Here is a 115,343-nt window from a genome sequence, read left to right on the forward strand (position 1 = left end):
GGACAGCTAATTACACAGATGCATGTGATAATCAAGCAGTGGAAGTCAGTGTAACTTATACATGGACAGAGGATACAGAAGTTCCGGTAATAACAGCCAGTACAGGAAACATAGATTACACCGAATGTAATCCAACGATCACACCACCAACTTTTAGTGCGAGTGATAACTGCTTGGATCAGGATGTACCAGTAATCGGACAAACAACAGGACCAACAAACAATGGTTGTGCTTACAGTCAGACCTGGACAGCTAATTACACAGATGCATGTGATAATCAAGCAGTGGAAGTCAGTGTAACTTATACATGGACAGTAGATACGGAAGACCCAGTTATTACAACCAATGGTATTAGTGGTGATTTGGGTTGTAATCCAGAAGTTGTTCCACCATCTTTCAAGGTAGATGACAATTGTCTAGATAGTGACATGCCAATTCAAGCAAGTACTAATGGTCCAACTAATAATGGTTGTTCTTACAGTCAGACTTGGACAGCGAACTATACGGATGCTTGCGGTAATGCAGCAGAAGAAGTTAGTGTTACTTACACATGGACAGTGGATACGGAAGTACCAGTTATTACAACCAATGGTGTTAGTGGTGATCTAGGATGTAATCCTGAAATAACACCACCAACATTCAAGGTTGACGATAATTGTTTAGATGATGAGATGGATTTAGTGCCAAGTACTACAGGACCAACCAATGATGGTTGTGCTTACAGTCAGACCTGGACAGCGAACTATACGGATGCTTGTGGTAATGCAGCAGAAGAAGTCAGTGTGACTTACACATGGACAGTGGATACGGAATTGCCAGTAATAGTATGTCCTGAAGATTTGGATGATATTTGTAATGACGAATTTCCTTCATTAACTGCAACTTGGTCTGATAATTGTTCAGATGGTGGAACATTAACGCTTGATGGTCCAACTAGAATTGAAACAGCGCCAGATGGTTGTTCTGAAATTGGCTATTATGATTTCCAAGTGTATGATGAATGTGGTAATTTAGGTACTGAAACTTGTTCTATAATTAGAGAGTTTGATTTAATTGATAATTGTGAAACGGCGTTTGCAAAAGCAAATTCAGGGGATCAATGCTTTATACCTGACTTTAGTCGTTGGGGTTGGACAAACTATTTCAACAAGTATGGTGATTATACCATGGACTTATGGGCTGGAGCCGCACATTGCGATACTTGGCGAGGAAATCTTGTTGGTACTGTAGATGTAAGCTATAGCGCATCTGAAGTAATTGTTACTTACAATATAGCAGCAGGATATGTTATGAATGAAGCTCATGTTTATGTCGGATGCGAGCCTTATCCTAGAGGACGAGGTCGTGCTGCAAATTATACTGTGGCTCCAGGACAATATCCATTCAACCCTTCATTCTCGGGATATGTTCAGACCTATTCTGTAGTAGTTGACAATGAAACTGCAAGTAATTCTGAAGGTATTTATATTATAGCTCATGCAGTGACTTGTGAAGTGATTTGTATGTGCAGCAAGAGTATGGAGGATGTATGCTCAGAAGATGATAATCAAACTGAATTTGTTGGAGCGTTTGAATGTGAAGCATCAACTACTATAGGTTCATCGATTTTCAGCAGTTTTAGAGCTTATCCAGTACCGTTTGATAAGGAAGTGAATATTGCTTATGAAATGGATTATGACACTGATGTAACCCTTGAAATATTTGATATTAAAGGTGCATTAATTCAAAAAATCAAAAATGTAAATTATGTCAAAGGTGTCGAAGCTATAAGTACAATCGATATGTCTAAAACAGATAATCAATTATACTTTGTACGCATAACGACTAATAAAGGTACAGTTATTAAGAAAATTGTATCAAAAAGCCCTAGACGTAGGTAAGTATTAATCATTAATTAAGTTAAAAGCCCAACTTTAATTAGTTGGGCTTTTATATTTATGGGAGCTCAAAAAATTTATTATGCATGCATATAAATTAGTTTATATTTGTGATTAATTAATTATCATATCAGATATGCTTACCAAATTACTTAATATAAAATATCCTATCATTCAAGCTCCTATGTTTTTAGTTTCCAACACAGAAATGGTAATTGAAGCTATGAAATCTGGAATTGCTGGCTGTATTCCAGCTTTAAATTATAGAACTTTACCAGAATTACGTGAGGCTATTAAGGAACTTAAACAAGCTAAAGTTGAAGGTGGATCTTTTGGCTTTAACTTAATTGTAAATAAATCTAATGTCAAGTACAAAGACCAATTACGAGTTTTATGCGAAGAAGGCTGTGATTTTATAATTACCTCACTGGGCAATCCTGAAGAAACTATTACTGAAGCCCATGCTGTAGGTATCAAAGTATTCTGTGATGTTACGGATTTACATTTTGCGAAAAAGGTGGAAGATCTTGGTGCTGATGCAGCCATTGCGGTTAATAATCAAGCTGGTGGTCACCGTGGAAATTTGTCACCCAAAGAATTAATTTCGCTTCTTACAAAGCATCTAACAATCCCAGTTATTTCAGCTGGAGGTGTAGGATGCAAATCAGATATTGATAAGATGATAAGTTATGGTGCTGCAGGTGTATCAGTAGGTAGCCCTTTTATTGCATCAATAGAAGCTGGTGTCACTGATGAATATAAACAAGCCTGTGTTGATTATGGTGCCAAAGACATCGTTATGACAGAGCGTATATCTGGAACACCATGCACAGTTATTAATACACCATACGTTCAAAAAATAGGAACTCGTTCAACCTGGTTGGAAAAAGTTTTAAATAAAAATAGAACTTTAAAAAAGTGGGTTAAAATGATTCGGTTTTATATTGGCATGAAAGCAACCGAAAAAGCGGCACTGCAAGCAACTTATAAAACGGTATGGGTAGCAGGACCAAGTATTGAATATACGCAAGCAATTTTACCGGTTAAGGATATTGTGAAAAAGTTAATTAATTAACTTTTAAGCGCTTCTATATTTTTTGAAAAGCCACAATAATAGTAGAAGTAATATAATTGCTATTAAAACATAAATAAAAATTTTAAATAAATCTTTAACAACATCAACTATATTTTTGTTGCTGCCATTACTTTCGGAATCTACCTGTGTTTTTGGAATGTATAACGTAAAACCAAAAGATTTATCAACTCTGTTTATGTTATTTTGATATTCTTTAAATTGAGTAGGTAATATGTGACTGTTTTGAATTTTTAAATAGTGTTTGACATCTACTTCATTTTTTTTCTTGTCATAGTTAACATACCAATCGTAGTAAAAAATATCGGAACTAACTATATCATCCATATTTTCCACATTCCAAGTTTTGGGAAGTTTTATCTTAAAATCATGTTGCCTAGCAACTGGATATGGTAAACTAACCTCGTAGTCTCGCTTTTCTTTAGTCGGAATGTATAAAATATTTAGTAAGCTAGTTGGTGTAAAAGTTGCTGCAATATAGTTTTCTTTATGTTGCATAGGTGCCCAAATACTATCAATTTTATACTCTTCAAATACTACGAATTCATTTTTCTCTAAATTATCTTTGATTATAGGCGTTTTTAAGGATTTGATGTTAAAATAATAATTAGCGTAGAAATTTTCATAATCCTTAATAATACCATTCATACTATTATTTTTAAAATAGTTACGCATATTATCGGCTTCAGCTTCACTATATGTTGTAACAATTTTTAAAGTGGCTCCTTTGTTAACTTCTTCAAGAATATATTCTTCATTTGTAGTTACTTTATTTGATGAGTTTGAAACGATTTCATCAAATACTGTTTCTTCTGGCTGAAGAACAAGACCATATTCATAATTTGGGAAATGTGTGTTTTTAAAAGTACCACCTTGATTTGTTAATGTTGGATCATAATAAAAAATATTTCCTGCTTTATCTATAACTTTTACGACACAATGATCAAAAAATATTGGAGAGGGTAGCAGATCTAAAATAACATGCTTTAAACTAGTATTCACGAGCATTGGGTATGCTTCTATATCTAACTCTTGCAACATGGTCACCATCAGCAAACTTTTATCTTTACAGTCACCATATCTTTGATTAAATACTTGGCTAGGATTATTGGGTTTATAGCTTCCTACACCAAGTTCGTAACCTAAATAACGAATATCATTTTGGACAAAATCTAAAACCGCTTTTATTTTTTTACCAGGCGTTTTATTAGCAGTTTTAATTTCATTTATTTTAGATTTTAAAGATGTATTTAAACTGGAATTTGATTCATAAACATTAACGCCCCAATTTACAACATCGGACCAATTATCGTACTCACTCACCAACAACGTATGATATGTTAATTTCCAAATAGGTATGCTGTCTTCATATTCAAATTTTGTTGGGTTTATAACCAACCATTGATAATAATTCAAACCATTCTTTTTTGATATTTCTGGAGATAAATTGGTGTTAATAGTTTTGTAATTTAATTTCTTATTTGATATTAAAGAGACATTAACTTTTCCAACAGGAACAACATCGTTCAAGTAATATGAATTACTGAATTTGTTATTATGTATGGGGTTAAACCCAATTATAGAGTAACTATAATCAATAATATCATTTGATCTTATGTCTGAAAGGTTTATCATAGCCGAAAGTGATCCATCGTATAGATGATTTTCTGCATTCAACTCCCTTCGCATTACTTGAAATTGATTTACATCAAGTTTGTTTACGGTTTTTCCATCTCGTTTAATGATAATTTCATGAAAAATGAGTTTTTGATACAGAGGATCATATGATACATTGATATTTGAAGCTGATTGAATACCTACATTATCTGTGATTTTCGTAACAAACCTAAAAAAGGATGCTTGTTTTGGAATATGAACTTGATAATCTGCAAGTAATAGAATACTGCCTTGTGAAATATCATCAAAATGAATTTTAGGGTCTTGCTCAAAATTTTGAGTGCTTACCCAAGAAGGTTTATTCTTTGTTATAACATTTGTCTGACAATTCGACTTTATAAAAAAAGCCAAAAAAAGAAATAGAAAGTAATTTTTTTTCAAGATTTCAAGATTTGATGTCGTGAAAATAGTGATTTTTAATTTTTATGGCCAAATTGAAAAAATTATTTTCAAATTTTCATAGTTAACGACAGTACAATAATTTGAATGAAAATTTAAAAGCAGGATTTTTTTATTTTCTCCCATTCGCTTTTTAAAATTCCGTAGCAGCAGGTATTGCGACGGAAACCATCTTTCATTAAAGTATCTTTTCTTAAAATTCCTTCGAGTGTAGCACCTATTTTTTCAACGGCTTTTCGAGATCGAGTATTACGCTCATCGATTCTAAATTCAACTTTTTCAAAGTTCATTGTTTCAAAGGCATATTGGAGCATTAAAAATTTTACTTGCTTATTTAAACCTGTTCCTTGAAAATCTTTACCAATCCATGTCCAACCAATATGTAGCGTTTTATTTTTCCAATTAATCAATCCAAACCTTGTGGAACCTGCATATGCTTCTTTGCGTTTGTCGAATATAATATATGGAATAGTGTTTTTCTGATAATAACCATCAACTGCAGTTTGCACATAGGTTTTAAGGCTTTCGGGTGTTGATATATCTGAAGGCGAGTAGTGAATAAGATCTTTTTCTTGCGCAATCTTAAGTAGTACTTTATAATTACTTAAATCTAAAAGTGTCAGTTTAACATATGTGTTTTCTAAAGTTTTTTCAGTCATAGTATTTTATGATGTTACATGGTGCTGATAATATTTTTAATAATTTCTGTATTTACAACATGTTTACCATTAAAAGGAATTACATCTAACGTAATACCAAATAATAGTGTGGCTTTTTCAATTTCTTGTTCTATACGTTCTTCATTAAGGTATTCATCTTCATTTCCATAGACTAATGTTGCTTTTCCTTTAAAATATTCAAAATCATCAGGATTTAATTCAGTAGGAATTCCACCCGAATGAATAATCAAACGGTCAGCTTGTAATTTTCTATATGCCATATAACGCATAGCGATACTTACACCTTGAGAATAACCCAAAATTATGAGATTTCCATTATGTGGTATATTTTCCTTTTCCAAAACCCCATCAATATAGTTCATAAGATTCATCGTTTCTTTATTTGTATTTTCTTTAGTCAGCCAACTCGCACCTACATGCCTAAATTTTGGGCCTATATAGTATTTACTTGGTGCTTGTGGAGCAATAAAGTAGTTTTCTTTGATATTCATTACTTCAAAATATTTCAAAAAGTAGCGGCTTAAGTAACCCATTCCATGAAAAACAAGCCAAATATTTTTTGTTTCAGGAGTTAACGTATTTAGTGTTGCGTAGGTGTTGGTTGTTGTGTAAGATATTTCTTTTTCTGTAAGATTCATTTTATGAATGGGTTTTGTACTTTTACAATTCGATTTAAAAATACAGGAATTTTATGCAAATATCTAAAGAAGAAAGGCTCAAACAATTAAATACCGTAGGTAAAAACACACTATTGGAAACTTTAGAAATTTCAATAATTGATTTTGGCGATGATTATTTAATAGCTAAAATGCCTGTTACTTCAAAAGTTCATCAACCTGATGGCGTATTGCATGGTGGTGCTACTGCAGCATTAGCTGAAAGTGTTGGTAGCTTTGCAATGCATATATTTTCAGATTTGGATAAAGTCTTTGTACGTGGTACAGAGATTACGGCTAATCATTTAAAAAGTGTTACGGATGGTCACGTATATGCCAAGGCAACATTTTTACACAAGGGCAGAACAACCCAGCTTTTGGACATTCGCGTGACTGACGATCATGATAATTTAATTTCAATTTGTAAATTATCTACTATTTCACTTCCAAGAAAAAAATAGCATGACTTCAGAGTTATTTTTTAACGTATTAGAGAGTCATTACAATGAAAACTTACCTTTTGTAGTTTATAGAAAAAGCAACAAAACCAATTTAATTAGCTTACTACAAAATAATACAGATATTAACTTTGTTTCAAGCTTTACGGAAAGTGGTTTTGTCATGGCACCTTTTGATAATGAGAACGATCCTATAATCATACCGTTAAAAAATGCAAAACAGATTGAAACAGATGATTATCGAGCAATTGAATTTAATGAACATCAAGAACAGTTTGATCCTAATCAAAAAGATAAGCAGTCCCATATCGATTTGGTTTCCAAAGGAATTGCTGCTATAAAGGACAAAAAATTTGATAAAGTAGTTCTGTCTCGAAAAGAAGATGTTGAAATAAAAGAAGATGATCCATTTAAACTATTTAAAAAGTTACTTGATAGTTATCCGCAAGCATTTGTTTATTGTTGGTTTCATCCTGAAACCGGTTTGTGGCTTGGAGCAACTCCAGAAACACTGCTGGAAATTGAAAACAAGAGGTTGACTACCATGTCATTGGCAGGAACAAAACCATACAAAGTTACTGGTAATGTGAGCTGGAATGCAAAGGAAATTCAAGAACAAAAAATTGTTACCGACTACCTAGTAGAACAGTTAGATAATCAAATAGATAGTTTACAAATTTCAGATACACAGACTATTCGTGCAGGTAATTTAGTACATCTGAAAACGATGGTATCAGGAATTTTAAAATCAAAAGGGAATAGTTTAAAAAACGTTATAAATAAATTGCATCCAACTCCAGCAGTGTGTGGTTTTCCTAAAGTTGCTGCCAAGCACTTTATTCTTGAAAATGAAAACTACAATAGAGCATTTTATACAGGCTATTTAGGTGAATTAAATTACGAAAAAAACCAATCTAGAAATCGGAACTTCCGAAATATTGAAAACAATGCTTATTCAAGTATAAAGAAAGTAACGAACTTGTATGTGAATTTACGTTGCATGAAATTAGAGGGTAATAAGGCTCAAGTTTATGTTGGAGGTGGCATAACATCAGACTCAAATCCTCAACAGGAATGGGAAGAAACTGTGGCGAAAACGACCACTATAAAAAAGGTACTACAATAATTTTATAGCATCCTGCTTATTCTTACTTTTGTTATAGATTAGATTGTATATGCGACACCCTAAAAACCCGCTTGCTCAAACTATTATTCAGCTTTGTAAAGCCAAACATATTAGTCATATTGTAATTTCACCAGGAAGTAGAAATGCTCCCTTAGCAATTGGTTTTTCAAACGACAATTTTTTTAATTGCTATAGTATTGTTGATGAGCGATGCGCAGGTTTTTTTGCTTTAGGAATAGCTCAAAAAACAAGAAAACCAGTTGCTTTGGCTTGCACTTCGGGTAGTGCTTTGTTAAACTATTATCCTGCAATTTCCGAAGCGTTTTATAGTCAAATTCCTTTGGTGGTACTTTCTGCTGATAGGCCAAAACATCTTGTTGGAATAGGCGATGGGCAAACCATTAATCAGAAAGACGTTTATAAAAACCATATTTTGTATTCGGCCAATTTAAAGTTGAATATTGATAATTCTTTTAGTGATCAGGATGACGATGAACCAGCAATAATTAAGAATATTGAGAATAAAATCGAACGGTTTTTAGGTATTAAACAAGAACTACAGCAGGAAAATGAAATAGAAATAAATAAGGCACTTAATAAAGCTATTCAAAAATCAGGGCCCATTCATATTAATATTCCTTTTGAGGAACCTCTATATGAGTTAACTGATACCTTATCAGTGAAGCCTAAAATCATCCAGTTAGATGTAAATCAGACAAAAATTGATGATTATATATTCAATGAATGTTTAGACGATTGGAACAATGCACCTAAAAAAATGATTTTGGTAGGTGTAAATTATCCTGATGATATAGAACAAAAATGGTTGGACGATTTGGCAAAGGATAATAGTTTGATTGTATTTACTGAAACCACATCAAATATTCATCACGACAATTTCTTTCCCAGTATTGACAAGCTTATTGCACCACTTGAAGAAGACGACTTTAAAGCTTTACAGCCAGATATTTTAGTCACTTTCGGTGGGCTCATAGTTTCTAAAAAAGTAAAAGCTTTTTTAAGAACATATCAGCCCAAACAGCATTGGCATATAGGAGAGGGCAAAGCGAATGATACGTTTTTCTGTTTAGATAGGCATTTGGAAATACACCCAAATACCTTTTTTGAAAATCTCTTGTCTGAAACCACACATTATGTAAAAAGTGATTACAAGCCAACTTGGGATAAAGTAAAAGCAAAACGATTAGAAAAGCATGATGAATATATAAAACAAATTCCGTTTAGTGATTTTAAGGTTTTTGATTCTATTCTCAAATATTTACCAGGTGCATCCGTATTACAACTTGGCAATAGTTCCACTGTTAGATATGCACAATTATTTAATTTGAATAATACAATTGATGTGTTTTGTAATCGTGGTACAAGTGGTATAGATGGCAGTACTTCAACGGCTTTAGGGTTTGCAGTTGCTTCTGAAAAGCAAACGACCTTAATTACTGGAGATTTGAGTTTCTTTTATGACAGTAATGCACTTTGGAATAACTATATTCCAATCAATTTTAGGATTATTGTTATAAATAATCAAGGTGGTGGAATTTTTAGAATACTACCAGGAAATAAGGATTCTGAAAATTTTGACACCTATTTCGAAACTAAACACAACTTAACGGCAAAGCATCTTTGCAAGATGTATAATTTTGAATATGATTCAGCAACAACCGAAAAGCAGCTGAAATTACAGTTAAAAACCTTCTTTGAAGCTTCAGAAACACCAAAATTACTTGAAGTTTTTACACCTAGAACGGTTAATGACGAGGTGCTTTTAGAGTATTTTAAGTTTATTAAATAGATTTATTTCCTATAGGAATATCCGTACCTTTGCCACATGATAAACATTGGAGAATACAATACACTAACTATTTTAAGAGAAACAGATCCAGGCTTATTTCTGGCTGATGAAGACGATAATGAAGTTTTGCTTCCAAATCGTTATGTGCCTGAAGATTTTAAAATTTGGGATAAAATTGAAGTATTTGTCTATCTAGATAATGACGAACGATTGGTTGCTGTAACTGATAAACCTTATATCAAGCGAGGAGATTTTGCACTATTACGCTGTAATGCTGTTACTCAAATGGGTGCTTTTTTGGATTGGGGAATGGTTAAGGAATTATTTTGTCCGTTCAAGGAACAAGCCTTTAAAATGAAAAAAGGTGGTTGGTATTTGGTGCATTGCTATTTAGATGAAAAAACGGAACGATTAGTTGCTTCGAGTAAAACCAATAGATTTTTAGATAATAAAGAATTAACTGTTGAACAGTTTGAAGAAGTTGATTTAATTGTTTCCCATCCATCTGAAATTGGGATGAATGTTATTGTAAACAAAAAGCATTTAGGGCTAATTTATAACGATAATATTTTTCAAGACATCAGTATTGGTGATAGGTTGAAAGGTGTCGTGAAGAAAATTCGTCCTGGTAACAAACTGGATATATCATTAGGTCAAGTTGGTTACCGAAACATTGAACCTAATGCTGAATTAATAATGAAGGAACTGGAGGATAACAGTGGCTATTTAAACCTCTCGGACAAATCAGATCCAGAAGAAATAAAGCGTGTACTTCAAATGAGTAAAAAAAGCTTTAAGAAAGCCGTTGGCTCGTTATATAAACAAAAATTGATTAAAATTGAACCAGACGGTATTCACTTATTATAATTTTAACTTGCTTTTTAATGCTTTAGGAACAGCATCCTTATGTACCATTACAGAAATAGTTTTTAAGCGCATATACGCTTCACTCATATATACATAGCCATCGTTAGCAACACGACTAGCATCTGTTCCCCAAGAATTTTTTACTTTGTAGTAAACGGTACCATTTTGGTCCTTAAGCATTCCAGTAATATGCATTAAATGGTCATCTGTAGTATTATAATTTTCAAACTCTTGCTGTCTGTATGCTTGAGTTATATTTTTCTCTGGTCTAACACTAATAATAGCTTCAGCAGCTTTACCGTCATTTTCTGGAATAACTGCAACACCATGTTTAGCTGAAAATGTTTTTTCGCTCACATCACAATCTAACTCAACAGTATAGCCATTATCTAAAGCATGGTTAATGACTGAAATCATTTCATCTAATTTTACATTATAAAAACTACCATTCGAAAAATTATCTGGAATATTTAAGATGAATTCAGAATAAAACGGTTCATGGGCAAACGACGTAATACTAACATAATCATTAGGATTTATTTTGGTCATTTCCAAAAATGTCATGGGCGTGTAAGGTATGCCTTCATAATTAAATGTTTCAATATTATTACCGAGGTATGTGTCTAAAATAGAATTAACAACGGCCTTCCATTTTGGTGACAGACTCTTTCCTGGATTATCAACATATATATCCAAAACACCATTCAAAACAGCGACCATCTCTGCATGATTATGCCTAGTTAGGCCGTCATTTAAACCAGAATAAACCGTTTGAGGGACTAACCCATATTTTTCAACGCTATTAATAACATCATGCGCTAATCCGCCTTCGCTGAATTGTGCTCTTCCTTGTCGCATTAAATAATTTTCAGCTTTTACAGGATAGGTGTTTCTTACCGTAAACATTTCAGAAATATCAATACTTTTTCCAGTAATGCGCATGATTTCACTTTCTAAAAATGACGATGCAGAAAAACTCCAGCAAGTTCCTGTATTACCTTGACTAATAACATCAGTTGTTTCTAAATCAATTATAGTTTCAAACTTGTATGACTGCGAAAAACTTACTAATGATACAAATAGAAAAACAGAAAGTGAGATAATATTTTTCATGTAGAGTAGCTGTTAATTTAAAATAATTTATTTTTGACTAAAATATAAAAAATGAGTGTAGCAAACTGGAAAACAGCTAAAGAATATGAGGATATAACCTATAAAAAATGTGATGGTGTTGCACGAATCGCTTTTAATAGACCGAATGTTCGAAATGCATTTAGACCTAAAACCACAAGTGAATTATATGATGCTTTTTATGATGCAAATGAAGATGTAAATATTGGTGTTGTTCTGTTATCAGCTGAAGGACCTTCAACCAAAGATGGAATATGGAGTTTTTGTTCAGGTGGTGATCAGAAGGCTAGAGGGCATCAAGGTTACGTAGGTGAAGATGGGTATCATAGACTGAATATTTTGGAAGTACAGCGTTTAATTCGTTTTATGCCAAAAGCTGTCATTGCTGTAGTTCCTGGTTGGGCTGTTGGTGGCGGACACAGTTTACATGTGGTTTGCGATTTAACCTTGGCAAGTAAAGAACACGCGATTTTTAAACAGACAGATGCCGATGTTACCAGTTTTGATGGTGGTTATGGTTCAGCATATTTAGCCAAAATGGTTGGGCAGAAAAAAGCGCGGGAAATTTTCTTTTTAGGTAGAAATTATTCGGCAAAAGAAGCTTTTGACATGGGAATGGTAAATGCTGTAATTCCTCATGAAGAATTAGAAAATACTGCCTATGAATGGGCACAAGAAATATTAGCCAAATCACCAACATCAATCAAGATGTTAAAATTTGCCATGAACCTAACTGATGATGGTATGGTTGGGCAACAAGTATTTGCAGGTGAAGCCACAAGATTAGCTTACATGACCGAAGAAGCCAAAGAAGGCCGTGATGCCTTTTTAGAAAAACGCAAACCGAATTTTCCCAAAAAGTGGATTCCTTAAAACACTTATATGAGTAGTCTAAAAAATTGGATTGAGGCAGCTCGATTAAGAACATTGCCTTTGTCTGTATCAGGAATTATTTTGGCAGGTTGTTTTGCTGAATATAACGGGTTTTTTAAATGGTCAATATTTGTTTTAGCCTTATTGACTACGATTGCTTTGCAGGTTCTTTCTAATTTGGCAAATGACTATGGCGATGGTGTTAAAGGAACAGATAATAACAATCGGATAGGTCCAGAACGTGCTATTCAATCAGGGAAAATTACTCCGCAAAGTATGCTTGGTGCTATTAAGGTTAATATTTTAATTACCATAGCATTGGTTTTCTTTTTAATTCTATCAGCATTTGGAGTTAGGCATTTTTGGTATGCGTTAGCCTTTTTTGTACTAGGAGCGCTTTCTATTTACGCCTCTATTAAATATACCATAGGTGACGACGCTTATGGTTATAAAGGGCTTGGCGATCTTTATGTCTTTGTATTTTTTGGATTGGTAAGTACTATTGGAGGTTATTTTCTTTTTGCCAAACAAATTGACCATGTTGTTATTCTACCAGCTATAGTTATAGGTTTGTTAAGTACAGCAGTTTTAAATTTGAACAATTTAAGAGACATTCATTCAGATTTGGAATCTAATAAAATCACGTTGGCGGTAAAGTTAGGATTTGAAAAAGCAAAAAAATATCATTATTTCCTAGTGATAAGTGCTATAGTGTTATCGTTTGTTTTTGCCATTTTATATTATACCAATTTATTCAATTTCATCTTTATTGTGGTTTATATACCGTTAATCAAACATGTTATAAAAGTCAAGTCTGTAGTTAATCCATCTAGCCTAGATTCAGAACTAAAAAAAGTGGCACTTTCAACCTTTGCTTTGGCTGTTTTATTAAGTGTCGGTTATTTACTTTAAGCACTTTATCGGAAAAGTAAGGCTGTATGTCAGTAAATATTTGTATTTCGTAGAAAATAAAGTAATTTAATGTTGTTGAAGAGAATAATCAACAAAGAAGCTATTAACCAGTTTCAATTATCGGGATAGAAAACTCAAGTAAATTTTTTAAATGTACTTGAGTTTTTTTATATTTTCAATAAAATTTATCACCATGAAAATTACTTTTTACGGTCACGCCAGTTTAGGAATTCAAGTCAATGACGTCACTATTTTAGTTGATCCATTTATTAGCGGCAATGATAAAGCGTCGCAAATAGATGTTAATTCACTTAAAGCTGATTATATATTAATTACACATGCACATCAAGATCATATATTGGATGTAGAAGCTATTGCAAATCGCACCAAAGCAATTATTATTTCAAATTATGAAATAGCAACGCACTATGAAAATAAAGGTTTTGAAGTCCACCCTATGAATCATGGTGGCTCATGGGATTTTGAATTCGGAATGGTTAAATACGTAAATGCAATCCATACGTCATCATTTCCTGATGGCAGTTATGGCGGGCAACCTGGTGGATTTGTAATTGAAGGGGAGCACAAAAACATTTATATAGCAGGAGATACGGCTTTGACAATGGATATGAAACTAATACCAATGCAAACCACTTTAGATTTAGCTATTTTACCAATAGGCGATAATTTTACAATGGGAATAGATGATGCGATTATTGCTAGTGATTTTGTGCAATGCGATAAGGTTTTGGGCTATCATTTTGATACGTTTGGCTATATAGAAATAGATCATGAAGAAGCCAAGCGTAAGTTTTTTGATAAAGATAAAGATTTGATGCTATTAGCTATTGGAGAGAGTTTAGAACTTTGATAAAGGAAAATGAAATTTACATGTACTATTGAAATCAACAAACCTAAAGATCACGTTGTAAAACTATTTGCTGATCCAAAATATTTGAGTAATTATCAAGATAACTTTATTAGTAAAGAGTTAATATCTGGGAATGAAGCGGAAAATGGTGCTATGTCCAGAATGCTTTATAAAATGGGTAAAGGTGAAATGGAATTAATAGAAACCATTATTGAAAACAAATTACCTGATTCTTTTTTTGCAGAATATCATCATAAGCATATGGATAATACAATGCTATGTACATTCGAAGCATTAAGCTATGATACAACACGCTATAGTTCAGAAATCAATTATACTGCATTCAGAGGATTTATACCAAAAACTATGGCATTGTTTTTTCCAAGTGTGTTTAAAAAGCAAGTCAATAAATGGCTAGTTAATTTTAAGAATTTTGCTGAATCACACTGAATTATTAGAATTTGCTGTTTCTTTCCATTCATCGCGTAAATCACTGCTAATTTTTCCAGTTCCATCATGCTTCCAACCAGGTGGTTTAACTAGATAGAGTAGCCTATTTTTAAGTGATTTCCTTCCGCTAAACATATCTTTAAACATATTATACCACTCAATGAATGCTATTTTTATAGGATTAAAAGTATTTATGTTTTTTACCAATCCGTAGGTGACTTTTTCATCTGATAGTTCTGGTTGAAAAGTGCCAAATAACTTGTCCCAAATAATCAAAATACCTGCGTGATTTCTGTCTAGATATATAGGATTGCTCCCATGGTGAACTCTATGATGTGAAGGCGTATTAAAAATAGCTTCAAACCATTGTGGCATTTTGTTAATAGCTTCAGTATGAATCCAAAATTGATATAATAAACTAATAGACATTTGTAACAATATCATAGCTGGATGAAACCCAACTAATGGCATCCATAACCAAAAAATAAAGGAGTAAAATCCACCAGACCAAGTTTGGCGTAGCGCAGTGCTTAAATTATAATGCTGTGATGAATGATGAACAACATGCGATGCCCAAAATAACCGACATTCATGAGAAATGCGGTGAAACCAATAATAAGATAAATCATCAGCAAAGAAGATTAATATAAAACTCCACCAAGCGATTGGGATAGTGAAAATCCTGAAATTTTCATAAATTAATACAAACGACCAAAGAACAATAGCTTTACTCAAAAACCCAAGAAATACATTTCCTAAACCCATAGCAATGGAAGCAAACGCGTCTTTGGTTTCATAACCTTTTGTTTCTTTAAATTTCTCGCGAGTGGTTACGAATAATTCCAATAACATAGACACAATAAAGATAGGAATAGCGAAATGAATGATATTTGGAAATTCAGGCATTTAATGGGATATTTGTGTTTTAAAAATAATGCTTTTTTTTAAAATCTAAAGTCTAGATTAAAATCATTCAAAAAGAAATTTTCGACTATGACCAAAACGGTTCGTTTTTTATTTATTTTCAGTTTTTTTACGATTGTTTCATTACAAAAGGCCCAAGCACAAAATCCCAATCAAATGGGAGCTTGGTATATGTACTTTTATGATGCGCAATTTAAGGAAAGTCAGTTTGGTGTCCAAGGAGATATTCAATATAGAAATTGGAATATCATTGGTGATTTAGAGCAGTTGCTTTTACGATCTGGCTTTACTTACAGACCTAAAAACACCACTGTTAAGTTAACTTTAGGATATGCACACATTACCACAGGCGATTTAGGTGAAAGTGACAAAAGTGTTACTGAAAGCCGTATTTATCAGGAGGCTTTATTACCTCAAAAAGTAGGTGGTCGAATATATTTAACTCACCGTTTTCGGTATGAACAGCGTTTTGTAGAAAATCAAGATTTTAGAACGCGATATAGATATAACTTATTTATGAATATTCCATTCAACAATAAAACATTTGAAAAGAATACATTTTATGCAGCATTGTACAATGAATTATTCATTAATGGACAGCAAGATATTGGTGATGGCAGAACTGTAGAGTTTTTTGATAGAAATAGAACGTATCTGGGATTAGGTTTTGTATTAAATCCAAAAATAAAGTTTCAACTAGGTTGGATGAATCAAAAAACTAATGCTTTAGGTAAAGGACAACTACAAGTAAGTATACATCATAAGTTTTAATTTTTTTAAACTGAATGGTTTTCAAGGAGCACTTAAGGAATTCAGTGTTTTAGATAGTTTACAATTTAAGTTTCAAATTTCAAACCATATTATATAGCAATATTGTTGACAATAAAAGTCCGGAAAATACTTTTTAAAAATTAAATGAAAGCAACCTGCCATAAGTACATACTCAATTTTAAACAGCCAAGTGGAACTTCGCGAGGGGTTTTAAAGACCAAGGAAACCTGGTTTATTATTTTAGAAGCGAATGGTAAAAAAGGAATTGGTGAATGTGGTATTTTGAGAGGATTAAGTGCTGATGATAGACCCGATTATGAAGATGTACTTAAATGGACTTGTAGCAATATTCATTTAGGTCTAGACATTTTAATGGGAGAATTAAAACAGTTTCCAAGTATACAGTTTGGTTTGGAGATGGCTTTAAAATCATTAAATAGCAAGAATCCTTTTGAGCTATTTCCCTCTGATTTTAGTTCAGGAAAATCTAGCATCCCAATTAATGGCTTAATTTGGATGGGTACTAAAGCTTTTATGAAGTCACAGATTGAGGAGAAAATACGGTCAGGATTTCGTTGTATAAAAATGAAAATAGGAGCTATCGACTTTGAAACTGAATATGAATTATTACAGTCAATCAGACAGGATTTTTCAGCTAATGATATTGAATTGCGTGTAGATGCCAATGGCGCATTTAATAAAAATGAAGCTCTAGAAAAATTAAAGCGATTATCTGATTTAGAATTGCACTCTATTGAACAGCCTATCAAATCTGGTCAGAAACAGGAAATGGCTCGTTTATGTGAATATTCACCATTACCAATTGCTTTAGATGAAGAACTAATTGGCATTTTTGATGTAACAAATAAAGCTAAATTAATACAAACTATAAAGCCTCAATACATTATCTTGAAGCCAAGTTTTGTTGGAGGTTGGCAAGGTAGTCAGGAATGGATAGATCTTTCTGAAAACCAAAACATTGGGTGGTGGATAACTAGCGCTTTAGAAAGCAATGTTGGATTAAATGCCATAGCACAGTGGACTTATACTTTGAGTAATTCATTACCTCAAGGTTTGGGTACTGGTGGATTATTTACAAATAATATAGTTAGTCCATTACATGTAGAAAACGGTACCTTGCAATATGATAAAAATAAAGAATGGTATTTTAATTTAGGATAATATGTATATATCACAAGCTTATAAAGTGTTACATGAATGGTGGCGTTACGCAGTTGGGTTACTAGTTATTATTTTTGCAGTAATAATTGGTCAAATTCCATTCACTATTGCTGTTTTAGCTAAAGCCGTTAGTAATGATGAAAGTATTATAGGTATGGATGAAATGGCTATGATGTCTATTTTGGAGCCTAATTTAAACCTATTCTTAATGTTGTTATCATTTGCTGTAGGCTTAATTGGTTTGTTTTTGGCAGTAAAATATTTACATAAGCAAAGTATAACTTCTGTAACAACTTCAAGACCAAAAATTGATTGGAGTCGTATTTGGTTTGCATTTATTGCCTGGGGCATTATTTCTTCGGGATTTATTTTTTTAGATTATTATATGTCTCCTGATGATTATGTATATAACTTTAAATTAGTTCCGTTTATAATACTGTGCATTATTGCAATCATACTAATACCATTTCAAACCAGTTTTGAGGAATACCTCTTTAGAGGGTACTTGATGCAGGGAATAGGAGTAATAACTAAATATAAATGGATACCTCTTATTTCAACTTCTCTAGTGTTTGGGTTGCTACACATAGCTAATCCTGAAATAGAAAAGCTAGGCTATGTGCTTATGGTTTATTATATAGGTACGGGTTTATTTTTAGGAATTATTACTCTTATGGATGAAGGTATGGAATTGGCACTTGGCTTTCATGCCGCCAATAACTTATTTACTGCATTGTTGGTTACTGCCGATTGGACAGCCTTGCAAACCCATTCTATTTTTAAGGATATTTCAGAGCCTGAAACAGCCGGTTTTTTTGATGTATTTATGCCAGTTTTTGTAGTCTTTCCCATAATGCTATTTATTTTCTCTAAAAAATACAATTGGACTAATTGGAAAGATAAATTATTTGGTAGAGTTCAAGAACCAGTTATTGAAGAAGATTATAAAACAATCGAGTAAGGTGGTACCAACTTATGACAAAATACATGTAAGGTTTAAGTTCAACGATATTTCTTTTGATAGAGATGCACTCAAGGAACTTGCCTATAGTTATATAAAGGAAGGAGAGCCTTTTGAAAAAGAAATAGGTGACTTCTTATCAGATTGGTTAGATAATAAGGACTACATTTTTAGTAAAACTTCAGGTTCAACAGGTAAGCCAAAAATCTTAAAAATTAAAAAGCAGTCAATGGTTAACTCTGGCATTGCTACTGGTGACTTTTTTGATTTAGAACCAAAAAATAGTGCCTTGTTATGTTTACCTGCACAGGCTATTTCTGGGAAAATGATGCTTGTAAGAGCCATGATACTTGGACTTGAGTTGGATGCTGTTAAACCCAAAAAATCAATTGATATAAATTTAGCCAAACAATATGATTTTATTGCTCTAACACCGATGCAATTGTATAATAGTTTGGATAGGGTTAAAAACATTAAAACTATTATAGTAGGTGGAGCTCCTGTAAATAGTTCTTTGTTAAAAGCAATACAAACCCTTAAAGCAGATGTTTATGAAACCTATGGTATGACTGAAACAGTAAGTCATATTGCCATTAAAAAATTAAACAATTTTGACTCCCAAATTAATAAACCATTATTTCATGTATTGCCTAATATTAGCATTTCAACAGATGATAGAAGTTGTCTGGTTATAAAAGTACCTTATTTATCTGATGAAGTGGTCATTACTAATGATGTTGTTAAAGTACATGAAGAAAATACTTTTGAGTGGTTAGGTAGGTATGATAACGTAATCAATTCTGGTGGTGTTAAACTCCATCCAGAAGTTATAGAATCTAAACTTCAAGATTTTATTTCTGAACGTTTTTTTGTAACTTCAGTACCGGACGCCATACTAGGAGAAAAATTAATACTTGTAATAGAAAGCATTGATAATCAAATTGATGAAACTGTCTTTAATGTTTTGAATAAACATGAGAAACCCAGAGAAATAGTTAATATTTCTAAATTCAGTGAATCTAATTCTGGAAAAGTATTGAGAAAGAGATCCCTACAATCAATGCTAAACAAGTTACCCTAAACAGTTATAATGTTTGCCTAATTGAAAAGTACCGTTCACTCATTATTATGTGAGTTATATGTTTTATAATCATACTTTTATTAAAACAAACACATTAAAACCAATTATCATGAAAACGATTTTACCACTATTATTTATTTTTTTGGTTTCAATTTCTACTTGGTCACAAGAAAAGGCAAATAGAGTCATTGGAACTGTGTATGATGAGGACAAGCAAGCTTTACCTAATGTTAATGTTTCTAAAATTAGGTCAAGCAAAAGCTATAAAACAGACAAGGAAGGAAACTTTTCAATAACTGTAAGGGAAAACGACACCTTGGTATTTACTCACGAAGGTTATATGCAAAATATAGCACCAGTTGGATCAAGTGATGAGATTGTTGTACTTATGGAAGCCAATTTATTACCTGACAAATCAAAGATTGAAGGAGCATTAGGTGTTAAAAAGAGTAAAGATGAAGTAACTACGGCATATGGTGTCATTGAGGCAGACGATTTAAATATTGCTAATAGTAACAATAATGTTCAGGGATTACAAGGTAAGGTTAGCGGGTTAAATGTCAATAATGATCAGGTGTATTTGCGTGGAATCAGATCAATTCAGGCAAATAATTCGGCTTTGGTTGTTATTGATGGCGTAGTTTCAACTTATGACTATTTGCAAACGATAGATTATAATTTAATTGAATCTGTAACTGTTCATAAGGGAGCTAATGGAGCAGCTTTATATGGAAGCCAAGCTGCAAATGGAGTGTTAATGGTTAAAACCAAAAAATCTTTGTCCAATAATGGAAACTCTAGTACTAGAGGACCAGGACAAAATTCAATTAAACCTGCAAATAAGTACACAAAACGATTAAAAGTAAATATAAAAAAATCCTCTCCAGAATATTTGTCGGAATTTAAAGAACTTAACACTTCTGAAGCCATTATTGAAAAATACCGTGCAAATAAAGACAAATATTCTGCTAACCCATCATATCATTTAGATGTCTATAATTTCCTATTAGAAAATAACAATGAAAGCAGTAAGGAAATACTCAATGATGTTTTAAATTCTAATGAGGTTACTGGTGAGCAATTACGTGCATTTGCATATAGGTTGGATGAACTAGGAAAAATTAGTGAAGCAAATGTAGTTAATAATAAAATTCTGAAAGAACTACCAAATGACGTTAAATCATATCGCGATTTAGCATTAGGATATGCTGAAACAGGTAAAGCCCAGATAGCTTTTAATACGTTGAGCACGTTTTTAGATACGGATTTAGGCGAAACAAATGGTTCTAGTTTTAAGACAATTACACTGCATGAAGTAAATAATATGATTCAAAAAAACCCATCACTTCATACAAATGATTTAGCTTCTTACAATATAATTAATACTGAATTCGATTTACGAATAGTTGTAGATTGGAATAGGGACGATACCAATTTAAATGTAAAAATTGTGGACCCTTTTTCTGAATTTGCTTCAGCAGATAATAATATAACTAGAATTGGAGGCGAATTTTCAGGCATACTAGGATTAAACGAGTATGTTATTAGACATGCAAAAAAAGGCGAATATTTTGTAGTAGTGAATAATTCAGAAGATAGCCCAGATGCAGTTACTTATGTTAAAGTTACAACCTACAAAAATTATGGAAGATCAAATGAAGAGAAGAAGATTACCACTATAAAACTTGAGCCACATAAAAAGGATCAAGTTATAGCTGAAGTGAAAATGTAATTTAAACTTTTTCGTGAAAAAAGGTTAGACATTAGTCTAACCTTTTTTTTTACATAAGTGCCTAATCAAAACGGTTAGTTGGCTCATTATGTGTTTTCTAGAATATAATTTAATGATAGGTTTACATTGAATTTAAAAATTGAAACACTATGAAATCACTAGCCACAATGGTCTTTTTATTTGTACTAGCAAATAATTTTGCCCAACAAAAAAACATTGAAACAAAATCGGTTTTATTAAATGATTTTATATCGTTTATTGCTGATAATTATTCAGTTTCAAATCTAGACGCTACTGAAACACCAAAAAAAATAAACAACCTGGTGTTTTTAATTGAGTCCAATAGGAATAACCCTTCACAGGAAGCCATTATTACCCTCAAACAATCCTTTAGATTTTTGTCAAAACGATTATCAGATAATGATCAAATTTCACTTATTGCATATTCTGGTCTCAATGGTTTGTTTTTAAGCCAATCTAGTTCAAAGCAATTAAAAAAAATATTAAATGCTCTTGATGATATAAAATCTCACGTTGAAAAAGATTGTCAAGATGGTATTTCACGTGGTTATGAATATAGCAATGAAATTTATGATCCATCAGCCAATAATATTGTGATAATGATAAGAAACCCCAATTCATCTAATTACACTGAAAATGACATTTCTACAACTCACAATTATCCAGAAAATAAAACAAAAAAAGGTGGAGGAGCTATTGTTTTAACGGCCATTACACTATTACCTGAATTAATTGCAGTTATAAAAGATTAACAAATTAAAAACTATAAATCATGAAAAATCTATTACAAATTATTTTGGCTTTGTTATTTACTATCCAAGCTAATTCACAAGAAAAAACTATTTCAGGAACGATAGCAGATGAAAACGGATTACCATTACCTGGTGTAAATATTGTTGTAAAAGGAACTTCTATTGGTACACAAACGGATTTTGATGGCAATTATGAAATCAAAGCTAATCTTGGAGATATTTTGACCTATTCATATTTGGGGTATGTAACAGCAGAAAAATTAGTTGGTACGGCAAGTAATATAAGTTTTGCAATGACTGTTGATTCAGAATATTTAGAAGAAGTTGTTATTACTGCATTTGGTTTAGCAAGAACAAGAAGGTTACCTTCTGAAGCTCAAATAAAAAAGCAGAAACAGCAAGCATATCATAATTCTATAACACGACAGTTAAATGGTAAAGCCATTGTTAATAAAGGATTATATAATGGTCAAACTATTAAAGGTATAAATGGTAAGCGACCAATTCTTTATATTGTTGACGGTGTACCGATACCTTATGAATATAATTCTGTTATACAAAATATGAATGCAAATCAAATTGATTTTGCAAAAGTAATGAAGCCAGTCAAGGCAAAAGAGGTTTTTGGCAAAGCTGCAAAAAATGGATGTGTTGTTATAACTACTAAATCTGGTAATTATAGATTAGAGAGTGATGAGTCTTATGCTCATATTACCGAAAATGACTTTAAAGGCATAAAAACAGCTCCTTTGTCAACATTCTCTATTGATGTAGATAAAGCCTCTTACAGTAATATAAGACGTATGATAAATAATGGTCAACAAATTCCTATTGATGCTGTTAAAATTGAAGAAATGATAAATTATTTTAATTATAATTATCCGCAACCTAATGACGAACATCCTTTTTCAATTAATACGGAGCAAGTTGAAACACCATGGAATAAAGAAACGCAATTAGTTAAAATTGGCTTACAAGGAAAAACGTATCTACATGAAGAATTACCTCCTTCAAATTTAGTCTTCTTAATAGACGTATCAGGCTCTATGTCATCTCAAAATAAGTTGCCATTATTAAAATCAGCTTTTAAGTTATTAGTAAATCAATTACGGAAACAAGATAAAGTATCTATAGTCGTTTATGCAGGAGCAGCAGGAGTTGTCTTAAAACCTACATCGGGCGACAAAAAAGAACAAATTATAGCAGCCCTTAATCAATTACAATCAGGAGGATCTACAGCTGGTGGTCAAGGTATTGAATTAGCATATACCCTGGCCGAAAAGCATTTTAATAGAAAAGGGAATAATCGCGTTATTTTGGCTACAGATGGTGATTTTAATGTTGGCGCGTCAAGTGATTTAGCTATGCAAGATTTAATTGAACAAAAACGACGATCTGGTGTGTTTTTATCTGTTTTAGGATTCGGGTATGGTAATTATAAGGATTCAAAATTAGAAACACTTGCTGATAAAGGAAATGGTAATCATGCTTACATTGATACCATGCAAGAAGCGCAAAAAGTTTTCGGTAAAGAATTTGGAGGAACACTTTATACCATAGCAAAGGATGTAAAAATTCAAGTAGAGTTTAACCCATCAAAGGTTAAGGCTTATCGTTTAATTGGTTATGAAAATCGAATGTTGGCAGATGAAGATTTTGTTGATGATACCAAAGATGCGGGTGAATTAGGTAGTGGTCATTCTGTTACAGCACTTTATGAGATTATTTTGGCAGATTCTAAAAGTGATTTTTTTAAACCTGTTCCAGATCTTAAATACTCTAAAATCGACCTAACAAATAATTATAGTAATGAATTATTCACTGTAAGATTTAGGTATAAAAAGCCTGATGGGAACAACAGTATTGAAATGATACATATTCATAAAGATAAGGTTCAAGATGCTTCAGTAGATATGGAATTTATATCAGCAGTTGCTTTATTTGGAATGCAAATTCGCAAATCACAATTCACCAATAACACATATATTGATAATGTGATTCAATTGGCTGAAAAAGGCAGAGGGAAAGATGAAAATGGTTATAGGGCAGAGTTTATAAGGCTTGTTGAATCTTATAATAATTTATAATTATAACAAGAGCGACATAATTGTCGCTCTTGTTATAAAGGATGATAAAAACTCATTTTACGATTATGAGTTTTTAATAATTCTTTTGCTTGTTGATGTTGTTTTTCAAATTTTTCTAGTGTAGTTCCTTTACATATTCCATATGAGTAATGGTATTGTAATAATTCAATATCTAAAGGTGTAAGTTGTTTGTTTTCAGAATAACAATCAGCAAAATAACTCTCGCAACCAAAATTGTTTATTCTAGAAAAGTGACCTAAAGTTCCTATAAAAAGTTCTTTAAGTTTCTGTTCAATTAATTTTTCGTTGAAATAGAGTTCGGTATCAATTTTAATGCTAGATCTATAAATCTGATTATTACCATTCCAAGAAATATAGTAATCAGATTTTTTATTATTCCTTAATCTAGGCTCATATTCATAATCACCAAAATAATAAATAATACAATTGGAGGATTCAATCTGTTTTACTTCTGAAATATTTAAAGAATCAACTTCATTTGCAATTTTAGTAGCAAAGGACATTAAGTTTTTTCGTGTTTTTTTCGATACACTTTCAGAAAAATAAATTTTAATATCATCTTTCCAATAACGCATTGTTTGTTTTTTATCTATTGAATCTATTCCTTTTGTTCTAAATGCAATTTTCTGATAGTATTTTAAAAATGTTGAGTCTTTGTATTCATAAGGAACACTAATACCATTTGGTCTAACGTAATTTTCAACTAAAACCAAAGTGTCATTGCCTCTTATCATAAAATTTAGTGAGTCATTTTTTGTTAGCGGTTTTTTATACTGATTTTTGTAACTATCAAGGGACATATAAACCCGTTTTAAAGTATCTTGTTTTTTATGTTGAGCAGTAACATTATTACAGATAAATACAATTGAGATAATAGTTAAAAATCTATTCATTATTGTCTTTTTTGAAGTTTTTGAAGTCTATTAAAAATAGTACCATTTATTTTTTGATCATAAATAATAGAATAATGCATTTTCAAAATATCTAAATCATTTTTGCTTAAGTCATTACTATTATTATAATTTTTACTTAAAATACTATCTTCTGGATAATGGGAAGATAAATAGAAATTGCCTAAACTCATGAAAAATAGTTGCTTAATCTGTCGTAAAAGCTTTTCTTGGTTTTGCATATCATCTAAATTGAGCTTCATTACACCACCAATGAATTTATCTGTCTCATCTGTAATTATTAGATAGGTGCCAGCAAAGTGAGTTGAATTTAAAAGTTCTTCTTTTGTTTCAAATTCATTATCATCTCCATAACTGTTAATTGTTTCGTTTGTGGATTTTATGTAGTAGTTAGCATCATTAATTTTTGATGTAAAGGAAATGTTTAAATTACGAATATCATTTATTTGAGAAAAAAAGATGATAAAATCGTTCTTTACTTCTTTTGGAATTTTTTTATCAAAATATACGATTATAGGTACACTCCATTGTTTTAATCTATATGTGGTTTTTGATTTTTCAGTTGTTAGTCTAAATACCTGTGCTTCATAATTATAAACTAATTTTCTACGGTCATAAGAAGATTTTACGAAATCTAAATTGGGTTCTGACTTTATAGGAATATAAAGTGTGTCATTCGTTAGGGCAATATAGTTGTCTGTATTCAATACATTTTTTTCTTTCTGAATGACTTCTATTCGAGGTTTAACAATTTCGAAATAACTGTCTTGTGCTTTGACAGAAAAAGTTAAAATAATAAAAAAATAAAATAAGATATTCTTCATTTGTTACACCTGCAAAACTCCCATGTTAAAAGGCTTCTCAATAGGAGCGTGGTTGGCGGCTTCTATACCCATACTTATCCATGTTCTGGTATCTAACGGATCTATAATGGCATCGGTCCATAGTCTGGCGGCAGCATAATATGGAGAAACTTGCTTATCATATCGATCTTTAATTTTATTGAATAACTCTTCTTCTTTTTCTTTCGTAATCGTTTCACCTTTCTTTTTTAACGAAGCTGTTTCAATTTGCAATAAAACTTTAGCAGCTGAATTTCCGCTCATTACCGCTAATTCTGCACTTGGCCATGCAAAAATCAATCTAGGGTCGTAGGCTTTACCACACATGGCATAATTTCCAGCGCCATAACTATTACCAATTACAACGGTAAATTTAGGTACAACTGAATTACTAACGGCATTTACCATTTTAGCACCATCTTTAATAATGCCTCCATGTTCGCTTTTACTTCCAACCATAAAACCGGTTACATCTTGTAAAAAAACTAAAGGAATTTTTTTCTGATTACAATTAGCTATAAATCGCGTGGCTTTATCGGCACTATCATTGTAAATAACACCTCCAAATTGCATTTCTGCTGGTTTGGTTTTAGCACCTTTGGTTTTTACTATATGACGTTGATTCGCCACAATGCCAACTGCCCAGCCATCAATTCTGGCATAGCACGTAATGATTGTTTTACCGTAGCCTGCTTTGTATTCATCATATTCACTATTATCAACTAATCTTTTTATGATTTCATACATATCGTATTGATCAGCTCTAGATTTAGGAATTATACCATAAATATCTTCTTGTTTTTCTTTTGGTTTTTTTGAGTCAACTCGATTAAATCCTGCTTTATCATAATCACCTATTTTGTCAATAAGATTTTTAATGGTATCTAGTGCATGTTTGTCATCTTTAGCCTTATAATCTGTTACACCAGAAATTTCACAATGCGTAGAAGCACCACCTAATGTTTCATTATCAATAGTTTCGCCTATGGCCGCTTTCACCAAATAACTTCCAGCTAAAAATATACTGCCAGTTTTATCTACAATTAACGCTTCATCGCTCATTATTGGTAAATAAGCACCACCTGCCACACAACTACCCATAACAGCGGCAATTTGCGTAATTCCCATACTACTCATAATGGCATTATTTCTAAAAATACGACCAAAATGTTCTTTATCAGGGAAGATTTCATCCTGCATTGGTAAATAAACGCCAGCAGAATCAACTAAATAAATAATTGGTAACTTGTTTTCTATGGCAATTTCTTGGGCGCGCAAATTCTTTTTACCAGTTATAGGAAACCATGCTCCAGCTTTTACAGTAGCATCATTGGCTACTACCATACATTGTTTGCCTTTTATATAACCAATTTTAACAACAACACCTCCAGATGGACAGCCTCCATGTTCTTCATACATGTCTTCACCTGCAAAAGCACCAATTTCAATAGATTCTTTTTTGGAATCTAACAAATAATCAATTCGCTCTCTAGCAGTCATTTTACCTTTACCATGATGCTTTTCAATACTTTTTTCGCCACCACCAAGTTTTACTTTAGCAAGTCGTTTTTTTAATTCAGACAGAAGTAATTTATTATGATCTTCGTTTTTATTGAAGTTGATATCCATAGATTTTAGTTTGCTACGAATTTACGAAAGAGTACTGTGTTTAAAAAGTGAATATTTTGTTAAATAATATAACAAGGAATTATTTTCCTAGAAAAATAAAATAATTTATCATATCTTTGATCCAAATTAGAATAACAACCATGAAGAACATTATAGCATTTGCTGGCAGTAACAGTAAAAATTCAATAAATAAACAGTTAGTAACCTATGCAGCTAGTTTAGTAGAAAACACTGAAGTAAAAATTTTAGATTTAAACAATTTTGACTTACCAATTTATAGTATTGACTTGGAGAATGAAACGGGTATTCCAGATAATACGCACAAGTTTTTAAACCTGATTAAAAATTCAGATGGAATTATACTATCTCTAGCTGAACACAATGGTGCTTATGCAGCCGTATTTAAAAATATGTTTGATTGGATGTCACGAATTGAAGGTAAAACTTTTTTCGGGAAGCCAATGTTGCTTATGGCAGCATCACCAGGAGGAAGAGGAGGCGCATCGGTTTTACAGATTGCTTTAGATAGATTCCCACGACATGATGCTGAAATAGTAGATCATTTTTCATTCCCATCGTTTGGCAGTAATTTCTCTGACGGGAAAATAACTAATGAAGAGCTGGATAATGATTTGAAGTTAAAAGTTGAAAAATTTCAAAACGCTTTATAGTATGAAAATTGAACATAGTATTGATGGGAACAAAGGTATTTTCTATATCAACTTAGAAGGCAAACATGTTGCGGAAATGACCTATTCAAAGGCAGGTCCTGACAAAATTATCATTGATCATACGGAAGTTGATGAATCATTAAAAGGTCAAGGAGTCGGTTACAAACTGGTTGAAGAGGCGGTCAAATATGCCCGAGAAAAGGACGTTAAAATTTTACCACTCTGTCCTTTTGCAGCTGCAGTGTTTAAAAAGCGTGAGGCTTATAACGACGTATTATTTTAATTGACAAGTTATGGGTGATTTTTCAAAAGATATTAATTCAAAGTTTCCAAATAATAAGGTTAAAGCCACGCTGAATATTGTTTATACAGCTAACTGGATAAGTAGTCTTCAGAATCAATTTTTTAAACCTTATAATATTTCACCACAGCAATACAATGTGTTGCGAATTTTAAAAGGTGCAAAGAAGGCCTTAAAAGTTCAAACTATAAAGGAACGGATGATAGAGCGTTCGCCTAATGCAACGCGTTTAATGGATAAGCTATCTGCTAAAAATTTAATTGAACGTGAACATTGCCCTGAAGATAGGCGAGTGGTGTATATTTCAATTACAGATAATGGATTAGAGTTAGTTAATGAAATTTCAAAAAATTTAAAAAACGATTTACTAGAAAACTTAACAGAAGAAGAGGCTAGACAGTTAAGTGACTTACTGGATAAAATAAGATAATTATACTGTTTCAAAAAAGAAAGGACAATTACAATGAAACTAAATACAATAAAACATATAGGTCGAAGTGATTTTGTTAATATGGGACCAATTAGATTACGTCAACCATTACCAACAAATGCAATAGAAATGGTTGATCCATTTATATTATTACATCACTATGGACCTTATGAAATAAGCGAAAAAAACAATCCGTTTGATTTAGGTCCACATCCACATCGTGGATTTGAGCCTGTTACGTTTTTGTTTCAAGGTGAGCAACTTCATCGGGATTCATTAGGTAACGAAAGCGTTGTTAAAGCTGGTGATGTACAATGGACTACTGCAGGTCGAGGCATCGTGCATTCTGAAGGACCAACGAAAAATTTTGTTAAAAAAGGCGGTTATATTGAAGGCATACAATTATGGCTTAATTTACCAGCAGATAAGAAAATGATACAAGCTAATTATCAACATGTTAAGCATGATGAATTTAATATGGTTATTTCAAAAGACAAAAAAGTTAAAACCAAAATTATTGCTGGTGAGCTACAAAATATGTATGGCAAAATAGCGACACAAACGCCTGTTAATGCGTTTACAATTGAAGCGAAAGCAGAAGGGGTTGAATCTTTGAAGTTTGATTCAACGCATTCGGGAATGCTATATCTATTAAAGGGAAAAGTTAGTATTAATGATTCTGATATTTTAGAATTAAATCAAAACCAACTTATTCAATTTGATCAAGATGGTGAAGGTTTTAATATAGAAGCATTAGAAGATAGTTTACTACTCTTTCTATCAGGCGAGCCCATAAATGAAGCTGTTGCTACTTATGGTCCTTATGTTATGAATACACAAACTGAATTGTTGGAGGCTATGCGTGATTACCAAATGGGCAAAATGGGATTTCTTCCAGCAAGTTAAAATTTAAATTATGAAAACAATAGTATATAAAAATGAAAGTAGAGGATTTGCTAATCATGGTTGGTTAAAATCGCATCATACCTTTAGCTTTGCAGGTTATCAAAACCCGGAGCGCATGAATTTTGGTATGCTTCGCGTATTTAATGATGATGTTGTTCAGCCTAAAATGGGATTTGGTACGCATCCACATCAAAACATGGAAATTATTTCAATCCCATTAAAAGGTGCGCTTTCGCACCAAGATAGTATGGGGAATAAACGTGATATTGAAGTTGGTGAGGTACAAGTTATGAGTGCTGGAACAGGTTTAACACATTCAGAATTTAATGATAGCAAAACCGATGAGGTTAATTTTATTCAGCTATGGATAATCCCTGAAGAAATGAATGTTGAGCCAAATTATGAGCAACGCAAGTTTGATAAGGAAGACCGCCATAATAAATTACAGACAATTGTGGTTCCTAAAGATAAATTAGAAGATAATGCATTGCCAATTAGTCAACAAGCCTATATCTATAGGTCCCATTTAGATTCAGACAAGCATATAGCACTTGATTTAAAATCTTCTGATAACGGATTGTTTGTATTTGTTATTGATGGAGAAATTGGTATTGCTGAAAATAAATTATCGAGTAGAGATGCTATGGGAATTTATGACACATCTCAAGTTTCAATTCAAGCACATCAAGATTCCGAGTTAATAATAATTGAAGTTCCAATGTCTTAACTCATATTTGATTAATAGCGAAAAAGCATCCTAAACAGGATGCTTTTTTTATATAAATATGCGATATTTGTAATTCGACTAACTATCAAAAAAATAAAACAAATTAGATTATGGCGATGAATAAAAACACTGTGCTAGCATGGGCTACATGGATAATGATTTTTGTAGGATTAGGTTTAATTGGATTAGGAGCATTTCGATATGATGACGTAGCTGGCTGGGGTTTTGCAGCAGTTGGTTTTGGTTTTTTCTGTATCGCTTGGGTGTTTAATGCATTAAAAGGTAGAGTATAATGAGTGACGATAAAAAAATAATATTTTCAATGTCTGGAGTAACCAAGACATTTCAAAGCGCTAACACTCCAGTACTTAAAAACATTTATTTAAGCTTCTTTTATGGAGCCAAAATTGGGATTTTAGGACTAAACGGTTCGGGTAAATCGACTTTACTTAAGATCATAGCAGGAGTAGATAAAAACTACCAAGGAGATGTTGTTTTCTCTCCTGGCTATACGGTTGGTTATTTAGAGCAAGAACCACAATTGGATGATGAAAAAACGGTTATGGAAGTTGTACGGGAAGGCGCCGCAGAAACAGTTGCTATACTTGATGAGTACAATAAAATAAATGATCAGTTTGGTTTAGAAGAAGTATATAGCAATCCAGACAAAATGGAAAAGCTCATGAATCGTCAAGCCGAGCTTCAAGATCAAATAGATGCAGCAAATGCTTGGGAATTAGACACCAAACTTGAAATTGCTATGGACGCTTTAAGAACTCCAGAAGGTGATAAGAAAATTGGTGTCTTATCTGGTGGAGAACGAAGGCGTGTCGCATTATGTCGTTTATTATTACAAGAACCAGATGTATTGTTATTGGATGAACCAACAAACCACCTAGATGCTGAATCGGTTCATTGGTTGGAACACCATTTAGCACAATACAAAGGGACCGTAATTGCAGTTACGCATGATAGATATTTTTTAGATAACGTTGCAGGATGGATTTTAGAGCTTGATAGAGGAGAAGGTATTCCATGGAAAGGAAATTATTCCTCGTGGTTAGACCAAAAATCTAAACGTATGGCACAAGAAAGCAAAACAGCCTCTAAACGTCAAAAAACCCTTGAACGTGAGTTAGAGTGGGTTAGGCAAGGTGCTAAAGGTCGTCAAACCAAACAAAAGGCGCGTTTAAAAAATTATGATAAGTTAATGAGTCAAGACCAAAAACAACTTGATGAAAAACTTGAAATATATATTCCAAATGGCCCTCGATTAGGCACCAATGTTATAGAAGCAAAAGGTGTGAGTAAAGCTTATGGTGATAAATTGTTATATGAAGATTTAAATTTTAACCTACCTCAAGCCGGCATTGTTGGTGTAATTGGTCCAAATGGTGCTGGTAAAACCACTATTTTCAGAATGATAATGGGAGAGGAGCAGCCAGATAAAGGCGAATTTATTGTTGGTGATACTGCAAAGATTGCATACGTAGATCAAAAGCATTCCAATATTGATTCAAACAAAACAATTTGGCAAAACTTCAGTGATGAACAGGAGCTCATTATGATGGGTGGAAGACAAGTGAATTCTCGTGCGTATTTAAGCCGATTTAATTTTTCTGGAAGTGAACAAAACAAAAAGGTAAACTTGCTTTCTGGTGGTGAACGAAACCGTTTACATTTAGCCATGACCTTAAAAGAAGAAGGTAATGTATTACTTTTAGATGAGCCAACTAATGATCTTGATGTCAATACATTAAGAGCTCTAGAAGAAGGGCTCGAGAATTTTGCAGGTTGTGCTGTGGTTATTAGTCACGACAGATGGTTTCTAGATAGAATATGTACACATATATTGGCATTTGAAGGAGATTCACAAGTGTATTTCTTTGAGGGCAGCTTTAGTGATTATGAGGAAAATAAAAAGAAACGACTTGGAGGTGATTTAATGCCAAAACGAATTAAATACAAAAAATTAGTACGATAAAGAAAAAGCCTGCAATAGCAGGCTTTTTTTATTTATTGTTTTTGTTGCTGTTGTCGTATAAATGTCCTTCGGTAAAATCTGTATAAGGCTTGTTCTCGTCATCTTCAAACGAAGTGCTTAATTCATTTAAGCGATCATTTTCTTTCTTTAATTTGTAAGATTTCCTTATACCAAGAATAAGTAGCACCAAAAAGAAAACAACCGTAATTGCTAACATCTTAACTATGCTTGATTGCTCTATCAAAAAATATGATTTATGGTATAGAATATTCAATTTATGGTACATAGTAGGTTATTTGACTGGGTTAATAGCTAATCAAATATAACTAAATTTTTTATTAATCAATTAAAAATGAAAATATTATGAGCCTTCATACCAATTTAACTGCACCACTTTAATTTGATTATTACCCTTATTTACTAGTGTTTTAAAGCGACTTACATTACTGAATCCGTTGGTGCCTTTATAATGGTATGGTAACACTTTTTTGGGTTTAAAATCAAGTACGGCACTTGCTGCACTTTCAACAGTCATAGTGTAGGGTAAATTCATGCAAACTAACGCAATATCAATGTTTTTAAGCTGGCGCATTTCAAAAATATCCTCTGTATCGCCTGAAATATATATTCTTTTATTATTCATACTTATTACATAACCCAAGCCACGCCCTTTAGGATGATATTGTTTGGCTTCTTCACGTAAGTTATACATGGGAATCCCTTCAACTTCCAAAGCCATTTTTGAAGTAGAAAAACTACGACTCAGACCGCTAAAAAGGGTTGTAAAGTTTTTTTGAAGTGATTGAGGCAGTTTCTCTTTAACAGCTTTTGGTCCTATAATAATTGTATTGCCAGTATTAACGGCATTTAAGGTTTCAACGCTTAAATGATCACCATGAATATCGGTAATAAGAATGAAATTTGGTGCTTTGTGTTGATTAAAAGCATCAATACCACCTACGGGATCAACATATATAGTTGTTCCATTGTAATCAATAACTAGAGTACCATGTTTAATAGGTGTTATTTTTATATCAGATTCAATCAAATAATTTTTGAAGGGTTCTTTTGGTTTTGACGCTGCTTTTATATTTTGCTTTTTTGGTTTTTCAGTGACCTCTTCAATTTTCATTATGGTATCAATTATTGGCTTTTCATCTATTTCTTCAACAAGAATAGTATCAGCTACAATTTCTTCAACAGGTTCTATAAATTCATGCTTTTTATCTGATTTACAGTTGAATAGCAATAAGGCAATAGCCGTTGTAATAAATATATTTTTCATGATTTATTGAGATTTAACATTGAAATTAAGAAGCATTTTGATATTACTTCTCTTATATGGTGAGTTTTCTTCTAATTGAAGTTCTTTGAATCCAAACTTTTTATAGATATAGATGGCATTTTCTAATTTGGTGTTTGAATAAAGCATCAGGGCTTCAAAATTATTTGTCTTTGCAAAATCTATACAATATGCTAGAATTTGTTGACCTATTTTCTCACCTCTTAACTCTGGCAATACAGCCATTTTAGTAAGTTCAAAGACATTCTGCTTCGCAGTTGGCATAAGTGCTACTGTACCAACGATACTATTATTTTTTTGAGCAAAAAATATATAGCCACCTTTGCTAATGATATACTTTTCTGGTTTGCTTAAAACTTCTCTATCAAAATCTTCGACGTAAAAATGTGTTTCCAACCATTCAACATTGAGATTGTAAAAATCTTGCGCATATTTTACATTAAATGGAATTATATCAACTGTCATGAGCACGAATGAAGTCGGTGATAAAGTAAGTAAGTAATTTTCCTATTAGATAAGGATTTTCCGTGATTGGTGAAGCTTCACAAATGTGCAAATAAGTTGCATTTTTATGTTGCGCAAAATAGTTTAAAAACCGTCTAGCTTTGTTCGTTTGAAATCCGCTTGGCGTCATAGCGCTACTAGGTACGTTTTGTATGGCATCACAATCAATTTCTATTCCATAGGGTTTTGAATTAACATGTAATAAGGCATGTTTTAGTGCTGACTTAAAGGATGTTGATTTTCTTACGGCAATAGACTCATAGGTATTATAGTCTAAATCCTCATTAGAATCTAAAGTCTTGAAAATAGTTTGAGAGGTGTAATTTTCGTGTAAACCAAAAACGAAATACTTACTTAAAAAACCTTCAGAATATGCATAACTAAAGCCGTTACCACTATGTCTGCCTTCTTCTTTTCTGAAATCGGTATGAGCATCAAAGTTCACAACGTTTATCGATTTTTTTAAGGCTAATGAAGCACCTTTAATATTGCCATAAGCATTGTTATGTCCGCCACCAATAATAATAGGTGTTTTGCCAGCTTTAACTATTTTAAAAACCAAATCTCCTACATGTTTATCGATTTTGGAAACTAATTTTCTAGCTTTAGTGATGTCCTTTTTGCTGGTTTGTGATAGGTCTGAAAGTTTTTCTGAATACGAGCTAAAATCTAAATGACCTAAAACCAGAACTTTGTTAGCCTTTGTGAAGTCATTACTTTGGATATTTAACAAAACTTTAATTGTTGAGTCCCATGCATTTGAAGCTCCTGTTTTTCCGAGGTTTGCAAACACGCCAACATCCTCCGGAATACCAAAAATAACATAGGCAACATCCAAATTTAAAAGTTGCTCGTATATATCAGTAATTGGTGACAATAGTTTAACATGTTCACCAAACTTGGATTCACCAGTCCGTTTATTTAAGAGCAATTTTAGCTGCGATTCAGTAAATAAAACTAGTTTATCCATTTAAAAAGTATTTAGTATTTGTGAATATAAAAATACTTTTAATTATTAAAACATTATAAATTAAAAAGCAAAAAATAGTATTAATTTAATTCTTAAAACAAGTAAATATGGAAAATAAAAAAAGTAGCATAGGATTGAAAGTCGCTTTAGGTATTGCCTTGGTTCTTTTTATTGGAACAGGTTTTTATACATCTCAGCTGTACAAAGAAAAGAATGAAACAGAAGCTCAACTTACCAAAGAAAAAGAATTGGTAATGAATGATTTAAGTAATATGGCGAAACAATATGATTTAGCCATTGGTGAAAATGAAGTAGCTAATGCGAAATTGGTTGAAGCTAAAGAACGTATTCAAGGTTTAATTGATTCATTAAAAGTGTCAGAAACTAATGTAAAAAGCCTATGGCGCTATAAGTCAAAATATGCAGCACTTCAAAAAGAAATGGATGTATTATTGGCTGAAAATGACAAATTAAAAGTTGAAAACGAATTACTTGCTACTTCTTTGGATAGTACCAAAGTTCGACTAGAAGAGCGTACCATGTTTACAGATTCTTTATTGGTTCAAAACACAGCTTTGGCTGAAGTAGTTGAAAATGCTGCTGTATTATCAACTGTTGGATTAAAAGGGTTTGGCGTTATTGAAAGAACTTCAGGAAAATTAATTCCAACGGAGCGTGCTGGTAGAACTGATAAAATTCGTGTGTGCTTTACAGTTGCAAAGAACAGTTTAGTACAAGCTGGAGATCATGAATTATATGTTCAAGTTATTGATCCAAAAAACAACACATTGGGAGTTAATGAGCAAGTAGAGTTTGGTGATAAAGTGCTTAATTACAGCTTGGTTAGTAAGTTTAATTATGAAAATGCTAACTTAAACATCTGTGAATTTGTATTGGCCAAAGGTGACAGTGATTTTGAGAAGGGACGTTACATTGTTAATGTTTACAATGAAAAAGATTTAGTATCTACATCTGAATTCACGTTAAGATAAGTACATTATTTTTGTATATCCATAGAACTATCATAATGAAAAACCCGAAAGTTATACTTTCGGGTTTTTATTGTTTAAAACTTTTAATAATAGTAAGCTGTTTAAATAATTATTTCACTATTGAACCTGTCCATTGATTATTACAGAATCAATATGGTTATCACCAAACGCATAAGGCAAATAGTTGTAGCTAGGTACAGGCTTCGTTATAATTACATTAGCTTTTTTTCCTTTAGTAATGCTTCCATACATATTGCTGATACCCATTGCATAGGCGCCATTTATTGTGGCGGCATTTATTGCTTCTTCTGGAGTCATTTTCATTTTTATACATGCCGTACTAATTACAAAATTCATATTACCACTCGGTGTTGAACCTGGATTGTAATCAGTCGCTAATGCAAGAGGTAAACCAGCATCAATTAATCTTCTAGCTGGTGTGTATGGAATACTTAAAAAATAAGAACAGGAGGGAAGCGCTACCGGTATGGTTCTACTGTTTTTAAGTGCCTCAATATCTTCATTATTAAGTTCCTCAAGATGATCTACAGACAACGCACCGAATTTTACTCCCAAGGCCACACCACCAAAAGCATTAAATTGATTGACATGAATTTTTGGAACAAGCCCGAATTGAGAGGCACATTCCAAAATACGTTCAGTGTCTTTTAAATCAAAATAGCCCTTTTCACAAAATACATCGATGTAATTAGCCAATTGTAATTTAGAAACTTCAGGTATTAATTCATTGATTACTAAATCAACAAAAGCTTCTTTATTATTCTTAAAATCTTTAGGTACTGCATGCGCTGCCAATAAAGTGGCTTTGACCTTAACTGGAAAATTTTTCTTTAGGCGTTTAATTACACGTAGCATTTTTAGTTCAGCTGCAACGGTTAATCCATAACCAGATTTAATTTCAATAGCTCCAGTACCCAGATTTATAACGTTTTGTAATCGTACTGCAGATTGTTCATACAAATCATCTTCACTCGTATTCTGTAGTTTTTCAGCTGAATTCAAAATACCACCACCGCGATTGGCAATATCTTCATAACTTAAGCCGTTTATTCTGTCAACAAATTCTTGTTCTCTGTTACCTGCATAAACAATATGGGTATGTGAATCGCACCAAGTTGGTAATACCAATTTGTTGGTTGCATCAATGATATTATCAGCTTTTAAACCTACAGAATCTGACATTTCACCGTAATCTACAATGGTATCATGGTCAATTAACAAAAAGGCATTTTTGATAGTTGGTAAAACTTTCATGTCTTGTCCGCTAACTAGAGTATGATTGGTTTCTCTTACTTGTATTAATTCTTTAATGTTGGTAATAAGTGTTGTCAAAACTGTAATTTTTTCAAAGTTGCTTATTTTTTTGGGAATAAAAAAACGCCTACAAGAGAACTTGAAGACGTTTCATTAAGTTTTAAATAAGAATTACTGTTTGATAAACTTTATTGATTCATTACTATTGTCAATTCTTATGGTATAAATACCATTAGCTAATTCAGAAACATTCAATTGCGCATTAGTTCCATTGATTGATTCTGAAATTATTTCTTTTCCAAGTACATCATAAATTTTTAAACTTATATTTTCTGATTTTGGAGTTTTGAAGTTTAGTACATCATTAGCTGGATTTGGGAATACACTAATTTTTGATAAAGTATTATCTTCTACTCCTAAAGTGATCAATTCATTTTCATACCACCCTAACGTATCATTTTGGTTTCCTAGGAAGGCAATATCTAAATCACCATCGCCATCATAATCATCGACAGTTATCGCAAAATTTTGGTAGTTGTGATCTTCAATTAATGTTGGTGTAGCACTTGGACTTGCATTATTAGCACCTTTAAACCATATAATGGCATCATCTGCAACTCCTGAATCCGTTAAAATAACATCATTAAAAGTATCTCCATCAATGTCAGCAATGGCAATAGCACCCGGTCTGTCAATTATACTAGAATTAGAAATAGTATTAGCAGTAGAGGCGCCATTCTTTATTTTATTAAACCATTCTACATCACCAGTACTATTATCTACTTTTACAACATCCATGGTGCCATCATTATTGACGTCAGCAAATTTTGTGGCTAAAAAATAGACATTACCAGAATCAACAGTTACGGCATCTTTAACCCAGGAAACTGTACTAGTACCGCTTTCTATATATTGATTATAGTATATTTCAATAGTACCAGTATTATAAAACCCAATAACAACATCCATATCGGTATCTCCATCAAAATCATCCAATTCAATTGTAAAAGGACCATCAGTATTTCCATTTTCAATAATTTGTTCCGTTCCAAAACCTCCAGTTCCATCACCAGCAAACCATACAGCTTTGTTATCATCATAAGCAACTGTTGCTAAATCTATATGACCATCATTATTAATGTCAGCTGCAAAAACTTGACCTGCACCAGTTACGGAGCTACTTACAACAACTTCAGAACCAAAACCTCCCGAACCATCACTTAAGTAATAAACCAATTTGCTTTGATCTGCCGAAGTGGCAACAATATCTAGACCAAATTGATTGTCAATGTTTGCTACTGTCAGTCCATCAACATAGCGAATTGTTGAAGAAACCACAGATGATGTGGGAATAGAAAAATTTCCAGAACCATCATTTTCGTACCATTTAATGTAATCTTGAGTTGGTGTACCAAAACCAGTAAACCAATAGGTAGCCATAACTAGGTCAATATCACCATCATTGTCTAAATCACCTGATGCTAATTCGTAAGGTTCTTCCCCTGTATTGGGATCAATATTTTGAATTGGTGTTACAAATGTTGTTTGCGAGATGCCTATATGGCTAAACGAAATAATTGTAAATAAAGCGAGTAATGTTTTTTTCATAATCTTAAAGTTTGATTATCAAATATATACTTTTTAAATGAAAAAACGTATTATATCGATATTTTTGTGCGTTTCGTCGTTATTTTAGACTACCAACCATATTTTCTGGTCTTACCCATTCATCATATTCTTCGGCTGTAACATAACCTAGATTAATAGCTTCTTCTTTTAAAGTAGTGCCATTTTTATGTGCTGTGTTGGCAATTTCTGCAGCTTTGTAATAACCAATTTTGGTGTTTAATGCGGTTACTAACATTAATGAATTATTTAAAAGTTGTTTAATGACGTCGTGATTTGGTTCAATACCAGATGCGCAATGCTCGTCAAAACTTACACAGGCATCGCCCAATAGTTGAGCAGACTGCAATAGGTTTGCTGCCATCATAGGTTTAAAAACATTTAACTCGTAGTGACCTTGAGTTCCTCCAACAGTTACGGCTACATCATTACCCATTACTTGTGCACAAACCATGGTTAATGCTTCACATTGAGTTGGATTTACTTTACCAGGCATTATAGAACTTCCAGGTTCATTTGCTGGAATAATGATTTCACCAATACCAGAACGTGGTCCAGAAGCCATCATACGAATATCATTGGCTATTTTGTTTAATGAAACGGCTAATTGCTTAAGAGCACCATGAGTTTCAACAAGGGCGTCATGAGCCGCTAGAGCTTCAAATTTATTTTTTGCAGTTATAAATGGTAAACCTGTAAATTCTGCAATAAATTCAGCTACTAATTCAGCATAACCTTCTGGTGTATTTAATCCTGTTCCAACAGCAGTTCCGCCTAGTGCTAATTCCGATAGGTGCGGTAAAGTATTTTCAAGTGCTTTCAAACCATGGTCTAATTGGGATACATAACCTGAAAACTCTTGACCTAGCGTTAATGGCGTCGCATCCATTAAATGCGTTCTTCCAATTTTTACAACCTCTTTAAATTCAATTGATTTATTATGTAACGTATTGCGCAATTGAATAATTCCTGGAATAGTAGTCTCAACTATCTTTTTATAAGCTGCAATGTGCATACCAGTAGGAAACGTATCATTAGATGATTGTGATTTATTCACATCATCATTAGGCTGTATGGTTTTTTCACCTTCTCCAATAACTTTTCCTGCTAATTGATGAGCTCTATTTGCAATAACTTCATTAACATTCATATTGCTTTGCGTACCAGAACCAGTTTGCCAAATTACTAGAGGAAACTGATCATCGTGCTTTCCTTCTAAAATTTCCTCGCATACTTGAGCAATTAAATCACGTTTATCTTCTGAAAGAACACCAAGGTCACAATTAGTATAGGCTGCAGCTTTTTTTAGATATGCAAAACCATATACTATCTCTAATGGCATTGATGCTGGTGCACCAATTTTAAAATTATTTCTTGAACGTTCAGTTTGTGCTCCCCAAAGTTTATTTGATGGGACTTTAACTTCGCCCATAGTATCTTTTTCTATTCTAAAAGTCATGATTTTTAATCGTTTAAGTTGTAATGCAAAATTACGATTTTATCGCTAAATTAGTTTGTTGCGCGATAGTTATTTGTAAGAAAACATTCAACAAATTTATAGTTGAAATAATTGTTAATAAATTAGAATTAGCTATTGTAAAACAAAACTGTTTATTATATCTTTGCCATAATTAATAGTAAATGCAACCAACTTATGTTTGATTTTGACCAATATTTAGGATTTTTAGCGTTTTTAACCATTTTAACCATTGGATTTTGGTTAATGATATTTTTAATCACATTTGTAATCCCTTATTGGATTGGTGGTGCATTAATTGAGCGTATGAAAGAAATGCGCGAAGAAAGAAAAGCAAAACATACTAACTAATTTTGTTAGTTTAAATATAAAAAAAAGGAAGCCATAAAGCTTCCTTTTTTTATGTCCTTAATTTTTAATTATCCTTCAAAATCAAAATCGCCTCCACCATTTTCGCCACGATTTCTATCCTGTCTTTGTTTTTGCTGATTAAATCTGTAAGTTAATGATAGCATTAAGCTACGTTCACGCCATTGAAATTCTGAATCACTCCTGAAGGTTGGTGTATTAGTTTCTGAAATTCGCTTTCTACTGTTTAATAGGTCACTTATGTTAAGAGCTATTGACGCATTATCATTTAAGAAATCTTTGCTAAAAGCCATGTTGGAAGAGAAAACACCCTCTCTTTTATTTTGAGCATCGGCAGATGGGCCTCTGTAATTCAAACTTGTTTGCCATTCTATACTCCAAGGAAGCGTTAATTTATTGTTTATTCTTGCAAACCAACTGGTATTGTCATTATCTAATGATAAACCATTTGGTGTTGTACCAGTTGTAGATTGTTGGAATATGTTAAAATTAGCATTTACGTTCCATTTACGAGATTGGTTGTATGTCAATGTAAATTCAAATCCAAAACGGTCTTCCTCTGCAAGATTAATTGGCGAACGTTCAATAATTGGAAGCTCCTGACCTCCTACAATAACAGTTTGACCGGTATCATAACTTACAAAACTAAAGGCATCAGTTGCTCGTTGGTAATAAGCGGAAGTATTTAAAGACACCTTGCCAAATTTCTTGTAATACCCAACGTCGAACAAACCTGAATAACTAGGCGCTAATTCTGGATTTCCTCTAAAAATGCTGGTTACACTAGAGCGTGATGGAAATGGGTTAATAAACCAAGATCTTGGTCTTCGAATTCTCCTACTGTAACCCAAAGTAATATTTTCATTTTCACTAATTTCATAGCTTAAATTTACAGTTGGAAATAATCCTAAATAGTTATTTTGATTGAAATCTCCGCTTGTAGGTTGATCTATAGTAATTCTTGTTTCCTCAAGACGCAATCCTAACAAGTAAGAAAATTTATCTCCTATTTTACTTCCAAATTGTGTGTATGCCGCATTGATGTATTCTCTATAATTTAAAAAATTCGATAAGTCTGTACTCAATTCAAATTCATTACTGTTCTGATCTAAAAACCAAACTTTATAATCTGTATCTTGATCATTAAAGTTACCACGATATCCAGCTTCAAACTGACTTTTTTCTCCTATAGGTAATACATAATCTGCTTGTAATAATATGCGTTGTTGATCTTCTAAAGTAGAAACTCTTTCTGTGTTAACACCTTCAAGTAGTACTTCAGAAAACTCATCTTCAGAATTATCCTCATATTGAAAATCCATAGTGAGCGTATGACCACCATCATCAAAATTCTTCTGGAAATTTAATGAGTATTGAATAACCTTATCTTCTTCCAATTCTGGATCAAATCGGTTGCTTTCAGATTCAAAATTGCCATTTTCATCATACTGTGTCAAAATGTTTGTAGTATTACTTTCATTATTACCATCACGATATGAAATAGCACCAGTTAACGAAGCTGAATCTGTAACATACCACTCTACACCAAAGTTTGTACTTAAACCTTTTCTAACGCGATCATAATCATTAGTTTCGTTAGCGTAAGTATCTGGATCATCAGCTATTTCATTACCATCTTCATCAAAATCGTTGTTAAAATATTGCGTGTAAGACGATGAATTTCCTGGTACTTCGCGATAATTATAACTAGTCGTATTAAAAATATTTACATCACCTGTCCTATAATTAACATTTCCTGAAATACCTGCTGCTTTAGGATAACCTGCACTTGCAGTTACAGCACCATTAAAACCTTGTAATTTACTTCTTCTTAAAATAATATTTAAAATACCTGCTGTACCTTCAGCATCGTATCTAGCAGAAGGTGAGGTAATCACTTCAACACGTTCTATGGATTCAGCGGGTAATTGGCGTAAAGCATCTGTAGAATTCAAACCTACTAATCCAGAGGGTTTTCCATTTATTAAAATACGAACGTTATCATTACCTCTTAACGACACATTTCCTTCAACATCTACAGCCACTGACGGGACATTATCCAATACGTCACTAACGGTTCCACCTCTTACAGTTAAATCTTTACCAACATTGTATATTTTTTTATCTAGTTTTATTTCAACGGTTGTTGTTTCGGCAATAATTTCTACTTCTTCTAGGGCTTCAGCACCTTCAGCTAAACCAATTTTACCTAAATTTCTATCAGCTGATAATTCTTGATTTGGAATGGTCAATTTTTCAAAACCAATAAATTCAACCGTAATATCATAAGTTCCAGAAGGGATTGGAATACTAAAGGCACCATCCATATCAGTAATACCACCAGTTTCAATTCGATTTTCAGCCTTATTTACAAAAGCTACTGTTGCATATTCTAATGGCTGATTGGTTGTTTTGTCAAAAACGTTACCCGTAATTGTTATTTCTTTTGAATTTTGAGAAAATGATAAAAATGTTGTTCCAACTAATAGTAGGGCTAATAAAAATTTGTGCATCTTAAATGTTATTTTTCATTTTAAGACAGCAAAAATAACCTATGGTTTAAGGGGCTTTGGTTAAAACTATGTTAAATAAAAAAGCTTCAATCTTAAGAGGTTGAAGCTTGGCAATTTAGATAATTTCTATAATTCTTTCAGGAGGTCTTCCAATAATGGCTTTGTTACCATTAATGACTATTGGTCGTTCAATGAGTTTTGGGTTTTCAACCATAGCCTTAATAATTTGTGTGTCTGATAACTTTTTACCTTTGAAATTGTCTTTCCAGATAGTTTCATTCGTTCTAACGAGTTCAATAGGTTGAATATCTAGTTTATCAATTAATTCTTCTAACTCATTTACGGTTGGAACATCCTCAAGGTATTTTCGTATTTCAAATGGTTTACCAGAATTTTCTAATATTTCTAATCCTTCGCGTGATTTCCTACAGCGGCTGTTGTGATAAATTGTAATCATGTTTTTTAATTATAAGCTTTCTGATTCGGATTCTTTTTGTCCCATCATCATAAGATATGCTTTTAAAAAGGGTTGGATGTTACCATCCATTACGGCATCAACATTTCCTGTTTCATGACCTGAACGAACATCTTTAACTAATTTATAGGGATGCATGACATAGTTTCTAATTTGGCTTCCCCATTCAATCTTCATTTTTTCTGCCTCAATATCATCACGTTGTGACATCTGTTTTTGAAGTTCAATCTCATACAACTGTGATTTTAACATTTGTAAGGCACGTGCTCTATTATCGTGTTGTGAACGTGTTTCTGAACATTGAATTTGAATACCTGATGGTTTGTGTAATAATTGTACTTTGGTTTCTACTTTATTAACATTCTGACCACCAGCACCACTAGAACGTGCTGTAGTAATTTCAATATCTGCTGGATTTATTTCAATCTCAATAGAGTCATCAACCAAAGGATATACATATACAGAAGCAAAACTGGTATGGCGCTTTGCATTACTATCAAAAGGTGAAATACGAACCAAGCGATGTACACCATTTTCACCTTTGAGCCAACCGAATGCAAACTCACCTTCAATTTCTAAAGTAACGGTTTTAATTCCAGCAACATCACCATCTTGGAGGTTAAGTTCTTTAACTTTAAAACCACTTTTTTCAGCATACATCAAATACATGCGCATGAGCATGCTTGCCCAATCGCAACTTTCAGTACCTCCAGCACCAGCAGTAATTTGTAGAACGGCACTTAAACTGTCACCTTCTTCTGAAAGCATGTTTTTGAATTCTAAATCTTCAATAAGAGTTACAGCTTTTTCATAACGATTGTCAACATCTTCAACAGTAGATTCACCTTCTTTAAAGAATTCGTAAATAACTTCTAAATCTTCAACTAAAATTTTAGCTTCATTGTAATCTTCAACCCATTTCTTTTTGCTTCGTAGTGATTGCATGACAGCTTCAGCAGCTTTAGAGTCATTCCAAAAATTAGGATCAAAGGTTTGCTCTTCTTCGTTTTGAATTTCTATCAATTTGGCATCTATGTCAAAGATAGTGCCGTAGCTTGACTAGGCGTGTATTAAGATCTTTAATGTGATCTGAAGTAATCATAGAATTAATTTTCAACAAAAATAAAATTATTATTAGTCTCATAAAATTTAACATCATTTAATTTTATAGTTTTATAAACTAAAATATTGTCATGATTATAGATTTACGAAGTGATACAGTCACGAAACCTTCTAAAGGCATGTTGGATGCTATGATGTCAGCCCAAGTTGGTGACGATGTGTTTGATGAAGATCCAACAGTTAAATTGTTGGAAGAACGATTAGCTGATATGTTTGGAAAATCGAAAGCTTTGTTTTTTCCTAGCGGTAGTATGGCTAATCAAGCAGCTTTGAAATTACACACAAACCCAGGTGAGCAAGTTATATGTGACAAGTTTGCTCATATTTATAATTATGAAGCTGGAGGTGCTTCGTTTAATAGTGGTATATCCTGCAAGTTAATTGATGGCAATCGAGGTATGTTTACTGCTAAACAAGTTGAAGCAGCTATTAATCCTGATGCCTTTTATTATGCAAAAACCACTTTGGTAGAAGTTGAAAACACAGCGAATAGAGGAGGAGGTTCACTTTGGGATTTCGAAGAACTAAAAAAAATTAGAACCGTTTGTAACGCTCACGAATTAGGTTATCATTTGGATGGTGCGCGACTTTGGAATGCGCTTGTGGAGAAAAATGAAACTCCCAAGCAGTATGGTGAATTGTTTGATAGTATTTCAGTGTGTTTGAGTAAAGGGTTAGGCTGCCCAATTGGTTCTGTATTGATAGGAAATACCGCTATCATGAAAGATGCGGTCCGAATTAGAAAAGTTTTCGGAGGAAATATGCGTCAAGTTGGTTATTTGGCAGCTGCTGGGTTATACGCATTAGATAATAATTTGAATCGTTTAACCGATGATCATAAACGCGCTAAAGAAATAGGAGATGTCTTGAGCAAACTTACCTTTATTAAATCGGTTGAGCCTATTGAGACTAACATCATAATTTTTGAACTACAAGCCGATGTTGATGAATCACTATTCATTTCAAAATTAGCACAAAAAGACATCAAATTAATTGGTATGGGAAGTGGTAAGCTACGGTTAGTTACGCATATGGATTATACTCAAGAGTTACATATGCGGTTCATGGGTATTCTAAATAGTTTAAATTTATAATCATCAGAATTTGAGGTACCTGTTTTTAAGTCTATTCGCTGTTTTTCTATTTCAGATACCCAATGAAAAAGACTTCATTAATTACCATCAAGAGTATAACAATATTGAGGATTTAATAGTGGAAGAAAAGTTTGAAGAAGCTGAAGTACTCCTAAATGCCTTGTTAATCTCTTACAGTCCGCCATTTGCAAAAGATTATGTTATTGCAGCAGAAATTTGTTTGCTTAACAATAATAATGAGCAAGCCACATACTGGATAAAGGAATCTATCAAAAAAGGGGTCAAAGTACAGTGTTTAAAGGATATTGACGTATTTAGAGACAAGCTCAATAATTCTGATTGGAGTAGATTAGAAAGCGATTTGATGTCTTTGCAAACAGCATATCTTTCAAGTATTAGAATTGGTCTTTCTAAAACAATCCATAGAAATTATCAAAAAGAACAGTTAAGCAAAAAAGCAAAGAATTACAAAGGGATTGTTTATTCCAATTTTAAAAAAATAAAAGAACTGTTGAATGAAAATACGTATCCTGGCGAAAATCTGATTGGGATTGATAATTCAGATGATGCATCAAAAATTGATGATTGTAGTTTTGACAATTCTAAAATAACAGTAACATTGCTACATTACACTCATCCCATTTATGAATTGACAGAGGAAAAATTGATTGAGTTTATTAAAAAAGGCTCTTTGCACCCAAGGGAATTTGCTCAAATCTACACCTTCGAAAAAAATAGGATTTCTAAATTGTATAAAACAAGTATTAAAACAGGTTTAATAAAGTCTGACTATAATTTTAAATTTCCTTTTGAAAAGAGAAAAAGTGATTCGCAACGAGTTAATAAAGATAGATCGAATTTTGGAATTTGCTCATTGGAAACGGATAGGAAGAAAACCGAAATAGAAGAAAAATACGGGATAAAGCTAAAGTTTGGTTACAAATAAAAAAGCATCAGATTTCCTGATGCTTTTCTTTATTAGTAATTATTAATTAAGCTGTTTTATCAACAAGCTCTGCACTTGGTGCATTAGTTTTAACGGATTGGATACCATTCTCCATCCCAGATTCACCAGCATACATTTGACTACTTCCTATAATTTGACCATTTCCAGCCTTGATATTAAAATGAAATTTACCATTTGAAGCAGTTTTACGTTCAAATTTGCTGTCGTCACCACAATTAGATTTAATCGATTCAATACCGTTTTTGGCACTAGATTTGTCTGTATAGCCTTGACTAGATAAGATTACTTGACCGTTTTTAGCTTTTAAATTGAAATAAAATTTTTGATTGTTTTCACTTTGAAATAATTCGAACATGGTTTATTAAATTTAAGGTTAATTATCAATCTACATTCTACTAAATATTTGAATAATTCTTTAACGGAATCAATTCAAATATTAACTAATTTATGAGGAAACCATTACTTAAACATATCCATTCCTGGAATATTTGGCATGCCGTCTTTGGCTACTGCTGCAATTTCAGTTTCATTTACTTCGGTTGCTCTTTCAATGGCTTTGTTAATTGTGAGGATTAAATAGTCTTCTAGTTGTTCTTTGTCTTGAAGAAGTTCTTCATTTATTGAAATATTCTTAATGGTTCTATTTGCGGTAATGGTAACTTGTAGTTTGTTATCGCTACTAGATTCATCAATTAAAACAGAATTTAGACGCTCTTTAGTTTCTTCAACTTTCTTCTGGGTTTCTTTCAATTTACCCATCATTCCCATTAAATCTCCAAACATAATTATATTGTTTTTATTCAGTACAAAGCTATTTAATTTTTATATTTTTGACACCTTGTAAATTTCTTTTTTTGAAAAAATCACTAAAACTACCTGTTGCCAAAAAAAAACCGCATAGACTTGAGAAACATGGTGATGTGCGTATTGATGATTATTTCTGGCTCAATGAAAGAGAAAATCCAGAAGTCTTATCTTATTTAGAAGCTGAAAATGCTTATACTGAATCTGTATTACAGCATACGAAACCACTTCAGGAAGCTCTTTTTGAGGAAATGAAAGCGCGAATCAAAGAAGATGATTCATCAGTACCTTATTTTTACAATGGTTACTGGTATATTACCAGATATGAAAAAGGAAAAGATTATCCCATTTACTCACGAAAAAAAGGAAGTTTAGATTCTCAAGAAGAAGTTATGTTCGATTGCAATAAAATGGCAAAAGGACATGCTTATTTTAAGTTGGGAGGTATATCCATAAGCCCTAATAATAAGTTGGCTGCTTTTTCAGTTGATAAAATAAGTAGGCGTCAATATACTATTCAAATAAAAAACTTGGAAACAGGTGAGATTTACGCCAATAAAATAAAAAATACAACCGGAGGGAGCACTTGGGCGAATGATAATGAAACCTTATTTTACTCTCGTAAGGATGCTGTGACACTTCGGGCTCATAAAATTTATAGACATAAGTTAGATACTAACCCTAATACTGATGTGGTAGTGTTTCATGAAACTGATGAGACTTTCAACACCTATGTTTATAAAACAAAGTCTCGAAAATATATAGTTATTGGTTCTTCAAGCACCTTAACGTCTGAATATAGATTTTTAAATGCAGATAAACCATATGCCGATTTTAAAGTATTTCAAGAACGCATAAGGGGTTTAGAATATGCTATTTCACATTATAATGATGCTTTTTATATTATTACCAATCGTGATAATTGTAGTAATTTTAAATTACAAAAAACAAGTGAGAACGCTACTGAAATAGAGCATTGGAAGGATGTGTTGCCTTATCGTGAACATGTACTTATTGAAGATATTGAAATTTTTAAGGATTATTTTGTACTCAATGAAAGAGAAAATGGTTTAAACAAATTAAGAATCATAAGTTGGGATGGTAATGAAGACTATTATTTACCATTTGATAGTGAAACCTATACGGCTTATGTAGGAAACAATCCTGAATTTGATAGTGATATATTGCGTTACACATTTAATTCACTTACCACGCCTAGTTCTGTAATCGATTATAATTTTAAAACTAAAGAACTAACTATTCAAAAAGAACAAGAGGTTTTAGGCACGTTTGATAAAAATGATTATACATCTGAACGTGTTTGGGTTACGGTTCGTGATGGTGTAAAAGTCCCGGTTTCACTAGTTTATAAAAAAGGTATTAAAAAGGATGGTTCAAGCCCATTGCTTCTATATGCATATGGTTCTTATGGCTCAACAATAGACCCTTATTTTTCAACCATTAGATTAAGTTTATTAAATAGAGGTTTTGTTTATGCCATTGCTCACATTAGAGGCGGTGAATACCTTGGAAGATCATGGTATGAGAGTGGGAAATTATTAAATAAAAAAAACACATTTTTTGATTTTATTGATTGCTCAAAGTTTTTAATCGACAAGAATTATACGTCAAACAATAAGTTATATGCTTACGGCGGATCAGCTGGAGGTTTACTTATGGGAACTGTTATTAATTTAGAACCTAAACTCTACAAAGGCGTTATAGCAGCCGTTCCTTTTGTTGATGTTGTAACTACCATGCTCGACGATTCTATTCCATTAACTACTGGTGAATATGATGAGTGGGGAAATCCCAATGACAAGACATATTATGATTATATGTTATCTTATTCTCCATATGACAATGTAAAATCCCAAGACTATCCTAACTTATTGGTGACTACTGGCATTCATGATTCCCAAGTTCAGTATTGGGAACCTGCAAAGTGGGTGGCAAAATTGAGAGATAAAAAAACTAACAACAACTTACTTCTACTACATGTTGATATGGATACGGGTCATGGTGGTGCTTCAGGACGTTTTGAAAGCCTAAAGGAAGTAGCTCTAGAGTATGCCTTTTTATTAGATTTAGAAGGAATTTCCCATTAGTAAAAAAAAAATTGTATTTTTGCGAGGTTTTGGGCTGTGTTTTACAATGAGTACTTTACAGCTTACTAAAAAGCATTTATGGGACAAAAAAAGCAAGTTTTTGACAACGTATTGGATTTAGTAGGGAATACGCCACTGATTAAGTTAAATACAATTACAAAACCGTTTAAAGGGAATTATCTCGCTAAAGTAGAAGCATTTAATCCTGGTCATTCTTCTAAAGATAGAATAGCATTATACATAATTGAGCAAGCTGAAAAACAAGGTATTATTAAACCAGGTGATACTATTATAGAAACCACATCTGGTAATACAGGATTCAGTATTGCAATGGTGAGTATTATCAAGGGCTATAATTGTATTTTGGCAGTAAGCTCAAAATCATCTTTAGACAAGATTGATATGCTAAAAACCATGGGAGCAAAGGTTTATGTTTGTCCGGCACATGTAAGTGCAGATGATCCTAGGTCTTATTATGAGGTTGCTAAACGCCTACATGAAGAAATAAAAGGTTCTGTTTACATCAATCAATATTTCAATCAATTGAATATTGATGCACATTATACTTCTACAGGTCCTGAAATATGGGAGCAAACTGATGGGAAAATTACGCACCTAGTTGCCTGTAGTGGTACTGGAGGAACCATTTCTGGTACTGCCAAATACCTTAAGGAGCAAAATCCTGATATAAAAGTTATTGGAGTTGATGCTTTTGGTTCAGTAATAAAAAAATATCATGAAACCAGAGAGTTTGACGAAAAAGAAATTTATCCATATCGTATTGAAGGTCTTGGTAAAAATTTGATTCCTACTGCTACAGAGTTTGATGTGATTGATGAGTTTGTAAAGGTGACTGATGAAGAAAGTGCTCATACTGCAAGACAAATCGCTAAAACTGAAGGCCTATTTGTTGGGTACACATCAGGAGCTGCTATGCAAGCTATAAAGCAACTTAATGAAGAGGGGAAATTTGGTAAAGATGACCTAGTTGTGGTTATATTTCCAGATCATGGCTCACGATATATGAGTAAAATTTACAGTGATAAATGGATGAATGAACAAGGTTTCTTTGATAGTATCAATGAAGAAGCATTAGAAAGTATAGAATTTATAAAATAAATCATTTAAAATATTTTTGATAGCTGACTTTTATTAAAAAGTTAGCTATCTTTTTTGTTAATAATAGTATGATAAATAATTATGTTGTCACTATATAAATATTTAATTTTGCAACATCTAACGAGATTAATAGCTTTATGAAAGACTTATTTGATAAAATATACAGAGACAAAGGGCCTTTAGGAAAGTGGGCTTCACAAGCTGAAGGTTATTTTGTTTTCCCAAAATTAGAAGGTGAAATATCCAATCGGATGAAATTTCAAGGAAAAGAAGTAATTACTTGGAGTATAAATGATTATTTAGGATTGGCAAATCACCCTGAAGTTAGAAAAGTAGATGCTGAAGCAGGTGCTAAATATGGTTCGGCTTACCCAATGGGAGCAAGAATGATGTCTGGTCATACTGATTTACATGAGCAATTGCAAAACGAATTGGCTGCTTTTGTTAAAAAAGAAGCTGCCTACCTATTGAATTTTGGTTATCAAGGTATGGTGTCAACTATTGATGCTTTAGTATCAAAAGATGATATTATAGTTTATGATGTTGATGCGCATGCTTGTATTATTGATGGTGTTCGCCTTCATATGGGTAAACGTTTTACATACAAACACAATGATGTAGAAAGTTTAGAGAAAAACCTAGAGCGTGCCACCAAAATGGCCGAACAAACTGGTGGTGGTATTTTAGTTATTTCCGAAGGTGTGTTTGGTATGCGTGGAGAACAAGGACGATTAAAAGAAATAGTTGCTCTTAAAGAAAAATATAACTTCCGTTTCTTTGTTGATGATGCTCATGGTTTTGGAGTTTTAGGAGAAACAGGTGCTGGAGCAGGCGAGGAGCAAGGTGTTCAAGACGGAATAGATGTTTATTTTGCAACGTTTGCCAAGTCTATGGCTAGTACGGGAGCCTTTATTGCTGCCGATCAAGAAATTATTGATTATTTAAAGTATAATTTACGTTCACAAATGTTTGCAAAATCACTGCAAATGCAATTGGTAGTTGGTGCATTAAAACGTTTAGACATGTTGCGCACCATGCCAGAGCTTAAAAAGAACCTATGGACCATTGTTGATGCCTTGCAATCAGGTTTAAAAGAACGTGGATTTGACATTGGTACAACCCAAAGTTGTGTAACGCCAGTTTATCTGGAAGGCAGTATTCCAGAAGCTATGGCTTTGGTCAAGGATTTACGTGAGAATTATGGTATTTTCTGCTCAATAGTGGTTTATCCTGTAATTCCTAAAGGTATGATATTGTTGAGAATGATACCAACGGCTACACATACATTAAAGGATGTAAGAGAAACGTTAGATGCTTTTGATGCTATTAGAGACAGACTCAAAAACGGTACTTATAAAAGGTTATCGGCTTCTGTAGCTGCAGCTATGGGGCAATCTTAACAACGTCTAAATTTCATATAAATAAAACCCATTCATAAACGAATGGGTTTTTTTATAGCATTTTCTTAAATGTCGCCCGACGCTTAATAACTTCAGCATTAAAGTCTTTCCAAATTTGTTGAGAGGCTAGGTTATCCGCCAACTCGGGCAATCTTATGCATGTTTGAATACCACTTTTGGATAATGATTTATGGAATTCTTCAAAAATTATAGCCGTTACGCCTTTATTGTGATATTGTGGATCCACACCAATTAAATAGAACAAGGCCGTTTTGCTGTGTTTTTTCGCTTTTAATAGTTTTAAAAATCCAAACGGAAAAAGCTTTCCTTTTACTTCTTGTAAAGCTTTTGAAAATGAAGGGAGTACTATGGCAAAAGCGATCATATTATCGTGTTCGTCAAAAACGAACTTAATGTATTCAGGATTGATAAAATTTATAAACTTCTTTTTTAAATATTCCTGCTGTTTACCAGAAATAGGTACAAAAGTAGATAGTTTAGAATACGATCTATTAAACAACGCAAACATGTCATCAAGATGCGGTATTATTTCTTTGGATTTAGTGTAACTTCCTGCTCTTAATTTATAGCGTTTTACAATTAATTCATTAACACGCTTAAAGCGCTCAACGGGTGCATTATCAAAATAAAATTTGCTTTCTAGGTATCGTTTTTCCTCTTTCAGCCCTAATTTCTTAAAATGTTCAATGTAATAAGGGTGATTATACCAAGTTGCCATAGTTCCAATGTGGTCAAAGCCTTCAGTTAAAGCTCCATTTTTATCTAGATTGGAGAAGCCCACAGGACCTTCAATATAATCTAAATTGTTTGCCTTGCCAATTTCGGCTACTCTATCTAACAATATTTTTGATACCTCGAGATCGTCAATGGTATCAAACCAGCCAAAACGCATTTTAGGTATTTGTTGTTCTTTTACTTCAATCCAATTGATTATAGCAGCCACACGTCCCACAATTCGATTCTCTTTAAAGGCTAAAAATAAATGAACATCGGCATTTTCAATAGCTGGGTTTTTACCAGCACTCAAAGTGGCCATTTCATCTGATATAATAGGAGGTACCCAATATTTGGAATCTTTGTATAAACTAAACGGAAAAGTGACAAAGGCTTTTAAGTCCTTTTTATTGTTAACTTCTTTTATTTCTATCATAAATCTTTTCCACTACAAATTAATACCATCATCAAAATCATTGCTCTTTCTTTTGTTCTTTTTTCGTTCTTTTCTATCCTTTTTAGGAGCTTCTTTATTTACACGACGCTCTAGTTCATCTTCAGCCGATGTACCATCATTTTCTTCTTTATCTTTATGGAAATCCAATCGGTATGAAGCACCAAGTGTCACTCCAAATACTGATGGTGTATCTTTGGTGTTAAATGTTAATGCTGTATCCAATTGGAAATTTCTGCTCCACAGGTAAGCACCACCAAAACGGATGAGATTATCGGCATAAAAATCACTACTAATGCCTTGTGTTTCACCAAAAACAACCCATTGATCTGTGATAGATTTAGTTAGTGTTAAAATATAAGTAAAATCTGATTGATTGGTACCAATTCTATCTTTTATAAAGTTCATTACAAACACCCAACCACCAGAGAAATTATTCTGCGTAGCAATCATAATTTTAGGGCTAAAGCCTTCAACACCGGCTGCCGTAAATGGATTGTCCTTTGTGTCAAAATTAGCACCAGCATAAACAGCTACCGCAGGTATTAAGTACTTCCATTTAAAACTATGATTAGCTTTCCAACTATATAAGTTTGGTTTTTCTTCTTCTGCATTTTTGTAAGGGTCATATACCAAATATTTAGCTCCAATAGTTAATGTCTTAAAATTACTAAAGGTTTCTTCACTAGAAATAGCACCTGTATATTCTCTTTTGGTTGATTGGAAAGTTCCTCTAACATTAAGTTCTAATTGTGGCCACAATAGTCCATAGCGAGCTTCAAAATCAGCACCGATACTTTTATCATCTCTATTTAAAGGCACATGCTTTTCATTTAACATATACGGACCAACCTCCAACTGAATAACGTTTGTTCCTACTGAAAAGGCACTACTGGAAACGCCAGGTCTGTTTGAATTAATAACTTCGGTATATTGAGAATAAGAGTAAAGGGTTGTTAGTGAAACAAATACAAATAAATAGGTTTTAATAGATTTCATATGTCACAGTTTGGAATCAAATATATATATTTTATATTTTTTTTAAGTATATATGCTCATAATTAACCATTAGGAATTGTATTTTTGCTAAAAATTTGAATTATGCTACAAACGGCATCATTTACAGGCCTGCTGAAGACTATATTGATTATTATGTTAGTATATTACGGAATAAAAATTCTATCTAGAATTTTTGCTCCAGCACTTATGCGCTATGTAGCCAAAAAAGCTGAAAAACAATTTGGACAACAATTTAATCAAAACAAAAGGCCAGAGTCACCTAAAAAGGAGGGCGAAACAGTGATTGATAAGATGCCGCAATCTAAAACTTCAAATAAAAATGTGGGTGAATATGTAGATTACGAAGAAATTGATTAATTTTCGCAATCATTGATTAATACACATTCATGAAATTTTCAATAAAAAAATGCCTGCCACATATTCTTGTTTTGTTAGGCTTTATATGTATTTCATTAGCTTATTTTAATCCAGTTCTCAAAGGCAAGGAGATATTCCAGAATGATATAAAGCATTACATAGGAATGTCTAAACAACAAAAAGATTTTAAAGCTAATACTGGCGAAGAAACCTATTGGACTAATAGTGCTTTCGGTGGCATGCCAACCTATCAGTTGGGTGCTAAATATCCGCATAATTATATTAAAAAGTTGGATCTGGCATTGCGATTTTTACCACGTCCTGCCGACTATTTATTTCTTTATTTTATAGGTTTTTATATTCTGCTCCTCGTATTGAAAGTAGATTATAAATTGGCAGCATTGGGCTCATTGGCATTTGGATTTTCAACTTATCTCATAATCATTTTAGGTGTTGGGCATAATAGTAAAGCCCACGCCATAGCTTATATGCCTTTGGTTTTAAGTGGTATTATTCTAACTTTTAGGAAAAAATACATTCTTGGTTTTCTGCTCACAACGGTTGCTTTAGCACTAGAATTAGTTGCCAATCATCCGCAGATGACCTACTATTTAATGTTGCTTGTCATTGTATTAGGAATCGCTTATTTAATAGATGCTTATAAGAAACAGCTTTTACCACATTTTTTTAAGTCGGTTGGAATTTTAATTGTTGCAGTATTCTTGTCAGTTGGTTTAAACGCTACAGGTTTTATGGCTACACAAGAGTATGCCAAAGAAAGTACACGTAGTCAAAGTGAATTAACCATAAACCCAGATGGTTCTCCAAAAGAAATCACATCAGGATTAGATAAAGATTATATTACGGAATACAGTTATGGGTTTTTAGAAACCTTCAATCTATATATTCCACGATTTTTAGGAGGAGGAAGCTATGAAGATGTGGGCAAGGATTCAGCCTCTTATGATTACTTTTTAAGCCTGGGAGCAACACCATTACAAGCTTTAGAACAAACCCAGCAAATACCAACATATTGGGGAGAGCAACCTATTGTAGAGGCGCCAGCTTACATTGGAGCTGTTGTTATATTTTTGTTTGTATTGGCTTTGTTTTTGGTAAAAGGTCGTTTAAAATGGTGGCTAGTGGGTGGTACTATATTGTCTCTATTGTTATCATACGGTAAAAATTTAGGATTCTTAACTGATATTTTTATTGATTATGTTCCGCTTTACAACAAGTTTAGGGCCGTAAGTTCTATTCAGGTTATTCTAGAATTGTGTATTCCAATACTCGCCATTTTTGGTTTGGTGCGTTTGTTTAATAGCTATGAAAATGAAGAAGCTAAAATAAAAGCATTAAAATATACTCTACTAATTACAGGAGGTTTTGCTTTAATTGTTTTATTGTTTAAATCAACATTATTCAATTTTGTTGGAGCCAATGATGGCTTATGGCGTCAAAACTACGGCCAGCCATTTATTGATGCAGTTAAAGCCGACCGGAAGATGATTTTTACTCAAGACAGTTTACGAACACTTATACTGGTTTTATTATCTGCTGGTTTAGTTTGGATGTTTATAAAAAATAAGATTTCTGAAACCTTGTTAACTATTTCATTCGCGGTGTTGATTTTGTTTGATTTGGTTGGTGTAGATAGACGCTATGTAAACAATGACGATTTTGTATCCTCTTTACAAATAAACAAACCATTTCAACCTAATGCTGCTGATAAAATAATTTTCAATGATGAATCTAATTTTAGAGTTTTTGATGTGACTTCTGGAGGTGCCAGATCATCGTATTTCCACAATGCGCTTGGTGGTTATCATGCTGCAAAACTGAAGCGATTTAATGAAGTTAATGAGTTTTACATTAGCCAAAACAATATTAATGTACTCAATATGCTTAATACCAAGTATATTATTGCGCAAGATGATGAAGGTCAGGTGTTTCCGTACACCAATGCTGATGCTAATGGCAATGCTTGGTTTGTTGAAAAATTAACGTTAAAAGATACAGCCAACGAAGAAATCATGGCTTTGGATAGTTTAGATACCAAAAGAGAAGCTATTTATACCAAGCTCACAAATGAACAAAACAATTTAAAACCTAACTATCAAGTAGATTCTTTGGCACGTATTAATGTACTTGAATACAAACCAAATTATATCAAGTATCAATCCAGTAATACAAAAGATGGTTTTGCTGTATTTTCTGAAGTTTACTATGGAAATGGTTGGCAAGCTTATATTGATGGAAAAAAAGCATCCCATATAAGAGTTAATTACGTTTTGAGAGGTATGTCTATACCTTCAGGAGAGCATGTTATTGAATTTAAGTTTGATCCAGAAGTTATCAAAACAGGTAGTACAATTGCATTGGCAAGTAGTATTATTTTTGGTATCTTGCTAATAGCTGGATTGTTTTATGAATACAGTAACAAATCAAAAAAAAGTGCCTAAAAGCGTACTAATAATTCTTTACTATTGGCCTCCAGCCGGTGGACCTGGTGTACAGCGGTGGTTGAAGTTTGTTAAGTATTTACCCGAATATGGTATAAAACCTATTGTTTATGTACCTTCAAATCCAAACTATCCCATTATTGATGAAAGTTTAATTAATGAGGTTTCTGATGATATTACTATAATTAAACAACCAATCCGTGAACCCTATAAGTTTGCAGGTATATTATCTAAAAAGAAATCCAAAACAATCAGTAAAGGGATTATTCCAAACAAAAAATCTCAAACAGTTTTAGATAAGTTATTATTATTTATTCGTGGTAACCTATTTATTCCTGATGCTAGAAAGAGTTGGGTAAGACCATCTGTTCAATATTTAAGCACTTACATAAAAGATTATAGTATTGGAACAATAATTACAACAGGCCCGCCACACAGCTTGCATTTGATAGGACTGCAACTAAAAAAAAGTGACAATGTTCAGTGGGTCGCAGATTTCAGAGATCCATGGACTACCATTGGATATCATAAGCAACTCAAACTTACCAAAACCGCTCAAAAGAAACACAAGCAATTAGAAAAAAATGTTTTACAAGCTGCTGACAAAGTGATTGTCACAAGTGAAGTCACAAAGAAAGAGTTTTCTAAAATAACTGATAAGCCCATTAGTGTGATAACAAATGGGTATGATTTATTACCCTCCATAAAAACCAACCTGGATTCCAAATTTTCAATAGCACATATTGGCTCTTTACTATCTGAAAGAAATCCGACTATTCTTTGGCAGGTTTTAAATGATTTAATTCAGAATCAACCGGGCTTTGCTCATGATTTTAAGTTAAAACTTGTAGGTTATGTAAGTGAAGAAGTGCTTAAAAAAATAGATTCTAATGGTTTAATTGATTATTTAGAAAACATTGGGTATGTATCACATAGACAGGCAGTTGAAAATCAAAGAAACGCTCAATTATTATTGCTGATTGAAATTGATTCACCGGAAACAGTTTCCATAATTCCAGGCAAGATTTTTGAATACATGGTTTCAGGAAGACCAATCGTTGCTATTGGCCCAAAAGGCTCTGATGTAGAACGCATTCTACAAGAAACTAACACTGGCTCCTATTTTTATTATGATAGTTATAATGATTTAAAACGTTTAATTTTAAAACATTATTTGAGTTATAAAAAAGGTGACTTACAAGCACAGGGTATTGGCTTGCAAAAGTTTAGTAGAAAAGAATTAACAAAAGCATTGGCAGAACTATTATAAATGGGAATTGTTATAAACCAATCGATAAAAAACACGATTATTACCTATTTAGGTTTTGGTATTGGTGCTATTAATGTTCTGTTTTTATTTACCCAGTTTTTGAGTGATGAGTATTTTGGACTGATAACATATATTCTTTCTACGGCCAATGTTATGATGCCTATTTTGGCTTTTGGTGTGCACAATACCATCATAAAGTTTTATTCATCTTATAAAACCAGGCTTACTCAAAATAGTTTTTTGGTCTTAATGTTATTTCTACCATTAGCCATAATAATACCATTGGGAATAATTGGTTTTTTAGCTTTTGATACAATTAGTCAATGGTTTATTGGTAATAATGACATAGTAGAAGACTATGTATGGCTTATTTTTATTACTGCTGTTTCATTTTCATATTTTGAAGTTTTCTATGCTTGGGCTCGCGTGCAACTACAAAGTGTTTTTGGCAATTTTATGAAAGAAGTGTTTCATAGGGTCTGTACGGCTATTTTATTGTTGTGTTTATATGCTAACATCATTAGCGTCAATCAGTTAATATATGGTATAACAGGTATTTATGTTTTAAGATTGATAATCATGAAGCTATATGCTTTTAGTTTACGCTTTCCATCATTCAAATTAACCAAACTAAATAATCTATCTGACGTAATAAAATATACATCACTAATCATTATTGCTGGGTCAGTAGCCAATATAATACTAGAGATAGATAAGTTTATGCTCAACAGATATGTCGCTATTGAAAACGTAGCCTATTATGGTGTAGCAATTTATATTGCCTCTGTTATAAGTGTTCCCAGCAGATCTATGCATCAAATTGTGAGCCCATTGACTGCTAAATTTCTAAATGATAATAATAAGTTTGAATTAAAGGTCTTATACCAGAAAAGCTCCTTAAACCTTTTTATTATTAGTGGGTTTATATTCTTGCTGATTGTTTTAAATATCAATGAACTGTACAAATTGATTAATGAAAATTATGTTGAAGGTTTATTGATAGTGCTTGTAATCAGTGTATCTAAATTAATTGATGGTTTGTTAGGAAACAATAATGCCATTTTATTTAATAGTGATTATTACCGAATGGTTTTACTGTTGGGTGTACTTTTGGCTATATTAACTATTACACTAAATATTATTTTTATTCCTATATATGGTATCAACGGAGCAGCTTTTGCAACATTTATAGCTGTGTTTTTATATAATTCAGCTAAAATTTGGTTTGTAAATTATAAGTTTAAAATGCTGCCATTTTCAGTAAATACGTCTAAAGTTCTTATGTTGATTATTGTAAGTTTAGGTGTGTTTTATTTCTGGGACTTTTCTTTTCATCCTATTATAAATATAGCTTTAAAGTCAATACTCATTGGCGTTTTTTATGGAGCCATAGTTTATGTATTAAATTTTTCTGACGAAATCACCGCTATACTCAATAAAATGCTTAAACGCTAAAATGAGAAAATCCCACGAATGTGCTTTGAGGCGCATACTATTCGCAGGACTTTCTAACTAACCAACCAAAAAGTTTTTATTTTTTTCTACCAGAATTAGATCTTGAATTATTTCTAGTAGTTGTCTTGTTTCCTTTACTATATGTACGAGATTTTGAGGCATTTGGTTTTCCAATATTCCTATTTTTTTTCTGAACGGTAGATTTACGTACTGTACTACCTGAATTTGTAGCATATCGAGATGGCGTACTTCTAGATTTTCTGACTTTCGATTGCTGTTGTTGTCTATTATTACTTGCAACAGATCTTTTAGTACTGGTTCTATCGTTGTTTCTATAAGCTTTTGAGTTTTGCTTTCTATTACCACCATTATTGGTAACTTGACTTCTCACTCTAGTGTTAGCTTTTACATCTCTTTGTGCTCTAGAAGACTCATTAATTTGGCGTCTGCTGGTTGAACGATTATTAGATTGTGAACGTACATATCTGTTACTAACATTTCCACGTGTTGAGTGCGATGTGTTTTGGGCTACACGATTTCTTCTACCATCATATCTAGTTGCTAAATCACGACTTCTTTGAACCGTATTACCACGTCTGCTGGCTACTGCTGTAGTACGTCTATAATTATTTCTATAAGGTGTTGTATAAGTATAACGTACAGGGGTGTAATACTGTCTGTAAGGTCTATTGTAAACTACACAGTGATTATAAGCTGGAATCCTGTAATAAGTATGCCATGGTCTAAAAACATAAACACGGTTAAAAGGATTTATAAATCCAGTACAATATGAAAATCTATTATAGCGATTGTAGTGCACGTATAGTCCACCAACACGTGAAACATAGCCAAATGCATTATAATTGATAAAAATATCACCAACTTGTCTCACACGTCCATAAAAATCATAAAATACAGGTATGTTTTCAATTTGAATTATAGCTCCAAACTCATCATATTGTACATAAGGATTGTAGTCATATCCTGAATTAAAACTGATGCTTACTCCAGGGGCATTAACAGCTACATTCACATTAGGTCCATATTGAGGCATATAAAAATCAAATTGTCCATCAGGGAAAACTGAAAATTCAATACCACCTTCTACAAATATGAAGTTTTGACCATAACCTCTGTAGGTAGTGTTTTCTAAAATAGCACTGGTGTTATTGGTTGTGGTTGCTGTAACGACTGTACTAGTAACTAGTAAAACCGAAAAAAGATATATTAATTTCTTCATAATGTTAGGGGTTTTAATTAAACTCAAACATTAGAAAACAAACAACGTGCCAAAAATTAATTTACAGAAATTGTCGACTTACCTTTCAGAAGTGTTTTTGTTTGTAAATAACTAAACATCAATGTTTTATTGTAGCCCTTGTAGAATTTGATTACTTAAATCTGTTTTACCTTGTTCTTTATAAACTAGGGCTAATAGATATTGATAATCTCCATTTCCTGGTTGAATGGCTATGGCTTTTTTAATAAACTGTTCTGCTAGCTTATAGTTTTTATTTTGATAATAATAAGTAGAAATATTATAAAGTGATCGTGTATCATCAGGATTTAATTCAACAGCATATTGGAGGTCAGCGATGGCGTTATCTGGTTTATTCAGCTCAAAGTATATCAAACCACGTAAATAATAAGCACGACTCATTTCAGGTGCTTTATCAATAAGTATGTTGAGCGTTTCTAGAGCCTTTTGAGGGTTCCCTATTTGGCTATAAGTAGTAGCCAAATTACTGTAAACAGGAAGCAAAAGACTATCTTTTTTTAAGGCTATTTGATAATGATAAATAGCTTCATTATACTGTTTTTTCTTATTGTAATAATCGCCCAATTGTAGTCTTCCAGTAGAAAAATCAGCATTAACACGAAGCATAGTCTCTAATTCTCCTTGAGCTTTGGTTAAATCCGATTGATTCAAGGTAGTCAGCATATTCAAATCCAAACCAGTTAGTAATTGTGCAGCAGCAACACGAACCATTTTGGTTGTATCTGAAAGACGTTTTGAAGCAACTTCAACTCGTAACTCTGGAGGTGCCAGATCAAACTTTTGTAAGGTGTTAAATCGCACTAATGGCGATGGATCTTCTAAACGACTTAAAAGTGTTTGATACTGATCTTCGGTAACAATATCTAAATTATCTATAGCGGTTGCTCTAGCAATAGCTGGATAATCCAGATTGTTAATAAAAGCATTTACCTGACTTATCTCTTCAGAAGACAATGAAGCTTTACTACTTACTAATAAATATTTTGAAAAATGATCTGCTCGCTCGTTACCATACCAGCTTTTTATCTTTTGGGAAGCCCAAGCAGGACTTTTATCACTATGGCAATTATTACAGGCATTAGGTGTGTTGAACGTGATACTTTGGTCAGGTCTTGGCACTCTAAAGCTATGATCACGTCTAAAATCATTTCCCATGTATGTTTTACCAGTCATATGACAATTAATACATTGAGATCCTTCGGTATCACTTTCATGAAAATGATGACTTGGCGTATTATATTTAGGCTCATGGCATTGTAAACAAAGGTTGTTACCTTTCATTTTTATTTCAAGTGTATGTGCATTATGGCAATCAGTACAGGTGACATCTTGATGATACATTTCTGATTGTAAAAAGGAGCCAAAAACATAATCCTCTTCCATAATCTGACCATCAACATGATAAAACTCGGTTGATAAGTTTTGCAGTATGTATTGGTTCTCAAAAGAAATATTTGGCTCTAAAGTTTCTGTCAATTTTGTACGCCTAGCGTGGCAAGGTGCACAGCTATTCATTTGATTTAGTTGGGTATCAAGAGAAATGAGATACGTGTCCTTACTCGCATTACCATTTGCCGATTTAGCCCAATTTACATGTTTTTGTGCAGGACCATGACAAGACTCACAGCTCACGTTTATTGATGAGTAGGTTGTATTATAACTATCGCCTTCAACATTATAATTTTTTTCCAGATTTGTGGAATGGCACTCGGCACACATAGTATTCCAGTTTTGTGAAACACCAGTCCAGTGCAACCAGTCATGTGGACTAATAGTATCTCCAGGATATTGATGATACCAACGTTTTTTATTGGTATCCCAGCTCACTCGCAGCACCTGCTTTTTTCCATCTTCAAAATCTACCAAATACTGTTGGAGTGGTTCCACACCAAACGTATAACCAATTATATAGGTATTTTCATCACCATTAATTTCTTTTGTTTTAACCACATAATCATCACCCTTTTGCGTGAAATAGTAAGTCACTGCATCAAGTGTTATTTCAATATTATTAAAATCACCTAAAACAGTTGAATCGTTCGCAACTTGCATGGCTAAATCGTGATGTGAACCTATCCAGTCATCATAGGCTTTTGGATGGCAGGCAGCACACTGCTTATCACCAATATAGCCATTTGATGCCATCAAGTTAGTAGCAGTTTTATTTTGTTTAGGGATATCTACAGTTTTATCAGTTTTACATGCAAGAATTACTAATAGCAGAAGAAATGGGATAATTTTATGCATGCGTATATTTTATGCGAAATTATGATATGATTAAAAACAAATGTAGCAATTTTTTAATCTTTCAAGAGACTTTTTATAGTTATCTAAAAGAGACTATTTTTTCACATTTCAAATATAGTAAACCCCTTTAATTATTTATTTTTGTGACATGGTTGATAATTTCACAAATGAATTCTTTGGAATTGGTATTCAAAATGGGAAAACACCCGAAAACCTAGGTGTTCTTTGGCGTTCTGCTCAAAATTTAGGAGCCAGTTTTATTTTTACAATAGGCAATCGCTATGCCAAACAAGCTTGTGATACGCATAATGCTGTAAAAGCGATGCCTTATTTTCATTATGATACTTTTGATGAATTTTTTAATAATCTTCCTAAAGGTGCAAGAATAGTAGGTGTGGAGCTAACAGATGAAGCCCAAGATTTAGAAACATTTTCACATCCTAGGCATTGTGTTTATTTACTAGGAGCTGAAGATCATGGCTTATCAAAACAAGCCATTGAAAAAAGTCATTACCTAGTGAAATTTAAATCTGAATTAAGTTTAAATGTATCTGTTGCTGGCAGCATTGTAATGTATGATAGAAATCTAAACAAACCACGGTCATGATTCTTAAAAACCAAGTGCTAGAACGAAAAGATAATAAGCCCATTGTTTGGGATGCCTATTTCCACAAGAATAGCCAGAAAAAACCTTTAGTCATTTTTTGCCATGGTTATAAAGGCTTTAAGGATTGGGGAGCTTGGCATTTGGTGGCACAAGAATTCTCAAAGACATATATGTTTTTTGTGAAATTTAATTTTTCTCACAATGGTGGAACAATTGACAACCCAATTGATTTTCCAGATTTAGAGGCTTTTGCTGAAAACAATTATTCCAAAGAATTAGATGATCTTGATGCTGTACTTAATTATTTTACATCCAATAATAACAACTATAGTGGTGAGATAGATCAGTCAAATATCATCATTATTGGGCATTCTAGAGGTGGAGGCATAGCCGTTATAAAGGCTAGTGAAGATAATAGAATTGGCAAGTTGATTACTTGGGCAGGCGTTTGTGATTTTGCTAAACGTACAGCTACTGTGGGAGATTTGGAACAGTGGAAAAAAGATGGCGTTAAATATGTTTTAAATGGTAGAACAAAACAGCAAATGCCACATAATTATCAATTCTATGAAGATTTTGAGGCCAATCAAGACCGATTAAACATTGAAAAAGCTATAAAAAAGATAACAATTCCAACATTAATTATTCATGGAACTAGCGATACTTCGGTATTGTACAAAGAAGCCGAAAATTTACATGAATGGCATACTCATAGTGTTCTTTTTCCTGTAAAAAATGCCGATCATGTTTTCAATTCGAAACATCCGTGGGAGGATGATAAATTGCCACAAGAACTCCAGGAAGTAGTTAGTGAAACCGTGTCTTTTATTAAGAATTGAACTATTGAAATAAAGCTATTTATTATCATATATTTTTTAAGTTTTAATTATATTTAGAAGTATCATTAATCATTAAATAAACCAAATATGGCGTTTTATAATAAAGCAAAATGGGTATTAGGCATCTTAATAGTATTTGTATTGATTGTCGCAACCAATTTAATTGATAGAAATAATTTTATACGTGTAAAAGATTCTGTCACAACTATTTATGAAGATAGACTTATAGCAAAAGATATTATTTTTGATATGTCTAAATTGATACATGAAAAAGAAGTAGCCATTGTAAGCACTGATAGTGTATTTTTTAATTCGAGTAATAAAGTAGTTAATAATAGTTTACAGGAATTACTATTAAAATTTGAGCAAACTAAATTAACAAAAGAAGAGAACCAGATTTTTAGTAATCTCAAGGAAGATGTTTTGGTTTTGAAAGGACTAGAAGACAACTATTTGCAAGATAACCGCACTAATAAGTCCAAATATCTCAATCAAATTAAGGTTGTAAAAGGCGATTTAAATGACCTATCTGATATTCAGATTGATGAGGGTAAAAGGCAAATGTTCATTAGCAAGAAAGCCATTGACACTGTTGAACTTTTTACTCAAATAGAAATATACTTGCTCATATTTCTCGCCATTGTTATTCAAATTATCATTATGTATAAGCCTAAAGAAAAAGCTTAATTAAGCTTCTTTATGAGCTATCTGTGATTTTTTACCCAGTTTACTTACTGATATAAAACGTATCTAGGCGGCTTTATACCATTTAATCGCATATACACTAGCATTTGTCCTCTATGATGTGCTATATGGTCAGCAAGTAACAAGAAGATTTGCCGTTTCGTTCTATTTAAACCTAAATAGTTTAATCTATCATTGAATTTAGTGGTATCAAAACTCTTAATAAATTTTATAGTTTCATCAAAAGTCTTATCAATAGCTGCTAGCATCTCTTCTTTCGATTTATTTGCCACTTTAAGTTCAGTGTCTGTTTCCCAATTTCTTGCCTTTCGGTCACCTAATAAGGTTTGACAATGCCAATCCATGGCCCAAGCAATATGCATTAAATTTTCTGCAAAGCTCATAGATTCTGGTGATGCTTTAAAGTTATACTGTTCTTCCGGCATGTTTTCAGCAACAAGAATTAAGTAATTGCGTGAATTTTCTAATCGCTCCAAATAGTCTTTTATAAAATCATTTTGTTGTGCAAATGATTGCATAGTAACTGAAGACAAGATTACGGTTAAGGTCAGAATGGATAAATGTTTCATTTTGTTATCGTTTCTTATTTATAGTGGATAATGTTGTTTATTATTGGTTTTAGTTTCATAACTAATTTAGCGAATCGACTAGAATTGCAACACTAAAAAAACAAAAACAATGAACTTTCAATGACGTTAGTCGGTTTTTATTTTTTATTTATAGTCAAATAATAATTCCAATTTATTAAATCCGTTTTCAGTCGGTAATTTTCAATTTTCATTTTTCTTGGTAACGGAATACTGTCAAAATTTATTGATTTGTCAGAATACTTTAGAAAAATTGAGTCCGATTCTATTTTTGCATTACCAAAATAGTGTTCAGGGCGAAAAAGTCCTTGACGGTTTATTCTAAATCTATTGTCGATTAATAATACGAATTCAATACCACCGATTTGAGACTCTTGATATGCTCTAATTTTTACCTTTTCCGAGTTGGAGTCAAAATCATTTTTTTCATTTCCACAACTAAATATTGTCATTAGAGCAAATACACAAAAGATTAAATTAGGATTCATTTTCTTAAATTGGCTACAGTGTTTAGGCTATAATTCTGCAGGAATTATTCGCTTTAGGAATCATGCATTAAAAAATAGTTTTTTGTATAGTAGGAAGTAACAATAAACTATTACCATTGGTAGCAACAGTAGTTTATTTAAATGAATTTCAAATTATATTTTCCGCAAATAGCAGTAACCTTTTTCATGTCAGGTGGTCCGACAGGCAATTCTGATAATTCTTCAAACATGCCTTCCAAACCAGCTGGAAAAATGCTCAACATAGCTTTGGCTTTTTCTTCTCCAACCACTCGCCATGCGTGTGGAATCCCTCTAGGGCAAAAGATCATATCGCCAGCAGATAAAGTTGTTGATTCTTCACCAATCATCATTTCTACTTTACCTGTCAATACGTGAAATACTTCATCTTCATTCTCATGTATATGAGGTGGAATTCCCATTCCAGGTTCGTTATGTTGCTCAATCAGGGTAAACTGGCCATTGGTATCTTTTGATGACAGTTTGATAATTTGATTATCACCCATCACATTTAACTTGTGACCAGCATCATTTTTTATAATTCTTGGTTTCATTTTAACAATAAGGTTTTTATAGTTTCCAATGGTGTTAGACTTTTATTATTTTATTTGTCCAACAGTATCTTTATATATTCTAAATATACTTGTAAGTAATTATAGCGGTCTAGTATTTCTTGAGAATAGTAAATTCTATAATCTAATAAATTTTCAAATTCTCTGTCGTTTAAAATATCATTATAATTATGGTTATGCAATTTTGAATATCCTATTTTCTTTCTATAATTACTATCGTTATTAGAAGCAATATTTCTTCCATTTGAGTTTTTATAAAAATAGGGGACAACAAAATTTAGGTTATCACCATTTGCTACTGTTTCACGTTGCTCTAAAGTTTCATTTATGGTAGTAAGTTTGTAAAGTGCAACTCTTAAGGAATCGTTTTTTAGAGATGCAATTTCGCCATTATCTTGGGCTTCTGATAGTGTATTCATATCAAGACCAAGATGATAATCAATTAGCAACATACTCATTTTTTTGTCTAGTAGTTCAAAGTCAAATTCTTCAAATGGTTTTCCAATCATGTGCATAAGACTAGTCATATTATCCATCTGGATTTTAATGTAATCTATTCTGTTCTTTGTCTGTTGAATATTTTGACTAATCTGGTTTTGCAAACGAATAGTTAAATTTTCTGATTTACGTTGTTGTTTATTTGCCTCATTCCAATTATTGATTTGTAATGCAATTAAAATACCAATAACTACAAGTATAATTTCACCAATAGCATAAATTAGATACTTGCTGAATTTATTTCTAGAGAGTAACTTATGTCTAATTTTTCTAAAGAATTTTATCATTGGTTAGCGGTTTCTAGTAATGAAGCATAACTGTTAATGTCTGATTTTTTGCACGGTTTTGCACATAATTTAGCAAGTACATACCTAACTGAAAATCAGCGAGGATTTTAGAAGGATTAATCGCGCCAAGTTAAATATACAGTTTTCTGGTTTAACATTAAGAGAGCAATGGATTATAGTTGTTGTTTTAGCCGTCTTTAGTTACATTTTTCATTCAGTTCTATTTCATAAGATTCAGTAACGTTTGGATTGTTCATCTTTTTTGCTTTATCAAGCAATTTCTTGGCTTCATTACAATCACCAATGTACATTTTTACAATTGAAAGTTTATAAATTGTATTTGAATCCTTTTTATCAAAATCAAGTGATTTTTCTAAATATTCATTCGCTTTCACAAGGAATTCATTAGAATTTTCTTTTCCATTTTCTAAACTTTCATAATAGTCACCGAGATATGTTGTGCCATAATCCGTTAATATTTTAGGGTGTTTTGGGTTAAGTTCCAATCCTTTGTCAAACTGTTCACGAGCTTTTTTCATAGCACCAAGGTTGAAGAAAATTGTTCCAAATCCATAATAGGCATCGGCATTTTTGGGATTTAACATAAATGCTTGATTAAATCGACGCATTGCAGTAACGAAATCTCCTTTATCATACAAATAAGTAAAACCTAAATCACTCATTTTTTTACTCGCAGAGATTGTGTCGCCTTCATAATATTCCAAAATGTCTTTTTTGAAATTTTCATCATCTGCTTTTTGAGATTCAGTTTTTTCAACATTTCCATATTCAGGTTGTAAACTTATATCGTTATCTGCCATTGCAGTCCATTTTTCATAATTACTATTTTGAGCAAATGAGAAAAACGTAATTAAAATTAGAACGACTAATAATTTTATCTTCATAATTTTTGGTTTAAATGGTACACTAAAGTTTTGTGTGTAATTTTGTTGCGTGTTTTAGTAACTAATTTAGAAAATACATAACAAATAGAAAATCCGCGAAACTCGAGCGTAGCGAACTGGCGCAAGTAATTTTCTGAGTAGGTGTATAAAAGTAATTACTTATAGCCACTGTTGTGCGCATTTTTTTTAATAATTATACATATCTAATTCATCAAAATCTTTTATTTCAGACAGTTTGATTAGATTTTCTATTTCAATTGTATTCCAAGTTTCTTTAAATGTCTCATCTCCTCCTTCTGCATTTTCATTGGTGTTTTCTTTTACTAATTTCTTTTTTGTTAAGAAATTAATACTTGTTACTGTATTTGCTACTGGTCCACGATTGCTGCTTGAATCGTATCCAATTAATTCAAAGTTTGAGTTTTGAAACCTGAATGTGTATTCCCAATATCCATACCTTCCGTATCCATAATGAACGCACAATTTTTCGTTTTTAATCTCAATCCATAAATCAGGTGGAAAATAAACTCCACCATCTTCATTTTCTGAAGAAAAGCAATTGTAATTTTTGTCTGCAAGTTGATAACCTTCCTCATTTTTGAATAAGACAACAATTCCACGTCTATTTCTGTCAGCTTTTTTATCAAAGCGATAGGTAACAATGTTAGTTGTATCAGTCTTTTTGATTATTAGTACACAGTCTTTAAGTCCATCTTTATTTAAGTCTCCATAATATTTTTCAAATTCTACATATCCTTCTGGAATAAAGTCAGATGGTTCTTTATCCTGTCCTTTGCAACTCAAAATAGTAAGAAGAAAAAAAGGTAATATTTTTAAAATTTTGTTCATTCAGAATTCAACTTCTATCTGTTGGTTTAAATTGCCCACAACGTATGTATAAACACCAGTATGTTTATTATTATATATATATACCAAAAAGGTGTCCTTTTGCACCCAAATCGGGAGTATATGATTACTAGTGGGTTTATGCCACTACCCAAATCTAATCATTTTAAAACATTTTTCATATAACGCGTCACTACATAATGTGCTTTATGATCCACCTATATTGTTTCCCTAGAGTTAAAGTATGGCTAGTGTATGGTTAGTGTATGGAAGTCATCGATTTTTCTTACAAAATGTAAGCACACGGCTTTTTTGAGAAAAGCCCTAGTTAAGCCGTAGTTAAGTCCTATAAAAGTCGTTTGTAAGTTCTGTCAGGACAAGACAAAAACATGCTTAAAGGATGTTAATTAACAGTATTTTACAACAATCCAATCATGCTTATTTGTAATTTTCATACAAACTAAATTACAAGGCTATGGGTTCAACAGCAATAAAAATAAGTATCGTGTTTAGTTTAAGTCTTTTGGTACTATCCTGTCAAGGGCAAACCATACAACAAACAAACACAACCAAACCAACGCACACCACAAACGCCATTGTTGGTGGTCCTTTTGAAAACCGAGACTTTATGTTTATTGGGATGCCCAAAAATATAAAAGCAACAGATACCAGTCCAGGTTGGAATCAAGAAGGGCAGAAGCTTCTCATTTCTGGGACTATCTACAAAAAGGATGGTAAAACACCAGCACCAGATATTATTCTTTATTATTACCATACTGATATTTATGGAAACTATGCAACTACAGACAATCTTGATAAGCAAGCATCTAGACATGGTTATATTCGTGGTTGGGTAAAAACCAATACTTACGGTAAATACGCCATTTATACGGTTAAACCAGCTAGTTATCCTAACAGCAACATTATGGCTCATATTCATCCAAGCATAAAAGAGCCAGATATTGATAATCCTTACTATATAGATGAATGGGTTTTTGACGACGATCCCTTTCTAACCCAATCACAACGGAACAACATGCGTAATCGTGGCGGAAATGGGGTTTTGAAAACAACAGCAAGAGACAATTTATTAGTCGCTAAACATGATATTATTCTAGGATTGAATATTCCCAATTATCCAGATAAATAAACATAAAAAAGCCAATTAATCACAAATGACTAATCGGCTTTTTAGTAGATAACTATAGGTTAAGTTACTTGAGCTTTTTCTGTTTTTTCACTTTTCCGTTTTGTTTATAATAATAAAAGTCTTCATCAGTATTCCAGTCATCATCCCAATTATTACCATGAGTATCAAAATGACTATTATGATTAGTCGTGCAACCAAATGCACCACAAACACCACACATGATGCTAAACGGATTTACAAAACCAAACGTGCTCATAATTTCTCCAAAGCGGTTGTATTGTACTGTTAGGCCTCCAACACGCGTTAGTAAACCAGAACGTCTGTTATATTGCATATAGACAGAGCCTGCACGTTTAATTTTACCAAAGCGGTCATAATTAATAAACACATTGCCAATGCGTCTTACTTTACCATCTCTATCATGCTGAATAATCACACCGCGATCTCTTGGTGTTGAAAAGTGAACACGACTTACAGTTCCTGGTGCACCAAATGTAGAATTAACCGAGCCTCTTCTTGTAATGGTGGTTGAACTTCTGTAGTAATAGTTATCACTATAAGGTGCATTATTTACCACATTGGTGTTAAAATCAAAACTACCATCTGGAAAAATCATAAATTCCACACCACGCTCTACAAACAAAATAGGTTGTGCATAACGATAGCGTGTAATTAAATCTTCACCTGAACTTACAGAATAGTTTTCTGTTGCGGTTACAGCTGTTAATCCCATTAACAACACTGTAAATAAAAGTACTTGTTTTTTCATAATACTAGGATTTAAGATTTTGCCTACTCATTAGCTTTTCGGCTTACGCTATACCTATTTGAAATACCAATTGTCATGCCAAAATTATAAAGAACTGATATACAACAACATAATGTTGTGCTGAATGTAGATTGTTTTTTATAATTTTATAAAAACTTCTATTTAGTTTATGCCAAGCGACCAATCAACTTGTAAAAATTGTGAAAGCGAATTTGAAAAAGGCTTTGAGTTTTGTCCACATTGTGGTCAAAAAGTAAATGACGAATTAACTATAGGCGTATTGTTTTACAATACTATTAGTAATTACTTTTCTTTTGATGCGCGCTTTTTTAAGAGTTTTATTCCGTTGATGATTAAACCAGGCTATTTGGCCAAAAAGTTTCTTGAAGGCAAAAGACTATTGTATTTACATCCAGCCCAGATGTATTTATTTATTTCTGTTATTTTTTTCTTTTTGTTTTCGTTTGTAGCCAGAGAGCAGGAGGAGAGTATTGATAAGGCTTTGAAAGGCAGTTTTGAAAAAGCAAAAAAGGTAGCAGATACGCTTTCGGAAAAAGGATTAGATTCTGCCCAAGTAGCTAAATTAATGGCGCCTTATGAAGCAAACAAAGATAAGTTAGGATTACCTGAAGAGGAAATAAAAGAGTTGGATTCTATTATAAAAAAAGGAGGTAATACGAAACCTAATATGAATTTTGGCTTTGATGAAAATAAAATCGATTCATTAATTGATGCTGGTGCTTCAGATAAGGTTATATATAAAGAAATGGGAATGGATGATGATGCTGGTTACTTCTCTAAACGATTCTATGCGCAAATGCTCAAATTTTATAAGACCAAGAGTGGTGGCTCCATACTTAAGGCCTTTTATGACACCATTCCAATTGCTATGTTCTTTTTACTACCAATTTTTGCCTTAATACTGAAACTCTTTTATTACCGAAAAGGACGCTATGCTTATCATTTGGTATTTAGTTTTTACTTTTTCTCCTTTTTATTTACAGTATTTAGTATCCTGTTGCTTTTAAATTTTGCTTTGGAAGCATTTCCTGGCTGGATTACAACACTTATAATTTTATCTGTGTTTATTTATTTATTTCTAGCCTTAAAACGATTTTATAACCAAGGATGGTTTTTAAGTTTTTTCAAGTGTAGTTTGGTGACCTTTACCTTTTTTGTCTTTTTGTTCCCGGCGTCATTGGCGGTACTTTTTGTAGCCTTTTTGTCGTATTAAAGTTTTGACTTTAAATATTGCCCTGTAATAGAGTTTTTGTTTTTAACGATGTCTTCTGGAGTGCCTTCGGCTATGAGATTACCACCTCGTTTACCACCTTCAGGACCTAAATCAATTATATAATCGGCACATTTTATCAATTCCAAGTTGTGCTCAATAACAATAATAGAATGCCCTTTACCAATAAGTGCTTGGAAAGATTTTAGTAGCTTTTGAATATCATGAAAATGCAAGCCTGTAGTTGGTTCATCAAAAATAAATAGGGTATTAGCACCTTTCGTCCCTTTTCCTAAAAAGCTAGCCAGTTTTATACGTTGTGCCTCACCACCCGAAAGGGTAGAGGAGCTTTGTCCTAATGTTACATAACCTAAACCAACATCTTGAAGTGGTTGTAATTTACCTTGAATCTTGGACTGCTGATTATTTGTAAAAAATTCAATGGCATCATCAATAGTTAGGTTTAAAATGTCATCAATGGTTTTACCCTCAAACGTAACTTCTAGGACTTCCTTTTTAAAGCGTTTACCATTACAAGTCTCACAAGTAAGATGTACATCGGCCATAAATTGCATTTCAATAGTCACTTCACCTTCACCTTTACAAGTTTCGCAACGACCACCATCTACATTAAACGAAAAGTGTTTGGCTTGATAATTACGAATCTTACTCAATTTTTGACTGGCATAAAGCGCACGAATATCATCATAGGCTTTAATATAAGTTACAGGGTTGGAGCGTGATGAACGACCAATAGGATTTTGGTCAACAAATTCAATGTGCTCAATATTACTGAAATTGCCTTTCAGTTCAGAAAATTGCCCTGCTTTATCACTAAAATCAGTTAGTTTCTTTTGAATGGCAGGATATACTATCTTTTTTATCAATGTGCTTTTTCCGCTTCCAGAAACACCAGTGACAACGGTTAGCATACCCAAAGGTAAGGTAACATCAATATTTTTTAGGTTATTCTCCTTGGCACCAACAATCTCAACCGCATATTTTGATGTACGACGCTTATCAGGAACTTCAATTTTAAGAGTTTCATTTAAGTATTGTGCTGTAAGTGAATCCGAATTTAAAATATCTGAATAAGTGCCAGTGGCTACAACTTTTCCGCCATAAGTTCCAGCTTCAGGGCCTATATCAATAATCTCATCTGCAGCTTGCATAATATCTTCATCATGCTCAACAACAATTACGGTATTTCCTAAATCACGAAGAGCTTTTAAAACACATATTAATCGTTCTGTATCCTTTGGATGTAAACCAATACTAGGTTCGTCAAGAATATACATTGACCCAACTAAACTACTACCAAGGGAAGTGGCTAAATTTATACGTTGACTCTCACCACCTGATAGGGTGTTTGACTTCCGGTTTAAGGTTAAATAGTTTAAGCCTACGTTGGTTAAATAGGAGAGACGATTTTTAATTTCTTTTAATAACCTATTTGCGATGTTTAAATCGTTGTCTGATAACTCTAATTGATTAAAAAACATACTTAATTCGTCAATGGGCATATCGACCAAATCAGTAATTGTTTTGCCGCCAACCATAACATAATTAGCTTCAGGTCTTAAACGCTTTCCGTGGCAAGTTTTGCATTTTGTTTTACCGCGATAACGTGATAACATTACCCGATTCTGAATTTTATAAGCTTTAGATTCTAATTCAGCGAAAAAGCTATTTAAGCCCTCAAAATACGCATTACCATCCCAAATTAACTGTTTGTGTTCATCACTCAACTCAAAATAAGGTTTGTGTATTGGAAAATCGAATTTATGGGAGTTATTGACCAATTGATCGCGATACCAGCTCATGCTCTCACCACGCCAAGGGAAAAGTGCGTTTTCATAAACTGATAATCCTGTATTAGGTATTACCAGATCTTCATCAATGCCAATAACATCACCATATCCTTCACATTTTGGACAAGCACCATAGGGATTGTTAAAACTAAAAAGATGTACGTTTGGTTCTAAAAACGTCATGCCATCTAACTCAAAAGCATTACTAAATGACTTTTGCTTATTGTTTGATAGTTGCTCAATAATGCATGTACCTTTACCTTCAAAAAATGCTGTTTGAATAGCATCTGCTAAACGGTTGTAAAAGTCTTCGTCATCTTTTTTAATAATCCTATCAACAACTAGAAATAAATCATTTTTATTGATTACATCTATATTCGCTTCATCTATTCTAATGATATCATCTTTAGCTTTTATCCTTGCATAGCCTTGCTGATTTAGTACTTTTAGTTTATCTGATAATTTTCGACCTTCTTCCAAAAGTACTGGAGCAAGAAGCAAAAGTTTGTCGCCTTCAGCAAGTGTTTTTATATAGTTTAAAACATCAGTTACGGTATCTTTTTTCACCTCATTACCTGATTTTGGTGAATAGGTCTTGCCAATTCGCGCATACAATAATTTTAGATAATCATATATTTCTGTTGACGTCCCAACTGTTGAGCGTGGGTTTGTTGAATTCACTTTCTGCTCAATAGCAATAGCTGGTGCAATACCCTTTATGAAATCTACTTTAGGTTTATTCAAACGACCTAAAAATTGGCGTGCGTAACTCGAAAGACTTTCAACATAACGCCTTTGACCTTCAGCATATAAGGTGTCAAAAGCCAAACTGGACTTACCAGAACCCGATAAACCCGTAATAACTACTAACTTATTTCTAGGAATGACAACATCAATATTTTTTAGGTTATGCAGTTTAGCACCTTTTATTATGATGTTTTCTTTTGGGTTTACTTCTGAAATATTAGTAATCATAGGGTTTTACGCAAGATAATTTGGCAAAGATACTACAAGTAATTCATCTTAAAAAATGGATTGTTTTATAATATTTTGTGTAAAAAATTAAATTTTTTTTGCTTTTTTGGAATGAATGTTGTTATATTTGAACTGTATTATTCTAAAAATCACGATAGTAGCCTATAAGCAAAACATTACTTTTTAAAATTTTTTAACCCCAACCCAGAAGCTATATTCTGGAAAAAAAGTAATGATTATGCAACACGAACTTATCACTGATGCTACTTTAGTTTCTAATTACATAAAAGGAGACGAGCGTGCTATTGAAATTTTAATCAATAGGCACAAACAACGTGTTTACAGCTTTATCTACTCAAAAGTTTTTGACAGAGATGTTGCTGAAGATATTTTTCAAGATACCTTTATTAAAGTTATTAAAACCCTCAAACTTGGCAAGTATAATGAGGAAGGTAAGTTTTTACCTTGGGTTATGCGTATTTCTCATAATTTGGTCATTGATTTCTTTAGAAAAAATAACCGCATGCCTAAATTTAGTAATACAGGAGACTTTAATATATTTTCAGTTTTAAGTGATTCATCTTTAGATGCTGAAAAGAGCATTATAAAAAATCAGGTAGAAAAAGATGTTCGTCGTGTTATTGAAGAGTTACCTGATGATCAAAAAGAGGTGCTAATTATGCGTATGTATAACGATATGAGCTTTAAGGAAATATCAGAGAAAACAGGCGTTAGTATCAATACAGCTCTAGGAAGAATGCGTTATGCATTAATAAACATGCGTAAAATAATTGACAAGCATAATATAGTTTTAACAAATTAATACAATAAATAAAAAATATGAACGTTAAGTAAAGTATTAAGAACCAAATAATCAATTAAATGGCAAAACTTTACTCTAAACAAAATCCTCAAAAACAACTTAATCTAAACCCAAAAGAAGAAACGGTTAATTTTCTTCTTAATTATTCGAAGGCTTTAAGTGTTATAAATTGTAATAAGATGAAGTTTGAAGCACTTCTCAACTAAACTTTGAAAAAGTCCTGATTAGTCTCAGGACTTTTTTTTTATTTCTTTTTTGAATAATAGTCTTTGAGTACTGTCTTTCTTCCAATAGTTTTGGTAATCACATCTTTTTCCAAATCCCAACCCCTTGCAGGTGAGTATTCACGACCATACCAGATAATTTGTAAATGTAAATCATTCCAAAGTTCTCTTGGGAATAAACGTTTAGAGTCTTTTTCTGTTTGAACAACATTTTTTCCATTAGTAAAACCCCAACGATACATAAGCCTGTGTATGTGCGTATCAACAGGAAAAGCAGGAATACCAAAAGCTTGGGATAAAACCACAGCTGCTGTTTTATGACCAACAGCTGGTAATTCTTCTAATTCCTCATAGGTTTGTGGAACTTCACCATTATGTTTATCAATTAAAATTTTAGAAAGACCATAAATCCCTTTGCTTTTCATTGGTGACAAACCAACAGGTTTAATAATTTCTCTGATTTCTTCAACTGATAGCTTAATCATATCATAAGGATTATCTGCCTTTGCAAACAATAAGGGTGTGATTTGATTGACGCGTACATCTGTACTCTGTGCTGACATAAGAACAGCAATTAACAAGGTATATGGGTCTTTATGCTCTAAAGGAATAGGAATGGTTGGATATAGCGTGTTTAACGTTTTTATAACGAAATCTACCTTTTCTTGCTTGGTCATATGTTGTACTTTTGAAAAAACCAAAGTTAAGAATTATGACACAATTGAAACCAGGAGATAAAGCTCCAGATTTTACAGCAAACGATGAACAAGGAAATGACATTTCTTTATCAGATTATAAAGGGAAAAAGTTGGTATTATTCTTTTACCCAAAAGCAAGCACACCAGGCTGTACAGCTGAAGCCTGTAACTTAAGCGATAATTATGAGCAGTTTAAGGAAAAAGGTTATGATATTTTAGGTGTAAGTGCTGATAGCCAAAAAAGACAGTCTAATTTTAAAAATAAATATAATTTTCCATATCCATTGTTGGCAGATGAAGACAAAACTGTAATTGAAGCCTATGGTATTTGGGGACCAAAGAAGTTTATGGGACGAGAATATGATGGTATTCATAGAACAACATTTGTTATTGACGAGAAAGGCATAATAGAAGATGTCATTACAAAAGTTAAGACAAAGGATCATACAAATCAGATCCTTGATTAAAATAAAAAAGAGACCTGAATATGGTCGCTTTTTATTGAATTTATGATGTTTTTAATTATAAATCGTCTGGATGCATAACCTCTTCGGTTTCAAAACCAAAAAGGCTTTTCTCTTTAATTAATTTGGCAACACCTTCAGGTAACATTGACTCCCAACCGTCTTCACCTTCGCTAATCATTTTTAAGACGGTTCTTGAGAAAACAGTTAGGTTAGATGCATCATAGTCAGCAATATCTACTACTTTGCCATTATACTTGAAGAATTTATATAATTCCTTCATTCTAGGATGTACCTTGAGGTTTTCGCTGGTAGTGAGTGTACCATCATCATTCTGCATAGGATAGAGGTAAACACGTAAATCTTTAAAGAAAAGTTTACCAAAAGCTTCGAGAATACCACCACTTAAGTGACGATAATATTTCTCATCAAAAATATCTACAAGGTTGTTGACTCCCATTGCGAGTCCCATACGACTTTTAGTATATTGAGAAAAGTATTCAACGAGCTTATAATATTCTTGGAAATTTGAAATTAGAACGGTTTGACCTAAAGAACATAACAGTCTTGCACGATCCATAAAATCCTGCTCATCAATTTCACCTTCTGCTCTTAAATTGGATAATGTAATTTCAAAGACTACTTGTGTTTTATCAGCATCTACCTTATTTTCCTTTATAAACATGTCATATGATTTTTGAAACATATCCATGTTTACTTTAGTTACTGGTCTAAAACTTCCACGTAGTGCTAAAATATTCTTTTTGTAAAGTACACGAGCTGGTAATACATTATTACCATCTGGAGCAAACATTACAGCATCAGTCATACCGTTTTTAACAAGCTGTAAGCTCATAAGTCGGTTATCAACACTTTCAAATACTGGTCCTGAAAAATTGATTGTATCAATTTCCAATTGATCTTTATCCAAATGATCGTATAGATAACGCAATAATTTTTTAGGTTCGTTATACTTATAAAACGCACCATATATAAGATTGGTTCCGAGAATACCTAACGTTTCTTGTTGCAAGCGCGCATCGTTTTCTTTGAAGCGCAAATGCAGGGTAATTTCATTATAATCATCATCAGCATCAATCTGATATCGGATTCCTACCCAACCATGACCTTTATATTTTTTTGCAAAATCAATAGTTGCAACCGTATTCGCATAAGAGAAAAACAATTTGTGTGGATGTTTATCCCGAATTAATCGTTGCTCGATAAGTTCAATTTCATGATCCAGCATTTTACGTAAACGTGCTTCAGTGACATAACGACCATCATCTTCAATTCCATAGATAGCATCACTAAAATCCTTATCATAAGCAGACATAGCTTTGGCAATAGTACCTGAAGCACCTCCAGCTCTAAAAAACTGTCTCACAGTTTCTTGACCTGCACCAATTTCAGCAAAAGTACCGTAAATATTTTCGTTGAGATTTATACGTAGTGCTTTCGTTTTTAATGAGGGAACTTCATCAAACTCTTTATCACCTTTTAAGCTAATTTCCATTGTAAATTGGGATTAATTCTTAGCTACAAAGGTATTAAATTACCATGTCAAACAAAAAAATAACCCTATTTTTGTTTTCAAACTTTAAGCGTTGAAAGTAACATTTTTAGGCACTGGCACATCACAAGGTATTCCTGTAATTGGAAGCACGCATCCTGTGTGTTTAAGTACTAATCCGAAAGACAAACGATTACGCGTTTCGGTATTAATTGAATGGCATGATTATACTTATGTTATTGATTGTGGTCCGGATTTTAGACAACAAATGCTACGAGCCAATTGCAACCGTATTGATGGCATTCTTTTCACACATGAGCACGCTGATCATACAGCGGGATTAGATGATATAAGACCTTACTTTTTTAGACAAGGCGACATTCCTATTTATGCACATAAGCGAGTTTTGGGTGAGTTAGAGCGCAGATTTGATTATATCTTTGAAACTGAAAACAAATATCCTGGAGCTCCAAGTGTTCAAAAAAATATAATTACCAATGAGCCTTTTGATGTTGGAGGTATATCTGTTATTCCAATTAGCGGTATGCATTATAATCTACAGGTTTTTGGTTTTAGATTTCATAATTTTGCGTATCTAACCGATATGAAAACCATCGCTGAAGAGGAAATGGAAAAATTGAAAAACTTGGATGTTTTGGTAATCAATGCTTTACGGGAAAGTGAGCATCCATCTCATTTGAATTTGGAGCAAGCGCTAGATATAATCAATATTTTAAAGCCCAAAAGAGCTTATCTCACGCACATTAGTCATTTATTGGGATTTCATGATGACGTACAACAAAAATTGCCTGAAAACGTTTTTTTAGCTTATGACACTTTAAACATTACCATATAATGAAGAATAGAATTTTTATGTACCTGTTTATTTTTGCTCTTTTACTTGTTGTTTTTCAATATGTAAATTCAAAAAATATATTAGAGGATTATGAAAGTAAGATGGCTAAAAAAGAAGCTAAATTTGAAAAGTATCAGGATACAATTAACAACCTACGAGATAGAGTTTTAACTCTGTCTGAATTTTCTATTGAAAATAGTGAGCCTGCTTTGTCTTATTTTGAAGAGCAAGGATATCGTGTTAATCAACTTATTCCGTTGGTAAAAGAGGAATTATATGAGTTAAATTCAGTAAAAGGAGAGGAGCATCCTTTAATTCCTTACCCATCATTAAGTGGTGGAAAAATGCAGATTGATGCTATTAGAATTTTAAACCATAAATGGGTTGTTACAAATTTTTCTGATGGCAAATATTGGGGTGAATTATTCTTGACCTATGAAATTAACGAAGATCAAAAAGTTATTTTTAATCGTGAAGCCTCCTTTATATATCCTGTTTATTAATTTACCCTAAAATATTTTTTAACAAAAGTGATATCTCCTGTGTTTGAAATGGATTGTAGTAAAATCTCAAACAAACCCTTGTTGTCTGAAGTATAAAAGGTTATAACGTCTTCACCAGAAAGTAACAAATTAGGTAACCATAAAAGCTGTTTTCTGTAATCTGGTATTCGATTTAAAGCATTATTATTTTCGTAATTGGGTTGATAATAGATTTTTCTCGGTATGATTACAGGATAATCTAATACCATTGCATTATTGCCTTCACTATCAATTTTAAAGTCACCATCATAGGTTTTGAATGAAATGATACCGTTATATAAATTTGAACCATAAATATATTGGCCTGTAATGGTGTTAATACTTTCTATATTACTAGTCTTATAATTTATTATTTCATCGTTGTTTTGAATCAAAAACCCATCAGCCAAAACAAGTGGGTCTAAATAATTTAAATCTCTATTGAAATCTATATTTACCAGATCTGGTACATTAAACTGAAATACTGAATCCTTTTTAGAAATTGAAGCAGTAGTTATAATTTCTGTAAATATCTCTTTAACTGTTTTGAAGCGTGTGTAATCGTCTAAATGATATACTGTTTGAATGGGATTAAAAAAATCTTTATTTGCCTTTATTGGTTGAATACTGTCAGCTTTTACTGAAAAATAAGCATTCTCAATTTGATTAAATACACTTTCATTCTCAAGCCATTCTTTTAGATCATCTCCCAGAGATAAATTATTAAAATTTAGTTGATTATAACTGTTGAATTCTTTACTGTTAATTCTAATTTCATAATTTTCTCTGTTTTTATGTTGAACAACAATGTTTAGAGGCCTATTACCATAATCGTCATTTACAATAAAATAGAATTGACCTCGATCATTAGTGTTAGCATTTTTAAAAATGGCGTTGTCACCTGAAAAAGTTAAAGAAACTGGAATGTTACCAACAGGTTCACTATTTTTTGAAACCAAATTGCCTGATATGATTTCGCCACGAAGTTCAGGTAAATGATTAGTTTCTATATTAGTTTGGGTAGTGTTTTTTTTATTTGATGTATTTGTAACTGAAACAGAATCTACTTTTCTTACTGATAGGCAATTAATGATACTATCATCATTTTCCAACTTAATTTGTAAGCGCACTTTTTCTCTATTACTATATGAGGTTTTATTTAGATTAAGCGATACAAATTTAGAATTATCATTGTCCAAAAAAGTAATTGAATCATTTTTTTCTATAGATACTGTAACATAATTATCAGTTGTTTCATTAGTAATAACTTGGTTTTCTGATGAAAAAGGATTAATAATAAATATGTTCTTTTCGCTATATGCATTTTTCAAATTGTTTAGTGACCAATTGGTATAGGATATTAACTTATAATGACCGCTTTTTACAGACGAAGGAATAAAGAAATCGCCATTAGCAAAGCTATTGGTTACACGATGCTTATGCTTAAAAATAACATGGTTATCAGTTCCTACAAGTTCAACATAAGCTATTTGGCTTATAGTGCTAAATTGCTTATCCTGCTGGTTAAGCAAAACAGTTTTATAGTATAAATATTCACCTGCTAAAAAGATATTTGAATTAGTAGTCAAAACGGACGTCTCGTTAGGAATTGATTTCTTTAAAAGATCATATTCCGCTGGACTAATTTGACCAAAGCAATTAAAATAAAATGCAAAAAAGTATAAGAATACAAGCGTATGTTTCATATTTAATCTTCCCAAAATTCAGGTCTTATATTTGACGAAATGGATGTACAGTCTCCACATTCTGGATTAGTAATTTCATAGATGGTTCCTTGTCCTGGATCAGAATATAATTTATAATTATCTACAGTTATAAATTGGTATAAAATATTTCGTTCATGCCAATCACCATCATTAGTAAAAATATCTGTATAGTCTAGCGTTAAAATATAACATTCATTTTCATAAGGCGGTTTGTCCAAGTCAAAACTGCCATAATCAAAATAAATTCGTTCAGATGATACTGTTGATGCTTCAAAGTATCCAACAACTTTTTCTGATTCATTTTCTGAAATTATATTTCCTAATACATAACCAGGTTGAACTTGAGAGAGAACGCTACCAACAATGCCCAAATCATCAACAGTTTTGTAAAACGTATAAGCTTCAAGGCTTTGTACATACTGTCTAACCAATATACTGTAGCGCTCTCTAATTGCAGCATCATCAATTGGAATAAACCTTATTGGAAACCTGACGAGAGTATTTTCGTCAAGTTCCGTTGTAGATGTTTGAATGATTCCTTCTGATTTTTTTGTTGTGTAGCAAACTCGTTCTTCTTGTTCTCTTAACGTAATTTCTCTATCATAATGAATACTTCCCTGCACATTTCTAAAGTTAGTAAGGTTTAAGTCTGCTGTAAAATAATTAGGAGCAATTACTTTATACGTTTCTTCATATTCATATCTAAAATATTCAGCAATACCGCTGGAATTATCACTATCAATAAAAACTTGAATACCATCTTCATTTTGATTATTAGATTCAAGTTCAGCATATAGATTTGTTATTTCGGAAACAGCTGTTAAGTTTACAACTTCAGAATGATATTGTTTGCCATCTTGCGTGGTAATAAATAATGTGTAAGACATATTTTCCATTGCTTGAAATGGTACATTTGATAGATAGATACCTTCATTGTTTTGAGTAAAAGAGTAGGAGTTATTCTGACTATCTTGAATCCAGACTGTAGCATTATTCTCAATTATAGGTTCATCTGAATCTATTCTGTAAGTTCTTGATAATTTAACTTCCTGATGTTTTAGCTCATTGGTAATAGTACTTTCAACAACGAGTACATCTAAAAATTCAATTGAATCTGGCTCTATAGCTTCTCTACATCCAAGAAACAAAACAAAAATAAGCAAATATGGAACACATTTTTTAATCATATCAATCTTCCCAAAAATCGGGTCTTATATTTGACGAAATGGATGTACAGTCTCCACATTCTGAATTTACCACATCGAAAATTGTTCCTGTGTTGTTAACACCTGATGCCAGTTTATAACTATTATGAGTTACCAAGCTATATAACCTAGCACGTTCATAAGGATCATTATAATCAAAAGTTCTTAAGTCACAATCGTAATAGTAGTCAGGCAACTGAATGTCAAAATCAGTATAGTTAAAATATATTCTATCAGAGGAAATTGTTGCGGCTTCAAAGTAACCGATAACTTTCTCTGAAACTTCACTATTAGATTGAATGTTTCCTAATACATAACCTGGTTGTATTTGAGATAAAATATTGTTTGAGCCACTAAATTCATTAATAGTTTTATAGAAAGTGTAAGCCTCTAAACTTTGTACATACTGTTCTACATAAATACTATATCGATCTCGTATTTTTGGAGAGGTAATAGGAATAAAATTTACTTCAAATCTAGAAATAATGTTATTTTCCAAATCATTAGTAGCTGTTTGTATTACTCCAAAAGATTTTTCTGTTGAATAACATACTCGTTCTTCTTGTTCTCTTTCAGTAATTACGATATCATATTCAATTAGTCCAAAATCAATAAATATTAAATTTATTAAGCTTATATCATATGGGAAATAGTTAGGAGCAATTATTTTATAAGTTTCTTCATAATTGTATTTAAAGTATTTGGCTTCACCTAAAGTATTATCACTATCTACAAAAACTGATATACCTTGTTCACCATTATTTTTTGTTGTTAATTCAGCATATAAATTTGAAATTTCAGATGTTGGTGTCAATGTTACTTCAGAAGATTGATACTCATTGCCATCTTGTGTTACAATAAAAAGCTGGTACATTACACCATCTTGCGCTTGGAATTCAGTATCCGAAATATAAATACCATCCTGATTTTGCGAAAAAGTATAAATGGTATTGTTGCTATCTTGAATTCTAACATTTGCATTGTTTTCCGTTTTAGGCTCATTATCTTCCAACCTGTAAGTCCGTGAGAGTTTTACTTCTTGGTGTTTTAGTTGATTGGTAATGGTACTTTCTACAACTAGGGCATCTAAAAACTCGATAGATTCTGGCTCAAATGGTTCTCTACAACTCATAATAAACATTAGCGTTGCAAAATAAACTGTAATATGTTTGATTTTTAACACCATTAGAATTTAAAATTATAGGTTATAGTAGGTATGGGAATAGCGAAAATTGAGGTTTGATACGCTTGTATTTTACCATCTTCATTAACGAAAAATACGGAATATGGATTGTTTCGTCCCAAAACATTAAAAACACTTATGTTCCAAAAACTATGTGCCAGCTTTTTTATTTTATGGTTTCCTTCTATGTTGAAACCTAAATCCAATCGATAATAATCAGGTATTCTATACTGGTTTCTATCACTATATACTACTTGTTCTTCATTTGCAATGACATACTTGCCTATTGGGTAAGTAATAGGTCTTCCAGTTTGATACGTAAAGTTTGCTGAAAAACTAAAACGATGCGTTAATTTATAATTTAAAACGGTAGTAAAATCATGTGGTTTATCATAGTTTGCAGGAAAAAAATCACCATTATTTACAGTTTCTTCATCTATTTGACTATCAAGTTTCACAAAGGATCTTGAGTAACTATATCCTAACCAACCATTTAACTTACCTGCCTTTTTCTTTAGTAAAAATTCAACACCATAAGCTTTACCTTCACCTTGTAATAATTCCTGTTCTAAATTTTCATTCAATATTAAATCTGCACCAACTTTATAATCAAGAATGTCGGTCATTCTTTTGTAATAACCTTCCAGACTGATTTCAATATTACCAGCATCAAAATTCTTATAAATACCCATTGAGAATTGATCAGCTTTTTGAGGCTTGGTATTAAAATCAGAAAGTTTCCAAGTATCTATTGGTGCTTCAGTTGTATTATTAGATAATAAGTGAATGTATTGTATGGTTTTATTATAAGCTACTTTTAATGATAGTTCTGGTGCTAAAAAGTATCTCAATGAGAGCCTTAACTCTGGACCGCCATATGTTTTAGCAAATGCATTATTGCCATAAGTTTCCTGATCAATTATAGTTGACGGATTTTTTGGCTTTCCTTCTTCATAAATATTAACTATTGTTGGTCCCATTGATGCATAAAATGAATAGCGCAATCCAAAATCTAATAGCAGTTTATCTGTAACTTCAAATAAGTCGGCTATATATATAGCTGATTCCAAACCTTTTTCTTTCTCCAGTGATTTATATTCTATGTCTGAATTTTCATCGGTTGGTTTTATGGTTCCTGGGTTTATATTATAAAGTTTACTACTAATACCATATTTGAATTTATGCTTTTTACTATAAAAATAATCAAAATTCAGTTTTATCTGTGTTTCGTTAATTTTATATCCGAAATCAAAATTTCTGTTTGCATCTGCCTCGTAGTCAATATTATATTTATACTGACTATTTACTAGAATAACTTCTGCTTTATTTTTTTCATTAAATATATGATCCCATTTTAAAGAAGCTAATCTGTTATTGTATTTATAAACCGAATCAGAGGTGATGCTAAACTTATCATTACTATAGTATATTGAAGTTTGAAAGGTGTTTTTATCATCAAGCTTATGCTTGTATTTTAATATACCATCGTAAAAAGAAGCTTCGCTATTTTTTAAGTTTTCATCATCAATACTCCTTAAAATCCAATCAGAATATGTTGCTCTAAAGCCTGCAATAACCGATGATTTTTCTTTAAAAACAGGAGTCTCAACAGATAAATTAGCCGTAACAGGGCCAATTGAGCCTTCACCTGAAAAATCAGTTGGATTACCATCTTTAGTTCTAATATCAAAAACTGATGACAATCTTCCGCCATATTCGGCAGGAATACTTGCTTTATAGATATCTAAACTTCCAGTTGTAAAAGGATTCAAGGCAGAGAAAAAGCCCAAAAAATGAGAAGGACTGTAAATTACAGCATTATCTAAAAGAATCAGATTTTGATCTGTACGACCACCTCTTACATTAAATCCTGAAGAACCTTCTCCTGCCGTTTTTACACCTGGCATGGTGGTTGCAATTTTTAGTATATCTCTTTCACCCAAAACTACTGGAATGTTTTTTATACCAGCAACATCAATGGTTGTGACACCAACAATAGCTGTTTTTACATTATCATCTTTCTTGGCTTCTATAAGCACTTCGTCCAATTGTTCAGCTCCTTCTAAAACCTCAAAATCTAAAGTCCCATTACCATATACAAGTACATTTTTGGTTGTGGGTTCATAACCTAATAAATTAGTCTCAATCACATTAATACCTGGAGGAACTTCCAGTACAAAATAACCATTGTTATTGGTTGTTGTATAGTTAGCTTTATTATTGGTGGATACTACTAAATTTTGAATGGGTTCATTGGTACTTTCATTTCTAACGATGCCTGAAATTGTATAGAATTCTTGATTGGAATTTGCATCTTGCTTACCTATGGTTATTACACCACCTTTAATGTTTTTCGACTCATACTCATTGTAAAACACCGCAGACTTATCTTCAGTATTTAGTTGGTTTTCATTGTCAAAAAAACTTTCTGGCAGTGACGTATATATGTAGCTATTATTGGTAAGTATTATTCTGTTTTGTGTGATGAAATAATTTAAGGATGATTGCTTAAAAACCGCATTTAAAACTTCCTGAATGGTAGCTTGATTAAAAGAAAGGCTTATTGTTTGATCTTCAATCCAATCTTTTTGAAAATAGAAATTATATTCAGTGACTTCCTCTAATTTCTCTATGACTTGCTCTAATGAAACATTATCAAATGTTATTGTGATTGGCTGTTGGTTTTGTGAATAAAGAAACTGAATACAAAAAACACTTAATATAATGAGGTATTTCTTAATCATAGATTCAGGAATATTGTTCTGCTAAATTTTATTTATTTCATCAATTAGTCTAATCATGAATGAATCAGAGTTTTTTTCTTGTAAAAACTTATTTTCTTTATAAAAAGAGTTTATCTCGCTATATTTTTCGGGATAAATGTTTTTAAAGTCTTTTTTGGATTTTATGGTTGTCAAGCTTCCATTTATTAAAACCAAATAAATACTTCTAGCCTTAAATTCATGAAAAACTGTTTGACCTTTTATTTTATCTTTTTTTTCTTTCAGATGTTTTTTTAAAAGTGATACATCATTTTGAGTATATAAAAGTTCTGCAAAACCTGAAAAATTATCTGAACTACTATACGCATTGATGTTTACAAAATAATGACCGTGTATATTAAACTCATGGACTTGTTGGTTGATAAAAACCATATTAAAGAATTTTTTATCACCTTTTAGATTGGCTACCAACACATCTTCATACAAGTCATATTTGATTTTTAAATTAAAAAAGGGTTGATTGTTATATACAACGCTTCCATCAACAAAATTATAATCTTTAAAAAAGTGATGGTTATCCTCACTAGAACGATAACGTTCAATATATCGTTTACCATTATATAATCCAGAATTTTCAACACCAATTATAGAATCAAAAGCTAAATAATATTCTGAAGGTACACTGTTTAATTGTGCTTGAGAGTATTGAAGAAAGAGTAGTTGTAGTAATAAACTATAATAAAACGGCTTAAACACGATTGAAATTCTTAATTTTTATACAAAGTAAATGTAGAAAAATAAAGTAAGAATTTTCATAATTTAACATATAAATCGATTAATGAAGCCTTGCTTTCAACCAATCATTAAATTCATAGAAATTTTGTAGAGCTACACCATGCCCAACAGGAAATTCAGAATACTTAAAGTCAATATTTAATGCCTCTAAAAATTTCGGAGCTTTTCTAGCCCATTCTACAGGTATAACCTGGTCTGCACTACCATGAGAGCAATAAAAATGAAGCTTTGAATAATCAATAGATTCAAAATTTTCAGGAATGATATTAGGGTTTATATAACCACTCAAGGCAATAACATTCTTAACTTTTTCAGGGTATGTCAAAGCCACAGCATAACTTAATATGGTTCCTTGGCTAAATCCTAACAATGTGACTGACTCTTTATTTACTGGATATTTATCACAAGCATAATCAATAAAACCAGCAATTTTTTCACGTGATTCTTTTGCTTGTTCGTCATCACTCCATTTATTCTGATTGGCATCAAAATTTATAGCATACCAAGCATTGCCAAAAGGTTGTAAGGTATAAGGAGCGCGTAATGAAATAATAAACAATTCTTCAGGCAATTCAGAAGCAAAAGAAAACAAATCGTTTTCATCACTTCCATACCCATGACACATGATTAATAATGGCGCATTTTCTTTGAGTGTCGAAGGTCTTGTGATGTAGTGTAAATCCAAAGTAAAAATTAATTAATGTTTTGAAACCATTCTTGAAATTTTTCGCCTAAAACTGGAACAGGCTTGGCTTCCGATTTTATAGCATGGTATAAACCAAACAACCAAAACACAAAGGTTATAACCCAAAAAATAGTACCTAGCCAAGAATTTATGTAAGCTTCTGTTAGATTAGAAAAAATAAGCAAGATTATTAACCCTAGCATTTGCCTGATATGAAAAGCTGTAAAAGGATTCTTTTTATCTAAATTCATGATAATGGCGATTATGAGTCCCACAAATGTAAAATAAGCTACTATTGCCATAGTTCTACCTTCTCGTATTGTTTGTTCAGTCATCATTATTTTAAAACAACTTTTTTGTTAGCTATAATGCCATAAACACTTCCTTTTAATTCAACGTTATTAAAAATTGCATTTTTGGATGTAGAATGAATTTGTGCTTTTGTAAAGGTATAGGTGGTTTTAGGATTAAAAAGTGTTAATTCTGCTTTTACGCCTAAAGCAATGGGTTTAGATGCTATTCCAAACCTGTTTTTTCCTTTGGTAAGTATATCTATGGCTTTTTTGGTAGATAATACCGTATTAAGTGCTCCAAATGCCGACTCAAGTCCAATTGTTCCATATTCAGCGTAATCAAACTCGACCTTCTTATGCTCAATATCAATTGGATTGTGATCTGAAGTCACCATATCAATAGTACCATCTTTTAACCCTTCAATAAGAGCATCAATATCTTCTTGAGTTCGTAATGGTGGAGTTACTTTATATCGTGTATCAAAACCTTCCAAAACACTATCACTAAAAAACAGATTATGAATGGCCACACTACAGGAAACATCTAGTTTTTTCTTTTTAGCTTCCCTTATTAAGCTAACTGATTTGGCAGTTGAAATAGTTGGGATATGAAGCTTGCCTCCTGTGTATTCCAATAAGAACAAATCACGAACAATTTGAAGTTCTTCAGCTAAATTAGGATTTCCTTTAAGTCCCAAAGAAGTACTAGTATAATTTTCATTCACAACTCCCAAACCTGTTATTTTTGATTCTTGTGGGAAAGAACAGATTAACCCTCCGAAATTATCAGCATATTGCAAAGCAATTTTCATCAAATTAGGGTCTTTAATGGGTTTTTGATAATCATAAAAAGCAACTGCACCTGCATTTTTCATATCAAACAATTCCGCCAAATTTTCACCTTTTGATCCATTGGTTAATGCTCCAATAGGATAAAGTGAAACAGCATTGTTTTGCCCTTTTGAAATAACAAATGAAATATCGGCATAACTATCAAGAACAGGATTAGTATTGGCATTCATTGCAACGGCTGTGAAGCCAGATAATGCTGCTGTTTTTAAACCATTTGAAATAGTTTCGCGTTCTTCAAATCCAGGCTCACCAAAACTCACACTACTATCAAACCATCCTTGTGAAACGTGTAAATTGTCTAAATGAATTTCTCGGTAATCATTAGTATTATTAATGCGCTTTGAAATTTTGGAAATAACACCTTTTTCAATTAAAATATCAACCGTTTGATTGTGGAAATCGCTTTTAGAATCAATTATTGTGGCAGATTTCAGAAGTACGTTCATTTAAAATATTTTAAGATGAGCATTTCAATAATTAAAAAAGCTAACGCAAAAATAATAAACCATTTCCATAGCTCATTAATTTTGGAGTCACTTTTTAGTGTTTTTATCATATCAGCAAGTGAACTACTTACTGTAGCTTGGGTTATATTAGTAATATCTAGGTAGCGCAATACACTTTCCTCTCGGTTATAATTATAACTGATTTTTGTGATTAGTTCAGCCTTATTGGTAATTTTATATACACCAGCCAAATTGGGCAAATCATTAGTAATAAGGGTTACTTTACTGTTAAAGTATTGTTGCTGTGGTATGATGTTTAAATTTTCGTTTTTAATACTTAAAATATCATCCTGTTGCATGGTGGTGGTCACGTCAAATTGATTTTCAACACCAATTGTGTAATATAACTGTGGCGTTTTCAAGCTTTGTCTTGCAATGTTATAAAAAGTAGGGACAATCAGTGGCGAGTTACTAAAACTAGAGTTTTTAGGATTCAAAGGTGCTGTAAACACATATAATTGATCACTTTCAATCAGGAACCCACGACCATCTTCAAATTTAAGTGGTTCCAGATTGCCAGCTGACACTACTGGGAAATAAGCATTTATTTTAGGGTATTGAAAATTTGAAACCTGCTTATCAAACACATTCTCATAAATTGGATGTGCATAGCTAATTTGTGTCACGCGCTTTTCGGTATTCAGTTTTTCATCAAATTTAATAGCATATTGAGATAATAAACTGTTATATGAATTCAAATCGCTGTTTCCTGAAGGAATAACAATAACAAAGCCGCCATTGGCAATAAATGAATTTAATGAATTTGAAAGAGAACTCGGTATCTGTTCCAATTCATTTAAAATAATCAAGTTTTGATTATCAATCACACTATAATTTAATTCTGATAGAGTAGTAGCAGAATATTCAAATTCATCAGAAGCATAAAGACGTTTAATGAAGGTATCTTCAGCATTGTTAATGTTGAGTACATTAGTTTTTGGTGGCTTATTTAAATTAAAAAAAAGCGTGTTGTCAAACTGTAAGCTATTATCATCAACTATTATTTTACCATGTGATATTTCCTGATTGGATAGTGTAAATGTAATCTGTGTTTCATTCTCAATATCCGTCGATGTTTTAGCTAATAGTTTATCGTCATCAAACAATGATATAGGTAAATTATCAACCGGATTTCCATTGTTTTTTAAGATGACTTGTAATTGCAGTGAATTAGCCGATGTTTTCTCAACATACGCACTGTCAATACTTATATTTGATGTGTTTACGGGTTCTAGTTTTACTAAATTGACTTGGTATAGCGAATCATTTTCTAAAGAAAAATCAGCTTCTTTCTGCTGAAAATCAGACACAAAAATTAAATTTTTATTTGTTGCGTTTTGGCTAAATAAATTTTTGCTTTTTAGTAGTGCAGCATCATAAGGCATTTGATTTGAAGCATATTCTAATTGCAATAAATCATTTTGAATTGTCTTTATGGTCGTATTCTTAAAAACAGCATCATTAGTTAAAATAGAAATTTTATCATCAGGATTAATTTCATCTATCATGTCCTGAACGGCACGCTTCAATAATTCGCCTTGTTCTCCTTTCGCTTGCAAACTAAAAGAGTTGTCTAAATAAATAACCGTTTCGGGTGTTGTACTAAAAGTAGTACTCTTTGAAGTGAAAGGTTGCGCAAACGCAATGATTACACAAGCCAACAATAGCATTCTGGTAAGTAAAGTTAGCCATTTTTTTAGTTGTGAACTTTTACGTGTTTGAATGACAACCTGCTTTAAAAAAGCAACATTAGTAAAGGCTTCTTTTTGAAAACGGCGTAATTGGAATAAATGGATAATGATAGGAATGATAAGCAAACATAATGCGTAAAGAATTTCGGGATGTTTAAACTGCATTCCTGATTAAGTTATTTATTACAAAAATAGTGTTTACACTGAAATAGAAAACCTTTTAACAACAAATTAAAAAATTAGCAGAAAAAGAAATAATCCTTAACAGGAAACATATTTAAGTTTTTGAAATATAACCTAATTTCTTTTTGTGCTTTTGGACTGGCAACTGTTATGATACTTTGCGCACCTGAAATAGTCTCTAAAAATGAAAAAGGCAACATGAGTTGGTCATAAATTGATTTTCCAATCTTTTTGGGATTATCACAAATCCAATGAAATGGAACTTGATTGTCAAGCAACAGTTTTGCTATGGTTTTACCTTTAAACCCAGCTCCCCAAATAACCAAAGGTCTGTTTGAATCGTAATCTAATTCCAAAAAATACTTCAATTTAATTTCCAGAAAATAATTTTGGGCATAATGTTCATGGGTTCGAGATGTTCTAGTACTATAATCACGCCAGAGATGTAATATCTCATCACATGGAATACAAGCCATACTGTGTTTGTAAAAACGGAACGTTAAATCATAATCTTCAGGATATAGATCAGGATTAAAGGCATCACATGTAATTAAATCCTCACGATGCATCATCCAGCATGGTGACGGGATAACACATTCTTTATATATTTCAGAATAGTTTGTACCTGTTTCAGTGAGTTTATTGAGCCATCTTTCATATTTAGAATAGCCATCGCTTATACCAGTGTTACTAAAGTATTTAACTTTTCCAACTGCAACATATCCCTTACCAAATTTTTCTAGATTTTCAACTAAAATCTCTAGTTTGTTTGGAATCATAATGTCATCACTATCCATTCTAGTAATAAAATTTCCTTCACTTTTTTTAAAAGCCAAACGCAACGCGTCTAGAATACCGTTACCTTGATTTGTAAATAATTTAATTCTAGAGTCTTTGTTGGCATAGTTTGAAACAAGGCTATGGCTGTTATCTGTGGAATGGTCATCAATAATTATTAATTCCCAGTTATCAATTGATTGGTTTATGACAGAGTCTAAACATTCAGGCAAGAATTCTGCTGTATTTTTAAATGGCGTTAATATGCTAATGAGGTTTTCATGCATTTAGCGAATATAGTAATTACTCATTTTAACAAAAAGTTAAGGTTTAAATCTGTAACACATTGTACTTTTGGGCGTCAACTATAAAAACTTAATAATTATCACAATGAAAAAAATATTAGCCATAATTGGTTTTAGTACATTACTTGTTGCCTGTGGATCGTCATCAAAAACAGCTTCAAAAAATGATTTAGCTACTAGTAATCCAATAGAAACCTCTATTGATTTAACAAAAGTTACTGATGACAAAGCACCAGTAGTAATCAATCCTGGCCGTTTCACGGCAGAAACAGTAACATACAGATTACCTAAAGTAGTACAAGGAACTTATTCTGTTAGTGATTTTGGAAAGTATGTAGATGATTTTAAAGCCATAGATTATGATGGTAATGAATTGTCAGTTAATAAAGTAGATACTAATACCTGGACAATAAGTGATGCGACCAAGCTATCTTATATAACATACTATGTAAACGACACATTTGACATAGAGTCAACAGGTGGTATAGGTGGTGAGCAACCATTTTCGCCAGCTGGAACCAATATTGAGCCAGATAATTATGTTTTAAATTTACACGGTTTTATAGGATACTTTGATTCTTTAAAAAACAGCCAATATAAATTAGACGTTACTGCTGATGCCACTTTCAAAAGAACTTCGGCTTTGGAAACTGTCAATTCTTCGACTAGCGTAGACGGTAAGTCAATGACTACTAGTTATTTTGCACCACGTTATTTTGACATTACTGATAACCCAATGATGTATGGAAATTTAGACGTTGAAGAATTTCAGGTTGGTGACATCAAGATTGTATTAAGTGTCTTTTCGCCAAATGGAACGCACACGGCAAAAAGTTTACGACCAAACATTGAAAAAATGATGCAAGCTCAAAAAAGCTATTTGGGCGATATAAACAGCACACCACGTTATGATATTTATGTTTATTTATCTGAAGGAGGAGCTGAATCTCCAAAAGGTTTTGGTGCATTAGAGCATCATACATCTACTGTTGTGGTTATGCCTGAAGCTATTCCTGCAAATTCATTAGATAAAAGTATGACTGATATTGTATCTCATGAATTTTTTCATATAGTTACTCCGTTAAGTGTTCATTCAGAAGATGTTCATTACTTTGATTATAACAATCCAACGTTTTCAAAACACTTGTGGATGTATGAAGGTGTTACCGAATATTTTGCAACTCTTTTCCAAGTAGATCAGGGATTAGTGACTGAAGAAGAATTCTACAAAACCATCATGGGTAAAATTGGTACTGCCAACGGGATGAATGATTCTATGAGCTTTACTGTAATGAGTGAGAATGTGTTGGAAGAACCATATGCTAGTCAGTATTACAATGTATATCAAAAAGGTGCATTAATTGGTATGTGTGTTGATATCTTAATTAGAGAAGGGAGTAACGGTAATCGTGGTATTTTATCTTTAATGAAAGAATTATCTATGAAATATGGGAAAAATAAACCATTTGAAGATGATAAATTAATTGATGAAATTGTTGCCATGACATATCCATCTTTAAGAGGATTTTTTGATACACATGTCATTGGAAATACACCTATAGATTATAACGAATTTTTTAATAAAGTAGGTCTTGAAATTTCTGAAGGAAAAGTGACAACCAACTACATCCAAGGTGGCGGTGGTTTAATTGTAGCACCAGATCAAGGTCGTGGTGTTATATATTTTAATAATGCTGTAACCGAAAACAGTTTCTGGAATGAACAAGGTGTTAAACCAAACGATGTTATTAAGTCTATTGATGGTACCGAAGTAACCATGCAAACGGCTAATCAGGTTTTTCAAAAAGTCTTTGGATGGCAACCAGGAACTGACGTTGAAGTTGTTTTAGATAGAGAGGGTGAAGAAATAACAATTAAAACAACATTAACACAGGCTTACACAACTGGAAAAGGCTTAATGCCTCAAGAAGATGCAACAGCAGAGCAGGTTGCATTGCGTAAGGCGTGGTTAAAAGGATAAATAGTTACGATATAAAAGATAAAAGCCTGACATTACAGTCAGGCTTTTTTTATGTTTAATATTTTGCAGATTTTCCTTTGGGTAACGACTGTTCAATAAACTCTCGCAAGTCCTCATTGGCTTTTATTAAATCCTCTTTACGTAAATACATCATATGGCCACTTCTGTAACCTTTAAATGATAACCTATCTTTCATTTTACCACTCGGATCTATTTGTGATAAGGTATATTTAGCAGCAAAATAAGTCGTAGCGCCATCGTAATAACCAGATTGCGCCATAACATGCAAATAAGGGTTTTCTGCCATAGCTTGACGTAAATCTTCACGAACGTTATTGTTTTCCCTATTCCAAGGATGCACATCACCAAACATGTTATACTTTACATCGGTTTTAAAATCTAGATGTTCACGTATATAATAATTAATGGCTGGCGTAAACGAATGCAACCAAGAGCTTAATTCAGCATTATAATCAGGGCTTGAACCCGATTCGGTTTTATCAATCCCAATGTAACGTGAATCCAGCCTACCAATAGTTTGCCCAGTTTTGTCACGTAACAATTCTTTCCAGAAAAACGATGTTGGAATATCTAAATTATGTTGCAAAATAACTTTTTTACTTAAACCTGAATAATCAGCCATTTTAGTCGCTACTTGCTCGCGTTCGCTTGAAGAAATACTACCACCTTTAGCAATAGCAGGCATTAAAGTATTAATTGCAAAATTTTCAGCTTCGGGTAAAATAGCGTTTAAATCTTTACTCTGTAAATTGGAATTTAACATATTGTGATGCCATGCAGCCGCTGTATAATAAGGTAAGTTTAAGGCTGAATAGATAGGTTGGCCAGTACTGTAAACATTATAATCGGCAGGGGAAACCATGATAACACCATTTAGATACATCCATTGATTCTCTTGCAAGGCTTTAGCCAATCCCATAACACGTGTACCGCCATAACTTTCACCAATAATGTATTTAGGTGATTCCCAACGATTATGTCGGCTTACAAATGTGTTCATCCAATCGGCTAAATACCTAATATCTTCATTGATTCCAAAAAACTGTTTTCTATCTGGATAGTCACCATCTTTGTTTTTTACTAGTCTAGAATATCCTGTATTTACAGGATTTACAAATACAATATCAGCCACATCAAGAATAGAGTAATTATTTTGCTTTATACCATAAGGCTGAACAGGATAACCTTCATCATCAATATTCAATATCTGTGGTCCTGTATAGGCAATATGCATCCATACTGATGCCGAACCAGGACCACCATTAAATGAGAAAATGATAGGCCTGTTAGCTCTATTTTTTATATTATCACGCGTATAATATGTATAATATAACGTAGCCATTGGGTTGCCATCCACATCCCATATGGGTTGCGTACCTGTTTCAGCGGTATATGAAAAACTAACACCTTTTACTGTGGTATTGTGCTTGGTGATGACAGTAGTGTCTAGTGGAATTTCAATGTTTTGCGAAAAAACAGAATAAGAAAAGAGACAGATTGTAAGAAATAGAAATTGTTTCATATTTAGGTAATTGATTAGATTTTAAAGTTACATATCTTTTTAGAACTTTTTGAATAACACTTTATCCTATTAAAGTAAAATCATATTTTTAATAAAAATCTGTTAGATTTGTTGGTATATAATACATATAACATTATTAGTGATGTTATACAAATGTTGGCAACAAGCTAAAAAAAACGAATGAAAAATAAAATACTGATTTTACTACTGACAATTTTACCAATAATTGGATTCAGTCAAAACCAAAATGAAAATGTTTTATACGTTGTAGATTCAATTCCAGTAATCGAAGAACCAAAAGAAGAATTTGGAACATTGACTGAAAAAGAAATTGACAGAGTCGATGTCCTAAAAAACAAAGAAGCAATTGAGAAAACTGGATATAAAGACTTGGATGCAATTATTTATGTTTTCACAAAAGAATATGCCAAAAGACCTGATAGTATAAAAGTAATTCCGACAACCAAATTAATGACCAAGAAAAATGGAACTTGGTATTTAAAAGATAATTCAAATCCTTTTTCAGGAAGGTTTATTGATTATTACCTAACTGGAAAAAAGCAAGGAGAAGGAACTTTATTTAACGGCAGATTAAAAGGTAAGCGACTTATGTATCATATGAACGGAAATGTATCAGACGAAATCGAGTACGAAAACGGACTTTCTAACGGAACGGAAAAACGATTTTATAAAGACGGCACTTTAATGCAAAAAGGTGAGTTTAAAAACGGACAAGAAATCGGAATTTGGGAAATGTATCATCCAAATGGACAATTAAAACAACAGACAAACTTTATAAACGGAAAAATGGATGGAGAATCCGTTTCCTACTATTCAACTGGAGAAATAAAAGGAAAAAACGTTTACAAGAATGGTGTTTATCAAAATGATAAAATAAACGACAAACTTTTCAAACTATACAACGAATCCCAAGAGTTGTATAAACAAGTAAACTATAAAGGAGCGATTAAGAAATTAGATAAAGCATTAGAATTAGAACCGAATTGGGCTGATGCATATTTTGCAAGAGCCACAATGAAATTAAATAACTTCCAATTTGATGAAGCAATTTTAGATTTTAACAAAACTCTTGAAATTGAACCATATTTCACTAATGCATATTCTAACCGAGCTTTTGCAATTTTAAGAAAATACGAACTTGGAAATGGTCGAACTTTATCGAAATCAAAAGATATTCAAATCATTGCTTCAAAAGAAACCGAATTATCACAATCGGAATTGACTAAAATTTGCGCTGATTTAAATAAAGCCGCTTCGCTTGGAGATGATAATTGGATGGTTTTAGAAGCATTAGAAAAACACTGTAATGAATAAAAAAAGCCAGCAGATAACAATGTATAACCGCAATTTGCTTCGCCAGTCGCTACGCTCTAGTCGGCGGAATCGATTAGCTTCGACTGTGCTCAACACAGGCTAGAATCACTCGGAATTGCTAAATTTAGTGCCAAATTGAAAATTAACACATATTAATCCGTAACTGACGGTTATACGAAACCGTTACTTGTATTTATGACAAAAAGAGATTTTTTTAGAATTATAATAAAACTATTCGGGCTTTACTCATTAATTTTAACTGTTTTCACATACATTCCAACCAATATAAGCTATGTGATTTTTCAATTCGAGCCTGTTGTTTTACTTTGGATTTTTGGAGCTGTGGCTTTAACAGTTTTGGTTTATATAATTTTAATTCGTAAAACTGACTTAATAATTGACTTTCTAAAACTAGACAAAGGATTTGACGAAGAAAGAATTGAATTTGAAAATTTTAACAGTCAAAAAATAATACAACTTGCCCTATTATTAATTGGTGGATTATTAATTATTAATTATTTACCTGAATTTTTACAATATACTTATTTAGCTTTTAAAAAAGAGGTCTCACCAAACGGATTGAATCAATTGGAAGAATTTAGTTTTGGAAAAATAACAGATTACTTCAATTGGGTGATTTCAGGAATAAATCTAATTGTCGGCTATATTTTGCTAACTAATTACTACCAAATTACCAAATGGTTGAATAGAAAACAAAAAACATAAGATAACACGCGTAATAATTATGAAATTAAACCTACTGAATTTTCTTGTATTGATTATTATTTCTTCGTTAGTAGTTTGCTGCGAGAATAATGATGATAGTGTTGAAGAAAACAATGCATGTATTGAATATGAAACTGGATATGTGACTTCGGTAAATGCTCCAGATACAGGTACAATTAACGAGACTATTAATATAGAAGTTAATTTCGGAGTTTATAATGGCTGTGGTACATTCGGAAAGTTTATAGAATCTGAAGAAGGATATGTTAGAACTATTGAGTTAGAAGCAAAATATTTAGGTTGTGTTTGCTCGCAAAATGCACCAATTCTGACTACGAACTATGAATTTACACCGACTGACGTTGGAGAGTATGAATTAAGATTTAAATCACGTCCATCTCCATCTCCATCTGAATTTATAACTGTTCACATAACGATTAACTAAAAGAACAGTTACCTGTATCAAGTAAATACGTAGATTTTAAAACCCTTCAAAAACCCCAAGCCCAAATAAAGCAAAATCATATTTTACAGGATCATTTGGATCTAGGTTGCGTAAATTAGCATCTAATTCGGCTAGTGCTTTAGCATCGTTTTGTTTCCTTGAAAGTAACCCTAGTTTTCTTGCCACATTCCCAGAATGAACATCTAATGGACAAGACAGTTGCCTAGGTGAGAGGGTGTTCCAAATGCCAAAATCCACACCAGCATTATCTTGCCGTATCATCCAACGTAAAAACATATTCAAGCGTTTGGCAGCAGAGTTTTTAAAAGGATCTGAAATATGTTTTTCTGTTCGTTTTAAATGCTCAATTTCTAAAAACACCCGTTTAAAATGATGTATTGAAGTCTGTAACGTATTGGATTCAGCATGCTTTGCAAAAACAGCTTCCAATCCGTTATAATTGGTATAAATATGTTTTAAGCCAGAAATGAAGGTTATAAAATCCGTTCCGTTAAACGTGCGATGAACAAAGCTTGTTAGTTTTTCTAAATCTGATTCTTGATGATTCATTATAAAATCATAAGGTGAATTATCCATTAACAACATCATTCTATGAGCATTGTTTATAATGCTCTTACGATTGCCCCAAGCTATGGTGGCTGTTAGAAATCCAGAAATTTCTATATCTTCTTTTTTGGAAAATTGATGTGGAATTTGGATAGGATCAGATTCAATAAACTTGGTATTGTTGTACTGTATAACTTTAGAGTCGAGAAATTCTTTTAATTCAGAGTTTGTCATCAAACGTAAATTATAAATACTTTTCTTTGATTATTGTTTTAATAATTACAGTTGTACTATTAAAATGAAAAACAGCTATACTTAAACCAAGTAATATAATACGCATGGCTAGCATCATGTAATCTAGTGTTTCTTCAGCTATAAATAACTTAATTAGAGATCCAATAAGTGCTATTGATGATCCAACTATGGTAATAATGGCAAAAGCATATATAGCTAGTTTAGCGTGTTTACTTTTATTCACTATAAGCAGCAACACAAAGAATTGACAAATAGCTCTAATAATAGCAGGAACTGAATCAGAAAATATAAATGCATATATATTCAAGAGAACCAGTAGCGTTAAAAATATAATTAGACATACTTTAAATAATTGATTCTTGAAAAATGTTTCTTTCATGCGATGTAAGATTTGACTACTCAATAGTAATCATTTCTGTACTATTTACCAAGCTTCTGCCGCCTTCTAACTGTATTTGAATATTAAATGATAATACCATATCACTTGGAATAGTTTCATTGAAAACCATATCTAATTTGTTGTAACCAAATCCTTGATTATCATTATTAAGAAACGTGACCAAATTATCAATACTCTCATTTTCTAAAGTATCTGGGTTAATAAAAACTAACTTATCATTTAATGAATTTCCAGCTTCTATATCAAAAAGGGTTTCACTAGCCATAACAATAATACTAGTAATTGAATCTTTAAAAAAGTAATCCTCATCACAACTTGTTGCATAAGCAGAATTCGAAAAATCTTTTAAATCAATGAGTTCTGAAATTTTGATATAATTGTATGAAAAATCAATATGCAATACTAAATCTTCAGAAGCAATAGTATCATCACTAAATTCATTCATATCAATCGCCAAAAATGAAACCTGTTCATAATAAACATTATAGGTTTCATTACAACACGAATAAACTAGTATTTGGAGTAGGGCAAAAAAGGAAAATGCTTTAACAACTTTCTTAATCATGATTGGTTTTTATAGTAAGATGCTAAAACCTCAAAAAGGTTGCGTAGAAAAAGTGACTATTTTTTAGAAACATGTTTCGTGTAAAACCCATCTTTTAAATCTTCAGTGTTTTGTTGCGGTATGACTTCAAAATACGTTTTAAAATAGTCTAATTGTTCCTTATTGATTGCTGGTAGTGGAATATTACCCGTTCCCCAAAAAAAGTCAACCTGTTCGGGTATGTTGAATTTGATATTTCCAACTGCTATCACTTTATAATCTTTTGGGTATTTACTTATGCCATACGGTTGAATTATATAATTGGTTGAAAACTGACTGGTAATTCTATGATGCTTATTTGCAGTAAACTGCTGATTGTTTACAGAGAATATAAGTGGTATTGCAGCTATAATTGTAGTCATGACTAAAACGGTTTTCAAAGTTTTTGTATTTACAATAAGCAACCTTAAAATCATTAAGCCAAAAATCATGACGAAAGGGAAAAAGAAACGATACTGTGGGGAGACTGCAAAAAGTAATATGATACTCATTAATCCAACACTATACAATACCATATAAGATCGCTTATTATAAAATTTGAAAATAATAAATGGCATAATAATCAGTAAACTAATCATGATTTTATTAAAAACACCATGTAAACCAGAGGCAAAAAGCCAGGTTTTAAACCTAATTAACCATGAAGATGCTTCGTATGCTTCAGGTGTCATTTGATACCCATAGGCCTTTCCGTATAATGAAAAGTACGATGCAATCTCTTTCGGTAACTGCCATGAGAAATCAGCAATTCTTAAAGTGTTTAGAGGAAATAATGGATTTCCTGTAATGATGGTGTTTTTTATTATCAGGATAAGGCCAACAACACCAGTAATTATTAAAAGTAGTTTTGCAATGCTTCGCGTATAAATGAAATAACGCTTAAAAAGTATTAAAGGTAAAATACTAAACAATAGTATTGTTGGTTTAATAATAACCATAAAGAGCGTTAGCAAGACTAATGTTATAAAAATGTTTTTGTCAAATGTCTCATAACAGCTTAAAAACTGATGGGTTACTACTAACGCTAGCACATAAATTGCCATGTCAGGAGATGGCGCACATATAAATTGAAAGAAGAATACATTTAATACAGGGAATAATGCAACAATTCCAAGTGACAAAACAGAACGGCTTTTCAAAGAGTAACTATTTAGATGCGTAATAGCATAATAATTACCCAATAAGAGCATAAAACCACTTAAATCATTGAATCTGTCGTAAATAAAACTAAAATTAAAAGCGCTCTGTAAGATATGCCAACCCGAAGTTTGCCCCAGAAATAAATGTAGATTGACCAAGCCTTTAACAAAGCCATATTCATTGAGCCATTTAATGGTTTGTATGTAGTAAGATTCATTGTCAATAATAAAAGGAGGTGAGGCACATTGCGCTAAAATGAGAAATGAAATAACAATGAATAGGATTTTATAAAATAGTTTTAAAGACTTAAACTCATTTGTAGATAATTTTAAATAACTAACTATAAATGATTTGTTTACAACAAATAACAAACAGGAAATAAAGAACAATAAAACATGAAACTGCCAATTTACAGCCCAAGCAATGGCCCAAATAGAAGTTAATAAGGTAACACCAAATAAACCAATGATAATTGTTACTACTGGATGTGATTTAGCAATCTTAAAAGCCTTAAGAGTACTGACTCCAATAACTGCTGAAATCAATAATATATAAATCCAGGAGACTAAAATTAATAGCATGTACTAAAAGTACTATTTAATTTACAATCTTACCATCAACCATGGTTAGTTTTCTATCAGCCATATTGGCCAACTCTTCATTATGAGTAACAATCACAAATGTTTGACCAAACTCATCACGAAGTTTAAAGAAGAGGTTGTGCAGGTTTTCAGCTGATTCACTATCCAAATTTCCTGAAGGTTCATCAGCAAAAATAATTTTAGGATTATTTATAAGCGCTCTGGCTACGGCAACACGTTGCTGCTCGCCACCAGAAAGTTCATTGGGCTTGTGGTTGTGTCTATCTTTCAATCCTAAAAAATCCAATAATTCCAAAGCGCGTTTTTCTGCTTCCTGTTTTTTAGTTTTTTTTATAAACGCAGGAATACAGACGTTTTCTAAAGCCGTAAATTCTGGTAATAACTGATGAAATTGAAAAATAAAACCAATTTGCTCATTTCTAAACTTGGCTAAATTTCTTTCATTAAGATTGCTAATTTCAGTATTATTTAACAAAAAACGAGTCTCATTGTCTTTATCAGGTTTATCAAGTGTTCCTAAAATTTGCAGTAACGTTGTTTTCCCTGCTCCAGACACTCCAACAATTGATACAATTTCACCTTCTTTAATATCTAAATCAACACCTTTTAAAACGTGTAAATCGGAGTAGTATTTATGAATATTTCTAGCTGTTATCATCTTTTACTAATGAACTAGCAATGTAATACAATATAATCTGTCTTACAATTAGGAATCTGATTTCTTACGGAAGATTTTTTTAACATTGTTATAGTCAATAAAATATTGAATTTTCAAAGAAAATGTATTTGATATTGGTTGTTCAAATAATCTATCTAAACTATCAATGTAACTAGCTTTAGAGGCACTATCATAATTAAACAGTTGATTTCTATAAAGAGCTGTTAAAAAACTACCTGGCGCAAATTGCCACGAATAACTTAAATCTAAATTCCAAGTGCTAAAATTAATGTTTGGATCTGATAATCCTGCCTCTTCAAATGACGTTTGGGTTTTTAGCAATCGACCATCTTCTTGCAGTAAGTAGATATTATCCTCATAATCTACCGTACTCCAGTAATTCCTGAATGTTAAACCTAATGTATGAAAAGGGTTGAAACTATAGTTTCCAGATAAGCTATTGACCATGGTGAATCGATCTCTTTGGCCAAATACTATTTCAGTATCAGTCATATCAGCGTAACCTCTGTCTTTTTTGTAATCATCTATACTGAAAGAATAAACAATGAACATTTTGTCATTAAATCTAAACCTTGGACTTACACTATACCAAATATTTGTAGTTTCTCTATCTTGTTCAAAAAAAGTGGCGCCTCCAACATTCGCATCAAATGCAAATTTTTTATTATAGTTTGAAGAATACCAGAAATTTCCGTTAAGCCTATCTTCATAAATAAAATAACGACCTTCAACTCTTGGCTCAAAATAGTCATATTGTTTGCCAGGTTGGAAACCTAAATTTCCACCAAAACCATCAATTATTTTTAATTGCCCTGAAAATGCTATACCTAAATTTGTACCTGTGTAAGTACTAGGGTTTGCTAATCTCGAATAATTTATCCAAGCATTTATGTTATATCTATTAAACTTTCCAGTAGGTTCAAAAGTCCGGTATGAGCCTTCCACGCCAAAATTGCTGAAGTTATTTCTAAACTGAAGACCTAAGTCGTTAATGTCATAATCGTCATCGGCATATTCATGACCTATCCAATATTGCCAATTTCCATAAACCTTGGCAAATTCCAGCTCATAACTATAACCCGTTTCAGTACCAGATTCTTTATTTATGTTACTCATTTTAGCTTCAACCACAAGATTATAGGTGTTCTTTTTGGTAGTTAAATCAGCCAAAACACCAGTAACATTTGCGTCTCTAAAACTACCTTCACGCATAACGTTGGTGTTTATTATGCTTACAGATGAGTTTTGATTAAACTGTTGATCGACTACTAAAATATTATAATTAGTAAATGGTTCAACAAGCTCTTTACGTCTTTCTCCTGTTTCCGTATTTTCAATTGTTGCATAGGTCTTTTCTGTAATTGAATTAAAAATACCTGCACCTAAACCATTTTTAGTTCGTCCTGAAACTTTAATGGCATTCAAAACTTTTACTGCGTTAGGAAAATCTGTTATCTCTTCATTAACATCCAATTCAACAGAGCCTGTTGGTCCATTACCAACACGTCTTGAAAAAAACAAACCACCTTTAGTGAACAAATCAACACCTTCAGTAAAGAATTGGCGTTGCTCTGAAAAAGTTTGTTCAAAAGGACCTAAATTCAATACCACTCTATCAAAACCAGCTTGGCTAAAATCTGGAATGAGCGTCGCATCTAAAGTAAAATTTTCGGTTATACCATATTTAACGTCCATACCCGCGTTGAATTGAGTATCAGTATCTCCGTCAAAAGAATTAACAATACCAGAAACAAATGGGTAAAATGTTAATCGGGTAGGAGGCTCAATATTTTCAATTCCTTTTAATTCACCATTGTAAATACCTACATTACCTTTGGTAACATCAATTGGATTCCAAGTGTATTGTGACCGATCTCTTCTAAAGTGTCTATGAATTTGCATACCCCAAGTCTGCACTTCTTGATTTGAGAAACGAAGTGTTCTGTAGGGAATTTTCATTTCCACAATCCAACCATCATCAACTATTTTTACTGCGCTATCCCATACGGCATTCCATCCGAAGTCTTCACCTATACTTGGCGACTCTAATGCGTCAGCTTGCGTTCCTGAACTAAAAACAAAAAATTCCGTGTTATTTTGACCATCATTGTTGGGGTTTAAGACAAAACCAAAAAAATCGGATTGCCCAAAATTATCACGGCTAGTAAACTGGCGCATTATTTTTGAAGGATCGTCATAGAGATAAGCACCAACATAAATAGCATCATTGTCATAAGAAATTTTAACTACGGTTCGTGTTTCAGGTGTTTCTGTGATTCCCATTTCTGGGCGAAATTGAATAAAATCTTTTGCTTCTTCAGCATCTTGCCAAACTGTATCATCTAGAATACCATCTATTTTGGGAGCAACTTCGGTTCGCTTGATATTCAAGCTTTTCTTTTGTTGTGAAAATAAAGCGCAACAGAAAAATGTAAAAAGTAATAGAAAAACTTGATTTCGCATAAAAGGTGATTAGTCTTGTAATTTTGATTGATGGTATATAGACAATATGAAAATCAAATTGTTACACTATACTTGGCAAATCTAATTCCGTTTGTCTTTTAAAAGTACTAACTAAACGTTAAAAACAGAATAATTGTGTTAAGATTTTGGTAAGGTTTTATTAAAAAAATACTTTGAAATTTTTATTACATTTATAAAAAACCAAATTATGCCTTATAGACAGTTTGAAGAATATAATATGCAAGTAACTGATGACGTTAAAGACCGTTATAAAAAAATCATTGAAGATTTAGGTGAGGACACAAATAGAGATGGTCTTCTCAAAACGCCTGAACGTGCTTCAAAAGCCATGCAGTTTCTCACACAGGGTTATCATCAAGATGCAGCTGAAATATTAAAAAGCGCCATGTTCAAGGAATCATACAATGAAATGGTCATTGTAAAAGATATTGAGCTGTATTCATTATGTGAGCACCATATTTTACCATTTTTTGGAAAAGCTCATATTGCTTACATACCAAATGGTCATATAGTAGGGTTAAGTAAAATACCTAGAATTGTAGATGTGTTTGCAAGACGACTGCAAGTACAAGAACGATTAACTGAACAAATTTTAGACTGTATAAACGATACCTTAAAACCTCAAGGTGTTGCAGTTGTCATTGAAGCATCTCATATGTGTATGATGATGCGTGGTGTTCAAAAACAAAATTCAGTTACCACCACATCTGGTTTTAGAGGTCAGTTTGAAAAAATTGAAACACGAAATGAGTTTTTAAAGCTTATTAGTGAGAAACTGTCATAATTTAATTATGGTATGCTTATTGCTATTTTTTATATAAAATCACAATTATGAAACTAGAAAATTTAAGTAAAAGCAAAAAACTAGCTTTGAGCATTTTATTTGATGCCATTGGCATTGTGACATTTGTCGATATTATTTGGGCACCATTATCAGCCTATTTAATGACGAAGATGTATAAAGGCAATAGTGGTAAGGCTGCAGGTGCTATTTCATTTATTGAAGAAATCATACCTGGTCTTGATATTATTCCAACGTTTACAATTATGTGGTTATACACTTATGTATTCAGTAAAGAAGAAAAGAAAAAAGAAGTAATCACTGTTGAAATAAACGATTAATAGAAAGCTGTCTGAAAGTTTTAATTTTTCAGACAGCTTCATCATTATTATAAATTATAGGTAAGTCCAATACTAAAGTTTCTACCCATATTAAAAATACCATCAGGTTTTAATCTTGACAGATGGCTAATGTAGTTTTTATCAGTCAAGTTCGTTCCCGTTATTGAAATAAATAAATCTTTTTTAAAGAGTTGTATGGTGCTTCCAATACCAGCACTCAACAAGTTATAGCTGCTTGTGGGTGTTTCAAAGTTACTCACATTGTTTTGACTGAAAGTGGATTGTAGCTTCACAAATGCATAACCACTTTTCATACTTTTGGTGTCAAATTCAACGCGAATGGTGTTATTAATACTATTTGCAGGTATTAAAGGTAAATAAGACCCAGAATTAAGCTTACCAGTTACCGATTCAAAACTACTTTCAAAATGCAACCAATCCAGTGGGTGAGGATGAAAATGGAAACCTATTTCGCCGCCATATAAATATGCGTCATTTTGCACATAATTAAAAACGGGTTCACCATCTATTAAAGTACCGTCCGGTTCCAAGTAAATATAATCATTCACCAAATTATAAAAACCATTAGCAAACAACTCAACATGTTCACTCTTGTATTCAAGCGCTAAATCGGTTTGTAAGTTTTGCTCATAAGTCAAGTTGCTATTTCCAATTTCATAACGATTGGTTCCATGATGAATACCATCCGAAGTAAGTTCGGCTAAATTTGGAGCTCTGAACCCAGAGGCTACATTTAATCTAAAAGTAATTTTTTCAAATAAATTGGTTTTAAAACCTAATGCACCATTAAAACTATTATAAGTAAGGCTTTCAGAATTTTCAATATTCAGCCATCGGTTGTCATATCTCGCACCCAATTGTAGGTCAAAATTTTCAAAATGAATGTGAGACATCGCAAAGACACCAAAATCATTAGTTGTTGCATTTGGTATCAATTCTTCTTCTCCATAGTTTGCATTGGTTTGGTGCATACCTTGTACACCAACTATAGTTTCAAACCTACCGGTTTTTGGTAAGTGATATTTAATATCATAATTTGCTGTTTTAAGTTTCATGTTAAGCGCAGGCTCTTCAGCTACATGTTCATCATGATCTTCGTCGTGTTCCTCATCTTCTTCATGATCCTCATCATCATCATGATGTTCTTCATGGTGATGTTCATCTTCAAACTCTTGTCTAGCATTATAAATGTATCCTAAATTAATCTCCAGTTTTGAATTGTTAAAAAACAGTTTTGACTTTGAACTAAATACATGATTGGTGATATCCTGATAGGGTAGTAGTGGATTTTTATCGGTAGTTTGCATACCTATTTCTTCTGGGATTCCTAATTTACTGTGATTAACGTTATACCTGAATTCTGTCTTGAATTTAGTTGATTGATAACCCATTCCAGCTTTAAAATCTTGCTCTTTAAAGCGTGTATTGGTAACTCTGTAATCGCTTGTTTCGTAATCAGAATGCGCTGCTAAAGACCCTCTAAAAAGAAATTTAAAGTTTTCACCAGATGATTTATATCCTAGACTGGTATTATAACCTTCAGTATTTGAAAAGTAATTTAAATTGATGTCACCAGATTGTTCGTTGGCATTAGCAAAACGCTCGGGATTGATATAGAGTACGCCACCAAGCGCATCACTACCATAAAGCAAAGAAGCAGGCCCTTTTATTACTTCAACACTTTCAACACCTGCATCACTTAATCCCAAACCATGCTCACTACCAAATTGCTGGTTTTCCAAACGTACACCTTGTGTATAAACCAAAACACGATTAGAACTCAAACCTCGTATTACGGGTTTGTTTATACTTAAACCTGTACTTACCGATTCTACACCAGCAATATTAGTTATACCATCGGCTAGAGTTACAGAACCAGAGGCTCGTAGCTCACTGACTGTTTTTCGTTCTACTTTCATCACATTATCACTTTGTAGTTTGTGAAATGGTGTTGAAATGATAACGGCTTCCATTTCAATAGCAGAAGGGATTAATGAAATAGATAAATTTTCTGTTAAAGGCAGTTTTAAATTAATTGACTTGGTTTCATAACCAATAAAAGAACATACCAATGTATGAGACCCTGGAGGAATGTTTTGTAATTCAAACTCTCCAGACGCATTAGTAGTTGTGCCTTTTTCCAAATGTGGTAAATAAATATTTACGTAAGATAAATTGTTTCCTGTTTCAGCATCGGTTACGATACCTTGTATGGTGCTCTGTCCATAACCAAAACTAGCTAAAGACAAAACACATAAAAATAAAATGTTTTTCATGTAATATGTTTAATAGTTAAATATGTAATTGAATTAGATATTAACTATTAACTGGAGGACCACGAAGGCTAAATTGTAACTGTTGATATTGACTAATAAACTGGTATTGAGATTCAATAATACCATGATTATTCGTAATGTTTATTAATTCAATATTCTTAAAAGTATGTAGTAATTGATTTGAAATTTTAAACTTGTAAAATTCACAATCTAAATCAAGTGAATGAAAGTGAACAGTAGATTTGTTGGTACAAACCTCATGTTTATGGTTTTCAAAAACGTGTGCTAATTTTACACCTGAAGGAATTAACAGGCAAACCACCAAAATAAGTGATAATAAAACTATAATATGATTTTTATCCTTTAACATTAATCGATAAACCTTTTAAAACCGAACCTACGCAGCATCTTTTTTTCAAATTCCCAGAAAAATTTAAACTGACCAAATACCCATCCAAAAAACACTAACAGTATTTGATAGAAAATAAGTCCAATAATAATGAATAATATCCAATAGAGAAACGGATTTAAGTTTTCTTTAGTAATTCCGAGAAACTTGATAATTGGTCTGCCGACATATAATGATGACGTACCCGTAAAGGCAAAAACAATAAATATACGTATCATTTCCCATCGCTGCCTTACTACCCACTTATTCTCCAGTTTTTTAAATAAAAAGAGCGTGATTTTTAATAAAATGAAATAACAAATTATAGTAAATACTATTAGGAATCCAAAGTGCCAATCTGTAGCAATAGCATTAGCTATTTTAAAAGCACTATAAACAAGGATTATTATTCCAAGTAAGGGAAATACAAGCTGCCAATTTTTGGTTATTTGCCACTGCTTTTTAAATGTCTCCATTAATCAATTTTGCATGCAAAGATAATCTAAAATCTAGGATTGTGAGCAGTTAAATTTTGTTTATACTTCTCTTCAAAAAACACAAAAAAGTGATAAAGCATGTAATTGACTTCAAAACCATAATCAATACCCTGCTGGTAGTTAATTTGCATTTCGTAAAGGTTTCTGTCAAATCCAGAAGAGACCACACGACGGTTCCATTCTGTAACATATTGTATGTTTCTAGCTTCTAAAAATGTTTCAGAATAATATGATCTAGGTCTTGCTCTTCGCAACATCCAGGAATCAAAACCGGCTTCAAAAATAATGACCTCATATTCTAGTGAGTCATTTGCAATACGAATGGTGTCTTGCTTCTCTGAAGTATCAACCACTTCAGAATTTGGTTTTGTTGAAACATTCTTGCTTTTGCAACTAGCAATCACCGAAATGATAAGTAATATATAAACGACATTCTTCATAAAACAACTTTTACTAAAGTTACAAAATTTATAACTCATTTTTTGTTTCAAAATACTTTTTAACAAAAAAGCCAAACTAAATAAGTTTGGCTATTACAATATATTTTCTCAATGAATGTTACTTTCCAAAAAGGCCTCCAAGCAATCCACCTAATCCACCTTTTTTCTTGGCACTTCCTAATACCATACCAGCAACATCATCAACAATACTACCATCACCATCAGCGTCTAATATTTTTTCCAAAAAACTTTGCTCTTCGTGAGCATCGTTACCTCCTAATAGACCACCAAGCAAGCCACTTAAATCATTTGAAGAGCTTACATTATTTTGCCTGGTTTGCTTTCCTAAAACTCCCATAAGAATTGGCGCAGCAACTTTTAAAATATCAGCAACAGCATCGGTATCCATACCAGATTTTTCACCAATAATTTTTTCAACACCTTGTTTTTTAGAGCCTAAAACATGTCCAAGAATTTTATCACCGTCAGTCATTACCGCATCATCAACACCACCACTAAACAATCCTCCTAAATTGTCTAAAATACTGCCATCATGTTTGCTATTTAAAGCACTCATTAACCCTTCGGCACCTTGAGGAGTAGATGCATTACGTTTCATGGCTGCCATTAGTACAGGCAACGCCATGGTTAGTACATCTGCTGTTTTATTTGTTGGTTGATTGGTTTGACGCGAAACACCACTAATTACTGTTTGTCCTAAATCACTATTTAATAAATCTAAAATTCCTGACATGTTAAGTTGTTTTTAAGTTATTATGCTACAATTTGATAGCCATTCAATTAGACACAAGTTAATGATAAAAGTCACTAACTTCTAATTTTTTTGGCTTCTGAACGATTACGCTTCTTGAACTTTTAATAAACTAATGATTTGTGATGCCAATTCTGTTCCAATTCTATCTTGTGCTTCATTGGTTGCAGCACCAATATGTGGCGTTAACGAAATTCTGCCATTCATTAAAACTTGAATAGCTGGTTTTGGTTCTTCTTCAAAGGTATCTAAACCTGCAAAAGAAACTTTTCCTGATTCTATAGCTTTTATCAAGGCTACTTCATCTATAACACCACCACGTGCAGCATTAATAATCCCAACACCATCTTTCATCATTTCAAAATGTTTTTCTCCAATAACATAATCTTCTTGAGCAGGTACGTGGAGTGTAATAAAATCAGAATGTTTAATAATGTCTTTCATTGGTTCTGTTTCAATTTCCACATTAATAAACTGACCATTATAGAATTCCACTTTAATATCAGCTTTACCAACAAATTTATCGCTGGCTATAACTTTCATGCCAATACCAAGAGCAATTTTTGCCACTTCACGACCAATACGTCCAAAACCAATAATTCCTAACGTCTTGCCACGTAATTCTACACCTTTGGCATAGTTTTTCTTTAACGATTTAAATTGTGTATCACCATCTAAAGGCATATTTCTGTTTGAATCATAGAGATAACGAACACCGCCAAATAAATGGGCAAACACCAATTCAGCAACCGATTGTGAGGAAGCGGCAGGTGTATTGATTACATGAATACCTTTACTACGAGCATATTCTACATCAATATTATCCATACCAACACCACCACGACCAATGATTTTTAAGGATTCACAATTATCAATAATATCTTTACGAACTTGCGTTGCACTTCGTACTAATAATACCGAAATTTTATTCTCATTAATAAAATTTACTAATTGTTCTTGGGCAACCGTTGTTGTCAATACTTCAAATCCGCCAGCTTGTAATGCTTCTATTCCACTGTTTGAAATGCCGTCGTTTGCTAATACTTTCATAATTATTTCTTGTCTTTCGACACTGCTCAAGATAAACTCCAGCAGGAATCTTTTTTAAATTAAACTTCTTTTAAAAGGACATTTCGAGAGCGTTTCGACAAGCTCAACGTGACACCTCAATGTCCAAACTATTATGCCTTTCTCTCCAATTCGCTCATAACATCTACCAAAACACCCACACTTTCTAAAGGCAAGGCGTTATACATGGATGCTCGATAGCCACCAACACTACGATGTCCATTTAAACCATTAATGCCTTCTTCTTTTAGCATGGTTTCAAAGGTTTCCTTTAAATCCTCATTGGCTAGAGTAAAGGTTGCATTCATAATTGACCGATCTTCTTTGGTAGCAAATCCTTTAAATAACGGATTTAAGTCAATTTCAGAATAGATTAATTGCGCTTTTTTATTGTTCTCTTTTTCAATGGCTTCAATACCACCTAAATTTTTCAACCATTCCAAAGTCAACATGGATACGTAAACAGCAAAAACAGGAGGCGTGTTAAACATACTGCTTTTACTAATATGTACCTTATAATCCATCATAGATGGTATTTTACGCGATACTTTTCCTAAAATGTCTTCTTTCACAACAACCAAAGTGGTGCCTGCAGGACCCATATTTTTTTGAGCACCAGCATAAATTAAATCAAATTGTGTGAAATCTAACTGACGTGAGAAAATATCACTACTCATGTCACAAACCATAGGAATTTCGCACTCTGGAAAACGTTTCATTTGCGTCCCAAAAATAGTGTTGTTTGATGTGCAATGGAAATAATCATAGTCCGTAGGAATGTCATAACCCTTTGGAATATAATTATAGTTAGCTTCTTTAGAAGACGCTACTTCATAGATATCATCATAAATACGTGCTTCTTTTATGGCTTTATCACTCCAAGTCCCTGTATTTAAATAGCCCGCACGCTTTTCCAATAGGTTTAAAGCCACCATTAAAAACTGGGTACTAGCACCACCTTGCAAAAAGAGGGCTTTGTAGCCTTTTCCTTCCAAACCTAATAATTCCAATACTAGTGCGCGTGCATTTTCCATAACATCAACAAAAGGTTTACTTCTGTGTGATATTTCTATAAGGGAAAGTCCGTTATCAAAATCTAAAATAGCTTCAGAAGCTTTTAGCATCACTTCTTTTGGTAATATGCATGGGCCTGCACTAAAATTATGTCTTTTCATATTTAAGTTTCCGGAAATTCGGAATAGTATTTAATTAAACTTTGGCTTATTCCAAGTAAGAAATAAAGCGCATTTCTTTGAATGCAAAGGTGCTAAATTCTAATAAATTAGGCGTTAATAAATTGATAATTTATCAACTATATTTTTAACAAAAATGCAATGGTATCTACATTATCAGCATAATCCCAAAGTTGTGGGTTTTGTGATGCGCCAAATGGCACTTGATTATCCAACTTATAATTAGAAACCACACACTGAATGCGATCAGAATCTAAAACTAACCTTTGTTCCAGTTGCTCCA

Annotated in this window: 109 protein-coding genes (1 of these 109 running past the window's edge); 50 read left to right on the forward strand and 59 right to left on the reverse strand. The window is 32.4% G+C overall.

The window, feature by feature from the left end; genetic code table 11:
- Together HGK31_RS08770 and HGK31_RS08775 are read left to right on the forward strand one after the other, a co-directional pair.
- Positions 1 to 1,880 (forward strand): T9SS type A sorting domain-containing protein (locus HGK31_RS08770; protein ID WP_191859416.1); only part of this gene is annotated, 1,880 nt, incomplete at its 5' end.
- Positions 1,881 to 2,013: 133 nt separating this feature from the next.
- The gene (locus HGK31_RS08775; protein WP_223115329.1) at positions 2,014 to 2,952 is read left to right on the forward strand and encodes an NAD(P)H-dependent flavin oxidoreductase; all 939 of its coding nucleotides are present in this window, start codon (positions 2,014 to 2,016) and stop codon (positions 2,950 to 2,952) included.
- A gap of 3 nt (positions 2,953 to 2,955) precedes the next feature.
- Here the strand turns inward: HGK31_RS08775 and HGK31_RS08780 are convergent, their stop codons facing one another.
- The 3 genes from HGK31_RS08780 to HGK31_RS08790 all read right to left on the reverse strand — a co-directional run bounded on the left by HGK31_RS08780 (position 2,956) and on the right by HGK31_RS08790 (position 6,364).
- Entirely contained in the window at positions 2,956 to 5,028 is a 2,073-nt protein-coding gene (locus HGK31_RS08780; protein ID WP_191859417.1) for a DUF3857 domain-containing transglutaminase family protein, read from the reverse strand.
- Between the two features lie 113 nt (positions 5,029 to 5,141).
- A complete protein-coding gene (locus tag HGK31_RS08785; protein ID WP_191859418.1) occupies positions 5,142 to 5,705 on the reverse strand; it encodes a GNAT family N-acetyltransferase in 564 nt (187 codons plus the stop codon).
- Positions 5,706 to 5,719: 14 nt separating this feature from the next.
- Positions 5,720 to 6,364, reverse strand: a complete 645-nt coding sequence (locus tag HGK31_RS08790; protein ID WP_191859419.1) for an alpha/beta hydrolase — start codon at positions 6,362 to 6,364, stop codon at positions 5,720 to 5,722.
- A gap of 53 nt (positions 6,365 to 6,417) precedes the next feature.
- Here HGK31_RS08790 and HGK31_RS08795 point away from each other — a divergent pair, with 53 nt between their 5' ends.
- The 4 genes from HGK31_RS08795 to HGK31_RS08810 are packed head-to-tail and all read left to right on the forward strand — an operon-like array spanning position 6,418 to position 10,643.
- A complete protein-coding gene (locus tag HGK31_RS08795; RefSeq protein ID WP_191859420.1) occupies positions 6,418 to 6,843 on the forward strand; it encodes a PaaI family thioesterase in 426 nt (141 codons plus the stop codon).
- 1 nt (position 6,844) lies between these two features.
- Positions 6,845 to 7,966 (forward strand): chorismate-binding protein, encoded by a 1,122-nt coding sequence (locus HGK31_RS08800; protein WP_191859421.1) that lies wholly within the window; start codon positions 6,845 to 6,847, stop codon positions 7,964 to 7,966.
- Between the two features lie 49 nt (positions 7,967 to 8,015).
- Entirely contained in the window at positions 8,016 to 9,776 is a 1,761-nt protein-coding gene (menD, locus tag HGK31_RS08805) for a 2-succinyl-5-enolpyruvyl-6-hydroxy-3-cyclohexene-1-carboxylate synthase (protein WP_191859422.1), read from the forward strand.
- A gap of 36 nt (positions 9,777 to 9,812) precedes the next feature.
- Positions 9,813 to 10,643, forward strand: a complete 831-nt coding sequence (locus HGK31_RS08810) for a CvfB family protein (RefSeq protein WP_191859423.1) — start codon at positions 9,813 to 9,815, stop codon at positions 10,641 to 10,643.
- Here HGK31_RS08810 and HGK31_RS08815 read toward each other — a convergent pair.
- Complete coding sequence (locus tag HGK31_RS08815) at positions 10,638 to 11,756, reverse strand: C1 family peptidase (RefSeq protein WP_191859424.1); 1,119 nt, start codon at positions 11,754 to 11,756, stop codon at positions 10,638 to 10,640. The two genes, HGK31_RS08810 and HGK31_RS08815, sit on opposite strands and share 6 nt — an antisense overlap.
- 51 nt (positions 11,757 to 11,807) lie before the next feature.
- Here HGK31_RS08815 and HGK31_RS08820 point away from each other — a divergent pair, with 51 nt between their 5' ends.
- From HGK31_RS08820 to HGK31_RS08835, 4 genes are all read left to right on the forward strand, one after another.
- Positions 11,808 to 12,647: a 1,4-dihydroxy-2-naphthoyl-CoA synthase gene (locus HGK31_RS08820; RefSeq protein ID WP_191859425.1), complete on the forward strand. Its 840-nt coding sequence runs from the start codon at positions 11,808 to 11,810 to the stop codon at positions 12,645 to 12,647.
- Between the two features lie 9 nt (positions 12,648 to 12,656).
- Positions 12,657 to 13,559, forward strand: coding sequence for a 1,4-dihydroxy-2-naphthoate octaprenyltransferase (gene menA, locus HGK31_RS08825; protein WP_191859426.1), 903 nt, complete (start codon positions 12,657 to 12,659; stop codon positions 13,557 to 13,559).
- A gap of 193 nt (positions 13,560 to 13,752) precedes the next feature.
- Positions 13,753 to 14,430 (forward strand): metal-dependent hydrolase, encoded by a 678-nt coding sequence (locus HGK31_RS08830; protein WP_191859427.1) that lies wholly within the window; start codon positions 13,753 to 13,755, stop codon positions 14,428 to 14,430.
- Positions 14,431 to 14,439: 9 nt separating this feature from the next.
- On the forward strand, positions 14,440 to 14,880 hold the full coding sequence (locus HGK31_RS08835; RefSeq protein ID WP_191859428.1) for an SRPBCC family protein: 441 nt from the start codon (positions 14,440 to 14,442) through the stop codon (positions 14,878 to 14,880).
- On the opposite strand, the gene HGK31_RS08840 is transcribed toward HGK31_RS08835, so the two are convergent.
- The gene (locus tag HGK31_RS08840; protein WP_191859429.1) at positions 14,872 to 15,786 is read right to left on the reverse strand and encodes a sterol desaturase family protein; all 915 of its coding nucleotides are present in this window, start codon (positions 15,784 to 15,786) and stop codon (positions 14,872 to 14,874) included. The genes HGK31_RS08835 and HGK31_RS08840 overlap by 9 nt on opposite strands.
- Positions 15,787 to 15,873: 87 nt before the next feature.
- Here HGK31_RS08840 and HGK31_RS08845 point away from each other — a divergent pair, with 87 nt between their 5' ends.
- From HGK31_RS08845 to HGK31_RS08875, 7 genes are all read left to right on the forward strand, one after another.
- Positions 15,874 to 16,575 (forward strand): DUF2490 domain-containing protein, encoded by a 702-nt coding sequence (locus tag HGK31_RS08845; protein ID WP_191859430.1) that lies wholly within the window; start codon positions 15,874 to 15,876, stop codon positions 16,573 to 16,575.
- A 144-nt stretch (positions 16,576 to 16,719) separates the two neighbouring features.
- Positions 16,720 to 17,757: an o-succinylbenzoate synthase gene (locus HGK31_RS08850; protein ID WP_191859431.1), complete on the forward strand. Its 1,038-nt coding sequence runs from the start codon at positions 16,720 to 16,722 to the stop codon at positions 17,755 to 17,757.
- A 1-nt stretch (position 17,758) separates the two neighbouring features.
- On the forward strand, positions 17,759 to 18,718 hold the full coding sequence (locus HGK31_RS08855) for a CPBP family intramembrane glutamic endopeptidase (protein WP_191859432.1): 960 nt from the start codon (positions 17,759 to 17,761) through the stop codon (positions 18,716 to 18,718).
- Positions 18,690 to 19,799 carry an AMP-binding protein gene (locus tag HGK31_RS08860; RefSeq protein WP_223115330.1) on the forward strand — a complete coding sequence of 370 codons (1,110 nt, stop codon included), beginning with the start codon at positions 18,690 to 18,692 and terminating at the stop codon, positions 19,797 to 19,799. The genes HGK31_RS08855 and HGK31_RS08860 overlap by 29 nt, the downstream gene beginning before the upstream one ends.
- Positions 19,800 to 19,908: 109 nt before the next feature.
- Positions 19,909 to 21,531, forward strand: a complete 1,623-nt coding sequence (locus HGK31_RS08865; protein WP_191859433.1) for a TonB-dependent receptor plug domain-containing protein — start codon at positions 19,909 to 19,911, stop codon at positions 21,529 to 21,531.
- Between the two features lie 149 nt (positions 21,532 to 21,680).
- Positions 21,681 to 22,304 carry a vWA domain-containing protein gene (locus tag HGK31_RS08870; RefSeq protein ID WP_191859434.1) on the forward strand — a complete coding sequence of 208 codons (624 nt, stop codon included), beginning with the start codon at positions 21,681 to 21,683 and terminating at the stop codon, positions 22,302 to 22,304.
- A gap of 20 nt (positions 22,305 to 22,324) precedes the next feature.
- Complete coding sequence (locus HGK31_RS08875) at positions 22,325 to 24,391, forward strand: vWA domain-containing protein (RefSeq protein WP_191859435.1); 2,067 nt, start codon at positions 22,325 to 22,327, stop codon at positions 24,389 to 24,391.
- Positions 24,392 to 24,423: 32 nt separating this feature from the next.
- Here HGK31_RS08875 and HGK31_RS08880 read toward each other — a convergent pair whose 3' ends face one another.
- The 3 genes from HGK31_RS08880 to HGK31_RS08890 are packed head-to-tail and all read right to left on the reverse strand — an operon-like array spanning position 24,424 to position 27,794.
- Positions 24,424 to 25,305, reverse strand: coding sequence for a hypothetical protein (locus HGK31_RS08880; RefSeq protein WP_191859436.1), 882 nt, complete (start codon positions 25,303 to 25,305; stop codon positions 24,424 to 24,426).
- Positions 25,305 to 26,147, reverse strand: a complete 843-nt coding sequence (locus tag HGK31_RS08885; RefSeq protein WP_191859437.1) for a hypothetical protein — start codon at positions 26,145 to 26,147, stop codon at positions 25,305 to 25,307. Before HGK31_RS08885 ends, HGK31_RS08880 begins: the two co-directional genes overlap by 1 nt.
- A 3-nt stretch (positions 26,148 to 26,150) precedes the next feature.
- On the reverse strand, positions 26,151 to 27,794 hold the full coding sequence (locus tag HGK31_RS08890) for an acyl-CoA carboxylase subunit beta (protein ID WP_191859438.1): 1,644 nt from the start codon (positions 27,792 to 27,794) through the stop codon (positions 26,151 to 26,153).
- A gap of 140 nt (positions 27,795 to 27,934) precedes the next feature.
- On the opposite strand from HGK31_RS08890, the gene HGK31_RS08895 reads away from it, so the two are divergent.
- From HGK31_RS08895 to ettA, 7 genes are all read left to right on the forward strand, one after another.
- The gene (locus HGK31_RS08895; protein ID WP_191859439.1) at positions 27,935 to 28,465 is read left to right on the forward strand and encodes an NADPH-dependent FMN reductase; all 531 of its coding nucleotides are present in this window, start codon (positions 27,935 to 27,937) and stop codon (positions 28,463 to 28,465) included.
- Between the two features lies 1 nt (position 28,466).
- Complete coding sequence (locus HGK31_RS08900) at positions 28,467 to 28,748, forward strand: GNAT family N-acetyltransferase (protein WP_191859440.1); 282 nt, start codon at positions 28,467 to 28,469, stop codon at positions 28,746 to 28,748.
- A 10-nt stretch (positions 28,749 to 28,758) separates the two neighbouring features.
- Positions 28,759 to 29,196 (forward strand): MarR family winged helix-turn-helix transcriptional regulator, encoded by a 438-nt coding sequence (locus tag HGK31_RS08905; RefSeq protein WP_191859441.1) that lies wholly within the window; start codon positions 28,759 to 28,761, stop codon positions 29,194 to 29,196.
- 33 nt (positions 29,197 to 29,229) lie between these two features.
- A complete protein-coding gene (locus HGK31_RS08910; RefSeq protein WP_191859442.1) occupies positions 29,230 to 30,102 on the forward strand; it encodes a pirin family protein in 873 nt (290 codons plus the stop codon).
- A gap of 10 nt (positions 30,103 to 30,112) precedes the next feature.
- Entirely contained in the window at positions 30,113 to 30,829 is a 717-nt protein-coding gene (locus HGK31_RS08915) for a pirin family protein (protein ID WP_191859443.1), read from the forward strand.
- Between the two features lie 110 nt (positions 30,830 to 30,939).
- Positions 30,940 to 31,122, forward strand: coding sequence for a CAL67264 family membrane protein (locus HGK31_RS08920; protein WP_103052245.1), 183 nt, complete (start codon positions 30,940 to 30,942; stop codon positions 31,120 to 31,122).
- A complete protein-coding gene (ettA, locus tag HGK31_RS08925; protein WP_191859444.1) occupies positions 31,122 to 32,813 on the forward strand; it encodes an energy-dependent translational throttle protein EttA in 1,692 nt (563 codons plus the stop codon). The genes HGK31_RS08920 and ettA overlap by 1 nt, the downstream gene beginning before the upstream one ends.
- 28 nt (positions 32,814 to 32,841) lie before the next feature.
- Here ettA and HGK31_RS08930 read toward each other — a convergent pair whose 3' ends face one another.
- The 4 genes from HGK31_RS08930 to HGK31_RS08945 all read right to left on the reverse strand — a co-directional run bounded on the left by HGK31_RS08930 (position 32,842) and on the right by HGK31_RS08945 (position 35,590).
- The gene (locus HGK31_RS08930) at positions 32,842 to 33,030 is read right to left on the reverse strand and encodes a hypothetical protein (RefSeq protein ID WP_230401556.1); all 189 of its coding nucleotides are present in this window, start codon (positions 33,028 to 33,030) and stop codon (positions 32,842 to 32,844) included.
- Positions 33,031 to 33,174: 144 nt separating this feature from the next.
- Positions 33,175 to 34,098, reverse strand: a complete 924-nt coding sequence (locus HGK31_RS08935) for an MBL fold metallo-hydrolase (protein ID WP_233451052.1) — start codon at positions 34,096 to 34,098, stop codon at positions 33,175 to 33,177.
- 3 nt (positions 34,099 to 34,101) lie between these two features.
- Positions 34,102 to 34,581 carry a GNAT family N-acetyltransferase gene (locus HGK31_RS08940; protein WP_104733897.1) on the reverse strand — a complete coding sequence of 160 codons (480 nt, stop codon included), beginning with the start codon at positions 34,579 to 34,581 and terminating at the stop codon, positions 34,102 to 34,104.
- On the reverse strand, positions 34,571 to 35,590 hold the full coding sequence (locus HGK31_RS08945) for a formimidoylglutamase (RefSeq protein WP_191859446.1): 1,020 nt from the start codon (positions 35,588 to 35,590) through the stop codon (positions 34,571 to 34,573). The genes HGK31_RS08940 and HGK31_RS08945 overlap by 11 nt, the downstream gene beginning before the upstream one ends.
- A 107-nt stretch (positions 35,591 to 35,697) precedes the next feature.
- On the opposite strand from HGK31_RS08945, the gene HGK31_RS08950 reads away from it, so the two are divergent.
- Positions 35,698 to 36,582 carry a chromosome partitioning protein ParA gene (locus HGK31_RS08950; protein ID WP_104733895.1) on the forward strand — a complete coding sequence of 295 codons (885 nt, stop codon included), beginning with the start codon at positions 35,698 to 35,700 and terminating at the stop codon, positions 36,580 to 36,582.
- A 117-nt stretch (positions 36,583 to 36,699) separates the two neighbouring features.
- Here the strand turns inward: HGK31_RS08950 and hutI are convergent, their stop codons facing one another.
- From hutI to fumC, 3 genes are all read right to left on the reverse strand, one after another.
- Positions 36,700 to 37,935, reverse strand: a complete 1,236-nt coding sequence (gene hutI, locus HGK31_RS08955) for an imidazolonepropionase (RefSeq protein WP_191859447.1) — start codon at positions 37,933 to 37,935, stop codon at positions 36,700 to 36,702.
- A 93-nt stretch (positions 37,936 to 38,028) separates the two neighbouring features.
- A complete protein-coding gene (locus HGK31_RS08960; RefSeq protein WP_191859448.1) occupies positions 38,029 to 39,465 on the reverse strand; it encodes a T9SS type A sorting domain-containing protein in 1,437 nt (478 codons plus the stop codon).
- Positions 39,466 to 39,544: 79 nt separating this feature from the next.
- Complete coding sequence (gene fumC / locus HGK31_RS08965) at positions 39,545 to 40,942, reverse strand: class II fumarate hydratase (RefSeq protein WP_104733892.1); 1,398 nt, start codon at positions 40,940 to 40,942, stop codon at positions 39,545 to 39,547.
- Positions 40,943 to 41,137: 195 nt separating this feature from the next.
- Here fumC and HGK31_RS08970 point away from each other — a divergent pair, with 195 nt between their 5' ends.
- Positions 41,138 to 41,311, forward strand: coding sequence for a hypothetical protein (locus HGK31_RS08970; RefSeq protein ID WP_162919898.1), 174 nt, complete (start codon positions 41,138 to 41,140; stop codon positions 41,309 to 41,311).
- Positions 41,312 to 41,379: 68 nt separating this feature from the next.
- Here the strand turns inward: HGK31_RS08970 and HGK31_RS08975 are convergent, their stop codons facing one another.
- The 3 genes from HGK31_RS08975 to prfB form a co-directional block, all read right to left on the reverse strand.
- The gene (locus tag HGK31_RS08975; protein WP_191859449.1) at positions 41,380 to 43,842 is read right to left on the reverse strand and encodes a TonB-dependent receptor domain-containing protein; all 2,463 of its coding nucleotides are present in this window, start codon (positions 43,840 to 43,842) and stop codon (positions 41,380 to 41,382) included.
- Positions 43,843 to 43,957: 115 nt separating this feature from the next.
- Positions 43,958 to 44,299 (reverse strand): arsenate reductase (glutaredoxin), encoded by a 342-nt coding sequence (arsC, locus tag HGK31_RS08980; protein WP_191859450.1) that lies wholly within the window; start codon positions 44,297 to 44,299, stop codon positions 43,958 to 43,960.
- A 9-nt stretch (positions 44,300 to 44,308) separates the two neighbouring features.
- A protein-coding gene (prfB, locus tag HGK31_RS08985) for a peptide chain release factor 2 (protein ID WP_191859451.1) occupies positions 44,309 to 45,419 on the reverse strand; the annotation gives its coding sequence in 2 pieces (ribosomal slippage) (positions 44,309 to 45,355 and positions 45,357 to 45,419; 1,110 coding nt in all).
- Between the two features lie 91 nt (positions 45,420 to 45,510).
- Here prfB and HGK31_RS08990 point away from each other — a divergent pair.
- Together HGK31_RS08990 and HGK31_RS08995 are read left to right on the forward strand one after the other, a co-directional pair.
- A complete protein-coding gene (locus tag HGK31_RS08990; RefSeq protein ID WP_191859452.1) occupies positions 45,511 to 46,533 on the forward strand; it encodes a threonine aldolase family protein in 1,023 nt (340 codons plus the stop codon).
- A 10-nt stretch (positions 46,534 to 46,543) separates the two neighbouring features.
- Complete coding sequence (locus HGK31_RS08995; RefSeq protein WP_191859453.1) at positions 46,544 to 47,479, forward strand: hypothetical protein; 936 nt, start codon at positions 46,544 to 46,546, stop codon at positions 47,477 to 47,479.
- Positions 47,480 to 47,525: 46 nt separating this feature from the next.
- Here the strand turns inward: HGK31_RS08995 and HGK31_RS09000 are convergent, their stop codons facing one another.
- Both HGK31_RS09000 and HGK31_RS09005 read right to left on the reverse strand, forming a co-directional pair.
- The gene (locus tag HGK31_RS09000) at positions 47,526 to 47,855 is read right to left on the reverse strand and encodes a YegP family protein (RefSeq protein ID WP_191859454.1); all 330 of its coding nucleotides are present in this window, start codon (positions 47,853 to 47,855) and stop codon (positions 47,526 to 47,528) included.
- Between the two features lie 104 nt (positions 47,856 to 47,959).
- A complete protein-coding gene (locus HGK31_RS09005; RefSeq protein ID WP_104733885.1) occupies positions 47,960 to 48,283 on the reverse strand; it encodes a YbaB/EbfC family nucleoid-associated protein in 324 nt (107 codons plus the stop codon).
- 71 nt (positions 48,284 to 48,354) lie between these two features.
- Here HGK31_RS09005 and HGK31_RS09010 point away from each other — a divergent pair, with 71 nt between their 5' ends.
- From HGK31_RS09010 to HGK31_RS09020, 3 genes are all read left to right on the forward strand, one after another.
- On the forward strand, positions 48,355 to 50,412 hold the full coding sequence (locus HGK31_RS09010; RefSeq protein ID WP_191859455.1) for a S9 family peptidase: 2,058 nt from the start codon (positions 48,355 to 48,357) through the stop codon (positions 50,410 to 50,412).
- 78 nt (positions 50,413 to 50,490) lie between these two features.
- Positions 50,491 to 51,531, forward strand: a complete 1,041-nt coding sequence (locus HGK31_RS09015; protein WP_191859456.1) for a PLP-dependent cysteine synthase family protein — start codon at positions 50,491 to 50,493, stop codon at positions 51,529 to 51,531.
- A 137-nt stretch (positions 51,532 to 51,668) separates the two neighbouring features.
- Positions 51,669 to 52,931, forward strand: a complete 1,263-nt coding sequence (locus HGK31_RS09020; protein ID WP_191859457.1) for an aminotransferase class I/II-fold pyridoxal phosphate-dependent enzyme — start codon at positions 51,669 to 51,671, stop codon at positions 52,929 to 52,931.
- 52 nt (positions 52,932 to 52,983) lie between these two features.
- Here HGK31_RS09020 and HGK31_RS09025 read toward each other — a convergent pair whose 3' ends face one another.
- A complete protein-coding gene (locus HGK31_RS09025) occupies positions 52,984 to 54,102 on the reverse strand; it encodes a GTP cyclohydrolase (protein WP_191859458.1) in 1,119 nt (372 codons plus the stop codon).
- Between the two features lie 12 nt (positions 54,103 to 54,114).
- On the reverse strand, positions 54,115 to 55,119 hold the full coding sequence (locus HGK31_RS09030; protein WP_191859459.1) for a transporter: 1,005 nt from the start codon (positions 55,117 to 55,119) through the stop codon (positions 54,115 to 54,117).
- Positions 55,120 to 55,221: 102 nt separating this feature from the next.
- On the opposite strand from HGK31_RS09030, the gene HGK31_RS09035 reads away from it, so the two are divergent.
- The 4 genes from HGK31_RS09035 to HGK31_RS09050 are packed head-to-tail and all read left to right on the forward strand — an operon-like array spanning position 55,222 to position 60,684.
- Positions 55,222 to 55,497, forward strand: coding sequence for a DUF4834 family protein (locus HGK31_RS09035; RefSeq protein WP_104733879.1), 276 nt, complete (start codon positions 55,222 to 55,224; stop codon positions 55,495 to 55,497).
- Between the two features lie 29 nt (positions 55,498 to 55,526).
- Entirely contained in the window at positions 55,527 to 57,959 is a 2,433-nt protein-coding gene (locus HGK31_RS09040; protein WP_191859460.1) for a YfhO family protein, read from the forward strand.
- Positions 57,925 to 59,229 carry a glycosyltransferase family 4 protein gene (locus HGK31_RS09045; protein ID WP_191859461.1) on the forward strand — a complete coding sequence of 435 codons (1,305 nt, stop codon included), beginning with the start codon at positions 57,925 to 57,927 and terminating at the stop codon, positions 59,227 to 59,229. The genes HGK31_RS09040 and HGK31_RS09045 overlap by 35 nt, the downstream gene beginning before the upstream one ends.
- Positions 59,230 to 60,684: a lipopolysaccharide biosynthesis protein gene (locus HGK31_RS09050; protein ID WP_191859462.1), complete on the forward strand. Its 1,455-nt coding sequence runs from the start codon at positions 59,230 to 59,232 to the stop codon at positions 60,682 to 60,684. It begins immediately after the preceding gene.
- 76 nt (positions 60,685 to 60,760) lie between these two features.
- Here the strand turns inward: HGK31_RS09050 and HGK31_RS09055 are convergent, their stop codons facing one another.
- Both HGK31_RS09055 and HGK31_RS09060 read right to left on the reverse strand, forming a co-directional pair.
- Positions 60,761 to 61,924: a hypothetical protein gene (locus HGK31_RS09055; protein ID WP_191859463.1), complete on the reverse strand. Its 1,164-nt coding sequence runs from the start codon at positions 61,922 to 61,924 to the stop codon at positions 60,761 to 60,763.
- 126 nt (positions 61,925 to 62,050) lie between these two features.
- Positions 62,051 to 64,210: a tetratricopeptide repeat protein gene (locus HGK31_RS09060; RefSeq protein ID WP_191859464.1), complete on the reverse strand. Its 2,160-nt coding sequence runs from the start codon at positions 64,208 to 64,210 to the stop codon at positions 62,051 to 62,053.
- Positions 64,211 to 64,358: 148 nt separating this feature from the next.
- Between HGK31_RS09060 and HGK31_RS09065 the strand changes: the two genes are divergently transcribed.
- The 3 genes from HGK31_RS09065 to HGK31_RS09075 all read left to right on the forward strand — a co-directional run bounded on the left by HGK31_RS09065 (position 64,359) and on the right by HGK31_RS09075 (position 66,343).
- Positions 64,359 to 64,817, forward strand: coding sequence for an RNA methyltransferase (locus tag HGK31_RS09065; protein ID WP_191859465.1), 459 nt, complete (start codon positions 64,359 to 64,361; stop codon positions 64,815 to 64,817).
- The gene (locus HGK31_RS09070) at positions 64,814 to 65,656 is read left to right on the forward strand and encodes an alpha/beta hydrolase family protein (RefSeq protein ID WP_191859466.1); all 843 of its coding nucleotides are present in this window, start codon (positions 64,814 to 64,816) and stop codon (positions 65,654 to 65,656) included. Before HGK31_RS09065 ends, HGK31_RS09070 begins: the two co-directional genes overlap by 4 nt.
- Before the next feature lie 87 nt (positions 65,657 to 65,743).
- Positions 65,744 to 66,343, forward strand: a complete 600-nt coding sequence (locus tag HGK31_RS09075) for an MCP four helix bundle domain-containing protein (protein WP_191859467.1) — start codon at positions 65,744 to 65,746, stop codon at positions 66,341 to 66,343.
- A gap of 44 nt (positions 66,344 to 66,387) precedes the next feature.
- On the opposite strand, the gene HGK31_RS09080 is transcribed toward HGK31_RS09075, so the two are convergent.
- The 6 genes from HGK31_RS09080 to HGK31_RS09105 form a co-directional block, all read right to left on the reverse strand.
- Positions 66,388 to 66,930 carry a DinB family protein gene (locus HGK31_RS09080; RefSeq protein ID WP_191859468.1) on the reverse strand — a complete coding sequence of 181 codons (543 nt, stop codon included), beginning with the start codon at positions 66,928 to 66,930 and terminating at the stop codon, positions 66,388 to 66,390.
- A 137-nt stretch (positions 66,931 to 67,067) separates the two neighbouring features.
- Complete coding sequence (locus HGK31_RS09085; RefSeq protein WP_191859469.1) at positions 67,068 to 67,436, reverse strand: hypothetical protein; 369 nt, start codon at positions 67,434 to 67,436, stop codon at positions 67,068 to 67,070.
- A gap of 137 nt (positions 67,437 to 67,573) precedes the next feature.
- On the reverse strand, positions 67,574 to 68,008 hold the full coding sequence (locus HGK31_RS09090; protein WP_191859470.1) for a cupin domain-containing protein: 435 nt from the start codon (positions 68,006 to 68,008) through the stop codon (positions 67,574 to 67,576).
- A 50-nt stretch (positions 68,009 to 68,058) separates the two neighbouring features.
- A complete protein-coding gene (locus tag HGK31_RS09095) occupies positions 68,059 to 68,811 on the reverse strand; it encodes a DUF6090 family protein (protein ID WP_191859741.1) in 753 nt (250 codons plus the stop codon).
- Between the two features lie 197 nt (positions 68,812 to 69,008).
- Positions 69,009 to 69,716, reverse strand: a complete 708-nt coding sequence (locus HGK31_RS09100) for a tetratricopeptide repeat protein (RefSeq protein WP_191859471.1) — start codon at positions 69,714 to 69,716, stop codon at positions 69,009 to 69,011.
- Positions 69,717 to 69,902: 186 nt separating this feature from the next.
- A complete protein-coding gene (locus HGK31_RS09105; RefSeq protein ID WP_191859472.1) occupies positions 69,903 to 70,565 on the reverse strand; it encodes a hypothetical protein in 663 nt (220 codons plus the stop codon).
- A 472-nt stretch (positions 70,566 to 71,037) separates the two neighbouring features.
- Here HGK31_RS09105 and HGK31_RS09110 point away from each other — a divergent pair, with 472 nt between their 5' ends.
- Positions 71,038 to 71,712 carry a dioxygenase family protein gene (locus tag HGK31_RS09110; protein ID WP_191859473.1) on the forward strand — a complete coding sequence of 225 codons (675 nt, stop codon included), beginning with the start codon at positions 71,038 to 71,040 and terminating at the stop codon, positions 71,710 to 71,712.
- Between the two features lie 64 nt (positions 71,713 to 71,776).
- Here the strand turns inward: HGK31_RS09110 and HGK31_RS09115 are convergent, their stop codons facing one another.
- On the reverse strand, positions 71,777 to 72,481 hold the full coding sequence (locus HGK31_RS09115) for a hypothetical protein (protein ID WP_191859474.1): 705 nt from the start codon (positions 72,479 to 72,481) through the stop codon (positions 71,777 to 71,779).
- A gap of 169 nt (positions 72,482 to 72,650) precedes the next feature.
- Between HGK31_RS09115 and HGK31_RS09120 the strand changes: the two genes are divergently transcribed.
- Positions 72,651 to 73,715 (forward strand): DUF3667 domain-containing protein, encoded by a 1,065-nt coding sequence (locus HGK31_RS09120; protein ID WP_191859475.1) that lies wholly within the window; start codon positions 72,651 to 72,653, stop codon positions 73,713 to 73,715.
- Here HGK31_RS09120 and uvrA read toward each other — a convergent pair.
- Positions 73,712 to 76,498, reverse strand: coding sequence for an excinuclease ABC subunit UvrA (gene uvrA, locus HGK31_RS09125; protein WP_191859476.1), 2,787 nt, complete (start codon positions 76,496 to 76,498; stop codon positions 73,712 to 73,714). The genes HGK31_RS09120 and uvrA overlap by 4 nt on opposite strands.
- 238 nt (positions 76,499 to 76,736) lie before the next feature.
- On the opposite strand from uvrA, the gene HGK31_RS09130 reads away from it, so the two are divergent.
- Positions 76,737 to 77,321 carry an RNA polymerase sigma factor gene (locus HGK31_RS09130; RefSeq protein ID WP_104735744.1) on the forward strand — a complete coding sequence of 195 codons (585 nt, stop codon included), beginning with the start codon at positions 76,737 to 76,739 and terminating at the stop codon, positions 77,319 to 77,321.
- A gap of 244 nt (positions 77,322 to 77,565) precedes the next feature.
- On the opposite strand, the gene HGK31_RS09135 is transcribed toward HGK31_RS09130, so the two are convergent.
- Positions 77,566 to 78,222, reverse strand: coding sequence for an endonuclease III domain-containing protein (locus HGK31_RS09135; RefSeq protein WP_191859477.1), 657 nt, complete (start codon positions 78,220 to 78,222; stop codon positions 77,566 to 77,568).
- 35 nt (positions 78,223 to 78,257) lie between these two features.
- On the opposite strand from HGK31_RS09135, the gene bcp reads away from it, so the two are divergent.
- Positions 78,258 to 78,710 carry a thioredoxin-dependent thiol peroxidase gene (gene bcp, locus HGK31_RS09140; protein ID WP_191859478.1) on the forward strand — a complete coding sequence of 151 codons (453 nt, stop codon included), beginning with the start codon at positions 78,258 to 78,260 and terminating at the stop codon, positions 78,708 to 78,710.
- Positions 78,711 to 78,765: 55 nt separating this feature from the next.
- Here bcp and HGK31_RS09145 read toward each other — a convergent pair whose 3' ends face one another.
- Positions 78,766 to 80,223 carry a nicotinate-nucleotide adenylyltransferase gene (locus HGK31_RS09145; protein ID WP_104733858.1) on the reverse strand — a complete coding sequence of 486 codons (1,458 nt, stop codon included), beginning with the start codon at positions 80,221 to 80,223 and terminating at the stop codon, positions 78,766 to 78,768.
- A gap of 91 nt (positions 80,224 to 80,314) precedes the next feature.
- Here HGK31_RS09145 and HGK31_RS09150 point away from each other — a divergent pair, with 91 nt between their 5' ends.
- Together HGK31_RS09150 and HGK31_RS09155 are read left to right on the forward strand one after the other, a co-directional pair.
- Entirely contained in the window at positions 80,315 to 81,076 is a 762-nt protein-coding gene (locus HGK31_RS09150; RefSeq protein ID WP_191859479.1) for an MBL fold metallo-hydrolase, read from the forward strand.
- A complete protein-coding gene (locus HGK31_RS09155; RefSeq protein WP_233451054.1) occupies positions 81,076 to 81,579 on the forward strand; it encodes a hydrolase in 504 nt (167 codons plus the stop codon). Before HGK31_RS09150 ends, HGK31_RS09155 begins: the two co-directional genes overlap by 1 nt.
- Here HGK31_RS09155 and HGK31_RS09160 read toward each other — a convergent pair.
- The 10 genes from HGK31_RS09160 to HGK31_RS09205 all read right to left on the reverse strand — a co-directional run bounded on the left by HGK31_RS09160 (position 81,576) and on the right by HGK31_RS09205 (position 94,504).
- Positions 81,576 to 83,303, reverse strand: coding sequence for a hypothetical protein (locus tag HGK31_RS09160; RefSeq protein ID WP_191859480.1), 1,728 nt, complete (start codon positions 83,301 to 83,303; stop codon positions 81,576 to 81,578). The genes HGK31_RS09155 and HGK31_RS09160 overlap by 4 nt on opposite strands.
- A 2-nt stretch (positions 83,304 to 83,305) precedes the next feature.
- Positions 83,306 to 84,511 (reverse strand): DUF4249 domain-containing protein, encoded by a 1,206-nt coding sequence (locus HGK31_RS09165; protein ID WP_191859481.1) that lies wholly within the window; start codon positions 84,509 to 84,511, stop codon positions 83,306 to 83,308.
- Between the two features lies 1 nt (position 84,512).
- A complete protein-coding gene (locus tag HGK31_RS09170) occupies positions 84,513 to 85,661 on the reverse strand; it encodes a DUF4249 domain-containing protein (RefSeq protein WP_191859482.1) in 1,149 nt (382 codons plus the stop codon).
- 53 nt (positions 85,662 to 85,714) lie between these two features.
- On the reverse strand, positions 85,715 to 88,456 hold the full coding sequence (locus tag HGK31_RS09175) for a TonB-dependent receptor (RefSeq protein WP_191859483.1): 2,742 nt from the start codon (positions 88,454 to 88,456) through the stop codon (positions 85,715 to 85,717).
- Between the two features lie 21 nt (positions 88,457 to 88,477).
- Positions 88,478 to 89,191 carry a hypothetical protein gene (locus HGK31_RS09180; protein WP_191859484.1) on the reverse strand — a complete coding sequence of 238 codons (714 nt, stop codon included), beginning with the start codon at positions 89,189 to 89,191 and terminating at the stop codon, positions 88,478 to 88,480.
- A 79-nt stretch (positions 89,192 to 89,270) separates the two neighbouring features.
- Complete coding sequence (locus tag HGK31_RS09185) at positions 89,271 to 89,924, reverse strand: alpha/beta hydrolase (protein WP_317169730.1); 654 nt, start codon at positions 89,922 to 89,924, stop codon at positions 89,271 to 89,273.
- On the reverse strand, positions 89,924 to 90,253 hold the full coding sequence (locus tag HGK31_RS09190) for a DUF4870 domain-containing protein (RefSeq protein WP_191859486.1): 330 nt from the start codon (positions 90,251 to 90,253) through the stop codon (positions 89,924 to 89,926). The genes HGK31_RS09185 and HGK31_RS09190 overlap by 1 nt, the downstream gene beginning before the upstream one ends.
- Positions 90,253 to 91,506 (reverse strand): dihydroorotase, encoded by a 1,254-nt coding sequence (locus tag HGK31_RS09195; RefSeq protein ID WP_191859487.1) that lies wholly within the window; start codon positions 91,504 to 91,506, stop codon positions 90,253 to 90,255. Before HGK31_RS09195 ends, HGK31_RS09190 begins: the two co-directional genes overlap by 1 nt.
- Positions 91,503 to 93,422, reverse strand: coding sequence for a BatA domain-containing protein (locus HGK31_RS09200; protein WP_191859488.1), 1,920 nt, complete (start codon positions 93,420 to 93,422; stop codon positions 91,503 to 91,505). The genes HGK31_RS09195 and HGK31_RS09200 overlap by 4 nt, the downstream gene beginning before the upstream one ends.
- A 74-nt stretch (positions 93,423 to 93,496) precedes the next feature.
- Positions 93,497 to 94,504, reverse strand: coding sequence for a glycosyltransferase family 2 protein (locus tag HGK31_RS09205; RefSeq protein WP_191859489.1), 1,008 nt, complete (start codon positions 94,502 to 94,504; stop codon positions 93,497 to 93,499).
- 103 nt (positions 94,505 to 94,607) lie between these two features.
- Here HGK31_RS09205 and HGK31_RS09210 point away from each other — a divergent pair, with 103 nt between their 5' ends.
- On the forward strand, positions 94,608 to 96,503 hold the full coding sequence (locus tag HGK31_RS09210) for a M61 family metallopeptidase (RefSeq protein ID WP_191859490.1): 1,896 nt from the start codon (positions 94,608 to 94,610) through the stop codon (positions 96,501 to 96,503).
- A gap of 55 nt (positions 96,504 to 96,558) precedes the next feature.
- Here HGK31_RS09210 and HGK31_RS09215 read toward each other — a convergent pair whose 3' ends face one another.
- Positions 96,559 to 98,046 carry a S10 family peptidase gene (locus HGK31_RS09215; protein WP_104733850.1) on the reverse strand — a complete coding sequence of 496 codons (1,488 nt, stop codon included), beginning with the start codon at positions 98,044 to 98,046 and terminating at the stop codon, positions 96,559 to 96,561.
- Positions 98,047 to 98,226: 180 nt separating this feature from the next.
- Here HGK31_RS09215 and HGK31_RS09220 point away from each other — a divergent pair, with 180 nt between their 5' ends.
- From HGK31_RS09220 to HGK31_RS09230, 3 genes are all read left to right on the forward strand, one after another.
- Entirely contained in the window at positions 98,227 to 99,381 is a 1,155-nt protein-coding gene (locus HGK31_RS09220; RefSeq protein ID WP_191859491.1) for a toxin-antitoxin system YwqK family antitoxin, read from the forward strand.
- 195 nt (positions 99,382 to 99,576) lie between these two features.
- A complete protein-coding gene (locus HGK31_RS09225; RefSeq protein WP_191859492.1) occupies positions 99,577 to 100,107 on the forward strand; it encodes a hypothetical protein in 531 nt (176 codons plus the stop codon).
- Positions 100,108 to 100,126: 19 nt separating this feature from the next.
- Positions 100,127 to 100,552, forward strand: coding sequence for a hypothetical protein (locus HGK31_RS09230; protein WP_191859493.1), 426 nt, complete (start codon positions 100,127 to 100,129; stop codon positions 100,550 to 100,552).
- A 36-nt stretch (positions 100,553 to 100,588) separates the two neighbouring features.
- Here the strand turns inward: HGK31_RS09230 and HGK31_RS09235 are convergent, their stop codons facing one another.
- The 6 genes from HGK31_RS09235 to HGK31_RS09260 are packed head-to-tail and all read right to left on the reverse strand — an operon-like array spanning position 100,589 to position 107,262.
- Positions 100,589 to 101,353 carry a TIGR02757 family protein gene (locus tag HGK31_RS09235; RefSeq protein WP_191859494.1) on the reverse strand — a complete coding sequence of 255 codons (765 nt, stop codon included), beginning with the start codon at positions 101,351 to 101,353 and terminating at the stop codon, positions 100,589 to 100,591.
- Between the two features lie 10 nt (positions 101,354 to 101,363).
- Positions 101,364 to 101,753 carry a hypothetical protein gene (locus HGK31_RS09240; RefSeq protein WP_191859495.1) on the reverse strand — a complete coding sequence of 130 codons (390 nt, stop codon included), beginning with the start codon at positions 101,751 to 101,753 and terminating at the stop codon, positions 101,364 to 101,366.
- 16 nt (positions 101,754 to 101,769) lie between these two features.
- Complete coding sequence (locus HGK31_RS09245; RefSeq protein WP_191859496.1) at positions 101,770 to 102,339, reverse strand: hypothetical protein; 570 nt, start codon at positions 102,337 to 102,339, stop codon at positions 101,770 to 101,772.
- 56 nt (positions 102,340 to 102,395) lie between these two features.
- Entirely contained in the window at positions 102,396 to 104,099 is a 1,704-nt protein-coding gene (locus HGK31_RS09250; protein WP_191859497.1) for an LIC_10190 family membrane protein, read from the reverse strand.
- 16 nt (positions 104,100 to 104,115) lie between these two features.
- On the reverse strand, positions 104,116 to 104,778 hold the full coding sequence (locus tag HGK31_RS09255; RefSeq protein ID WP_191859498.1) for an ABC transporter ATP-binding protein: 663 nt from the start codon (positions 104,776 to 104,778) through the stop codon (positions 104,116 to 104,118).
- Between the two features lie 48 nt (positions 104,779 to 104,826).
- Positions 104,827 to 107,262 carry a DUF5916 domain-containing protein gene (locus HGK31_RS09260; protein ID WP_191859499.1) on the reverse strand — a complete coding sequence of 812 codons (2,436 nt, stop codon included), beginning with the start codon at positions 107,260 to 107,262 and terminating at the stop codon, positions 104,827 to 104,829.
- A gap of 208 nt (positions 107,263 to 107,470) precedes the next feature.
- On the opposite strand from HGK31_RS09260, the gene folE reads away from it, so the two are divergent.
- Together folE and HGK31_RS09270 are read left to right on the forward strand one after the other, a co-directional pair.
- Positions 107,471 to 108,067, forward strand: coding sequence for a GTP cyclohydrolase I FolE (gene folE, locus HGK31_RS09265; RefSeq protein WP_104733843.1), 597 nt, complete (start codon positions 107,471 to 107,473; stop codon positions 108,065 to 108,067).
- 47 nt (positions 108,068 to 108,114) lie between these two features.
- Positions 108,115 to 108,405 carry a hypothetical protein gene (locus HGK31_RS09270; protein WP_191859500.1) on the forward strand — a complete coding sequence of 97 codons (291 nt, stop codon included), beginning with the start codon at positions 108,115 to 108,117 and terminating at the stop codon, positions 108,403 to 108,405.
- A 47-nt stretch (positions 108,406 to 108,452) separates the two neighbouring features.
- Here HGK31_RS09270 and HGK31_RS09275 read toward each other — a convergent pair whose 3' ends face one another.
- The 8 genes from HGK31_RS09275 to HGK31_RS09310 all read right to left on the reverse strand — a co-directional run.
- Entirely contained in the window at positions 108,453 to 110,702 is a 2,250-nt protein-coding gene (locus HGK31_RS09275; protein ID WP_191859501.1) for a TonB-dependent receptor, read from the reverse strand.
- 40 nt (positions 110,703 to 110,742) lie between these two features.
- Positions 110,743 to 111,072, reverse strand: coding sequence for a hypothetical protein (locus tag HGK31_RS09280; protein WP_104733840.1), 330 nt, complete (start codon positions 111,070 to 111,072; stop codon positions 110,743 to 110,745).
- On the reverse strand, positions 111,072 to 111,566 hold the full coding sequence (locus HGK31_RS09285; RefSeq protein ID WP_191859502.1) for a DUF6787 family protein: 495 nt from the start codon (positions 111,564 to 111,566) through the stop codon (positions 111,072 to 111,074). The genes HGK31_RS09280 and HGK31_RS09285 overlap by 1 nt, the downstream gene beginning before the upstream one ends.
- Before the next feature lie 26 nt (positions 111,567 to 111,592).
- On the reverse strand, positions 111,593 to 112,027 hold the full coding sequence (locus HGK31_RS09290) for a DUF6146 family protein (RefSeq protein ID WP_191859503.1): 435 nt from the start codon (positions 112,025 to 112,027) through the stop codon (positions 111,593 to 111,595).
- Between the two features lie 118 nt (positions 112,028 to 112,145).
- Positions 112,146 to 112,781 carry a DUF937 domain-containing protein gene (locus HGK31_RS09295; RefSeq protein ID WP_191859504.1) on the reverse strand — a complete coding sequence of 212 codons (636 nt, stop codon included), beginning with the start codon at positions 112,779 to 112,781 and terminating at the stop codon, positions 112,146 to 112,148.
- A 105-nt stretch (positions 112,782 to 112,886) separates the two neighbouring features.
- Positions 112,887 to 113,849 carry a D-2-hydroxyacid dehydrogenase gene (locus tag HGK31_RS09300; RefSeq protein WP_191859505.1) on the reverse strand — a complete coding sequence of 321 codons (963 nt, stop codon included), beginning with the start codon at positions 113,847 to 113,849 and terminating at the stop codon, positions 112,887 to 112,889.
- Positions 113,850 to 113,980: 131 nt separating this feature from the next.
- The gene (serC, locus tag HGK31_RS09305; RefSeq protein WP_191859506.1) at positions 113,981 to 115,042 is read right to left on the reverse strand and encodes a 3-phosphoserine/phosphohydroxythreonine transaminase; all 1,062 of its coding nucleotides are present in this window, start codon (positions 115,040 to 115,042) and stop codon (positions 113,981 to 113,983) included.
- Between the two features lie 137 nt (positions 115,043 to 115,179).
- Positions 115,180 to 115,343, reverse strand: partial view of an acyl-CoA reductase gene (locus HGK31_RS09310; protein ID WP_191859507.1) — the 3' portion only. 895 nt of this gene lie beyond the right edge of the window; the window shows 164 of its 1,059 coding nt (coding positions 896-1,059); its start codon lies beyond the right edge, outside the window — the gene reads right to left on this strand; the stop codon is at positions 115,180 to 115,182.

Source organism: Hanstruepera ponticola (assembly GCF_012931685.1).
In the GTDB taxonomy this organism is placed as follows: Bacteria; Bacteroidota; Bacteroidia; order Flavobacteriales; family Flavobacteriaceae; genus Hanstruepera; species Hanstruepera ponticola.

Bases quoted from the DNA above. Each gene is read 5' to 3' on its own strand.
- HGK31_RS08775 (WP_223115329.1), top strand. From the start codon at position 2,014: ATGCTTACCAAATTACTTAATATAAAATATCCTATCATTCAAGCTCCT.
- HGK31_RS08785 (WP_191859418.1), bottom strand. From the start codon at position 5,705: ATGACTGAAAAAACTTTAGAAAACACATATGTTAAACTGACACTTTTA.
- HGK31_RS08790 (WP_191859419.1), bottom strand. From the start codon at position 6,364: ATGAATCTTACAGAAAAAGAAATATCTTACACAACAACCAACACCTAC.
- HGK31_RS08795 (WP_191859420.1), top strand. From the start codon at position 6,418: ATGCAAATATCTAAAGAAGAAAGGCTCAAACAATTAAATACCGTAGGT.
- HGK31_RS08800 (WP_191859421.1), top strand. From the start codon at position 6,845: ATGACTTCAGAGTTATTTTTTAACGTATTAGAGAGTCATTACAATGAA.
- menD (WP_191859422.1), top strand. From the start codon at position 8,016: ATGCGACACCCTAAAAACCCGCTTGCTCAAACTATTATTCAGCTTTGT.
- HGK31_RS08810 (WP_191859423.1), top strand. From the start codon at position 9,813: ATGATAAACATTGGAGAATACAATACACTAACTATTTTAAGAGAAACA.
- HGK31_RS08815 (WP_191859424.1), bottom strand. From the start codon at position 11,756: ATGAAAAATATTATCTCACTTTCTGTTTTTCTATTTGTATCATTAGTA.
- HGK31_RS08820 (WP_191859425.1), top strand. From the start codon at position 11,808: ATGAGTGTAGCAAACTGGAAAACAGCTAAAGAATATGAGGATATAACC.
- menA (WP_191859426.1), top strand. From the start codon at position 12,657: ATGAGTAGTCTAAAAAATTGGATTGAGGCAGCTCGATTAAGAACATTG.
- HGK31_RS08830 (WP_191859427.1), top strand. From the start codon at position 13,753: ATGAAAATTACTTTTTACGGTCACGCCAGTTTAGGAATTCAAGTCAAT.
- HGK31_RS08835 (WP_191859428.1), top strand. From the start codon at position 14,440: ATGAAATTTACATGTACTATTGAAATCAACAAACCTAAAGATCACGTT.
- HGK31_RS08840 (WP_191859429.1), bottom strand. From the start codon at position 15,786: ATGCCTGAATTTCCAAATATCATTCATTTCGCTATTCCTATCTTTATT.
- HGK31_RS08845 (WP_191859430.1), top strand. From the start codon at position 15,874: ATGACCAAAACGGTTCGTTTTTTATTTATTTTCAGTTTTTTTACGATT.
- HGK31_RS08850 (WP_191859431.1), top strand. From the start codon at position 16,720: ATGAAAGCAACCTGCCATAAGTACATACTCAATTTTAAACAGCCAAGT.
- HGK31_RS08855 (WP_191859432.1), top strand. From the start codon at position 17,759: ATGTATATATCACAAGCTTATAAAGTGTTACATGAATGGTGGCGTTAC.
- HGK31_RS08865 (WP_191859433.1), top strand. From the start codon at position 19,909: ATGAAAACGATTTTACCACTATTATTTATTTTTTTGGTTTCAATTTCT.
- HGK31_RS08870 (WP_191859434.1), top strand. From the start codon at position 21,681: ATGAAATCACTAGCCACAATGGTCTTTTTATTTGTACTAGCAAATAAT.
- HGK31_RS08875 (WP_191859435.1), top strand. From the start codon at position 22,325: ATGAAAAATCTATTACAAATTATTTTGGCTTTGTTATTTACTATCCAA.
- HGK31_RS08880 (WP_191859436.1), bottom strand. From the start codon at position 25,305: ATGAATAGATTTTTAACTATTATCTCAATTGTATTTATCTGTAATAAT.
- HGK31_RS08885 (WP_191859437.1), bottom strand. From the start codon at position 26,147: ATGAAGAATATCTTATTTTATTTTTTTATTATTTTAACTTTTTCTGTC.
- HGK31_RS08890 (WP_191859438.1), bottom strand. From the start codon at position 27,794: ATGGATATCAACTTCAATAAAAACGAAGATCATAATAAATTACTTCTG.
- HGK31_RS08895 (WP_191859439.1), top strand. From the start codon at position 27,935: ATGAAGAACATTATAGCATTTGCTGGCAGTAACAGTAAAAATTCAATA.
- HGK31_RS08900 (WP_191859440.1), top strand. From the start codon at position 28,467: ATGAAAATTGAACATAGTATTGATGGGAACAAAGGTATTTTCTATATC.
- HGK31_RS08905 (WP_191859441.1), top strand. From the start codon at position 28,759: ATGGGTGATTTTTCAAAAGATATTAATTCAAAGTTTCCAAATAATAAG.
- HGK31_RS08910 (WP_191859442.1), top strand. From the start codon at position 29,230: ATGAAACTAAATACAATAAAACATATAGGTCGAAGTGATTTTGTTAAT.
- HGK31_RS08915 (WP_191859443.1), top strand. From the start codon at position 30,113: ATGAAAACAATAGTATATAAAAATGAAAGTAGAGGATTTGCTAATCAT.
- HGK31_RS08920 (WP_103052245.1), top strand. From the start codon at position 30,940: ATGGCGATGAATAAAAACACTGTGCTAGCATGGGCTACATGGATAATG.
- ettA (WP_191859444.1), top strand. From the start codon at position 31,122: ATGAGTGACGATAAAAAAATAATATTTTCAATGTCTGGAGTAACCAAG.
- HGK31_RS08930 (WP_230401556.1), bottom strand. From the start codon at position 33,030: ATGTTAGCAATTACGGTTGTTTTCTTTTTGGTGCTACTTATTCTTGGT.
- HGK31_RS08935 (WP_233451052.1), bottom strand. From the start codon at position 34,098: ATGAAAAATATATTTATTACAACGGCTATTGCCTTATTGCTATTCAAC.
- HGK31_RS08940 (WP_104733897.1), bottom strand. From the start codon at position 34,581: ATGACAGTTGATATAATTCCATTTAATGTAAAATATGCGCAAGATTTT.
- HGK31_RS08945 (WP_191859446.1), bottom strand. From the start codon at position 35,590: ATGGATAAACTAGTTTTATTTACTGAATCGCAGCTAAAATTGCTCTTA.
- HGK31_RS08950 (WP_104733895.1), top strand. From the start codon at position 35,698: ATGGAAAATAAAAAAAGTAGCATAGGATTGAAAGTCGCTTTAGGTATT.
- HGK31_RS08960 (WP_191859448.1), bottom strand. From the start codon at position 39,465: ATGAAAAAAACATTACTCGCTTTATTTACAATTATTTCGTTTAGCCAT.
- fumC (WP_104733892.1), bottom strand. From the start codon at position 40,942: ATGACTTTTAGAATAGAAAAAGATACTATGGGCGAAGTTAAAGTCCCA.
- HGK31_RS08970 (WP_162919898.1), top strand. From the start codon at position 41,138: ATGTTTGATTTTGACCAATATTTAGGATTTTTAGCGTTTTTAACCATT.
- HGK31_RS08975 (WP_191859449.1), bottom strand. From the start codon at position 43,842: ATGCACAAATTTTTATTAGCCCTACTATTAGTTGGAACAACATTTTTA.
- arsC (WP_191859450.1), bottom strand. From the start codon at position 44,299: ATGATTACAATTTATCACAACAGCCGCTGTAGGAAATCACGCGAAGGA.
- HGK31_RS08990 (WP_191859452.1), top strand. From the start codon at position 45,511: ATGATTATAGATTTACGAAGTGATACAGTCACGAAACCTTCTAAAGGC.
- HGK31_RS09000 (WP_191859454.1), bottom strand. From the start codon at position 47,855: ATGTTCGAATTATTTCAAAGTGAAAACAATCAAAAATTTTATTTCAAT.
- HGK31_RS09005 (WP_104733885.1), bottom strand. From the start codon at position 48,283: ATGTTTGGAGATTTAATGGGAATGATGGGTAAATTGAAAGAAACCCAG.
- HGK31_RS09015 (WP_191859456.1), top strand. From the start codon at position 50,491: ATGGGACAAAAAAAGCAAGTTTTTGACAACGTATTGGATTTAGTAGGG.
- HGK31_RS09020 (WP_191859457.1), top strand. From the start codon at position 51,669: ATGAAAGACTTATTTGATAAAATATACAGAGACAAAGGGCCTTTAGGA.
- HGK31_RS09025 (WP_191859458.1), bottom strand. From the start codon at position 54,102: ATGATAGAAATAAAAGAAGTTAACAATAAAAAGGACTTAAAAGCCTTT.
- HGK31_RS09030 (WP_191859459.1), bottom strand. From the start codon at position 55,119: ATGAAATCTATTAAAACCTATTTATTTGTATTTGTTTCACTAACAACC.
- HGK31_RS09035 (WP_104733879.1), top strand. From the start codon at position 55,222: ATGCTACAAACGGCATCATTTACAGGCCTGCTGAAGACTATATTGATT.
- HGK31_RS09040 (WP_191859460.1), top strand. From the start codon at position 55,527: ATGAAATTTTCAATAAAAAAATGCCTGCCACATATTCTTGTTTTGTTA.
- HGK31_RS09045 (WP_191859461.1), top strand. From the start codon at position 57,925: ATGAATACAGTAACAAATCAAAAAAAAGTGCCTAAAAGCGTACTAATA.
- HGK31_RS09050 (WP_191859462.1), top strand. From the start codon at position 59,230: ATGGGAATTGTTATAAACCAATCGATAAAAAACACGATTATTACCTAT.
- HGK31_RS09055 (WP_191859463.1), bottom strand. From the start codon at position 61,924: ATGAAGAAATTAATATATCTTTTTTCGGTTTTACTAGTTACTAGTACA.
- HGK31_RS09060 (WP_191859464.1), bottom strand. From the start codon at position 64,210: ATGCATAAAATTATCCCATTTCTTCTGCTATTAGTAATTCTTGCATGT.
- HGK31_RS09065 (WP_191859465.1), top strand. From the start codon at position 64,359: ATGGTTGATAATTTCACAAATGAATTCTTTGGAATTGGTATTCAAAAT.
- HGK31_RS09070 (WP_191859466.1), top strand. From the start codon at position 64,814: ATGATTCTTAAAAACCAAGTGCTAGAACGAAAAGATAATAAGCCCATT.
- HGK31_RS09075 (WP_191859467.1), top strand. From the start codon at position 65,744: ATGGCGTTTTATAATAAAGCAAAATGGGTATTAGGCATCTTAATAGTA.
- HGK31_RS09080 (WP_191859468.1), bottom strand. From the start codon at position 66,930: ATGAAACATTTATCCATTCTGACCTTAACCGTAATCTTGTCTTCAGTT.
- HGK31_RS09085 (WP_191859469.1), bottom strand. From the start codon at position 67,436: ATGAATCCTAATTTAATCTTTTGTGTATTTGCTCTAATGACAATATTT.
- HGK31_RS09090 (WP_191859470.1), bottom strand. From the start codon at position 68,008: ATGAAACCAAGAATTATAAAAAATGATGCTGGTCACAAGTTAAATGTG.
- HGK31_RS09095 (WP_191859741.1), bottom strand. From the start codon at position 68,811: ATGATAAAATTCTTTAGAAAAATTAGACATAAGTTACTCTCTAGAAAT.
- HGK31_RS09100 (WP_191859471.1), bottom strand. From the start codon at position 69,716: ATGAAGATAAAATTATTAGTCGTTCTAATTTTAATTACGTTTTTCTCA.
- HGK31_RS09105 (WP_191859472.1), bottom strand. From the start codon at position 70,565: ATGAACAAAATTTTAAAAATATTACCTTTTTTTCTTCTTACTATTTTG.
- HGK31_RS09110 (WP_191859473.1), top strand. From the start codon at position 71,038: ATGGGTTCAACAGCAATAAAAATAAGTATCGTGTTTAGTTTAAGTCTT.
- HGK31_RS09115 (WP_191859474.1), bottom strand. From the start codon at position 72,481: ATGAAAAAACAAGTACTTTTATTTACAGTGTTGTTAATGGGATTAACA.
- HGK31_RS09120 (WP_191859475.1), top strand. From the start codon at position 72,651: ATGCCAAGCGACCAATCAACTTGTAAAAATTGTGAAAGCGAATTTGAA.
- uvrA (WP_191859476.1), bottom strand. From the start codon at position 76,498: ATGATTACTAATATTTCAGAAGTAAACCCAAAAGAAAACATCATAATA.
- HGK31_RS09130 (WP_104735744.1), top strand. From the start codon at position 76,737: ATGCAACACGAACTTATCACTGATGCTACTTTAGTTTCTAATTACATA.
- HGK31_RS09135 (WP_191859477.1), bottom strand. From the start codon at position 78,222: ATGACCAAGCAAGAAAAGGTAGATTTCGTTATAAAAACGTTAAACACG.
- bcp (WP_191859478.1), top strand. From the start codon at position 78,258: ATGACACAATTGAAACCAGGAGATAAAGCTCCAGATTTTACAGCAAAC.
- HGK31_RS09145 (WP_104733858.1), bottom strand. From the start codon at position 80,223: ATGGAAATTAGCTTAAAAGGTGATAAAGAGTTTGATGAAGTTCCCTCA.
- HGK31_RS09155 (WP_233451054.1), top strand. From the start codon at position 81,076: ATGAAGAATAGAATTTTTATGTACCTGTTTATTTTTGCTCTTTTACTT.
- HGK31_RS09160 (WP_191859480.1), bottom strand. From the start codon at position 83,303: ATGAAACATACGCTTGTATTCTTATACTTTTTTGCATTTTATTTTAAT.
- HGK31_RS09165 (WP_191859481.1), bottom strand. From the start codon at position 84,511: ATGATTAAAAAATGTGTTCCATATTTGCTTATTTTTGTTTTGTTTCTT.
- HGK31_RS09170 (WP_191859482.1), bottom strand. From the start codon at position 85,661: ATGAGTTGTAGAGAACCATTTGAGCCAGAATCTATCGAGTTTTTAGAT.
- HGK31_RS09175 (WP_191859483.1), bottom strand. From the start codon at position 88,456: ATGATTAAGAAATACCTCATTATATTAAGTGTTTTTTGTATTCAGTTT.
- HGK31_RS09190 (WP_191859486.1), bottom strand. From the start codon at position 90,253: ATGATGACTGAACAAACAATACGAGAAGGTAGAACTATGGCAATAGTA.
- HGK31_RS09195 (WP_191859487.1), bottom strand. From the start codon at position 91,506: ATGAACGTACTTCTGAAATCTGCCACAATAATTGATTCTAAAAGCGAT.
- HGK31_RS09200 (WP_191859488.1), bottom strand. From the start codon at position 93,422: ATGCAGTTTAAACATCCCGAAATTCTTTACGCATTATGTTTGCTTATC.
- HGK31_RS09205 (WP_191859489.1), bottom strand. From the start codon at position 94,504: ATGCATGAAAACCTCATTAGCATATTAACGCCATTTAAAAATACAGCA.
- HGK31_RS09210 (WP_191859490.1), top strand. From the start codon at position 94,608: ATGAAAAAAATATTAGCCATAATTGGTTTTAGTACATTACTTGTTGCC.
- HGK31_RS09215 (WP_104733850.1), bottom strand. From the start codon at position 98,046: ATGAAACAATTTCTATTTCTTACAATCTGTCTCTTTTCTTATTCTGTT.
- HGK31_RS09220 (WP_191859491.1), top strand. From the start codon at position 98,227: ATGAAAAATAAAATACTGATTTTACTACTGACAATTTTACCAATAATT.
- HGK31_RS09225 (WP_191859492.1), top strand. From the start codon at position 99,577: ATGACAAAAAGAGATTTTTTTAGAATTATAATAAAACTATTCGGGCTT.
- HGK31_RS09230 (WP_191859493.1), top strand. From the start codon at position 100,127: ATGAAATTAAACCTACTGAATTTTCTTGTATTGATTATTATTTCTTCG.
- HGK31_RS09235 (WP_191859494.1), bottom strand. From the start codon at position 101,353: ATGACAAACTCTGAATTAAAAGAATTTCTCGACTCTAAAGTTATACAG.
- HGK31_RS09240 (WP_191859495.1), bottom strand. From the start codon at position 101,753: ATGAAAGAAACATTTTTCAAGAATCAATTATTTAAAGTATGTCTAATT.
- HGK31_RS09245 (WP_191859496.1), bottom strand. From the start codon at position 102,339: ATGATTAAGAAAGTTGTTAAAGCATTTTCCTTTTTTGCCCTACTCCAA.
- HGK31_RS09250 (WP_191859497.1), bottom strand. From the start codon at position 104,099: ATGCTATTAATTTTAGTCTCCTGGATTTATATATTATTGATTTCAGCA.
- HGK31_RS09255 (WP_191859498.1), bottom strand. From the start codon at position 104,778: ATGATAACAGCTAGAAATATTCATAAATACTACTCCGATTTACACGTT.
- HGK31_RS09260 (WP_191859499.1), bottom strand. From the start codon at position 107,262: ATGCGAAATCAAGTTTTTCTATTACTTTTTACATTTTTCTGTTGCGCT.
- folE (WP_104733843.1), top strand. From the start codon at position 107,471: ATGCCTTATAGACAGTTTGAAGAATATAATATGCAAGTAACTGATGAC.
- HGK31_RS09270 (WP_191859500.1), top strand. From the start codon at position 108,115: ATGAAACTAGAAAATTTAAGTAAAAGCAAAAAACTAGCTTTGAGCATT.
- HGK31_RS09275 (WP_191859501.1), bottom strand. From the start codon at position 110,702: ATGAAAAACATTTTATTTTTATGTGTTTTGTCTTTAGCTAGTTTTGGT.
- HGK31_RS09280 (WP_104733840.1), bottom strand. From the start codon at position 111,072: ATGTTAAAGGATAAAAATCATATTATAGTTTTATTATCACTTATTTTG.
- HGK31_RS09285 (WP_191859502.1), bottom strand. From the start codon at position 111,566: ATGGAGACATTTAAAAAGCAGTGGCAAATAACCAAAAATTGGCAGCTT.
- HGK31_RS09290 (WP_191859503.1), bottom strand. From the start codon at position 112,027: ATGAAGAATGTCGTTTATATATTACTTATCATTTCGGTGATTGCTAGT.
- HGK31_RS09295 (WP_191859504.1), bottom strand. From the start codon at position 112,781: ATGTCAGGAATTTTAGATTTATTAAATAGTGATTTAGGACAAACAGTA.
- HGK31_RS09300 (WP_191859505.1), bottom strand. From the start codon at position 113,849: ATGAAAGTATTAGCAAACGACGGCATTTCAAACAGTGGAATAGAAGCA.
- serC (WP_191859506.1), bottom strand. From the start codon at position 115,042: ATGAAAAGACATAATTTTAGTGCAGGCCCATGCATATTACCAAAAGAA.